Here is a 115,343-nt window from a genome sequence, read left to right as displayed (position 1 = left end):
ATCTATAGAAGAGGAAGATGCTGATAAATTTTTCAAAAAAGATATTACAACCAGTGATTTCATTACTGCTGATACATTTGTAGGATCGCTTCAACACAGGTCAGTAGCGTATTTCGGGGATCAGTGCTTTGATGCAAAGGATGAATATGCCTTCCATACCAAATCACAACCGGCGTTTAACCGTCAGTTCAATTTGCTGATCGAGGATTTAAAAGATAAAGAAAATAAACAATACAGCATTTATATCTTCTCTGAGAATCCTAAGCAATTGCAACGGTTGCAGACGATTTTTGACGATCTGAACGCTGGATTAGTATTCAATCCTGTAGCCTGTTCTATACATCTGGGTTTTGTAGATGAGGATCTTAAGATTGTCTGCTATACCGATCATGAAATATTTCAACGCTATCATAAATACAAAGTAAAGCAGGCATACAATAAAAATAAGGCCATTACCCTACGTACGTTGCGTGAGCTGCAACCGGGTGATTATGTTACACATATTGACCATGGTGTGGGTGTATACAGCGGTTTGCAGAAGATTGAGGTAAATGGCAAGCAGCAGGAAGTAGTGCGCATTATCTATAAGGATAAAGATGTATTGTATGTAAACATCAACTCACTACATAAAATTGCCAAATACACCGGGAAGGACGGTAGTGTACCCAAAGTCAACAAACTAGGTAGTGATGCATGGAATCGTCTGAAAGAAAAAACCAAAACCAAGGTTAAAGAAATTGCTTTTGACTTAATCACGCTTTACGCAAAAAGAAAGGCTCAGAAGGGATTTGCACATAGTCCGGATACCTACTTACAAACCGAGCTAGAGGCATCATTCATATATGAAGATACACCTGATCAAAGTAAAGCAACAGCCGATGTTAAGAAAGATATGGAGTCTCCCTCTCCGATGGACCGCCTCGTGTGTGGGGATGTGGGTTTTGGAAAAACCGAAATTGCCATCCGTGCTGCGTTTAAAACCTGTGTAGATGGCAAACAGGCTGCCGTACTAGTACCAACTACTATTCTGGCTTTTCAACACTACAAAACATTCAGTGAACGGTTGAAAGATTTTCCGGTAACGGTTGATTATCTGAATCGCTTCAAAACAGCGAAGGAGAAAAAAGAAACCTTACAAAAATTAAAAGAAGGTAAAATAGATATCATCATCGGCACCCATGGTATTATCGGGAAGGATGTTAAGTTCAAAGACTTGGGATTACTGATTATCGACGAAGAGCAAAAATTTGGCGTTGCACATAAGGAAAAAATTAAAACCTTACGCACCACTGTTGATTGCTTAACGCTAACGGCAACCCCCATACCACGCACATTGCAGTTTTCTTTGATGGGTGCAAGAGATTTAAGTATTATTAACACTCCCCCACCCAATCGCCAGCCTATTCAAACCGAAGTGCACGTATACAATGAAGACTTTATCCGCGATGCCATCTATTTCGAAACAGAACGCGGCGGTCAAGTATTCTTCATTCATAACCGTGTAGCAGGACTGGCAGAGATGGCGGCGACCATTCAGGGACTCTGTCCGGACTTATCCGTAAGCTATGCACATGGCCAAATGGATGGGCATACACTGGAAGAAAAAATTTTAGATTTTATAGATCGTAAATATGATGTGCTGGTTTGTACCAATATTGTAGAAAGTGGAGTAGATATACCAAATGTAAATACCATTATCGTCAATAATGCACACCACTTTGGCCTTAGCGATCTACATCAGTTGCGCGGCCGTGTAGGTCGGAGCAATAAAAAAGCCTTCTGCTATCTGCTGGCGCCTCCATTAAGCACGTTGCCTAGTGACTCACGCAAGCGCTTACAAACACTGGAACAACACAGCGAACTAGGTAGTGGTTTTCAAATTGCCATGCGCGATCTTGATATACGCGGCGCAGGAAACTTACTAGGAGCCGAACAGAGCGGCTTTATGGCAGAAATAGGCTTTGAAATGTACCAGAAAATTCTGGATGAAGCTATCCGCGAACTGAAACGCACCGAATTTAAAGAGCTGTTTAAAGAAGAAATCAGCAAGCAAGACGATTATGTAAATGATTGTACCATTGATACCGATTTGGAAATATTGATTCCGGATGAATATGTTGAAAACATCACGGAGCGTTTATCGATCTACCAAAGATTAAATAATTGCGAAAAAGAAGAGGAACTGAGCACCATCCACAATGAACTGGTTGACCGCTTTGGCCCTATTCCTCAACAGGTAGTTGATTTATTTGACACAGTGAGATGTCGCAAGTTGGCTATCGATTTAGGTTTTGAGAAAATCAGTCTGAAAAACGAAACCGTACGTTTCCATTTTATCAACAAACACGACTCTCCTTATTTTGAATCTGCCGTGTTTCAAAAAATACTGGATTATGTACAGACTCAGACCAACAAAGCACGATTAAAACAAAGTGGAAAATTATTCTTATTAATTGCCCAGCCCATTACTTCCATGAAGGATTTACATGCATTCTTAGTAGATATGCACCGTTTTTGCGTAGGAGCGCAATAAACCTTTAATAAAAAAGCACCAAGCTTAGTGCGTCATACCACACTCGCCTAGTGCCTTACTACAGAATAAAAACTTATTTATCCCAGATTATATTTTGTTTTTCCCGGAACAGGAATTGGATAGGTTCCATCAGGATTAGGAACTACCGGAGGAGTAGCAGAGAAGCTGAAATCCTTAGGCATAATATCGATACCGCTGTTTAAAGCTTTCTCAAAATCGATTACTTGTCCACTATATGTAGCCATGCGGCCGATAATGCCTGTAAGTGTACTTTTTGCGCCATGTTCGGCATCGGCAAACTTGTACTCTCCCTTAGCTATAGCAGCAAATAATTCGTCATGCTCGGCCTGATAAGGATTGTTTTCTCCATTCTTATCGAAAGCAAAAAGCACATTGCCTTTATTATCTACAATCCTTGCAGCATCAGCATAAATCCTTCCTTTGGTACCAACAATTAGCTCGTCCACTTTGCCCATTGTACCAGGTATATGGCGGCATTGGCTGTTCATGATAGAGCCATCAGCATAGTGAAACTCCACATAGTGGTGATCGAAAATTTCGCCATACTTTTTATCGGTACGCACCTGACGGCCACCCATACCCTGCGCCTTTACAGGATAAGCGCCCTTGAACCAGTTTACCACATCAATATTGTGTACATGCTGTTCTACAATATGATCACCGCAAAGCCAATTAAAGTAGTACCAGTTGCGCATCTGATATTCCATCTCTGTTTGCCCCGGTTTACGATCGTATACCCACACACCCGAGCTGTTCCACCAAGCCTGCGCATACATAAAATCGCCAATCAGATCTTTGCGTTCGTATAACGCTTTATATGAGTTCTGATAACGTCTTTGCAGCCCTACCACTACATTCAGTTTTTTCTGTTTGGCTATCTCAGCTACATCCAACACTTTTTTAATACCAGCAGGATCTACAGCTACAGGTTTTTCCATGAATACATGTTTCCCTTGTTTTACCGCTTCTTCGAAATGAATGGGGCGGAAGCCGGGAGGAGTGGTAAGTATTACTACATCTGCCAGAGGGATAGCTTTCGCATAAGCATCAAAGCCTACAAATTTTCTTTCTTCCGGAACATCAAACTTACGTTTGGCATCTGTGACGCCAGCTTCGGAAAGACTATTGGCAATAGCCCTGTAACAACTGTCAATACGATCTCTGAATGCATCGGCCATTGCAACTAATTGTACATTTTGCTTTGTACTAAGCGCCTGTACTGCGGCTCCGGTACCACGGCCTCCGCATCCTATCAGAGCCACTTTTATGGTATCGTCTGATCCTGAAAAGAAATTGCCTTTACTGAAAAGAGGGGCGGCTAACAAGCCTCCGGCAAGCAAAGAAGTTTGTTGAACAAACTTTCTACGGGTTGTTTTATTATTCATCGTTCGCTGTGTTTAATATGACATTAAGACGTTAATTTTTGAAAAAACCAGCAAGGCTTGGTCATTTTGATAAAAAAATCCTGAAAGTTTATTGCATTTCCAGAAAAGTTTTGAAAAACTTTTCTACTTCCTCTGCAGAAGGTTGTTTTAATGGTCTTACTAGTCTGAAACCTACAAATGGAGCATCTGCATTCCACCATTTACTTTTGGGAATCTGCGGATCGCGACGATTCCATACTAAGTCAGAAACACCTCTACTGGCAGAACGAAGCGCATCGGCATTATCATCATAATCGCCTCCTCTTAATACCAAGGGATGTCTCGTTATAGGTATATTGACAGGATCTGCAGTTCCATCCTCCAGTTTACTGTATGCATCTGCCACATATTGATCCAATACCCATTCCTGTACATTTCCCAGCATATCATATAATCCCCAAGGATTAGGCTTTTTTAGGCCTGTTTTGTGATACTTCATACCACTGTTAGCGGCATACCAGGCATAATCTTTTAGCTGAGCACTATCATCTCCGAAAAAATACTTCGTAGTCGTTCCCGCACGGCAGGCATATTCCCATTCCGCCTCGGTAGGCAGACGATAAAAAATTCCGGTTTTATCATACAGCCATTTGCAATACATCAAAGCGCTGTATTGCTTCATGCTATTCGCCGGGTATCCTCCTTCTTTTCCCATACCTCTTGTCATATCGATATATGGAACAGAAGGGCGGGTAATGGCATCCACGTCGTTATTCTGACTATAATTTTCATCATTCAAAAAAAGTACAAATTCATCATATGTAACTTCTCGGGCACCCATCCAAAATGCACTCACTTTTATCTTGCGCGCCGGCTTTTCATCTGCCTTACCCGATTTATCATCACCCATAACAAAAGTACCTTCCTTAATGGGCACCATTTCAAATTTTACATCTGATCCCGGAATAGTCTGTTCGTATTTTTGAAAGGAATTACTCTGAGCACATACCGAATGGAATGCAATCGCTACTACAAATGACAAAACAACTGTTCTCATAATTATAAATCTAAACTAGCCCCCAAATATACAGAGCTACCACTATAAAATGCCAAACAAAATACACACGTTATAACAGAGATCTACTGACAATAAAAACATTATCAGAAGTTTGTTTAGGATGAAATCATAAGATTTATTATTTTTCCCCCAAACATATTAGCATGCAAAGAAGATCTTTCATAAAGAACGGCTTATTGACAGCCGGTTCACTAGCGCTTGCCAATAAGGGATTCAGCAAGAATGTTTCATCAAAAGGACAACCTTTTAAACTGGATTATGCACCGCATGACGGCATGTTTGCCGCTAGTGCCGGTAGAGATTTTATAGATCAGATAAAATACATGTACGATTTGGGATTCAGATCTATCGAAGATAATGGCATGCCCAATCGTCCTCCAGAAATGCAAAGCAAAATCGGAGAAACGCTGGCAAAGCTAGGAATGCGTATGGGCGTTTTTGTAGTACCTAAAGGTGGTAACGGCGCCAACACGCTTGCGGCAAGAAAAAAAGAACACCTCGATATTTTCCTCGACGGATGTCGCAAGTCGGTAGAAATTGCAAAACGCTGTAATGCTAAATGGGTTACCGTTGTACCGGGAGATTTTGATAGATCACTGCCTTTAGCCATCCAAACCGCCAATGTTATTGAAGCATTGCGCCGCGGAGCCGAAATATTCGAACCACATGGTATTGTAATGGTATTGGAACCGCTGAGTGATACTCCGGATCTCTTTTTGCGTTATTCAACTCAGACCTATGAAATATGCAAGGCTGTAAATAGTCCCAGCTGCAAGATTTTGTATGATGCTTACCATATGCAGAAAAACGAAGGCAATCTTATTAAGAATATAGAACTCTGTTGGGATGAGATTGCGTATATACAAGTAGGTGATAATCCCGGCCGAAAAGAACCAACCACAGGCGAAATCAATTATAAAAATGTATTCAAATTCCTTCACCAAAAAGGATATAAAGGAATTGTAGGTATGGAGCATGGAATGTCTCAATCCGGCAAGGAAGGTGAAGAACGCCTGGTTCAAGCTTATCGAGAAGTAGATAGTTTCTAATTGAAAACACATAAAAATGGGGCTTAACACAAAGCCCCATTTTATTTATTTTACATCCTGCATCAGTTTTCTGACCACAGGTGATATCACAATCAATATTACACCGGCAATAACCGCATAAAGTCCCAATTGTTTATAACCTTCGGTATAAGTCATCAGTTTTTCCACCAAACCTGCATTCTCATTAGCCCTTGCCATCCCTGCGCCTAATAAGCCTGCCACATATTGACCGTACGCACTAGCCAGAAACCACATTCCCATCATCACCCCTTGCAGTCTTGCTGGAGAAAGCTTAGTCATTATTGACAATCCTATCGGCGATAAACATAGTTCGCCGAAGGTTACAAAAAGATAAGCCAATGTAAACACATCCAGACTTACAATACCGGTAGCCAGCTGAAAGAAACGTGTGCCGAAAAAAGTATAGAATCCTAAACCCAAAAATAAAAAGGCTAACCCGAATTTTACAACAGTATTAGGCTCCAGTTTTCTTTTTGCCAATGCTAACCAAAGCAAACCCACTAAAGGAGCAAATATGATGACAAACAGAGAGTTTACCGAATTATTTACACCGTTAGGATCCAGTGTTATCATGCCCAATAATTTATTATCCAGATTATTGGCAGCAAACAGACTAAGCGACCCCCCACTTTGTTCAAAGAAAGCCCAAAACAAAATGGAAAAAATGATAAATACCAACGCTGCTATCAGCTTCTTTACTTCTTGCTTCGTATGACGCGTCATTTCAAAAAACAAGTACAATAAAGTAGCAGGACCAATGATGTACATGAACCAGTCTGTGTACTGTGTTTTAGACACCATAGTCATAATAATGGGAATTACTGCCAGAGAGCCGATATATACTAGATATTCATACCACTTTTTCGATTTTGTAACGGTACCGTCGACATTTTTGATTAACAAAGGCGAGAGCCCAATAGGTCCCAAATTTCTTTGTGAAAAAACAAAAGTGAGCAAGCTGATGGTCATCACAATGGCGGCCAAACCAAAGGCTACATTCCAGCTTAAATGTTCCGGTATAACGCTAGCAAACATCTGGCGCTTACCTATAGCTACACAAGTATAACCTCCTAGCAAAGCGCCTATATTAATACCTGCATAGAATAAGGAAAAACCTGCATCGCGCCGGGAATCGCCTTGTTTATACAACTGTCCCACCATCGTGGATATATTAGGCTTAAAGAAGCCCGTACCAATTACCGTAAAACTGATGCCCAGAAAGAAAAATTTATGCGGATCTGTTGCCAAAATCAAACTTCCGGCAATCATCAGCATTCCACCCCAGAATAGCGATTTTCTAAAACCGAGAATTTTGTCCGCAAATAAGCCTCCGATAAATGTAAAAGCGTACACAAAGGCCTGCGTGGCTCCGTATTGCAAATTCGCCACATCTTCTTTCATAAATAACTGGTCCACCATAAAGAAGGTGAGCATCCCTCTCATTCCGTAGAAGCAAAAACGCTCCCACATTTCCGAAAAAAACAAAGACCAGATTTGTTTAGGGTACTTTCCCTTGAAGTCTTGGATTGCTTCTAATGTTTGCATAGTATACAAATGTGTGGGAAAGATAATAAAAACTAAGCGCCTTAAAGGCAACTTTCGCCCACTTCTTTATTTTTAAGCCATTTTTTTGACTAAAATGAAGTTTGAGCATAATAAAAAACCGCCCATTGATCAAGGGCGGCTTCTATTATCACCCAAAGAAAGTTTATCGAACACCATGCATCAATTTCCTAGTCACAGGAGTAAAGATGATGGCTAAGGCTGCCACAACAAAAGATATAATTGCCAACATCCAGAAGAAATAAGCCATACCTTTTTCATCGGCTATTCTATCAATATTCTCACCAAATTTTGCCGCTAATTTCATTCCTATAGCAACTGCCAGATACCAAATACCAAACATCACGGCAATCATTCGCGCAGGGACCAATTTACTTACATAAGACAATCCCACCGGAGAGATACATAGCTCACCCATAGTATGAAACAGGTATACCAGTATCAACCATATCATACTTACCGAAGCTGTTTTAGCCCCAGGAACGATGGAACCTGCTCCTATCGCTATCCAAACCATACCTAATGCCAGAAAACTCATCCCAATCGCATATTTCATATTGGCAGAAGGATTGTATTTGCTGCTCCACCATTTGGAAAACAATGGTGCTAAACTGATAATAAATAAAGAGTTTAATGTAGCAAACCAGGATGCAGGTACTTCCAGCGTGGTTTCCGAAATCTGATTGTACAACATCCATATAGCAATACCCCACACGATTATAAAGCTGGCACTCAAGATCAGATTGGCTGCGGCATATCTTTTAAATGTCTGTTTGAATAGCTTCAAAAGCACCCAGGAAATAATAGAGAGCGGCACTATGGTAATCAAACAATTCACTACTTTAAAAATAATTCCTGCATTACCCTCCAACACACGATTGGTGTAATCACGAGCAAAAATGGTAAGTGTTCCTGGAGCCTGCTCAAATATTGCCCAAAAGAATACCGTAAGAAAGGCAAAGAATGATACGGCAATCATTTTGTCCCTAGTTATGGGGGAATAATGAACCAGCCTGTATATCAATAATACTATAAACAATACAACGGCCAGCACAATGGTAAAGTTATTCCCCGTCATACCCGCTACTGTAAAATTGAAAATGTCCACCTTCCCATCTGAAATAATCTTGGCAGGTTCAAATACAACCCATATCAGCCCTAACAATACCATAATACCTATTAAAGCAAGCTGCCACACGGGGAAAGGGTTTAGCTTGTCTTCATCTTTCACCTCTGATGTCGGCATTTCAGCATCTGCATTTTTTTTCTTTGGTTTTAAGCCAATGGTACCAAAAATATCCTGCCCCAACCAGAATTGTACTAATCCGAAAAACATAAATATCCCGGCTAAGCCAAATCCCCAGCTCCAGCCCACTTTTTCACCTAAATAACCGCATAATAAAATACCCAAAAAGGCTCCGGCATTTACACCCATATAAAAGATGGTATAGGCACCGTCTTTCCTTTCCTGGTGATTTTTGTACATTTCGGAAATAATAGAGGTCATATTGGGTTTAAAGAAGCCATTTCCAAAAACCAGTAACACTAATCCTAAATAAATGGAAAAATGTGTTTCAATAGCCATAGAAGCATGCCCCATCGTCATCAATAAAGCTCCCACCACTACAGCCCATCGATACCCAATGATTTTATCCGCAAAGTATCCCCCCAACATTGTAGAAAGATACACCAGCCCTACATAAGAGCCGAACAGCGCCATGGCCTGCTCTCTTGTCCACGCCCATCCTCCGTCTAACAAAGAAGCAGTCAGAAACATTACCAATAAAGAACGCATTCCGTAAAAGGAGAAGCGCTCCCACATTTCTGTAAAAAACAATACAAATAAACCTGCAGGATGACCGAGTACAGGATTCTTAAAAAAGTCGTTTTCGTTAGCAGACATATATAAAGTTTTTATAAACGATGTGGTAAAAATAATAAGTTGCAAGTAACATTTAATTAATAACAAAAAAATAGGCATTTTTTTTTATGTATCAAAGGCGCACCCCCTTTTCTTTTTTATTACCTTCACCCCCGAAAAATTCAATAACAGATGAAAATATTATTACTTGGTAGCGGTGGTAGAGAACATGCGCTGGCATGGAATATTACGGAACGCGAAAAAGGGAAACACGAATTATTCATCGCACCGGGCAATCCCGGAACTGCTCAATGTGGTACCAATGTTCCCATTAGCATCACCGATTTTGAGGCCTTGGGTAAGTTTTGCTTAGATAATAATATCGAAATGGTTATTGCAGGCCCCGAAGAACCCCTAGTAAAAGGCGCTTGGGATCACTTTCAGAAAGATGAACTGAAACACATTTACTTTATAGGTCCTTCACAGTTTGGAGCACAGCTGGAAGGAAGCAAATCTTTTGCTAAAGCCTTCATGCAACGTCATGATATCCCTACTGCTTCGTATCGTGAGTTTACGGAGGATCAATTTGAAGAAGGTATCGCATATCTGAAACAACACCCCCTTCCCATCGTTTTAAAAGCCGATGGATTAGCTGCAGGCAAAGGGGTGGTAATTTGCGAATCGCATGATGATGCCATTGCGGAATTTGAAAACATGCTCATGAAAGCCAAATTTGGTGAAGCAAGCAAAAAAGTGGTGGTAGAGCAATTCTTAAGCGGCATCGAAATGAGTGTATTTATCCTTACCAATGGTAAAGAATATATATTGCTCCCCGAAGCCAAAGACTACAAACGCGTGGGCGAAAAAGATACCGGACTTAATACAGGGGGCATGGGTGCTGTTAGCCCCGTACCGTTTGCGAACGAAGCTTTCATGCAGAAAGTAAAAACTAAAATCATCGAACCCACCGTTAAGGGTCTTCAAAAAGAGGATATCAATTACACAGGCTTTATTTTCATCGGATTGATAAAAGTTGATGAGGAACCTTATGTAATTGAATACAATTGCCGCATGGGTGATCCGGAAACCGAAGTAGTAATGCCCCGACTGAAAAATAATATTGCTGATTTGTGCGCAGCCGCCGTAGAACAACGCCTTAAAGAGGTTAAAGTGGAAACCGACGAAAGATGCGCCGTTACAGTGGTGGCAGTAAGTGGTGGTTATCCGGGCAGCTTCGAAAAAGGTTATAAAATTGAAGGACTAGATGCTGTTAAAGATAGTATCATCTTCCATGCAGGCACTAAAGCAAATGACGGACAAATCGTGACCAATGGGGGACGTGTTCTTTGTGCAACCTCTTTTGGTAATACGATTCAGGAAGCAGTGGATAAATCTAAGCTTACCCTATCTGGCATTAAGTTTGACGATATGTATTATAGAAAAGATATTGGATACGAATTTCTATAGCCCTTAGATTTTTATTTCACCCACATATTGCGCTATTGTCGTTATAAAAATTGTACCGGTTATGAATAAAAAGATGCTATGGAGTTTGCTGTTACTAGCAGGAACACAGATTAAAGCGCAGATCATCAATGTAGACAGCGAGACTCGGAAACAACTGGCATCACAGCCCCCTGTGACGGTGCAAACTGCAGTAGGCCCGTTGGTGTTAGAGCCACCTTTCAAATCAGAATCGGCTGTTAAAAACAGTAAAACCATCGGGTGGCCCGAAGGCACTACTCCCAAAGCCCTTGAAGGCTTTGTTGTTACTCGTTTTGCAGACAACCTGCAAAGTCCCCGATGGACCTATGTAGGCCCAAACGGTGATTATTTTGTGGCCGAAGCAGGAACCCGTAATAGTGCCAATCGCATCACCTTGTTAAGAGACAAGGATAAAGATGGGATAATAGATGAACGCCATGTATTCCTCAGTAACCTCAATCGTCCTCTGGGCATGCTGATTCTGGGCGATTATTTTTATGTAGGCAATACCGACGGGGTATATCGCTTTCCTTATAAAGTGGGCGATACCGAAATTAAAGCCAACGGCGAAAAGATTATTAGCTTGTGGGAAGGCGGTTATAACAACCACTGGACCCGAAATATTATTGCCAATAAAAAGGGAACAAAAATTTATATCTCTATAGGCTCGGCCAGCAACGTGGGCGAACGGGGTATGGACATTGAGGATGGAAAGCGAGCGCTGATTTTTGAAGCCAATCCCGATGGCAGCGATCTTCAAATTTATGCTAGCGGCTTGCGAAATCCGGTAGGAATGGATTGGAATCCCATTACAGGCGAACTATGGACCGCTGTAAACGAACGCGACGGTCTTGGAGACAATATTGTTCCGGATTATGCTACCAGTGTAAAACGTGGTGGATGGTATGGCTGGCCCTACAGTTATTTTGGAAAAATTAAAGATCCACGCTGGGCGCATGATCCTCATGAAGACCTGGTGAATAAAGCTATCATTCCTGATGTGCCTTTGGGACCTCATACTGCTTCGTTAGGACTAGCATTTTACACCCAAGACCAATTCCCTTCGAAATACAAGAATGGAGCATTTGTGGGGCAGCATGGCTCTTGGAATCGTTCTCAATTATCAGGTTATAAAATAGTTTTCATTCCTTTCAAAAACGGGAAACCACAACCCCCTGAAGATTTTCTCACAGGGTTTATTGCCGATGAAGCAAAAAGCGAAGTACACGGCAGACCAGTGGGAGTTACCGTTACTCCCGATGGCTCTTTATTAGTAAATGACGATACTGCAGGCATTATCTGGAGAGTAAGCTATAAAAAGTAAAGCCTTAATTGATATTCTTATATAAAAAAAGGAAGGAGCATTGAGCTCCTTCTTTACATGAATATACTTTTCCAGTATTATCTTACATCCTTCCACAACGACGACGCCAAGCATTTTTAAACGCTTCGCGCTCTTCTTCGGTCATTTGCTTGAACTTTTCACGCCAAACATGCGGCGGCGGCCCATGGCGTTTGGGTCCTCCCAACCCACCAAATAAGATTTTCGATAAAATAAGTATCCCTAATGCCTGCCAGTAGCTTACCCTTCCCACATTGAATACGGATGGTAGAATAGCATTCCATAACCACATCACTAGGGCGCCAATCCCTAATACGGCAACCAATCCGACAAGGACGCATATCCATACTGGGGGCTTTTTATGACTTTTTCCTCTCATACAAAATATTTTTAGTGATGAACCAATTCTTCATACAGATGGGATAAACGTTTGCGCAAATGCAATACAGCATAGCGCTTACGGCTAATGATCGTTTTTATGTTCTCTTGTTTCTGATCCGCTATTTCCTGTAAAGTCATATCCTCCAGCTCATTCAAGACAAAAACTTCTCTTTGTGCTTCGGGCAATTCTTCCAAAGCATCGAATAAAGCCTCCCAAAATAAATCTTTGAAATTTTTTAACTCCGGATCTTCCTTAATGGCCAGTAATACTTCACTGAAGCTCAGTCCTCCATCTTCATCCTCATATTGATAGTCCTCCAGCAAATCAGGTTTTTTCTTGCGATAGCGGTCGGTGATCTTGTTGCGCGCTACTTTAAAAAGCCAGCCGCTCACCTCTTCGATAGTTTGTGTAGCAGAAACATGTGTAAATTGATACCATACATCCTGTAAAATGTCTTCAGCATCGGCGTCAGTATTTACTTTTGCCCGAATAAAACTAAACAGCCGTTTACTGTAATTTTTTACAGTATTTACGATATTTTGCTTCTCATCATCCGCCATTATGACTGCAGCATTGCCCATCTTATTTAGTAAGACGAGGATAAAAGAAAAATACTTTAAAGCAATAAAATTCATTTAGCGTCTTAGCAGCCGACTTTTTCAAACTCTGGCTGGTACAATTATACACTCTATCAAAATGAGCAATGCCAACAGAAGCAATTCCTAATTAAAACTGAAGTGTACCAGCTCTCCAAAAGGCACCTGAGTTTGGTCGCCACTCGAAAGGTTCTTGATATTAACCACCCCCTGTTCTAGCTCCTTGCTGCCTAAAATGGCAACATAGGGGATTGTTTTTTTCTCCGCGTATTTAAATTGCTTGTCGAATTTGGTGTTTTCGTGATATACTTCACAAGCAATACCGTGAGCACGCAACTGCTGCGCAAGTTCCATAGCTTTCTGTACTTCTGTATCGCCAAGATTAAAGAATAACACTTTGGTACCGGCTGCCACGTCGGCAGGGAATAGATGCAGCTCGCTCATCACATCATAAATTCTATCTACACCAAAAGATATGCCCACACCCGGCACGTTAGGCACACCAAAAAGGCCTGTCAGGTCATCATATCGCCCTCCTCCACCAATACTACCTATTTGAACATTTTGGGCCTTTACCTCAAAAATGGTTCCTGTATAGTAATTCAGCCCTCGGGCCAGTGTTAAATCCAGTACCAGAGCTTTTTTAACATCAGGCTGCTGGCTGTGTGTAATCAGATACGTTAATTCCTCAATGCCTTTTATGCCTATCTCATTTTCGGCAAAGAGCGTTTTAAGTTGCTGTAGTTTTTCCTCATTCGTACCGTTGATATTCAAGAAAGACTCTATCCGGCTGATTTGCTCCTCATTCAGCCCTCTGGATTTTAGTTCTTCCTTTACCTTATCTATACCGATTTTATCTAACTTGTCAATTGCAATTGTGATATCGATCATTTTATCTGCTCCGCCACAAGTATCTGCCAGTGCCGCCAGTATTTTGCGATTGTTAATTCTAAGTTCAATATCGATTTTCAGTTGCTGAAATACGCTTATATAGATATTGATTAGATCCAGTTCGTTCAGCAATGAATAACTTCCTACCACATCCGCATCGCACTGGTAAAACTCGCGATATCTTCCCTTCTGAGGTCGGTCGGCACGCCATACAGGCTGCATCTGATACCGCTTAAAAGGCATAGGTAGCTGGTGGTGGTTCATGGCCACATAGCGTGCAAACGGAATGGTAAGATCATACCGAAGGGCGCGCTCAGTAATATCCTTACTGGTTTTGCCTTGCAGCACGTTCTCAAAGCCTGCCTTTGCTTTCTCTACTTTAGCAGCATTATCCAGCCCGTTGTTAAGAATCTTGAATATAAGCTTATCGCCTTCCTCCCCATACTTCCCCATGAGGGTATCTATATTCTCCATGGCGGGAGTTTCCAGAGGTTGAAAGCCATAGAGTTCGAATACATTGCGAATGGTATTAAAAATATAGCTACGCTTCCGCACAACATCGGCATTAAAATCGCGCGTACCCTGTGGTATTGTTGGTTTCATTGTTCTTTGGTGTAGTGATTTGAAAATACTATCATGCTCGTAACGCCATGGTTATATCCGCTTATTTATACTTACTAATAACGGCATCACATGCTTTATCGATCATATCAAATACTTCGTGATAGCCGGGTTCGGGTCCGTACCAGGGATCGGGTATATCCATGTCGCTACCCGGATATACTTCATTCATCAGCAAATCGACTTTCGAGGCATCGAATTTATTGCGAGCAATCCATTGCATTTCATCAATAACATCTGATGCCATAGCATAAATTTTATCAAACTTATCAAAGTCAGAAGGAGTAAATTTTCTGGCACGCTGTCCACTAATATCGATACCATGCATGCGGGCCACTTTCTGCGATAAGCGATGCGGCGCTTCGCCCACATGATAACCATTTGTACCTGCACTATCCACTTCCCAGTCCAACCCCATTTGCTGTATCTTCTGCTGCATAATTCCTTCTGCCAGCGGACTGCGGCAGATATTACCTAAACAAACCATCAAAATCTTCATGGGCGCAAAGATAACCGATTTATTATTGAGAGAGTTTCTGTAAAAATCAAGCAAGCACATTGAAAAAAAGAACCACAAGCTTTATTGCCTGTGGTTCTCAACACTAAAACCAACCCATCACTATCTGTCAATAGATCCCATCACCTTCTGCATAAAGCTGTTGAGTGCGTCCTTTTCAGCCATACCCGCATTTATCATTTCATGCACTTCCAGCGCACCACAGCAATTAGAAATAATCTCACCGATTGCATCCAGCTCATCATCTTTAATAGAGGGCAGTTCACTTAATCCTTCTAACACCGCAATGGTGTTCTCAATCTGCTCAGGCGTATGGTTCTGACGTATATGTCTAATTATTGGTAATTTCATGGATCAACGATTTTAGCTGCTCTTCTTTATTAGTTTGAACCTGATTTACCAAAGCACCGTTCTGAAAACCTGCAAATGTGGGCAAGTTGTTCACGGTAGCCAACTTGCGGCTTTGAGGAAACTTTTCAGCATCCACAATAACAAACACTGCATCCTCGTGATCGCCAGAAAGTCTTTTGAATTTCGGCTTCATGAGTCTACAATTACCACACCATCCTGCAGAATATTGAACGATTACTTTGGGATGTTGGCTAATGATTTCTTGTAAATTATCCTGTTCCAGCTCAATCAACATACGATTATCTTTTTTAGTTATTAGAGAAATATTCAATAACTCCTTCTGTAGAAGCCTTCATTGCCTTCTCACCTTCTTCCCAGTTCGCAGGACAAACTTCTCCGTATTTCTCTACGTGTAACTGAGCATCGAGCAGACGCAGGTATTCATCAATGTTTCTACCTAAAGGAAGATCGTTGATGGATTCATGACGGACAATCCCTTCTTTGTCGATCAGGAACGTTCCTCTGTAAGCAACAGGAGCTCCTTTGAAAGACCATAACTGCGTATCGGCATCAAATTCATATTCGCCAGCCAGTACACCATAGTTCATGGCAATAGTTTTGCTGGCATCTGCTACAATGGGATAGGTCACACCTTGAATACCACCATTGTCTTTAGGAGTGTTTAACCATGCCAAGTGTGTTTCCTCAGTGTCTGTAGAACAACCCACTACTACAGCACCTCTTTTCTCAAACTCAGCCAGCTTTTCCTGAAATGCATGCAATTCAGTAGGACAAACAAACGTAAAGTCTTTGGGATAGAAGAAGAAAATAACATGGTTTTTACCGATGTACTGATCCAAAGAAAAATCAGTTACAATTTCCTCACCGTTAATTACTGCGCCGGCTACGAAAGAGGGCGCTTTTTTTCCAACTAATGCCATTATAAACAGTTTTTAATTAATTACACAATAGTATTTACGCATTCACAATGGCAAGCTCGAAATTGGCCGCAAAACTACCGTTTCCAGCAACTCATGTCAATCGATTTTCTCAATAGTACTATAGACAAAATCTATTAAGATTTGTTTAAAATAGGCAGTATATATGACACTCAATAGCCAAATGAGAGGGTTGCCGCCCCTCCGAATGTCTTAAAAAGATGATGTTTTTAAAAACGTTTCAGGTTAACCTATCTTTGCACAATGGCTGTTGTAAAACAAAATATCAGAGACTTGTCCCTGCAGGAGTTAGAAGCATATTTTTTGTCTGTTGGAGAGAAAAAATTCCGGGCAAAGCAAGTGTACGAATGGCTTTGGCAAAAACCTGTACAAAGCTTTGAGGCGATGACCAACATCAGCAAAGCATTGAGAGAGCAACTGGCTATGCAGTTTTCGCTGCCAGCCATCGGAATAGATACTACCCAGCATTCACAAGACGGCACCATCAAAACAAGATTCCGCACTTTTGACGGCCATCTCACAGAAGGTGTACTGATTCCTACTGATGAAAGAAAAACAGCCTGCGTAAGCTCTCAAATCGGATGTAGCCTCAGCTGTAAGTTCTGTGCTACAGGTTATCTGGAGCGTAAACGCAATCTCAACTTTGATGAGATTTTCGACGAAGTTGTACTAATTAACAAACAATCGGTCGAAGCTTATGGTAAGAAGCTTACCAATATTGTTTTCATGGGCATGGGCGAGCCGCTGCTCAATTACAAAAATGTATTAATGGCCATCGAACGGATTACTTCCCCAGAGGGACTGGGAATGAGTCCGCGCCGTATTACGGTATCCACGGCGGGTGTAGCCAAAATGATCAAAAAGCTGGGAGACGATCAGGTAAGGTTTAAGCTGGCATTATCACTACACGCTGCCAACGATAAAAAAAGGCATGAAATTATGCCCATCAACGAAAGCAATAATATTAAATCGCTGGTGGAAGCATTGAATTATTTCTATAAAAAGACCAAGAACGAAATCACTCTTGAATATATTCTCTTCAATAATTTCAACGATTCTTTACAAGATGCGGATGAACTGATAAAGATTTACCGTCAGGTACCCGCCGACCTGATCAACATCATTGAGTACAATCCTATTGAATTTGCTCAGTTTACCAAACCTTCAGAAGAAAAGGTAGAGGCGTTCATGCGCTACCTTGAGCATCACAAGGTGAATGCCCGCTTGCGTCGCAGCCGCGGAAAAGACATAGATGCCGCTTGTGGACAGCTGGCCAATAAAGGCTAAACTCCTCTACCTTTTAGTAATATTAATAAGCGCGAGCAAACAGTACTCTTTGCTTAGATGGCTTTCCTGTAAGAATACAGCTTCCTTCTTCCACTCCGCTTCCATCGATAGGAATGCAGCGGATAGTGGCTTTGGTTTTTTCTTTAATCTCGTTTTCGGTTTCGGCGGTGCCATCCCAGTGAGCAAATACAAAACCACCTTTTTCATCCAGAACCTTCACAAATTCATCCCAAGTGTCTACGGGTGTGATATGCTCATCGCGGTAAGCCTTCGCCTTATTGAAAATACTATTCTGGATATCCTCCAATAATTTTTCAATATACGCATACATGCCATCGGCAGAGATCGTTTCTTTGGCTTTGGTATCTCTGCGCGCAATTTCTACCTGATTGTTAGCTAGGTCTCTTGCTCCTAGGACAATACGTACTGGTACGCCTTTCATTTCATACTCGGCAAATTTCCATCCAGGGCGTACATTATCCGAGCCGTCGTACTGAGCACGAATACCCATTTTTCGGAGTGTGGTCAGTATTTCTTCGGCCTTAGCGTCAATCATGGCTTTCTGCTCATCGCCTTTATAAATAGGTACAATTACTACCTGTAACGGAGCTATCTTAGGAGGCAACACCAATCCGTCATCATCGCTATGAGCCATCACCAGTGCTCCTACCAAACGGGTACTTACTCCCCAGCTGGTAGCCCACACATACTCCTGTTTATTTTCTTTGTTCAAGAACTGTACGTCGAAAGCTTTCGCAAAATTCTGCCCCAAGAAATGCGAAGTTCCTGCCTGCAGTGCCTTACCATCCTGCATCAATGCCTCGATACAATAGGTATCTACCGCTCCGGCAAATCTTTCTGTTTCGGTTTTTACACCTTTAATTACCGGAAGTGCCATGTACTCTTCGGCAAACTGTGCGTATACCTCCAACATTTTTTTTGCTTCTGCTTCGGCTTCTTCCTTAGTAGCATGAGCGGTATGACCTTCCTGCCACAAAAACTCTGCGGTACGCAAAAACAAACGGGTACGCATTTCCCAACGAACCACATTAGCCCATTGGTTCACTAGAATAGGTAAGTCGCGGTAAGATTGTATCCAATCTTTATAAGTATTCCAGATAATGGTTTCACTGGTAGGACGAACAATCAGTTCTTCTTCCAGCTTAGCTTCAGGATCTACAATTACGCCGTTCCCATTAGGATCGTTTTTCAATCTGTAGTGTGTAACAACTGCACACTCTTTGGCAAAACCTTCCACATGGGCCGCTTCCCTACTTAAAAAACTTTTGGGTATAAACAGTGGAAAATAAGCATTCACATGTCCTGTATCCTTAAACATTTTGTCCAAAGCATCGCGCATATTTTCCCAAAGAGAAAAACCATAAGGTTTAATCACCATACAGCCTCTTACAGCAGAGTAATCTGCCAGTCCACCTTTTAGTACCAAATCATTATACCATTGTGCATAATCCTGCGCTCGTGGTGTAATTTCCTTACTCATATTTTTGTAATACAACTTTATTTTTATTGCTAAAAGCCTTTCTCAAGCAAACAACTGCGTCCTAATTTTACAATTTTATCAACCTCACACTTCTATACAAATACAAACAATTGATAATCAATCAAAAATTAAATTATTATAAAAATATTTTTTTAACAATTCTTATTATGATTTCTCTAACAATCTTGCATCCTTTTTATAAATATTGACGTCTCATATATACGAAGGAATACCCTAATTTTACAGGCTAATCCTTCATATCTGGCAAATGTAAAATTTTAAGGATTAACAAAAACAATTAATTAACTAAATAAATATAATTGCCCAATGAAAATAAAGAATTTAAACCTCTGGTTACTGTTGGGTGTGGTAATCGCCTTGGCAAGCTGTTCTACCGCTTACCAAGCGGGACAAACTCCTGACGATGTGTACAGCTCTCCGGAGCCGCCTGCCCAGGAGTATGCTAAGGTTAAAAAAACAGACGAGAAACGCTATCGTGCTTACGACGATGAGGATGAGTACGAAGACTACGACGATCGTTATTTGCGTATGAAAGTACGCAATCGCTATCGTTGGAGTGCTTTGGATGACTGGTATTTCTACGGCGATAGATATAACTTTAGCTACTACAACAACTGGGTGTACTGGAATGATCCTTTCTTCTGGAACACACCTTGGAGTCCGGTTAGTTACTGGAACATGTGGTACAACCCCTGGTACTATAGATGGTATGCAGGGTGGGGTGGCTGGCATGGTCCCGGATGGGGTTGGTACGACCCTTGGTGGGGAGGTTGGTACGCCGGATGGTGGGGCAGCTGGTATGGTCCCGGATGGGGTTGGTATGATCCCTGGTTCTACGGCTGGTATGGTGGTTGGTACGGCTACGGGCCTGGTATTATAGTGGGCCGCAGAGCTAACTATGGTCCTAGAACTACTAACTACGGCGCTTATAATCGTACTTCAACCGGTACTACCAATTACAGAAGTACCTATGGCGTACGTTCCAATAGCAGTACGTATACCCATAGCGGCAACTCCAATGTAAATACTGCTAGAAGTTATAATTTGAACCGTGGATCGTCTAATTATTCAACCCGATCCTACAGTACAGATACCTACTCCCGTACTCCAACTACTGAAACCAGGAGCTACTCTTCTCCATCGTATAACAATAGCTCTTCGGGAGCAGGTTCTTCCCGTAGTATTGGAGGCGGCGGAGGTGCAGGCAGTCGGAGATTTTAATGTGACGAGTTTTAATTATTAATCCAAATCAAGGTAACTAATGAAAAGAGTTTTTTTAGCAGTCGCACTGTTAACTGCTGCAGGCGCAATATATGCTCAAACGCCGGAAGATGCGTTGCGCTATTCCTGGTTGCAGAATACGGGAACAGCCAGATCGCAAGGTATTGCTAATGCCAATGGAGCCATCGGGGGAGAAATTTCAACCATCTTCTCTAACCCGGCGAATATAGGATTTTATAAAACCAGCGACTTGGTGATAACCGGAGGCTTAAACCTCATGAATAATAAAACCTCTTACCTGGGGGTAACTACCAAAGACAATAAATCAAGCGGCTTCTTAGGTACTTCCGGGTTTGTAATGGGTAACCCCACTTATGGTAATGGCTCGCTGAGAAGCTCTGCCTTTGGTTTTGCCATCAACAGAGTGGCGGACTTCAACAACCGCATTACTTATACCAATAAAGGTGGTACATTAAGCCGTACTTCTATGGCCGATTATTTCATGGAAGATATTGATAAGTACGGTGATAGTAACCCTTACGGCTCGGGGCTTGCTTTTGAAACTTATTGGGTAGATACTACCTCTGGAGGAGCCCTATTTTCTTCGGCTTCTGAGTTAGCACGAGCATCAGGTTTGGAGCAAAAGCAAGAAATAATCACTAACGGAGGCATCACCGAATTTGCTTTTGCAGGTGCCGCCAATATTAATGACAAAGTATACTTAGGTGCCACTATTGGGCTTCCGGTATTGAGGTATGGTGCTACCAGACGTTATACCGAGCAGGATCCTTCAGAGTCTGCAATCAATCAGTTTAACTATGCTTACTTTGATGATGATTTAGTAACGAAAGGTGTTGGTATCAACCTTAAACTAGGTGCTGTATTCAAAGTAAACGATAATGTGAGACTCGGTGTTTATGCGCACACTCCTACCTGGTATTCTTTAAGCGATACTTACTATGCTGCTGCCGGTGCAGACGTAGAAGACTATACTACTCATGATGGTAATAATGTACACGAAGTAGCTACCAGAGACCCACTGGTGTTCGATTACAACCTTCGTACACCATTTAAAGTGGGCGCTAGCTTCTCTGTACTGTTTGGCAATGTGTACGATGTAAAAACTCAAAAAGGTTTTATATCCGGTGATGTAGAATATGTCAATCATGCAGCATCTACTTTCAAAAACACCTCATACAATCGTACTATAGGTAATGAAAATATTTACAGAGAACTGAATCGGGCTATTGACAATGCCTACCAAGGAGCAGTGAATGCCCGACTGGGTGCGGAACTTAAATTCAACCCTGTAATGGTACGTTTGGGTGGAGCTTACTATGGCAATCCCTATAAAGATATTGCGGGAGAGAAGGGAAGCATTACTCAGATTACCGGTGGTTTAGGTTACAGAAACCAAGGTTTCTTTGTAGATCTGGGTTATGTACATACTTTGGGTAAAGATGTAGTGTTCCCCTACCGCTTAACCAGCGCCTCTTATTATCCCGCAGAGGTGAAAAGCAATAATTCCAGAGTGGTATTGACTGTTGGAATTAAAATTTAAGTGCAATCAAACTTTAGTATAAAAAAAATCCCGCTCAGTTGAGCGGGATTTTTTATGATGTAGGCTCTATTTTATTTTCATCCTCGAAAGAAGATGTATCGCTAACTCTTTCGGGATCTCGGTCTTCAGGGGCCACATATTCCAGTATAAAATTATTCCTACCCTCCCCCACCATAATTTTGAGAAAATTTTGTTGCACCAGCTCCAGTACCGATAGGAATAGGAAAATTGCGTGAACCCTGTTCTCGGCTCCTTCAAAAAGCTTTTCAAATGACAAATTCTTTTCTCTCTCTGTAAGCTGCAGCACATGCTCACGGCTATTTTCCATGGTATAATTATACCTTACTACAGTATGGACAGGTTTATTTACCCTATCACTATACCGTTGTAAAACTCTTTCAAACGCTTTCATGAGCTTGAAAAGCGTAAGCGTCTGAATTTCCGTACCCTCGCTCGCCTCTTCCCCTATTTGAGCCAACTCGCGCTGAATGTTGCCGCGCTTAATCATCAGCATACGTAATGCTTCTTGCTCGGCCAGTTGTGCTGCTGCTTCTTTGTATTTTTTATACTCGAGTAGTTTATTTACAAGTTCTTCACGTGGATCAATTTCATTGCCGTTTACATCCAGCTCCTTACGCGGAATGAGCATCTTGGCCTTAATGCGCATCAGCGTAGACACAAACAGAATAAATTCGCTGGAGAGCTCTATGTTCAGCGCCTCTTGACTATGGATATAGTCCAGAAAATCGTTGGTAATTTTTGTAATGGGAATATTATAAATATCCAACTCATCCCGCTCAATAAAGAACAGCAAAAGATCAAACGGACCTTCGAACTGCGACAGTTTTATCTGATAAGTAGGTGTATTTGCCACAAGTAATTTTTTAGTAGAAAAATAATAAAGTCCTGCATAGAGCAGGACTCAAAAGTAAGAAATATTATCCCTTAAATAGTAAAATCAAAAATTAGGGTCTTTTCTTTAGCTCATCACGAATTTCGGCCAACAATTTATCTGTTGAAGATGGCTCAGCCGGAGCTGCTTCTTCTTGTTTCTTAAATTTATTAGCTAATCGAATTAATAAAAACAGCACAAAAGCAATCACAATAAATTTGAGAACTGCTGCCAAAAACTTACCATAAAGAATACCATTCCATGCCAATTTTTCGATATTCTCGGCTCCTGCAGCTTTTAAGGCCGGATTGAGGATAACAGGTGTGATTAAATCTTCAACCAAGGATGTGACAATTGCCCCAAACGCACCCCCGATAATTACTGCCACAGCGAGGTCGACGACATTTCCTCTTAATGCAAACTCTTTGAAGTCTTTGAGCATTCCCATAAATATAGATTTTAGTGTTAGAAAATATACAAAAGTGCAGTTGTTTTGTCGCATTCCTCGGAATACTCGTTACCCTCTAACAACAACCGATAAATTAAATGGCCATTATTTCCTTTTCCTTGGCAGCCAGATGCTTCTCAACCAAAGCAATATATTTATCTGTAAGCTCCTGTACAGCAGCTTCGGCATCCTTGGCAGCATCCTCGCTCAATCCGTCTTTTTGCAGCTTTTTTATAGCTTCAATAGCGTCGCGTCTTGCACTGCGCACCCCTACTTTAGAATTTTCTCCCTCTGCAAAACTTTTCTTAACCAACTCTTTTCTGCGTTCTTCAGTTAGAGGAGGCAAAAACAGACGAATGTTGACACCATCATTTTGAGGGTTAATGCCAATATTGGCAGCAATAATGGCCCTTTCTATGGGCTGCAACATATTTTTTTCCCACGGTTGAACGTTCAAAGTTCGAGCATCCAATACTGTAATATTGGCTACCTGATTTAGAGGAACAGGGGCTCCGTAATATTCTACCGTGATGCCATCTAACATTTGAGGGTTGGCCTTACCGGCTCTAATTTTAGTTAACTCAGCTTCCAGAAAGGCGATAGCCTTCTTCATGCCTTCTTCAGCGGTGCTAATAATCTTATCTACCTGATCTTGCATTCTTAACGTTTTTTAAAATGCAGCAAATCTAATAAAATCAGTGTAAAGAGTAATCATTAGAAAGAAATTACCCTTTTACTTTTTCATTTCCCAATTCTTTTTTGGTAGAAAGATCTATAACCTTTGAAGCCGGTTTCTTTTCTTGAAGGCTGGATATAATCTGTCTTTGAATAACCAATTTACGGCGGGGAAGGGTATAAAATAATGCTCCTAATATTACATAACAAATGAAAAAAAGGCCTATGACGAGGGGAGTATTTCCTAAGGAGCGGCAAAAATATACCCACACAATAAACAATATATTGGCAGCTACACAAATAGTAGTGACTCCAGAGTGATTAAAACCATGATCGAGCAATAAATGATGCACGTGATTTCTATCGGGAAAGAAGGGGGAACGTCCTTTCAAAATCCGAATTGCAAATACTCGGACAGTATCTACCAAAGGCACTAGTATTACAGCAATTCCCAAGGCTACTGATGACTCAATGGGAAAAGGAGATGTCGGATTGGCCGCCACATTAATAAACTTCAACACTAGAATACCACATATGAGTCCTACCGTTAATGAGCCGCAATCGCCCATGAAGATTTTTGCGGGATGAAAATTGAAAATAAGAAAAGCCATTAATGCTGCCGATAAGGAGAATGCCAACAACGCATAAGGCATCATACCGGCCATATAAAAGTAAGTACCCAACAATGAAGTAGAGAGTATACCCAGACTTCCCGCCAATCCATCTACCCCATCAATCAGGTTAAATGCGTTAATAATTAAGATAAGAATAATATAGCTTAATGCAAGCCCGTAAACCGGACTGATATCATAAATCCCAGCAAGCCCGTATAAGCTCTCAATTCTTATCCCCCCTAAATGAATTACTAATCCCGCAGCTATAATTTGTACTACAAACTTTTTAAAAGCTGATAAGGCAATAATATCGTCCTTTAATCCGATGAAAAACATCAGTAGCAGCGCGGCTATAAAATACTGAAATTCGGGACTTTGCTGGAAGTTGACGCTTAATAGCAGTGCAAAAGTTAGTCCGATAAAAACTCCTATTCCCCCTAACGAGGCTATAGTATGGGTATGCAATTTCCGTTCATCCGGTATATCAAATAATTTTTTCTTTTCAGCAACTAAAATAATTACCGGAATTGCTAAAAAAGCAACTATAAACGAAATTATAGCTGTTGCCAGAATTTGGAGCATTCAATAAGGTTTAATAGTTTAGCAAAAGTAAGTATTTTATGTATCTTAGGCAATTTTTAGGACTCATACTCATATTATGAGTAAAAAATAGTGCATATTTGTAACACACATAAACTTAATGACTAATGGCAACTTTGCAAGAAATAGCAACTCAAGTGAGAAGAGACATCGTACGAATGGTTCATGGCGCCCAAAGTGGTCACCCGGGAGGTTCCCTTGGCTGTGCCGACTTTTTAACTGCATTGTATTTCAAAGTGATGGAGCACAATCCGTCCTTTAATATGGAGGGAAAAAATGAAAACCTGTTTTTTCTTTCCAACGGTCATATATCACCGGTATTTTACTCCGTTCTGGCCCGCTCTGGTTATTTCGATGTTAAAGAATTAGCCACTTTCCGTAAAATAAACAGCCGCCTACAAGGACACCCCGCCACTCATGAACATTTACCCGGCGTACGTGTAGCTAGTGGCTCTTTAGGACAAGGCTTAAGTGTTGCCATTGGTGCCGCACTTTCCAAAAAATTAAACGGCGATTCCAAACTGGTATATGCACTGCTTGGTGATGGTGAGTTGAATGAAGGACAAGTATGGGAAGCCGTAATGTTTGCTGCAGCTCATAAGGTAGATAACCTTATTGCTACTGTTGACTGGAACGGCCAACAGATTGACGGTCCTACCCAGAAAGTATTGGACTTGGGCGACCTGAGAGAAAAGTTTCAGGCATTTGGATGGCATGTCTTGGAGATGAACGGTAACGATATGGACGAAGTGGTAGCCGTACTGGAACAGGCTAAAGAAGCTACCGGCAAAGGCAAACCGGTAGGTATTATGATGCGTACCGTTATGGGTAAAGGTGTAGACTTTATGGAAAATGATCACGGCTGGCATGGAATTGCGCCTAATGATGAGCAATTGGCTAAAGCCCTGGAACAATTACCCGAAACACTAGGAGATTATTAAACCATCTACATAGAAAAAAAGAGGTGTGGTTAACCACACCTCTTTTTTATTATCCAGAACCCGACTTTAAATACCGCATTCTATAAGCGTTAATGGCAGTTTCGCCCAACTTTTTTACTAGCTTGTAGTTCACAACAAATCCTACAGGAGCGCCAATTATCGGAAGCAGCTGTGCCATTTTAGCAATATCCAGATAATCTCTGTACTCTTGCTGAAACTTTCGCCAGTCAAACTGATGGATGTCTTCAGGAAGCTCTTTTGCATATTGCTCCCAGTTTTCGATTTTTAAAAACACCTCTCTACTATGCGCTTTACCCGAAAAAGCCAGTTCAAAAACATGTAGTAGATAAATGCGTTCTTTGTAGTCATTCAAGTCAAATCCGTACACGGTGGCAATTTCATAAAGTAGTTTCAATTTCAAAGCCAGAAGCATGGGAAAATCTGCTAAACCTAGGAAGATACCTCCGGCCCCGGTTACACCACCTTCAATAGCTGCTGTGCTGCGGTAAAATTTTATTTTTTCCTGTATAATCAACTCCCGCTCACGCAAAGTAGCATTTTCAGGAGGGCGCGAGGTAGTATACTTGGCACCGAACAATACGCCGCGAATCATTTGCTTAATGATGGCAGTGATGGTATTGTGCACCTTTTCGGGTATCGCAGCATTGAGTTTATCTTGGGTGCGCTTAGAAAGCTTGGCCATTAATCCCGGCTTTTTCAGCATTCTTACTTTCCAGGCGGCAAGCTCGCGGGCTATTATCTGCTCATATTGCTCCATGCTTATGATTTGTCCGTAGTAATGCTTAAATATACTCCGCTATTTCCATTTAAGCATAAAAAAACCGGCCAGGATAAAACTGACCGGTTCTATAGAAAAACAGATTATTTCTTACCAGAATCTTACATACAGTGCAGAAAGCAATAACAGAATTATTACAATCAACACGATCGTTCTAGGATCCAGCTTAAACATGCTTCTGTCGATAACAAAGGCCTTTGGATTTACTTTAGGACCTGCAAGGCTGATCAATACCATTACAATCACTGTAATCACAAAGGACCAACCCATATTGATCAAAAACGGAATTTCGGTAATGGTATGTACAACCCCGTTCTCCATTTTTTCGTAAGTGAAAGCTGTGTACATCCAGGTTTCTTTACCAAAAATATCCACGGCGTAACTATTGAAGAATATCGCTAATACGAATCCCAATATCACACCCACCAGAGCGGCAGTACCTGTAGTACGCTTCCAGAACATACCCAACAGGAACATAGCAAACACACCCGGGCTGATAAAGCCTGTATATTTCTGAATAAAGGTAAAACCACCCTCACCACTGATGCCCAGTACATCTGTCCAAGTAAATGCCAGCGCTACCAGCATAGCCACGATAATGGCCCATCTTCCGGTTCTTACCAGCTGTAGCTCTGTAGCATCTTTTTTCAGATACTTTTTATAAATATCCAGCGTATAGATTGTAGAAATACTATTTACTTTTCCGGCTAAAGAAGCTACAATGGCAGCAGTAAGCGCCGCAACTGCCAGCCCTTTTAACCCTACCGGCAAAAAGCCTAAAATAGCTGAGTAGGCACTATCCTTCACACCGTTAAACCCTGGTAATTCGCCCTTGGTGTATAAAACGTATGCAGCGATACCAGGCAGCATTACAATTACGGGCATGAACAACTTCAGGAAGCCGGCAAAAAGAATACCGGTACGGGCTGTTTTCAAATCAGCACCCAACGCACGTTGTGTAATATATTGGTTACATCCCCAATAGTTCAGGTTTACAATCCACTGACCCGCAAAGTACATTGCCAAACCGGGCAGTACCACATACTTTTGTACATCCAAATTCTCTGGCATGTTCAATGTGGTGGTGGTTACCTTGGGTTTATCCAAAATCAGCTTGAAATGTTGAGGCGCTTCATTGAGCAGGGCCTTAAATCCTGCAATAGCACTTCCGGTAGCTGCTCCGTTAACCCGTTGGTCTACAATTTGCAAAGCCATATACACCGTTGCAAATCCACCAATAATCAGCACTGCCACCTGTATCACATCGGTATAACCAATTACCTTCATACCACCCAAACCAATCAGCAATGCCATTATCAACAGGATTACCATGATTGTATGCAAATAACCTCCCCCAAGTAATGCATCTATGGCCAGAGCGCCCAGATACAGAATAGAAGTAAGGTTTACAATTACATACAAGAACAACCAGAACACAGCCATGATGAGCGAAACGGATTTGTTATACCGCGTTTCTAGGAACTGCGGCATGGTGTATATTTTGTTCTTTAGGTAAATAGGTATGAACCATATAGCAATGATGATCAATGCTACGGCAGCGATCCACTCATATGCTGCCACGGCAACACCTACGAAGAAACCTTCACCACTCATTCCAATAAATTGCTCCGCAGAAATGTTAGAAGCAATTAGAGAAGCCCCGATAGCCCACCAAGACAAAGAACCCTCTGCAAGGAAATAGTCGTGTGAAGCGGTAACTGTAGCTTTCTTTTTACGCAGATATACCCAATATCCGTAAGAGGCTACGATGATGAAATACACGAAAAAGACGATGTAATCTGCAGTTCCTAGATATTTACTCATATGGCTGAAATTGTTATCATTTTTTTAAAACCTCGCGAATATAAAAATAATAAGTTCATTAAAATGTAATATTCTCACATTTGTTTTACCGGTTTTTAAGATTTATTAAGCTGATAATATACCTCGCTCCACCTCAATTCGTTCTTGAAATGGTAGAGGTCTGTGTTTTTGCCGATAAGTGTAAACTCAATGCCGGCCATATCAGCAAAGTCTTCCAGATGCTCAGCCGTGAGGTTTTGTGAGTAACAGGTATGATGCGCGCCCCCTGCCAATATCCATGCCGCACAACCTGTATTCATATCAGGATAAGGACGCCATAATACACGGGCTACAGGCAGCTTGGGTAAATCGTGCTGGGGCTCAAGCGCTTCTACTTCATTCACCAACAATCTAAATCTGTTACCCATATCCACAATGGATGCATTTAACGCAGCCCCTCCTTTTGCATTGAATACAAGACGCACCGGATCTTCCTTGCCACCAATACCCAGAGGGTGCACTTCTACACTAGCTTTGCCACTAGCAATGGAGGGGCAGATCTCCAACATGTGCGCACCCAACACAAGAGCGTTCTGCGGATCAAAATGGTAGGTATAATCTTCCATAAAACTGTTACCTCCCGGCAGTCCTGTAGCCATTACTTTCATAGCGCGTACCAGCGCTGCCGTTTTCCAGTCACCTTCTCCCGCAAAACCATATCCGGCTGCCATCATGCGCTGGGCTCCGATGCCCGGCAGCTGACGCATACCGTGTAAGTCTTCAAAAGTATCGCTGAAGCCCTTATAGCCGCCGTCTTCCAAGAAATGCTTTAGCCCCAGTTCAATCCGAGCGGCCACCTGCAGCGATTCGTGGTGCGATTTACCTTCCTGCAACACATCCATTACCTCATAAGTGTCGAAATACTCTTTCACAAGAGCCTGCACTTCTGCATCAGACACTTCATTAATCACTTTTACCAAATCACCTATGCCGTGTGTATTTACACTATAACCAAAACGCATTTCGGCCTCCACTTTATCACCTTCGGTTACTGCTACGTAACGCATGTTATCGCCAAAGCGTACAAATCTTGCACCCTGCCAATCGTGCCAGCCGGCTGCGGCTCTAGCCCATGCAGCAATACGCTCAATAGCTTGATCATCTTTCCAGTGCCCTACTACTACCTTGCGACGCTTGCGCATACGACTTACCATGAATCCAAACTCTCTGTCGCCATGGGCAGACTGGTTGGCATTCATGAAGTCCATATCGATATCACTCCATGGTATATCGCGATTGTACTGTGTATGAAAATGGAGCAAAGGCTTATGCAAAATACGCAAGCCGTTAATCCACATTTTCGCCGGAGAAAATGTATGCATCCAAGTAATCACCCCAATACAACTTTCATTATGATTAGCTTCCGCACAAAAAGCAAAAACCTCTTCGGTAGACTTCAAGGTCCCTTTATATACAACCGTTACCGGAATGCTGCTATGGTCGTTAATATAACCTGCTATTTCTTTTGAATGCTGATCTACTTCAATTAGGGTTTGCTCCCCATAAAGGTTCTGACTACCGGTTGCAAACCACACTTCCAGTTGCTTTAAATCTGTCATTGAGTTCTTTTTTATTTTGTTACAAACTGTTTACGGTTACGCATCGCTCTTGCGTCGCACACTTGTACTACCGTACAAATGGCGGCTTTAAAGAAGATAGCACCATTATGAAACTGGCTGCCTATCCTGTGTTTTCCCACAGTTTTTAATGATAATCTGGCTGTCCGTAATAGCTGTCAGGTCCATGCTTTCGTTCATAGTGCTTTTTAATGAGGGCATCCTTCAGTCGCGGAGCGTTAGGATTGATTTGCTCTGTAAGGAAAGCCATCTTAGCAATTTGCTCCAATACAGCACTATTGTGCACGGCTTTGGTGGCATTTTTTCCCCACGTAAAAGGAGCATGATTACCCACCAAAATCATTTCAACTTCCTTGTAGTCCAGTCCTCTTTCCTTAAAACAGTTAATAATTTGAAATCCCGTTTCGTACTCGTAATTACCTTGAATCATTTCATCACTCATGGGCGGCGCACAGGGTATATCCACCGTATTATAATCGGCGTGCGTAGTACCGAAAATGGGAATATCACGCTGCGATTGCGCCCAGGCTGTAGCATAAGTAGAGTGCGTATGTACAATACCACCTATCTCTTCCCAATGCTTGTACAAAACGGCGTGCGTGAGTGTGTCCGAAGAAGGGTTCAACGACCCTTCTACTTTATTTCCGTCAAAGTCGACGATAACCATTTTTTCCGGAGAGAGCTGTTCATATGGCACTCCACTAGGCTTAATGGCAAACACACCTTTATCGCGGTCCGCCTCACTTACATTACCAAAAGTAAACAACACCAATCCCAATTTGGGTAGCTGCATATTGGCTTCGTATGCAGCTTCACGAATATATCTGTAGTTCATATGCTTATTTCATACAGGGCATCACAATACAAGAAAAAACACTTTTCTTTTGCAACCCTGATAACATCTATGCACTTAGCGATGTTTCTATAAATTTTCCAAACGCCTCATATTCCTTCATACGCTTAGCATAGTATGCTGTATGCTCTGGAATAGGACGATACTCGGCATCAAAGCCTTGCCCCATAGCATTCATAGCTTCATTCACATTCGGATACAGGCCGGCGACCGTAGCAGCAAACATGGCTGCTCCTGCAGCACAGGTTTGTTCCGACTTGTGAATTTTGATAGGCATGTTCATAACATCAGCCATCACCTGCATCACATAAGGCGATTTCTTAGCTACTCCCCCCACTCCAATCAATCCTTTCACCGGAACGCCTTCGGCATTAAATCGGTCTACAATGGCTCGTGCACCAAAACAACTTGCTTCCACGAGGGCTTTAAAAACGGCCGGAGCATTACTACCCAGATTTAAACCGGCGATAGCCCCTTTCAACTTTTGATTAGCATCGGGCGTGCGTCTTCCGTTCAGCCAATCAACAGCTAGTTCGTCTTCTTCATTCAAAGGCAGTTGGGAAGCGGCTTCAGAAAGCTCTTTTATAATGCGAGATTCGATAGATTTTCTAAGCGTATTATCCTCCACAAAACGAAGCGGCCATGCAATCAGATTCTTAAACCATGCATAAATATCACCAAAAGCGCTTTGGCCAGCTTCCAATCCCATCATTCCGGGAATGATAGATCCCGGAACCTGTCCACAAATACCACGAACAAGCTTATCTCCAAACTCATCCTGAGGTACTACCAACATATCGCAGGTAGAGGTCCCCATCACTTTACTTAAGAAATAGGGCTCTATCTGTCCTCCTACAGCACCCATATGCGCATCAAAAGCACCAATACCCACTACTACATCGGTATTCAATCCCAGCTTTTCTGCCCATTCTGCGGACAGGTTTCCCGCAGGCTTATCTGCAGTATAGGTGTCTCGAGGAAGTTTGGATGTAAACCCATCTAGCAACGGATCTAGAGAAGCAAAAAATTCATTAGGAGGAAACCCTCCAAACTCCTCGGACCAGATACCTTTATGTCCAGCAGAACATACTCCTCGCTTAATTTCTTTTACATCCTTTCCTCCGGTTAGTAAAAAAGGTATCCAATCGCAATGCTCTACCCAGCTTGCGGTTGCATTTCGCACCTTTTCATCCTCACGAAATACATGCAGCAGTTTTGCCCAGAACCACTCACTGGAGTAGATGCCTCCTACATATTTGAGATAATTGGTTTCGAATTTTTGAGCGTGCTGATTGATTTCTTCAGCCTCCCTGATGGAAGTGTGATCCTTCCATAATACAAACATCGCGTTAGGGTTTTCCTCAAAACCCGGCGTGAGGGCCAACGGTGTTCCTGTATGATCGACGGCTACAGGTGTGGAACCAGTTGTGTCTACAGAGATGCCCTTAATATATTTTGCAACATTTCCTCCGGCTTTTTCAATACAGTCCTTCACGGTATATATCAGGCCCTCAATATAATCCAGCGGATGCTGACGAAACTGATTGGCATCCGGATTACAATATAATCCGTCCTTCCAACGGGGATATTCAAATACCGATGTTGCGATTTCATTTCCATTACGGGTATCCAGAATCACCGAACGAACCGAATCTGACCCATAATCCACTCCAATTACAAAAGCATCGTGAGACATGGCAGCAAATTTTTAGCGCTAAAATAATGAAACAATTAGTATTAATTGTAAACTATACAATTATTTTAATTTCACAGGTTTTACACCTTCCCGGGTAATGACCACCGGTTTAATAAGTCCGTTTTCATCAAACTCCATCTTATCAATACATACAACACGAGAATTTCCGTGGGTTTCCGTAATAGGCCGGCGGTGATACACAATATAATATTCCTCCTTACCTGGTATCTGCAACACTGAATGGTGCCCGGCTCCGGTGGCTATGGTTGTATCCTGCTCCAAAATTTTGCCTATTCTTTTAAAAGGGCCTAAGGGCGAATCGGCTATCGCATATGCCACGCTGTAATCCGGACCCGTCCACCCTCCTTCAGACCACATAAAATAATATTTTCCGTTACGTATAAACATAAAGGGACCTTCCACGTATTTCTCTGGGGTTACCTCTTTATAAATACTTCCATCTTCAAAGGGAATAAAACCGGTAAAATCATCTTTAAGCTTGACTACATTGCAATGACGCCAACCTCCGTAGTACATGTAATACTGTCCATCACTATCTTTAAATACAAACTGATCGATAGGTTGCGCCCCGTTGTAAAATTTATCAATCAATGGCTTTCCCAGATAATCTTTGTACGGTCCTTCCGGCTTGTCTGCCACAGCAATACCTATGCCTCCTATTTCATTATCATTTTGAATATCATTAGCAGCAAAGAATAAAAAATATTTATTGTCTTTTTCTACTATCGCAGGTGCCCACATAGCACGCTTGGCCCATTTAATAGCTGCAGTATCTACTATTCGCGGATGCTTCTTCCAATGCACTAAATCGTCTGACGAAAAAGCATCCAGAAATACCTGCTTCTCATAAACATCCGAATAAGTGGGAAAAATCCAGTATTGCTTTTTAAACACCGCTACTTCAGGATCGGCATACCAGCCCGGAAAAATAGGATTTCCGGAAGTTTGTTTTTGGCCATACAAACCCATGACTGTCATAAAACCCATCAAAACGAATATTACTCTTTTCATTATGCAAGTGATTTTTATAAATGATTTAAGAAACCAGCTTGCTAAAGGTACAGAACCCAAATTGATTTCAAAAGGCCGTGTAATTTGTAAGTAGTAATGCCATCTTTCAGCGTCAGCACTTATATAAAAACTACATCTAGCTTACATTATATCCCAGCATGTTCAGCTACTTACACAATAACTAAAATAGTTCAAGTAAGACATATAGTGTAAAGCAATATTGTTTAATGGCTGTTAAATGTTTGGCGAAGCTTAAACTGTAGATCAAATATTCGTTAATAAAAACGATCTATTATTTATTCTAATAAAACTGTCGATGAATATCTTCCTTACCAATACATTCATTACGAATCCAAAATTTCCTATCAGGGAAAAGTATATTAATCCATAGCAAGGCTTTTTATCAGGCTGATAATTATACTTCTCTGAAAGAAATAGTTTTGGTGTGCTAATTATAAAGCCTCCAAATACAGTTCTCTGTTTATTCGTAAATCACCTTGCATTTTAGTACCCTTCCGATAAAATCGAAATAAAGTATCACAACAACTCGATGTTTGCAACTAATCATTCCATCTGGTAATCCTCTCGCGCATATATTTAGAAAAACAAGAGTGTTAAATGAAATATTGAATCCATTTGGGTTCTATCAAGCGATGGAATACATGCTTTAGTCTAATCCCAGCTATACCCTTATACATGCTCCATATCAAACTGCACTCATTATGCAGGATGTAATAGTCTAGTAATAAGCTTTTTAAAGAAATTTTTCTTACAAAATATAATCATTTAACTTTTTTTTACCATTTTTTATTAAACAACTGCTTATACCTTTGTCCATTAATCCGTTTTTAATCATTTTAAACAAAACCCTATGAGACACCTTAACCTATCTCTAAGGACAAGTGTGCTTGTTCTTATCGGACTCCTATTATTTAGTTTCTTGTCAGTAAAAGTTTCTGCACAATGTGTCATTGGCGCTTCGGCCAATAATACCGGGACAGCCCCCTTTCTTTCAAGTGCCGCTAGCCCCCAGCAGGCCATCGATGGCAATCACAATACAGCAGCCACATTAACCAATAATCTTGTTACTGGTTTGGCTGTGTTGAATGTGACCTTTGACAGAAACATGAATCCTGGCGATGTCGTTGAAATAGATCTTCAAGTTGATGGCGTAAATATAGTAGACTGGGGAAGTATTGGAGGTATTTATATTACCCCCTATACCGAAACTAATGCCAGCGGTTCAGCAGGAACTAGGCAGAACATCTTAGGTATTGGCTTTATCATTAACCTAGGCCAAGGCCGTGCTATTGTAAGAGTTCCTGTAACAGGAATTCCTGACATCCGCTCTATTAAAATTGAATATGTAAGTTTAGGATTCTCTCTGTTTAAAACTGCTCGCATATTCGAAGTGACTGCTAAAACCGGTAAACCTGCCTCTGTAAACGGAGAGGAAGTAACAGTATGTGCCAATACAGATGTTAACTTAACGGCTGAGTATACCGCAACCAATACACCTGTAGATATTCTGTGGTATGACTCAAATGCGGATGATGCAGCTCCAATCAAAGTGGATTTAGGCCAACAGTCCAGCACCTTGGCCGTTAATTCGGGAACCCAAAGCAAATCCTATTATGTACGCACGAGATACAGCGATTGTGTGAACTCTCTTTCGGAGCCTACTGAAATTAAAGTAAATATTGATCCATCCTGTGCACTGCCGGTTACATTTGGTCCACTCGACGCCTACATCACTAATGGTAAATTAAATGTATTATGGCAGACCGTAACCGAAGAAAACAACAAAAGATTTGAAATTCAGGCATCTACCGATGGAAAAACCTTCAAGTCTATTGGAGTTGCAGACACCAAAGCACTTAACGGAAATTCTAGCACTCCTCTGAGCTACAACTTTAGTACTGAGCTAAGCGGAATCATTGCTCTAAGTTCCGTAGCTGGATTAGGGGTATTGCTGCTGTTAGGCGGTATGTTCTACAGAAATAAGAAAAAATGGGGCGTTTTGGCTACTGTATCATTACTCATCATCAGCGTAGTAACCCTTTACTCTTGTAGTAAACAAGCAGATTATGTACCTACTAACACTCCAAAGAACGTTTGGGTGCGAATCCTCCAAATTGATATTGATGGAAAATCGAGTGCTTCTACAGTGGTAAAAGCCCGCATCGTTGAATAATTAATTGATAAATCCAGTTTATATTGAAGCTGTCTCAAAGTTTGAGACAGCTTCTTTTTTTAATGCGCAGGAAAGGCTATTATAGAGCACATAAGCTGATGTATAGAATCATTAAGAGATGGATCCCACTTATATCATATAAATAGCCAGTCTTTTTGCATTTGCGACCGCTTCATACATAATGTTTTATATAAATACCTCCCATTTGCATATATTTTAAAATATGAATCCAATTTGATGACAGAACATGATGTCCAGAATTAAATCGCAAAATCGTAATATCTTCGCAGCCTTTTAAGAAAGATATACAATGAAGTTTCACGACGAGATAATGAGAAGGCGTACATTCGCCATTATCAGCCACCCTGATGCGGGAAAAACCACCCTCACGGAAAAATTTCTGCTTTTTGGTGGCGCCATACAGGTTGCCGGGGCCGTAAAAAGCAACAAAATAAAAAAGTCTGCCACCTCCGATTTTATGGAAATCGAGCGGCAACGTGGTATTTCCGTCGCTACCTCGGTAATGACCTTTGAGTACCAAAACATTTTAATCAACCTCTTAGATACACCGGGACACAAAGACTTTGCAGAAGATACCTACCGCACCCTAACTGCTGTAGACAGTGTAATTTTAGTAGTCGACAGTGTGAATGGTGTGGAAGAGCAGACACGCCGCCTTATGGAAGTATGCCGGATGCGCGATACTCCTGTAATCGTGTTCATCAACAAACTGGACCGAGATGGTAAAAACCGATTCGACCTACTGGAGGAAATTGAAAAAGAATTGAAAATACAATTGCATCCTATGACCTGGCCCATTAACAGTGGTAAGGATTTCAAGGGTGTGTACAATATTCATGATAAAAGTCTGCGGCTTTTTGCCCCTAATACCAAGGCTGATGAGGAGGATGTTATTGCCATCACAGATATCAATGATCCTATTTTGGATGAAAAACTGGGCGATAGAGATGCGGCAATACTCCGAGAAGACGTAGAACTGGTGGATGGTGTGAACGGCCCATTGAATGTAGACGATTATTTAAAAGGAAAGGTATCTCCTGTATTCTTTGGAAGCGCCATCAACAATTTTGGAGTAAAAGAGCTATTGGACACTTTCATAACCATTGCACCGCCACCGCAAGGCCGTGATACCACAGCTCGCAGAGTGGATGCAGAAGAATCTAAGCTAAGTGGGTTTGTATTCAAAATACATGCTAATCTAGACCCCAAGCATCGCGACCGTATCGCCTTTTTTAGGGTTTGCAGTGGAAAGTTCGAGCGTAACAAATATTTTCATCATGTAAGACTGAATAAAAAGTTGCGCTTCAGCAACCCCTACTCTTTCATGGCACGTGATAAAAGTGTGATTGAAGACGCCTATGCAGGAGACGTGGTGGGTTTGTTTGATACCGGCAACTTTAAAATCGGTGACACCCTAACGGAAGGAGAAGAGTTCTACTTCACCGGTATTCCTTCGTTCTCTCCGGAAATCTTTAAGGAAGTGGTGAATAAGGACCCGCTAAAAACTAAACAGCTGGAAAGAGGGTTGCTACAACTTACGGACGAGGGTGTGGCACAGTTATTTACCCAGTTTGGAGGTACTAAGAAAATCATTGGATGTGTAGGAGAACTACAATTTGAGGTGATTCAATACCGTTTGCTGCATGAATATGGAGCTTCTGTAGAGTTCAGAGCGCTCCCCTTCTATAAAGCCTGTTGGATTACAAGTAAAGATCCTAAAAAACTGGATGACTTTACTAAGTTTAAACAAGCCAATGTTGCAGAAGATAAAGATGGAGCGTTGGTGTATCTGGCACAAAGCGAATGGTTCTTGAATACCGAAATCACCAATAATCCGGACATTGAGTTTCACTTTTCAAGTGAAATACATAAAACCGGTCCTAACTTTTAGAAAATTTCAATAATAGGAAAATACAAAATCCTGAGTACAGACATTCTAAAGCTCATTATGGCCTGTACTCAGGATATTTTATTATTTAATTATTCCAATATATTAGGAAGGATTTTGCATGAGGTTAGCCCCTCTACACGAGACCCTAAAAAGCTACATTTCAGATGCTCAACTAATACTTGGCAACTACCCCTGTGTAATTATGAGGCGTTATCTTTTTTAGCTCCTCCTTAACAGCTGCAGGTATTTTCAGCGAACTAATGAATTTGTGTAGGGCCTTTTTAGTAATGCCGTACTTACCTCTTGTCAGTTCCTTTAAAGCTTCGTAAGGATTGGGATACTGCTCCCTGCGCAAGATGGTTTGTATTGCCTCTGCCACTACCGCCCAGTTATTATTCAAGTCTTCGTTCAGTGCGGCTTCATTCAATACTAATTTGTTCAACCCGCGTTCAATGCTTTTCACAGCAATGATGGTATGTGCTATAGGCACCCCAATATTTCTCAAAACAGTACTATCTGTTAAGTCGCGTTGCAAACGACTGATAGGCAACTTGGCAGATAAATGTTCTAACAGCGAATTCGCTATACCCAAATTGCCCTCTGCATTTTCGAAATCGATAGGATTCACTTTATGAGGCATGGCGGATGAACCTACTTCACCGGCTTTGATTTTTTGTTTAAAGTACTCCATGCTGATGTAGGTCCACATGTCTCTACAAAAATCTATAAGAATATTATTAATGCGCTTAATAGCGTCGAAATGTGCCGCCAAATTATCGTAATGTTCAATCTGAGTGGTAAACTGCAATCTTTGCAGTCCCAGTATTTTTTCTACAAAATGATTTCCGAACTTAATCCAGTCGGTTTTGGGATAAGCTACATGGTGGGCATTGAAATTTCCAGTGGCACCTCCGAATTTTGCACACACGGGTATGTGAGACATTTGCAGAATCTGATTTTCCATTCTTTCTACAAAAACCATGATTTCTTTACCCAATCTGGTGGGGGAGGCCGGCTGACCATGAGTTTTAGCCAACATCGGCACATCGCGCCACTGCTTAGCCAGCTTATGTAGATGATTTTTTAGGTTAGCATAAGCCGGAAGCAATTCATATTCCATGCTGTTTTTCCAAAGCAGCGGAATGGCAGTATTATTGATGTCTTGTGAAGTAAGACCAAAATGCACCCACTCCTTGGCATCCTTGCAATCTGTTTTATCCAGTTCTTTTTTGAGGAAGTATTCAACAGCTTTTACGTCGTGATTAGTAACTTTTTCTATTTCTTTAATAGCTTCTGCATTTTCCACACTGAAGTTCTCCATCACATCCCGCAGATGCCTTTTGGCGGCAGGTGTAAGTTTCAGAAACTTCTTATCTGCCAGCAGAAAAAGATATTCTATTTCTACAATTACTCTGTATTTAATAAGGGCATACTCACTAAAATATTCCTTCAGATTCTCAATCTGCTTACTATAACGACCGTCAATCGGCGAAATGGCTGTTAATGACATCATACTTTACCGGTAATTATTTTAGGGGAACCGCATCAAAGCACCCTATACGTGCAGGATGCAATTCCTTCGAATGTACATAATATGTTCTTATGGCAAAAATAATAGGCCCCCTCTTTTTAAGGATGGAACTCCCTTTTTCTTATGAATGTTAATAGAACGTTAGCTTTTCCGCATCACTCCGTCTTAGCAGCAATTTGGCAGCCATATCCCAAAGCTATTAACAATAGTAACCTATCTTTGCCGCGCAAAAATAAGCATTCGCCGTGGAAGAAAAGATAAGAGTTGGTATTGTAAGTTATTTAAACTCCCGTCCCCTTATATATGGCTTACAACGCCTACCCATCAAAGATAAAATAACGCTGATAGAAGAATATCCAGCTTTGCTAGCCGACATGCTCCAAAAAGGGAACATAGATGTAGGTTTGGTGCCTGTGGCAATTATTCCGGAGTTGCCTCAGAGCTACATCTGCGGTAACTATTGCATTGGTTCGGTAGGAGATGTCGCTTCCGTAGCGCTGTTCAGCGAGGTGCCTGTGCAGCAGGTCGAAACTATCTATTTGGACTACCAAAGCCGCTCTTCGGTAAAATTGTTGCAATGGCTGGTACAACATTACTGGAAGATCAATCCGAAGTACGTAGAGGCCCAAAATGAAGATTATATTCAGCAAATAAGGGGTAATACAGCAGCCCTCATCATAGGCGACAGAGCGCTGAAATACCGAAGCCAGGCCCAATATATTTATGACTTGGCCGGAGAATGGAAAGCCGCAACCGGATTGCCTTTCGTTTTTGCGGCCTGGGTTAGCTCACGTCCTTTACCGGAAGCCTTTATTCAAGAGTTTGATGAAGCCAATAGTTACGGATTACTGCATATAGACGAGATTGCCCAAGCACATAATAACGGAGTATATGATTTAAAGAAATATTATTCTCAGGATTTGAGTTACGAACTGGACGCCGAAAAAAGAAAAGGTCTTGAGCTTTTTCTCAATACTATTTCTAAATAAATACGGGTTTTTCCTGATTCATCAGTACTTCTTTCCGGAAAGGCTTCTTTATTCCGCACAGCTTCCTAAATTTACAATCGGCTAATCAGCCCAATACATTCACCTAAAGTAATATGTATGAAGTGCCGCATCTGTTTACAGGAAGGAGATTTCAAACAATTGAAGCTACGAGAAATGATGTTCGGATTTAGAGATAACTTTGACTATTTCGAATGTGGCAATTGTGGTTGTATTCAAATAGCTAAGATTCCTGCTAATATTGAAAAATACTACCCCTCGAACTATTATTCCTACACTGCAGCTGATGTACCCGTAAAGCGCAGCTTCATAAGACGGATACATTTCGAATATCACAGTTTTGGTAAACATCGACTGCTGGGAGGTTTGCTGGCACTAAAATTCAAGGCTTCCAAATTTTACACATGGCTGAAGGAACTACAGCTATCGAACAAAAATGAAAGCATTTTGGATGTTGGATGTGGCAACGGCCAGCTGTTAAAACGTATTTACCGCTTGGGCTTTAATGATCTTACCGGCATCGATCCATTTATGGATAAGGATGTGATATACAATCCACAGTTGCGGTTGCTTAAGAAAGATATATTTGACATTCAAGGCCAGTTTGATGTGATTATGATGCATCACAGCCTAGAACATATGGACCATCAGAACGAAGTCATCGGCAAAGCCGCTTCCCTACTCAGCGAAAAAGGAAGACTCTTAATTAGGATTCCCATCGTAAGTAAACCTCTTATGGAAAAATACGGAATCAACGTGGTTTCGTTGGATCCTCCTCGCCACTTCTATATACACAGCCTAAAAAGCATTACGCATCTTATTCAGCAAAATAATCTTAGCATTTATAAAACTGTTTTTGACGCAGATCCGTTTTCCATATTAGGGAGCGAGCAATATTCAAGAGATATCAGTAATGTAAACGACGATAGGAGCTATATTCAAAATCCTCAAAACAGCATCTTCACCCAGGAAGACCTACAGCGTTTTCAACAAGAAATTGATCAATATAATCAGGCAGGAGAAAGCGATTCGGTGGCGTTGTATATTCGGAAAGCGCAGGTTTAATATTTACAACATCAGTTTTCCCATCTTACCTGATTTGTAATGTCGATAAGCCAGCCATATATACCGAAGCAATTTCGTTTTTTCTTTACCATACAGCAAATTGTTTTTAATCCTATTCAAAACTGTTTTGCGTCGTAAGGGAAAGGAAGCGGGCAGGTTATGCTTGTATTTCTCTGCAACATATAGTGAGTTGCGCACCATATAATAAATTCTAATAGGAGCATGCAATGTACGCACGCTCTTTTTAAAATTTTTTAAAGAACGATATGCTCCTGCTATACCTAAGGAATGATGTAAATAAACATTGCTTAATTTAACAGTTTTAAATCCTTTCGAATTTGCTCTAAAGCAATATTCCGAGTCTACTTCATCAATAAACAAAGCTTCATCGAAGCCTTCCAATTTCTTGAGCAAACCCAAATTCACCAAGCTCCCTGATGTAATCAGCATATCTGTTTCAAAGTACTCGCAATGGATTGCCTGTGGTCGCTGCTCATATTCTACGCCAAACATCGCTACTTTATCCTTCCCTTCATAAGCATCAAAACATTGCCGATAACGATTAATATTGTCTTCGTCAAAAAATGAATCCTGATCCATAGTTAGCAACCATGTTGCCCCCTCGGCTACTGCGTAACTAGCCGCCTGATTGAGACGAGCAGCAATACCCTTATTTTCTCCGTCAGCAATTATTATAACCTTATCTTCAGGAAAATCAAATGATATCTTTGCAGCAGGCTCACTATTATCAATTACCAGCAATTTTTCTATAAAAGGTAAATAGCTGGCAATGTTATCCTTTATTTGAAAATCGGGATGATACAGTATTACAACGCCAAAAATTTTTTCCATTGTGCTACAAAACAAATTAATTTGCCAATTTATAAAATCCATGCGAGAGCAATGAAAAATAAATAGATGATGATACCTTTTATTTCCATTTGCATACCCGCGTATCAACGACCTCAGTATTTACAGAGGTTATTAGACTCGATAGTAGAACAAACCTATCGGGACTATGAAGTAATTGTTACAGACGACAGTCCTGATGAAACCGTAAAGCATCTTTGTGAGCAATATAAAGACCGTATCCCACTGCACTACTATAAAAATCCCACTCCATTAGGCACTCCTGCCAATTGGAACGTTGCTATAAAGTTAGCAAAAGGAATGTGGATTAAGTTGATGCACGACGATGATTGGTTTGCCTCTCCCAATGCTTTACAGCAGTTTGCTGAAGCTGCCCAAAACAATGATGGAGCCTTTATTTTTTCTGCTTATTGCAATGTATATGAAGACACAGGCAGACAGAGCATTTGTTTTGCTGATAAAATAAGGCTCAATCAACTGAGAAAAAAGCCCGAATCCATCGTATCGAAAAATATTATTGGTCATCCGAGTACGACCCTACATCCCAATCACAGACATTTTTACGATGAACGCCTCAAATGGATGGTGGATATCGAATTTTACATCAGAGAACTACGTCACTCGCGTTTTCATTACATCAATCAGGTATTGGTAAACATAGGCATGAGCGACTCGCAAGTGACGGCCCAGGTAAAGATGCATCCCGAAGTGGAAGTGCCAGAACATTTGTACTTTCTTGAAAAAATGGGCGTTGAGCACTTGAAGAACGTTTTTGTATACGATTATTACTGGCGCTTTATCCGTAATTTTCGCATTACTACCAATGATTTTCTTACGAAATACGCACCCCATAATACACCTCACCCGATACTGACAAAGATGATAAACTTTCAACGCAAAATTCCTTATTCACTGCTCAAATTCGGCCCCATATCCAAATTTTTAATGTTATTACATTATATTTTTAATAAGAACCACATAAAGCAACAATAATGACAATAGCCGTTAACTGCTGGACACTGCGTAACAAGAACATTGATGGCATAGGCAATGTCATTATTGAAAGCATGCGACCGATGATTCAACAGCATCCAGAAACGCATTTCATGATGCTGTGTGATAAAAACTTTACGGAGGACTATTTTAGCTTCCCTAACGTATCCATTCATCGTATTTTCCCTCCTTATCGACATCCGTTACTGTATATCCTCCATATGGAATGGACACTTACTCGTTTTTTAAATAAACATCAGCCGAATGTTTTTGTGGGAATGGATGGCATGATTAGTTTAAGTTATTCTGGTAAACAAATCGCCCTTATTCACGATCTAAACTTTGAGCATTACCCTGAAACGCTCCCTCTACGCAATCGGTTATACTACCGCTATTTCTTTAAAAAATTTGCTCATAAAGCTGATAAAATAGTGGCAGTATCAAAGTACACAAAGAATGATATTATTACCACCTATAATGTAGATCGAACCAAAATCGATGTTATCACGTTAGGTGCGAAAAAAATTTTCCAACCTCTATCTACAGATAGGATTACATCCACCCGACAACAATATGCTAAAGGGCAACCTTACTTCTTCTTTGTAGGCTCGATGCATGCACGCAAAAATATTCTGCGACTCATGCAGGCATTTGATTTATTCAAACAAGCCACCGGAAGTCCATTGCAACTGATGCTGGCAGGCAATATTCTGTGGGAAGCCGATGAAATAAAACAGGTATATCAACAACTTATTTTTAAAGAGGATATTATATTTCCGGGCAGGGTAAACGACGATGAACTAGCTGCATTGTTAGGAAGCGCATATGCCTTAGCATTTGTGCCTTTGTTTGAGGGTTTTGGCCTACCCATTGTAGAGGCATTTCGAGCGGGTATTCCCGTTATATGTAGCAATACCTCCTCTATGCCCGAAGTGGCTGGAGATGCGGCCCTACTTGTAGACCCACTGGATGTACACTCCATAAAAAAGGCGATGATACAGCTTGCTACTGACAACACATTATACCAAAATCTACAGCAAAAAGGTTTGGAGCGAAGTGTCCTATTCGAATGGGAAAAAACTAGTCAAGATTTGTGGTATAGTATCACACAAATATAAACGTGCTATAACCGCTTTAGAATATCAGCAGCTTTATGCACTACGGCTCCCCAATAAAAATGTTCAAAAAAAAGAGAAGGAATATTTTCACTTTTACTTTGCAACTTATTGATTATCGCATCAACAAACTGCTCATAACCCCTATCAGCAACTACTGATAAATGATTGCCTGTTACGGCAACAGGTACACCCCAAGCTCCGGTTTCAAACGAAACACAAGGAGTATTAGCTGCCAAAGCCTCTACCAGCTTGGTTTTAATACCTCCCCCTTCGGTTATTGGGTTGATGAATACATCTGCTGCTTTAAAATACTTATGAATATCTTCTACAAATCCTTTGTAAAGGATATGCTGCTTGGCATATGTACGCAACTCATCATATTCGGCAGGCAATCCCGAGCCACAAATAATAATCTTATAAGGATCCTGAATTTTATGTTGCAATAAAGGGTTAATACGATGGAGTATAGCCTCCAATCCCGTTCTATTAGGACCGTAGCTCAGCGAGCCATTAAATAAAATCAATCGAGTGTGAGGTGGTAGTCCTAGCTCCTCACATACTGTCTGATGCATCTGAGCTTTTTCTTCTAAAGAGGGAGCCATGTTATTCTCTATTCCGTAAGTAATGACCGCTGTTTTAGATGGATTTACTTCATAATGAGCTATGGCATATTGCCGATCCTCTTCTGTAATAAAAAAACTATAATCGGCATAACCATGAGCAAACTTTTCATACTTATGTAAAATACGCCACCACCATTTACCTATGGTTTTAAAACGGATAGCTTCGATATTGTGTGAGCGTATGATCCACTTTATACCAGCAAACCGCTGCAATAAGTAACCCAACCAGGCGTAATAGGGATGTTCCATTACAACAGCATTCACTCCATGTCGCCTACAATATTTTTTCACTTTAAAATACAATGCCGGATTTACATAGCGCCATTTATTGTGTGTAGAAGTCAATATTGGAGAAATCGGCATAAAACTGTCGCGCTCCGCATTTTCCTTCACGGAGATGACATGCAGTTCGGCGTATTTGGAAAAGTATTTCCAGAAATAAAAGATCGCCTTTTCCCCACCCTTTACCGGTGGCAAAATTTTGTAGGGAATTATTGAAGCAATTTTTATCAATGCCAACGACGGACTTAAAGTGATCCAATAAATTAATTGCGATGATTATTCGCCAATGGTTACATCGGCCTTAGGATGCTTTTTATCGGTTTTCCATTGCAAGAAGCACCCACCCAGCACAATGATGATCAACAGCCAAGAACTTAGATAGGAAATATTATCCCCCTTCTTGAATGAAGTCGGCTCAAATACCAGCTTAATTTGATGTTTCCCTTGAGGTACTACCAATCCTCTTAAAACATAATTCGTACGTATAATATCAGCTGGCTTTCCATTTATATAAGCATTCCAACCGGCAGGATAATATACTTCGCTCAATACAATCAATCCTCCAGTTGCAGATTCGGCTTCGTATTCTATTTCATCATTAGTGTATTTTACAAGCTTCACTGTAGCTGTACTATCCGCTGATATTTGTAATCCTGCAGGAATATTCTTTTGCTGCACCACTGCGGTATCTTTCAGATTGGTGATGCCAATAGCCTGTAACTCTTCCACATCGTCGGAAACTGTTTTTATTGCTTTGACAAACCATGCTGCTCCATAAGCGTTTGAATTGGGAATTAATACTTCTTGTCCCTGCTGATCGCGACTAATGATATAGCGGACATCCAGAGCGTTTAAAAGCTGTTCATTAGGTGTTCCGGAGAAATATCTTTCTATCACATCTTGATATAATCTGAGCTTAGCCGGATGATAGCCTAGTGCAGAACGATGGAAATACGAAACTCTGTTACTATTCATTCCTGCTACATCATATACTCGGTAATGAGGATCTTTATCTTTTAAGATTTCCTGATCAATGGCAGTGGGCGTTACTTGAACCTGTACATCATCTTTATATACGTAATGATCATCGCTGAAATATTGCTTGTCAATTACCCACAAATCCAAAAGTGTTACTACAGCCAGTAAGGCCACCCCCACAACCGGACGCAACCAATTTTTCATACAAGCGAATATTACACCCAATACAATGGCCATAAACACCACGCTTCTTAATACCTGACCACCAAACATACTTTGTCTATCGGCCTTTAAGCCCGCCACAATAGCTCTATTGAGCCGGTCCCCACCGTTGGGATCAAGTTGCATTTGCATAATCTGCTGGTCAAAGCCCGAACCATAGCTTTGTCCGATATACAACAGTAACAATACTGCCGTAATACCACCCAAAGTATATAATATATTTTTAAACTGTAATGTTAATTGCTGTCGGGCATCTTTAGCGAAAAACAGGGTATGTACGGCCAACACGGCCATCAATGGGAGGGTAAGCTGGCAAATGACGAGTGCCATAGATGGCGCCCGAAATTTGTTATACAAAGGCAGATGATCCAGTAAAAATTGATTAAAGCCCAAAAAATATTTACCCCAGCTCATCAGTACAGACAAAATTGTTACTGCTAGAATGGTCCATTTTACAGGACCTCTTACCACCACAAACCCAATAATCGCCAGAATAAAAATAATCGCGCCAATATAAGCAGGTCCCCCCGAATAATCAGGAGGCACCATTCCTCCCCAGTAGGCAGGTAATTGCGATGCAAACTGCGCAGCCTGCATTTCAGGTACCCCAGTCTCTACCAATTTTTCTACAACTTTAGAATCTTCTTTCAATGGAGTACCGCTACTACCGCCCACGGCTTTGGGCATAAGCATAATAATAGGCTCTACTTTGCTCATGCTGTACTGCATAGCATAGTCTGTATCCAGACCTTGAGTAGAGGTAGCTTTTACTTCATTGCCCTGTATTTCCACACTCTTACCGCCGCGCATAGTATATCTTGCATACTCTGTAGTGGTTAAATAAGCCAGGGAGTAACATCCCAATGCTACAAGAGCTGCCACCGCACTAAGCGCCACAGAAATTGCAAAATGTTTAAAGTCTTTATTTTTTATCCAAATAATAATGTAACCAATGGTTACGGCTCCTGCAATCAAGAAAAAGTAATAGGCAATTTGCGGGTGATTAGCCATGAGCTCAAAAACAGCACCGAGCGTAGCTAAAGCCAAACCAATCCAGTACCTTTTATTGAAGATTAGTAGCAATCCTCCTAATAGCAAAGGCATGTAAGCGATAGCCATCATCTTGGTTTCGTGGCCGGCACTTACAATAAGTGGATTATAAGTAGAGTAGGCAAAAGCTAGCGCTCCGAATATACCTACCATCGGATTAAATCGCAGAATAACACATAAAATATAAAAACACACGCAGGCGATAAAAAAGAAATTCATCGGTTTGGGAAGCCATAACCCAATTACTTTATTCAAGTCCACAGGAATAGCACTCCGCCCCTCCATGGCTATCTGATAATTGGGCATACCACTGAACACATTTGTATTCCATAACGGGAGCTTGCCTGTTTTTTCTTTCACTTCATAGGCATTTTGTGCCGACCCCCGCCAACCGATTACTCCCGTATCGTGCTGATCAAGGGTTTTCCCATCCATTACGGGCTTGCAGAATAATGCGGATACTATTAAAAAGACAAGAATCGCTACTACGTGAGGTAAAGCATTTTTAAGCCAACTATTATTCATTATAATAATTTTATTATAAACGAAACCAGAACCTGCAAAAGCGCAAATTAAAAATAAAACTATTCTATCTCTCTTAATTTTATACTAAACAAAGTAATGTTATTTTGTACGAAATTCGCCTATGCATTGGCTATTATTTTTGTCTAGAGTAGCGTTTCTTAGCGGAATCGTAATGTTGATAGCCCTCTGCCTTAGCAGCAGTTCATGGTATGATAATCATACATCATTGGAGGTACTGACATTGGCGGGTTATGGACTTGCCGCAATTGCGTTACCCCTTATCAGTGTACTTTATCTCATCATAACACTACGGGATCGCAAACGCATGATTATCGTACCCCGATGGTTAATGCTTTGCAATATTCTTTTTTTCATCATATTTCTAATATTCACCTTCTACATCAATGATCCATACTATCATTAAAGACAAAGCCACGCGGCTATATATTCTGTTAGGCGGATTTTTTATTGCCAATGCCATTGTTGCCGAAGTCATCGGAGTGAAGATCTTTTCTCTTGAAAAAACACTGGGGATTACGCCTTTTGATATCAACATTCTGGGCACCAGTTTTTCTTTCAATCTTACAACAGGTGTATTACTCTGGCCTGTAGTGTTTATCATGACCGATATTATTAACGAGTACTACGGCATGCGGGGAGTACGGTTTCTATCGGTATTGGCAGCTGCTCTTATTGCTTACACATTTATTATGTTTCAAGGAGCAATAAGCCTGAAGCCGGCCGACTTCTGGACTGTCAACTACATGAATCAGCATATTAATGATGCCAACGATGCCTACCGTGTTATTCTGGGGCAAGGTTCCTGGATTATTATCGGTTCGCTTACGGCATTTTTGGTAGGTCAGATTCTAGACGTCTTTATTTTTCACAGCATAAAGAAAGCTACAGGAGAAAAAGCTATATGGCTGAGAGCTACTGGTAGCACGCTGGTTTCGCAGCTGATAGACAGCTTTGTGGTACTGTTTATTGCATTCTACGTAGGTCCGCGTGTTAATACGGATCAAGGAGAACCCTGGAGCTTAAGATTGGTGCTGGCTATTTGCGTGGGCAATTACATTTATAAATTCATCGTGGCAATAGTTATGACGCCGGTTATTTATCTGGCACATGGACTGATCGATAAATATTTGGGGACCGAACTTGCCGCTAAAATGAGAAAAGATGCTATGCTGAAGGATAACTCCTAAAAATTACCTACGACGACGCATATCGGTATTTTTATCATATACAGGAAGCGGAGGGTCGGGTTGTTGCTTGATCCAGATAGTTACCTGTTTGGTTTGCAAGGTATCGGACCGAAGTGTAGCAGTAACCGTCACTTTTTTTACAGCAGGCGATTCGGGCAAGATCAAATTATTACCCTCGAAAGTACCATAGTCTGATTTAAAGAGAATATCGCGAGAAGTAAGCGGACGCCAACTACCGTCAGTCATTTTAGCATCCACATTGATATAATTATGCGTTCCTTTTTTTAGGCTGTCGGTGTATAAGTGAAAATGAATACTCTCTATCTTCTGCCCTTGAACAGCTAATGAAAACAAACACAATAGTACTCCAAAAATGTATCGCATCTTATATATTATCCTCCCTTTATTTGACGATAATTAGGGCTCAAAGGTTGTGAGCACATAGGAAACGTGCAGAACCAGCTATGCCTCCTCCATCTTAGGATCCCGACACGTTTAACTGTCTTTTATAAAGCTGAATGGTATTCTCAAATCCATAATACAATGCATCACAGATTAATGCATGTCCTATGCTCACCTCATCCAACCAAGGTATTTGCTGTGCCAGATAACGAAGATTCGTAAGATCCAAATCATGGCCGGCGTTCAGTCCCAACCCTAATGCTTTAGCCTTTTTCGCCGCTTCGAGATAAGGAGCAATAGCTTTCTCGCGATTGGCAGCATAATGCCGGGCATAACCTTCTGTATACAATTCAATCCTATCGGTACCGGTTTCCGCAGCTCCTTCCACCATTCTAATGTCTGGATCTACAAAAATAGAAACCCTAATGCCCGCATCTTTAAAAATACGAATGGTATCCCTAAGATATTGTTTATGTGTAATGGTATCCCAACCATGATCGGAAGTGAGCTGATTTAACGCATCCGGTACTAGAGTAACCTGGTGAGGCTTCACCTCCAAGACTAGATCAATAAACTTCTGCTCCCGACAGTTGCCTTCGATATTAAATTCAGTAGTTAGCACTTTTTTCAGCTCCCGTACATCGGCATAACGAATATGGCGCTCATCAGGCCGAGGATGCACCGTAATCCCATCCGCTCCAAAGCGTTCAGCATCAATAGCCATTTTAACTACGTTGGGATTGTTTCCGCCGCGGGAATTTCTGAGCGTAGCGATTTTGTTTATATTTACCGAGAGTTTGGTCATTTTACTTAATATTTTTGCTGTTATTCGTATCCCAAAGCATTGTAAAAAAGATGCGTGCTTTTATAAATAACAACTATGATTAAAAAACTGTTCTTCTTATTATTGATCAGCACCGTAATGATTAAAGCTGACGCACAACAAACACCTCCTTCCGCTCAGACGGTTTTATCAGAAACATTTAGCAAAGCTAAAGCAGAAAAAAAGAATGTGTTCATAATTTTTCATGCATCTTGGTGCGGATGGTGCCGAAAAATGGATGCTTCCATGAATGATACCACCTGCAGAAAGTTTTTTCAGGATAATTATGTAATAGAACATCTGACCGTATTCGAATCACAAGACAAAAAACATCTTGAAAATCCCGGTGCAGAAGCGCTTATGCTAAAACACTCTGGTGGTAAAACAGGTATTCCCTTCTGGATTATTTATGATCCCGCCGGAAATGTACTGGCCACAGCGTTGACACCCGAGGGGAACAACACTGGCTGTCCTGCATCTGAGTCGGAAGTCAGCTACTTTATTTCGGCACTTAAAAAAAGTGCTCCCTTGGACGAAGCCATGGGAAAAGCGATCTATGAACGTTTCAGAAGAAATGAAATAAGGCGCAGAGCGCAATAATTTCTCTTCTCTTGACAAAAAGCTGTGAAAACTGTCCTCCCGAATAAGGCTGATTCTTATTGGTAGTTAATTGTGATGAATAGTTTATGATGAGCACAACGGCTCTTTATGTAATGTATTAACCGCCTCATACTTCGAAATATTACATGGCGGCCTTTAAAACACCATAGGTCCGCGGAGTATGTTTCGATAAGACTTGTTTTAATCAGGAGATATCAGCTTTGTACGTCTCAGGTTGAGATGGCTCCTGCTGCTCCCCTGCTTTTCTATAAAACTTCTTTTGAAAAACAAGTAAGGTGATGACACCGGTAGAGATCGCCACATCAGCCACATTAAATATAGGACTAAAAAATTCGAAGTGTTTGCCCCCTAGCCATGGAATCCATTCAGGATAGGTAGTACTAATAATGGGGAAATACAACATATCCACTACACTTCCACGCAGGAAGGATGAATATCCCTTACTACCCAGCGTGGCCACCCCAGAATAATACTGATCTACGTAATCCCCAATTACAGGATCGTAATGATACCCTTTATCAAATATCATCCCGTAAAACATGCTGTCGATAAGGTTTCCCAGTGCACCAGCATAAATCAACGATACACAGATCATGAAACCTCTTGAATATTTCTCTCGGGCAAACTTAACCAGTAGCCAACTACCGAAAATTACGGCAGCCAATCTAAATAGCGTTAAAGCAATTTTTCCGCCATCATGACCAAACTTCCATCCCCAAGCCATACCGCTATTTTCGATAAAATGAATGCGGGCCCAGCTCCAGCCAAAAATGCGAGTAACTTCGCCTATGGGGAAGTGGGTTTTAATGTAGATCTTAGATGCCTGATCCACAATTAGCACCAATATAATTATGAGTATACACGTACTTAACTTTCCTACCTTCATAGTCTCGCAAAGATGCCCTTAATTTTTATATTTTTCGGTTAAAATTTACGGTTTATTCGCTCCAATATACACGTTTTACCCGTTGCGAAATGCCCGTCATGATTTCATAAGGAATTGTATCCATTCTTTCTGCAAGCTCTTCAAGGGGAAGTCCATTACCGAACACAATCACATCATCCCCCTCCTTCACACCTTTGATGTGAGTAATATCAATCATGACCATATCCATACAAACGGTACCTACTACGGGAGCCTTTTTATTCTTAACCAGCATATATCCTACCCCATTACCCAAACGCCGATAATAACCATCGGCATAACCGATACGTACCGTAGCGATCACTGTATCTTTCTTAATTACACCACGTCGGTTATAACTCACCGTATCGCCTTTTTTCAGCTGTTTAACCTGAGCAATGGTAGAACGCAGTGTCAACGCAGGCTGTAATTTTTTACGGATTCTTTTATCGCCGATACCGTATAGGCCTATACCTAACCGCACCATATCCAATTGCAATTTCGGGAAACGGGCAATGGCCGATGAGTTGGCAATATGGCGTAGAAACGAGTAACCCACCCACTCCTTTATGGTCTCTGATGCAGTCATCAGCTTTTCATACTGCTGCAGCGTAAAAGCATCTTCCACTTTATCCTCGCTCGCTGCCAGATGAGAAAATACAGACTGAATATGCAAATAAGGATTATTTTTCAAACGTTGTGCCAGTAGGGGAACATCGGCCGTATCAAAACCTAAACGGTTCATGCCGGTTTCCACCTCAATATGTATCGGATAATTTTTTACACCAATTTTTTGTACATGCCTCTCGAACGCTTCCAGCATGGTAAAAGAAAAAATATCGGGCTCCAGATTATATTCGGTAATAGAGTCGAAAGCACTTTCTTCTGGGTTGAGCACCATTATCGGTAAGGTGATGCCGGCCTTACGTAGTTCAACACCTTCATCAGCATAAGCTACACCCAAATAATCGGCTTTATGGTATTGCAGTAGACTTGCTATTTCCGTACCACCACTTCCATACGCAAATGCTTTTACCATTACCATCATCTTAGTGGTGGGCTTCAATATTTCTTGATATATTCTGAAATTATGAGCAATTGCATTTAGATTTATCTCTAAAATAGTTTGATGCAATTTCTGCTCCAGTTGGGCTACAATCTCTTCAAATTCGAAGATACGCGCTCCTTTTACCAATATAGCCTCATCCTTGAAATGAAGCGTATGTATATGACGAAGAAACTCCTTCGTAGATGCGTATGTGGAAAAATCAGTTAGTGACGACTTCTTTTCACCGATAAGCCTGGGCAACCAAGTCTGCATTTGTGGACCAATGCCAATCAATCTTTTTATCTTATGCTTTTCTATCTGACTTAAAATGGTACAATAAACCTCTTCCACATTTTTGCCGGTCTGCAGAAAATCGGATAGAATAGCAATTTTATTAAATCCCCGCGATTGTTGTTGCAAAAAGTCGAGTGCTATAGAAAGAGAATCTGTATCGGCGCTATAACTATCGTTAATGATAATACAGTTGTTGATCCCCTTTTTAAACTCTAAACGCATATTTACCGGCTGTAAATGGCGCATGCCGGACTGAATATCCGCAATATCGATTTTCAAGCACAACAACACGGCACAGGCAGTAAGGGCATTTTCGATAGAAGCATTATCAGTAAAAGGAATGGTTATTTCGAAACGCTGCTTTTCGTATCGCAACCGTATGGTGGTATCAGACTTATCATTTTTTATACTTGCAATACGCAATTGACTATCGCGATGTTTTCCCCAGAAAAACGCAGGCAGTTGTTTTTTGACTATCGTATCTCTTATCAAACGATCGTCTGCATTAGCAATTATAATTTTTGCTGTCTTAAATAACTCCAGCTTTTCTTCCAATTTTTCTGCATTGCTTTCAAATCCTTCACTATGCGCTGCACCAATATTGGTAAGGACCCCTATTGTAGGCCTGATAATGCGATAAAGTCGTTCCATCTCGCCACGGCAACTGATACCAGCCTCAAAGATTGCCAAATTGTTATGTGGTTCCATCTGCCACACACTTAGCGGAACGCCTATCTGAGAGTTATAACTTTTAGGACTTCTTACAATATTATAATGATGTTGTAATAATTGATACAGCCATTCCTTTACAATGGTCTTACCATTGCTTCCTGTTACGCCGATTACCTCCCATTGAAACTGCTGCCGATGATAGGCCGCGATAGTTTGCAAGGCCTCCAGTACATTCGATACTTTTAAAAATACAGCCTTAGGAAAGTTTTTTTTAGAGAACGGCTCCGATACCACAAAGTACCGCACCCCCTTTTTATATAATTCGGGTATAAATGCATGTCCATCGCGTCGCGAACCACTTAAGGCAAAAAACAATGATGAATCGGGATGTACGAGCTTACGACTATCGGTAAGCAATGTATCAATCATCACATCCGGTATATCGTGTAGGGATAATTTTAAAAGCTTAGCTATTTGGGGTAATGCGTACATGCTTACTTAATTACTATCTCCGGTATTTTCAGGCACCTGCTTACGTTTATCATAAATGGAATAAACCATACTGCCTGTAATACACACCACAATCACCACCAGCGAAATCAGCACCTGCTCAAATTTAGTAAACCATTGAGAAATCCAGTGTTCCCCTAACATTTTCAGGCCTATAAAGACCAGCACTATAGCAATTCCCTGCTGTAGATAATCAAATCGTGTAGCAGCTCCTTTCAACAAAAAGAACAAGGCTCTTAATCCCAATACAGCAAAAATATTGGAGGTATATACTACCATTTTATGCGTAGAAATTCCCATTACAGCCGGAATAGAATCCACTGCAAAAACCAGGTCTATTATGGCAAGCATCATTACCACTACAAAAAGTAAGGTGTATTTCTTTTTACCATTCTCACGGATGATATATCGGCCTCCTCCATCATGAGGAACTAGAGGTAATGCTTTTTTCATCCATTTGTATGCAGAATGATTGTGTGGGTCCATTTCCTCCTCCTCATCCGTGATGAACATTTTAATACCTGTATAGAGTAGGAATGCCCCAAACAAATACAATATCCAATGAAAGCGACTCACCAACTCCACGCCAAGCGTTATAAAAATAATTCTGAAAATAATGGCCATCAGCACACCAAATAACAGCACCTGTCCATAATAGATCTCTTTTACCTTAAAAGAATTAAAAATGAGAATAAAGACAAAAATATTATCAATACTGAGGCTTTTCTCCATTAGATAGGCACTCAGATACTCCAAGGCAACCGTCTGATCTTCCTCATAAAGCAGAAAAACACAAAACCCCAAACCCAGTACCAACCAGAAGACAGATTGCCACAATGCTGTTCTAATAGTAATGACGGTGTTTTTTTTGCTGAATAGCCCCAGATCAAATATTAAGGCAATAATGATGACAATGAAAAAAACTAGATAAGAGATCTGATCGGGTGTCATGTATATGCAGGAAGAATAATTTGAAGATTTTATTTATACAGAAAAACTCTCTCCGCAAGCGCAGGTGCGTGTTGCATTGGGATTATGAAAATGGAAACCCTTTCCATTCAGCCCTTCAGAAAAATCCAAGGTTGTACCCAAGAGATACAACAAGCTTTTCATATCGGTAACAATTTTAATACCGTTGTCTTCAAATACGAGATCCTTGGGTTTTTCTTCGCTGTCAAAATCAAGCTTATAGCTTAGCCCGGAACAGCCCCCGCTCACTACACTGACGCGCAAAAAACGACTTTTATCCTTGTTGTCATCTACAGCAAGAATTTGCATAATGCGCGCCCTGGCGGCATCACTCACTTTGATACTATCTGAAGGCCATGTATTGTTCATAACTCAAACTTAAAACACATCTATGCGTCACGCTCCAGGTTTCCAGCAACGAAACACTGATAAATTTAGTAGCCTACAAAGTTACCATAAATATCAATAAAACAGCTAAGCGGAATTATTAATGAACGACAGTCCTCATCATCAATATATATTTAACAATGACTTATAAGTATTTACGACACAACATCCTATATTCACGGCATTATATGCTGGCAGATATATGGAATTGCTTTATATTTAACCTATTCATATACTATCCGTAAAATATTCAATTAAGACCATGAAACTACTTTTACCCATTTTCAGCCTGCTTTTGCTCTGCTGTACATCGTGCGGACTGAATGAGCAACAACAATTGCTGAAACAAAAAGAAGCCGAAATGCACCAAAAACAACAGGAGCTTTTGCTTTGGGAACAAAGGTTGCTGGAAAAAGAAAAGCTTCTGGACGAACGTGAATATAAACTGGATAGCACTAAAAAAGAACTGGATTCCGTAGCCATCCACCGGCCTTCCATCGAAGGTAGGTGGCAGGTAAAAATGCAGTGTGTAGAAACATCCTGCGACGGATCGGCCATCGGTGATGTAAAAATCGAGCAATGGGAATTTGAACGCAGCGATAATGATAACATTATTATAGTAAAAGCCTACACTGGCAAAAATCTTACCCGAATCTATAGCGGGTCTTATACCTATAGTGGCCTAAAATTGGTGGATAACGCCTCTGCAGGCGGCTCTACTGCAATTGAAGCAACACTCCGCATTCTTAAAGAAGGGAAAATGGACGGGTTGCGTGAAATTATAGCGCCAAACTGTAAAACGACTTACTCGCTATCGTTGGACCGCATTAAGACGAACGAATAACTTAATGAAGCATTCCGAACTTAAAAAAATTATATGGTAGCATTACTATCATCGCTGGATCTATCCTTACCACTGACAAACCCGGTTATCATTTTTGCCCTGGTGTTGTTTATTATCCTATTTGCACCCATTTTATTCAGCAAGATAAAAGTTCCCCATATTATTGGGCTCATTATAGCCGGTGTATTGGTGGGCCCTCACGGTCTCAATCTGCTAAGGCGTGATACCAGCATTGTATTGTTCGGAACAGTAGGGTTGCTATACATTATGTTTCTGGCGGGTTTGGAAATTGATTTGGCCGAATTCAAAAAAAATAAAAAAAAGATTCTTGTATTCGGATTAATCACCTTCCTATTGCCATTTATATTCGGCACCTTGGCATCTTATTATATATTGGGTTATAGTTTGCTATCGTCCATGCTGCTAGCCAGTATGTTTTCTTCGCACACGCTGGTGGCTTACCCTATAGCCAGTAAATATGGAGTAATCCGTAACCGCGCCGTAGCCATGGCGGTGGGAGGCACTATGGTTACAGATACCGGTGCCTTATTGATACTGGCGGCTATAACAGGAATGGCTAAGGAACAAGTATCTTCTGCATTCTGGGTACAGTTGGGGCTTTCGGCGGTGATATTTGTATGTATTGTGTTGTTTCTGTTTCCTATTATTATACGTTGGTTCTTTAAAGAATTTGAAGACAGTGTATCGCAATACATTTTTGTGTTGGGGATGGTATTTCTGGCTTCGTTTCTGGCAGAAGCGGCAGGTATTGAAGCCATCATTGGAGCGTTCTTTTCGGGGCTGGTATTGAACCGCTTTGTTCCCCATACTTCGGCCTTAATGAATCGTATCAATTTCGTAGGTAATGCCATTTTCATCCCATTCTTTTTGATCAGTGTGGGTATGCTAGTGGATGTAAAGGTGTTGGTAAAAGGCTGGGGAGCACTGAAAGTTGCCACTGTTATCATTTTTACGGCGGTCATCACCAAGCAGCTTGCTGCTTGGATTACACAAAAAATATTTAAGCTAACCCCATCGGAAGGGAAAATGCTTTTTGGACTGAGTACCTCGCATGCGGCAGCCACCCTAGCCATTATCTTGGTGGGTTATAATATCATCATCGGGGAAACCATGACGGGAGAACCGATAAGATTATTGAATGAAGATATACTGAATGCTACCATCTTGCTGATCTTGGTGAGTTGTGGTATTGGTTCATTTGTCACTGAAAAAGCGGCCAAAGATCTAGCCTTGCAAGAAGAAGCCGGCAATACAGAAACTACTAGCGATACCGGCGAAAAAATATTGGTATCGATGGCTTATCCGGAAATCATTAATGCTTTGGTTGACTTTGGCATCTTACTTAAAACCCAAAAAAGTCAAGCTCAGTTATACGGTCTTCATATAGTAGACGAAGAAGGAGAAACTAAGAACACTGCGGGGAAAGGCAAAAAAATGTTGGATCAAGCTGTGTCTTATGCCATTGCTTCCGACACGAAAATGACACCCCTCATACGTTACGACTCTAGCATCAGCAACGGAATTGTATACACGATCAAAGAACAAAGCATTACCGATATAATCATTGGCCTGCACAAAGGAGCTGATGAAAAAGTGTTCTTCGGAGACATCACCGAAAATATTCTGAAACGTGTATATGAAACGATATACATCTACAAACCTGCGCAGCCGATTAATACATTAAAGAGAATGGTAGTGGTCATACCTCCAAATGCCGAAACAGAGCCGGGATTTGTTCACTGGGTGCACAAACTTTATGAAATGGCCAAAGAAGCCGGCATGAAAATAAATTTTTACGGCACAGACGCAACCCTTTCTGCCATTGAAAACCTGATACGCCATAATAACGGTTCTTTGCAACCGGGTTATAATAAGTTTGATCAGTGGGACGATTTTCTAATATTTACCCGAGAGCTTACTGCAAATGATTTGTTTATTATCATTTCATCGCGTCGGGGCTATAGCTCCTATGTTCCACAACTCAATAAACTTCCGTATTATCTGTCCAATTATTTCAGCAAACACAGTTACCTGATTCTTTATCCCAAACAACTGGATACAGGCATTAATATGGAAGATATTCAACAAGCGGATGGCAAACTTATCGAAACCCTTAGCGAACAACTGGATGTCATCAATAAAGCCGGTAAGTTTATCCGTAGAAAACTGTGGAAGAAAAAATAAACTAGTATTTATACATACCGTATGCATTCGCCTTCCCATGGTCGGCTAAGGCTGTGCTATAATGCATTTTCTTACCACTCAACAGTATAATAATACAAACAGAAGTGTAAGCATGTATATAACTACCCCATAACAATGAATTCTTCATAGTTCGAGCTATTCACACGCCAAACTGCTGCAGATGATGATCCAGATGCTTGGAGTATAAATTATTCCATTCCTGCACCGTTAGCGGCCCAAAGGATGGCGATTCACGGCCATCAAAAAAAGCGGGCCCTAATTCCAGCGTTCTCTTTAAATTCTCGATAAGACGTTGTTTTTCTTTTTGAAAATCTCTTCTATCTGCGATTATAAAGGAAGGAGCAGTACGTGTATTACGAGGATAAGGCTTTTCTCCTACCACCAGTTTTTTCACAAAGGTCTTAAGCAGCCACCGCGTGAGACCTTTTCGCCTAGGATGTTTCTCGGGCTCGTATACCATTTCATAGGCTACATTCAGATGGGCAAGCATTTGATCCACGCTCATCTTTCCCCATAACGGTTTCGATTCGGGAGTGAGTTTTTCAATACGATCAATAAATTGCTGTACTCCCTCCTCAGAAAAAATATTAATCATATGGAAGATTTTTTGCGAATGTACACCATCAATAGATGCCAAAGAATAACAAACCGATTCTGCCCCTAAAAAATCCCCTTCGAATTCCTATGCTTTTAAAAATGAAACTTCTTATCTTGCTGACAGAAAAAACATCAAAGTATATAAAATGAAAAAGATTCTTTTCCTCATTGCGATAGCTTTATTTACGTTGACTACCGTACAGGCTCAGCGTACCATTGCGCTTTTCAACGGATATAACCTAAACGGATGGACCGTTCACGGCACCGAAAAATGGTATGTTGAAAAGGGGCAACTGGTGTGTGAAAGCGGCCCTGACAAGCAATACGGATATTTATCTACCGACACTTCCTTTAAAAACTTTGAACTCACCCTAAAATTTAAACAGGAAGCCAACGGCAATAGTGGTGTATTTTTTCGCTCTTCCATAGAAGGCGTGAAGATCAGCGGCTGGCAGGTGGAAGTAGCCCCTTTGAACCAACATACAGGTGGTATTTATGAATCTTACGGACGCGGCTGGCTGGCAAAACCTAAACCCGAAGATGAAAAATGGCTCAAACCCGGGAAATGGAATACCCTGAAGATTCGGGTGGTGGATGATAGAGTCACTACTTGGTTGAACGGGCATCAAATGGTAGATCTTACCGATTCTAAAATCGGTGCCGGCCGAGGATTTATCGCTTTGCAAATCCATGATGGCGGTGGCATTAAAGTGCGCTGGAAAGATATTTTCCTTACCGAACTGTAATCTTTTTCTAAAAGTCAGATAATAGTCAAATACGCAGCCGATTTCTACAAATCGGCTTTTATTTTGCGCTTTTGTGTACAAATGCAATGTACATTTGCGCCATGAGCGATAAAAAAGTTAGAGTACGTTTTGCCCCCTCTCCAACAGGGGGATTGCATCTTGGTGGCGTTAGAACAGTTTTGTTCAACTATCTTTTTGCCAAAAAGCATAAAGGCGACTTCATATTACGTATAGAAGATACCGACCAAACCCGGTTCGTTCCCGGAGCAGAAGAATACATATTTGAATGTTTGAAATGGACAGGCTTACAACCCGACGAAAGTGTAGTGCATGGCGGTAATTACGGCCCCTATCGGCAAAGCGAAAGAAAAGAAAAATACCGCTTATATGCTGAGCAATTGGTAGCGCAGGGATATGCTTATTATGCATTTGATACACCGGAAGAATTGGAGAAAATGCGCACACAGAACCGAACTGAGGATAATCCTTCTCCGCAATATGACCATAAGGTACGTATGAGCATGCGCAACTCACTTACCCTTTCTCAAGAAGAAGTGCAGCGCCTGATAGATAGCAATACCCCTTATGTTATCCGTATTAAAATGCCCGAAAACGAAACCGTAACTTTTACGGATATGATTCGCGGCGAGGTAAGCTTTAATACTTCTTTAGTAGATGATAAAGTGCTGTTAAAGGCCGATGGCATGCCCACCTATCATTTGGCTGTAGTAGTGGACGATTATTTGATGGAAATATCACACGCTTTTAGAGGGGAGGAATGGCTGCCCAGCGCGCCCGTGCATATTTTGCTGTGGGAATATTTATTTGGATTGGATAAAATGCCCCAGTGGGCACATTTCCCACTTATCTTAGGTCCTTCAGGTAAACTCAGTAAGCGAGACGGCGCCAAATATGGCTTCCCGGTATATGCTATGAACTGGACTGACCCTCGTAGTGGAGAACTGACGGAAGGTTTTAAGGAAAAAGGATTTTTACCCGAGGCTTTCATCAACCTACTGGCATTACTGGGATGGAACGACGGATCGGCACAAGAAATTTTTTCCTTAGAAGAGCTTATCGACAAGTTCTCTATGGATCGTATACATAGTGCTGGCGCAAAATTTGATTATGAAAAAGCCAAATGGTTCAATCATGAATGGATAAAGAAATCCGATGCATCTCATTTATTGCCCCATGTAAAACAAGTTTTGAAAAGCAAGGATATTGCTGTTGCTGACGATACATTATTGCAACAAGTTATTAACCTTGTAAAGGACCGCTGCACACTGCTTACTGACTTTTATGAGCAGGCAGCCTACTTCTTCCGTCAGCCTCAAGAATACGATCTGCAGGCCATTCTTCCTAAATGGAGTGCAGAGAAGAATTTGTTCTTTGCCGAACTGATACGTAATTACCAACTGGCACCGCTTTGGGATGCACAGGAACTGGAACGCAACTTTAAGGAAATTGCAGCAACGAATCATTTAAAACCCGGAGAAGTGATGTTGCCACTGCGTATTATGCTGGTAGGGGGAAAATTCGGACCGGGCGTTTTCGACATAGCTCAGTTTCTAGGTAAGGAAGAAACTGTCAAAAGAATCGAACACGTATTAGCGCTGATTGCATCAGCAAAATAAGACTATACATAATATATATTTCAACCATGAAAAAAGTAAAGGGTGTTTACGATTTTCATGGTTGATTTTTTATATCCTTATAAGCCCAATACGGCTTTTAGTTTGCCATAACCATTACGGCTTACATTGATTTTTGCACCGCTTTTGAGTATGGCTACATGCCCATCTTTCTCATAAGGATCAATACGGGTAATTTCTTGCACATTCACAATGTAAGAACGATGGCAGCGCACAAACATATCGGCCGGCAGGAACGACTCAAAATAAGTCATGGTTTTATTTTTCAGAAAATACCCCTCCTTGGTAAATATTTTTACAAAATCATCTGCGGCTTCGAGATACAACACTTCTTGTACCGGAATGATTTTAATTTTACTTCCGTTCTTCACCACAATCCTGCTATTGATGCCGGGCAACTGAGTATCGTTCAACAATTCTTTAGTATTTTCTACATTGGGCTTGTGCTGTGCCAGAAACTTTGCTACGGCCTTGTCAAAACGCTCCTGATCGAAAGGCTTTAGCAGATAATCTACTGCATGCGCTTCAAAAGCCTTGATGGCGTACTCGTCAAATGCTGTAGCAAATATTACAGCAGGAGGATTTTCAACTAGCTCCAACATTTCAAAACCCGTAATCTTAGGCATCTGAATGTCCAGAAAGATTAGGTCTGGCTGATGTTCCTGTATAGCTTTTAACCCTTCAAAACCATCACCACACTCTGCTACCACCTCCAATTCGGGATGCTTTTTCAGATATTCCTTAACCATACTTCTTGCCAGGAACTCATCGTCTATGATAATTACTTTACTCATTGCTTTGGGGTATTTTTACTGTAGTATCAAAGATAGTATCTTGAGCGTTAGTTACTAACAAATCATTTCTTGCAAACAACAAGTACAATCGCCGCTGTATGGAAGAAAGCCCAAAACCGGTGCCTTTCTTGGGCATGGCCGTTTCGGGATCAAAAGGATTTTTAACACTAATTACCAGATAATTCTGCTCCAACATGCAATCAATAGTAATCAGCGTCTGTCCGGTTGTATCATACAAGCCGAATTTAATAGCATTCTCCACAATTGGCTGCAACAATAATGTGGGTAAGAGCGCTTGCTTACATTCGTCTGGCACGTTTATAGCTGTTTGCAATCTATTTCCGAAACGCACTTTTTCTATTTCCAAATATAAATTCAGATACCCAATTTCTTCCTCCAGTGTTACCATCTGAGATTCTTCTTTCTTAAGTGTACCACGCAGAAAATCGGAAAGTTGTTGCACCATCTTTCGGGCTTGCTGAGGATCTAAGCCTATCAGTGCATTAATAGAATTAAGACTATTGAATAAAAAGTGAGGCTGCAACTGTTGACGCAGTTTGAAGAGTTCTGCTTCGCGCGAAAGCGCTTCTACATCTAACTTCCGCTGTTCTTCCTTCTGTCTCTCCTGCCAGCTATACCATAAAATGGATGCAGTAACTACTATGGTTAATATCACAAAGGCAAAAGCAAATCTTACGATAAGCGAATTGCGCAAAAATGATAAATAAGCCACTTCATTATTAAATACAATGCGCAGAAAGCTATTGGAGATAAACAACCATAATAGCGATAGTACCAATGAGGATACCAAAATGCCTACAAACTGATAGGCTGTAGGCATGTAATATTTTATAATATTCAATACGAGTAGGCTGCTCAGTAGTAGTAGCGTAACACTGATAAGGCTATCTCCCCAGCAGATACCTGTAGGGAACCCCAGTCTTTTTAAAATGTACACCTGAATTCCTACAAGCGCGGCCCAACCCGCCAAAAGAGATATAATGACTTTTTTTTCTGAAAGAGGAGAAGACATTAATTATCCGGATAAGTAATTAATAACCTAATAATAGCTGCATCAGGCTGCAATATTGTTTAAAAACTTTTGATATCAACTCCACCAAAAATTACGGTGCCTTTTATAATCAATGTTTTACTATTCTCAGAAGGTGCAGGTGCTAGGCGCTTGCGTTTATCCTTCACCTCTCCCATTACGGCTACGGCTTCCGATATTACATTCCAGTGCGAGGGAATGATCAACGTGGCGCCACCAAAGAATACGGTCACATCTAGCACGGCAATTCCTTGAAGATCGGCCTGAGAAAGATCGATTTCACTACCCCCGAAAATATTAGTCATATCTCCGCCCTGAAAGGTCTTGGAAAAAATTTTCTTCTTAGTACCACCAAAAACGGAGGTAATGTCCAGAAAGTCCTGACCGCTCAGTCCAGGTACAGGATTTCCGTTTTCATCCAATATAAAATATTCCTTGTTGCCTCTAGGGCGAAAAATAAAGAATAGCCCGGCACCTATAAGTACTATGGGTAAAATAAACTTCTGCAATCTGCCGAAGACAAAATATTCATCTACAAGAAAAAGTACGCCAATCATGGTAAGCACCAACCATGCAGCTCCCTCAAAATTTCTACGTGCCCCTACAAAAGCTCCCAACGCTATGAGAAACATCTGCCAGGAGAGTATGAAATCGGGTATGCGCACCCCCATCATATTCAATAATAAAATCATACCAAGGGCTACCAAAAAACCGCCAATCCATATACGGCCTTTTGATCTTCTGGGACGAAATTCCGGAGCAGGGGGCTGACCTGTCGGCTCATTATTATTATATATTTCAGTACGGTATGTATTCTCGCTCATTTTTATAAATTTTAGGTAAAAATAGCAACGTATTGCTGTTGCTACAACACATTTATTGTGTATAAACTTAATATATCGGTGAACGACATACTAATGGCGGTGAAAAGACGGTGATTTTTTCAATTTCCTCATAGCAACCGACTAAATAAAGGCGAATTTTACTCCGTCAAATAGCCCTTTATCGCTTAGTTTGAGCTCTGGAATTACCAGCAAGGCCATAAAAGAAAGCGTCATAAAGGGAGCGCTTAAGGTACTCCCCATTTCCTTGGCCATGGCATCAATAGCCGTATAAGCTTGGGCCACCTTGTAGCCATCGTCCAAACTCATCAATCCGGCCACCGGAAGAGGTAATATCATTTCCTGCACTTTTGCACCAGAAGTTACAGCGCTGACACCTCCTTTATACTGTATAATAAGATTTACTGCACGACAGATGCTTGCATCGTCGGTACCTACCGCAACAATATTATGGCTGTCATGCGCCACTGACGAAGCAATAGCACCGTTTTTTAAACCAAAACTTTTAATAAACGCTCTAGCCACCGGAGCCTCAGCATAACGGTTCACCACAGCAATTTTGAGAATATCACGATCTATATCGCTCACTGCATTGCCGTCCTGTATTTTAGGAGTTTCCTCTATACGATGCGTAATTAATTGTCCATCCAATGCCTCAATTACGTGAATTTTCTGCGAGTCGGACAAAGGGATAGCAAAATCTTCGGGAGCTTTAAAGGAACAATTAAAATTATTAAGACTGGTGGCCTGAGGAGATGTAATCAATGTTTTACCATTATTTGCCACCAGCTCTCCGTTGATATACGTTTGAAGTACTTCAAAACTTGTAAGGTCTTTAATCAAAACAAAATCAGCCGGATCTCCTTCCTTTAACAACCCCACATCGAGGTGGTAATGGCGAACGGGATTGACACAAGCTGCCTGTAAGACATGAAATACATCAATACCTTTCGCTACTGCCCGTGCACAAAGCTGATTGATATGCCCTTCAGCAAGACTATCCGGATGTTTATCATCGCTGCAAAACATGATTTTGTCGGGGTATTCATGTAGCAGATCGATCAGTGCTTCAAAATTCTTAGCGGCGCTACCTTCCCGTATCAGAATCTTCATTCCTGCAGATAGCTTATCCAGGGCTTCTTCAGCAGTAAAGCATTCATGATCGGTACTGATACCGGCGCTGATATACTTCTGAGCCGCCTCACCTCTTAATCCCGGTGCATGACCATCGATGGGCTTTCCCAAGTCTTGAGCAGCTTTTATTTTGTGCATCACTTCGGCATCTCCATTCAGCACGCCCGGAAAATTCATCATTTCACTCAAGTATCTTATTTCTTCTTTCTGAAGTAGTGCTTTTACTTCATTTACTCCCAATACGGCACCTGCGGTTTCAAAGGTAGTAGCCGGCACACAGCTAGGGGCACCAAAGTTGAATTTAAAAGGAACTGTCTTGCCATTTTCAATCATGAACTCCACTCCCTGCATTCCGCATACATTGGCTATTTCATGAGGATCGCTTACAGTAGCCACTGTACCATGTACCACTGCCAATCGCGCAAACTCGGAGGGAATGAGCATGCTGCTTTCGATATGTACATGACTGTCCACAAAACCCGGAAGTAAAAACGGAGCATGGGGCTCAGAAGCAGTAAGGGGAACAATGGCACTAATCCTGCCGTTTTCAACCTGTACTTTGGCCGGATATATTTTCCGTTGATCTATATCAACCAAATTTCCAGTTATTACAAACACATTAATGAGGTTTAGAAATAACGAATAATCATTATGGTAATATCGTTACCACTGCTTCAAACTTACTCATTATTCCTAATAAAAAGTACAGCATGAAACGTATAGTAATAAAATGGATGTTACTATTTCCTTTTGAGAATAAAGAAATAGTGTCTACTTTGTTTTCGGTAAAGGGCTTTGTTAAATTAGTTTTCTTGTAAACCGGCTTCCAGTTCTGCTACCAGTTGTTCCTTATGTTGTCCGATCCATTCAGGAAGTGGTTGATTGGAGGTTAATGACCATTCGTTATCTTCCTTACTCAGTCTGAAAAAAAGACGATTCCCTCTTTCATCAGCCGTATCTACATCAAATACATACTCTCCAGCATTATTGTTTTTCTTGTAGTTAAACTCTCTTAATCTGCCTTGTATCTTTACTAATCTGGTAAAATGTATTACTTTGACAAACGAAGTGTTCATTTTCCCTCCTTTTTAACCTAACTTAATATTGCACTTCTCATCATTATTTTAAGAAAATACAATATTGGCGAGAACGCCATTAACCCGTCTAAGGTAAAATAAAATAAGTAATCATTCTTAGTTTTTATGGCACGATGATACAATACGTAAGTTAAGAATGTAGGAATCAATAAAATAAAATTATCCACAGTTCCTTCCAGATAATAATAAGAAAGCACTATTGATAAAATGATATTAAGTATGATAATGATATCAAAAATAATTTTCAGTTTAGAAAAAGGTAGTAACGTAACCAAACTCTTAATGCCAATAGATTTATCAAATTCTTTATCTCTGATATCAAACAAAATGCATATTGGAAAAATCAATGTAAAACGATTGAGAAAAAACAAAGTATGAACTGTTTGCCACTCCCTCTCTGTGATAAGAAGCGGCAGTGCTGAGGTTACATAGGTCCACATCAATGCCAACAAAGCGGTTTTGGCTAAAATAAATTTTTTCAAAGAAGTAAAAGGACGAAAAGGAAATTTCGGTGCAGTATAAATGAGAGTGAGGACTACTGCCGGTAGGATCCATTTGATGTAACTCAACTCCTTCATCAAAAAATAAATACATCCCACTGCACTAATTATAAAAAACAATGCATGTACATTTTTATATTTTGCCAGCCATGATGTACGCGCATCCGTTACTTCAACAGTTTCATCGGTCAAATACCAGTGAATACTATAACTCGCTAATGTAGAAAAAAAGATAAAGCCTATAAAAGACAACGGCGGGAACTCATCTGTGAATAAATGCATAGTATATGCTGTCATCACCACAGCACATAAGGCTATGAATATATTGCTGAATATAATAAAATCAAAAATGCTGTTCTTATAGGGAGACGACAATTATTAGAGTATTTTTGCTGGTCAAAATTATTTAAATCTGATGTACAATCATAAAAATCTGGAAGAAAAGGTTTTTGATGGCCCTTTTGACGAAGTGGTATTGGAGGTATTCAGATTTCAATATGAAAACAATCAGATCTATCGTGCTTATGTAGATGCGCTGGGTAAAAATGTTGCCAATATCCATACAGCTGATGCCATTCCTTTTTTACCTATTCGCTTTTTCAAAACGCAGCGAGTAATAACCACACAGTTTGATGCAGAAGTAGTATTCGAAAGCAGTGGCACTACCGAAACCACCAATAGTAAACATTTCATAAAAGATAAAAGCATTTATGAAAGAAGCTTTTTAAACGGATTTCGGCAATTTTACGGTGATGTGAAAGATTGGTGCATTCTAGGCTTGCTACCTTCTTATCTGGAACGCAGCCATTCGTCGCTGGTTTATATGGTGCAGCAACTGATAGAAAAAAGCAACCATCCGAAAAGTGGATTTTATTTATATGATTTTGGACAATTGGCGTCCGTAATACGGCAACTCGAAGCAGATAAACAACGCACCTTGCTTATTGGCGTTACCTTTGCCTTATTGGATTTTGCGGAGCAATTCCCTATGCCCCTGAAATATACTACCATTATGGAAACGGGCGGCATGAAAGGTCGTAGAAAGGAGCTGATTAGAAACGAGGTACATGACTACTTACAAAAAGCTTTTGGCCCTCAGCCTATTCACTCAGAATATGGTATGACCGAGCTCCTGTCTCAAGCGTATTCTAAAGGTAATGGTATTTTTAAATCACCACCATGGATGCGCATACTGATAAGAGATGAAGATGATCCACTAACGATCAAACAATCCATTAACGGAAAAGCACGCGGCGTGATTAATATCATCGATCTGGCCAATATCTACTCCTGTAGTTTTATTGCTACAGACGATTTGGGCGTTTTATATGAAGACGGTTCGTTTGAAATTACCGGCCGTAGGGATCATAGTGATCTACGTGGATGCAGTCTTCTGACTTTATAAGATCGAGATATCATACATTAAATCTAAAGTGCATAATATCTCCGTCCTGCACTATATACTCTTTGCCTTCTATCCTCAGTTTTCCTGCTTCTCTACAAGCCGCTTCGCTCTTATACTGCATAAAATCTTCGTAAGATATTACTTCAGCTTTGATAAATCCTTTTTCAAAGTCTGAGTGTATAACACCGGCACATTGAGGCGCTTTCCAACCATTGTGAAAGGTCCAGGCTCGCACTTCTTGCACACCGGCTGTAAAATAGGTCTTCAGTCCTAACAGTTTGTAAGTAGAGCGAATCAAGCGGTTCAGTGCGGGTTCTTTCATCTGATACTCTTCCATAAACATCGCCTTATCTTCTGCATCTTCCAATTCGGCAATCTGTGCTTCAATGGAATTATTCATCACAATCATTTCCGCACCTTCATCATCGGCCACCTTTTTAAGCGCCTCAGAGAATTTGTTACCTGTATGCATAGAAGGCTCATCCACATTAGCTACATAAAGCACCGGTTTTTCAGTAAGCAGGAATAAATCGGCAATTACGGCTTTTTCCTCTTTGCTCAGATCTAATGAGCGAATGCTCTTTCCCTGCTCCAGGTGGGCTTTACAACGTTGTAGTACAGCTACCTCATCTCTAACTTTAGGATCACTTTTTGCCTGCTTCTCCTTCTTTTGAATTTGCTTTTCTACGCTTTCCAGATCCTTTAACTGCAGCTCTGTATCAATAATTTCCTTATCTCCAATCGGATTGATAGGCCCTTCCTCACGTAGGATATTTTCATCCTCAAAACAACGAATCACGTGAATAATGGCATCTACCTCTCGAATATTAGCTAGAAATTTATTTCCCAAACCTTCCCCCTTACTGGCACCTCTTACCAGTCCGGCAATATCTACGATTTCGATTTGTGTAGGCACGGTACGCAATGGTTGTACCAGCTCGGCCAGTTTATCCAGTCTCTCATCCGGTACATCTACCAACCCTACATTAGGTTCAATAGTACAGAACCTATAGTTACTAGCCTGAGCTTTGGCGCTATTGCTCACTGCATTAAACAAAGTTGATTTCCCAACATTGGGCAATCCTACTATACCTGCCTGTAATGCCATTATTTATGTACGATTTTTAGTTTTTAAATAAAGTTCGCAAAGGTACGATTTCTAACATTGATATCACAACCTATTCGGAGATAGCAGCCAGTTCAACGACACACAGTTTGTTTTTCGGTCATTTTTCTATTAATAGGCATCTCCCCCTCACAAAAGTTATTTTTGTACCTGCAGTTTTGTTATTTTTACTGCTTATGGTATTAAGCAGAATATGGAGCGCTTTTATTATCATAGCGCTGACTGTAGCCTTAGGACGTTATGTCTTCCAACCCGATCAGAAGCAGATTTTTACGCACATGGTCACGGGAAAAAGTGGCGATACAACTTATGTGAAAGATATTGACCCTTCGCAATTACCTCAACATATACATGACCAAATCGCAAACGGTCAGATTGTTAAATGGGATGGACATAATATTGTAGCTACTGAAGACGGACGCTACAAAGCATTTGATTTGCAAGCTACCAATGGTGTTTTTGAAACTACCAAGGATGCAGTCAACCTCTGCATCAATCTTATTGGTATTATGGCCCTATTTCTGGGTTTTATGAATATAGCCGAACAGGCTGGGGGTATACGATTTCTGTCGAGAATTATAGGACCTTTTTTTTCAAAAATATTTCCCGATGTACCTAAAGATCACCCCGCCATGGGGCATATGGTAATGAATTTCTCGGCTAATCTGCTAGGTCTCGACAACGCTGCCACTCCTTTTGGTATTAAATCGATGGAAAGTCTGCAGCAGTTAAATCCTAACAAAGACCGAGCTACCAATGCTCAAATCATGTTTCTTTGTTTACATGCATCAGGACTGACCCTGATTCCTACTACCATCATCGCAGACCGTGTAGCATTGAAGTCGCAGTTCCCTACAGAAATCTTTATTCCTTGTATGATTGCCACTTTTGTGGCTACTATAACTGCACTTACTGTGGTTTCGTTTAAGCAAGGTATCAAAGTATTTCAGCCTGTTATAATAGGATGGGTAATGGGTATTACTGCCCTTTTTGTAGGGTTGATTTTATACGTAAGAACTTTGGATATAAAAGGTGTACAACTATTCTCCAGCAGTCTCAGTAACGGGCTTATTCTGCTAATTTTTCTACTCATTATTGCCGGAGCCCTTTATAAGAAAGCCCCCATTTTCGATGCTTTTGTTGATGGTGCGAAGGGAGGATTTGAAACCGCAATCAAAATCATCCCTTATTTAGTAGGACTGCTAGTTGCAATTAGTCTATTACGCAACAGTGGAGCCTTTGATTTCATCATGGATGGAATCAAGGCCGGATTTACTTTCCTTGGAGGAGATGCCCGCATTGTAGATGCGCTGCCAACGGCTATTCTCAAGCCGTTTAGCGGTAGCGGCGCCAGGGCGATGATGATTGATACGCTCAAAACCCATGGAGCCGACTCTTTTACAGGCAATCTGGCATCGGTATTCAGAGGCTCTGCCGACACTACTTTCTATATTATTGCTGTATATTTTGGTGCTGTAGGTATCAAAAATACACGCTATACTGTGGGCGCTATGTTGCTGGCCGACCTGGCTGGTGTTATCACTGCTATTGCTATAAGCTATCTGTTTTTTGCGTAATTTAATGAGAGGAACCGCTAATAGTTTTTGACTGATGCGTTATTAGCAAAATTCCTTATGTATGAAAAATTTTATGTACGTTTGAAGCAGTATATCAATAGAAAAGGAGCATGTAGCCTGTAACGCTTCAGGCCTCTGTTTCGGATTATAAACTTAATGCTTGTACATGCAACAGGTAGATTTTTTAGTAATAGGCACAGGTATAGCCGGCCTTACATATGCCTATAAAATGGCATCCCGATACCCCGATAAAAAAGTCCTGATACTTACTAAGGCCGATGCCGAAGAAACGAACACTAAGTATGCACAGGGCGGGGTGGCTGTAGTGCGAGACTGGCAGAATGATAGTTTTGAAAAACACATAGAAGATACCCTGATTGCAGGCGATGGGCTGTGTAATGAGAAGGTTGTGGAAATTGTTGTAAAAGACGGTCCCGAACGCATACAGGAATTAATAGACCTAGGCGCTAATTTTGACAAGGAAGAAAGCGGCGATTACAAATTGGGTAAGGAAGGTGGGCACAGCGAATCGCGCATCATTCATCATAAAGATATTACCGGCTGGGAGATGGAACGCACCCTGCTGAATGCAGTAGCCGGCATGAGCAATATCGAAATCATCAATCACTGCTTTGTCGTAGACATTATTACCCAACACCACTTGGGCTATCTGGTCACCAAAGCCACTCCGGATATTGAATGCTACGGCGTGTACGCTTTAAATCAAAAGACAAACGACATAGAAACCATCCTTGCCAAAACCACTTACCTAGCAACAGGAGGCAACGGTCAGGTGTATAGAACCACAACCAACCCTGCCATTGCTACAGGTGATGGCGTAGCGATGGTATACCGTGCCAAAGGACGTATCGAGAATATGGAATTTATACAGTTCCATCCCACAGCCCTATACGAACCCGGCCTGAGAGGGCAGGCTTTTTTAATTACAGAAGCTGTGCGCGGCGACGGTGGTATTCTGCGTAATAAAAAAGGCGAAGCCTTCATGGCTCGCTATGATGAGAGAAAAGATTTGGCGCCTCGCGACATCGTAGCACGTGCCATCGACAATGAAATGAAAACTGAGGGAACAGAGCACGTATGGCTGGATTGTCGACACATGGACCAAGAAAAATTCATCGAACACTTTCCCAATATTTATGAAAAATGTAAGAGTATCGGTATAGACGTAAGCAAGGACATGATCCCTGTGGCTCCTGCAGCGCATTATAGCTGTGGAGGTATTAAAGTAGATGAGTGGGGACAGACCTCCATCAAAAACCTTTATGCCGTGGGCGAATGCAGCAGCACCGGACTGCACGGTGCTAACCGCTTAGCAAGCAACTCCCTACTCGAAGCTATGGTATTTGCGCACAGATGTTTTCTACATGTATCGCATAAAGTAGATAATAATCTACTTTCGGAACACCCCACTCGCAAGCTGAACATACCGGCGTGGAATGCCATGGGGACCAGCACGCCTAAAGAGCTGATACTTATTACCCAAAGCCTTAAAGAGTTGCAGCAAGTAATGAGCGATTATGTAGGTATTGTACGTAACAACATCAGACTGGAACGCGCCATCAAAAGAATCGATTTGCTCTGGGAAGAAACAGAGCAATTGTATAAAACCAGTACACTTTCACCCAATATCCTGGAACTACGCAATCTGATTACAGTGGGCTATCTGATTGTGAAAGGAGCTATCTTCCGTAAAGAAAGTCGCGGACTGAATTATAATACCGATTATCCTTATAAAAGCAAGCTGATACAGAACATCGTATTATAATTACTGAAGAGCATGTACTTCAGTGATACGATTTAGGCATTATACCCATGTACTATATTGTTTATACTTTTTTTTATTTAATGTCATTACTCCCACTTAGGGTGCTTTATTTCATTTCCGATGGCATATACGGCATTCTTTACTATATAGTCCGCTATCGCCGGGAAGTGGTAATGAACAATCTGCTTATTGCTTTCCCTGAAAAAAGCGAAGAGGAAAGAACTGCTATTGCAAAAAGCTTTTATCATAAATTAATCGATTCGATGATAGAATCGTTAAAACTGCTTTCAGCATCCGACGCTTTTTTTGAGAAAAGATTTAGAGGGAATTGGGAGGTAGTAGAGCAATTCTATCAAAACGGACGTTCGGTGCAGCTACATCTAGGACATAATTTCAACTGGGACTGGGGCAATATGATGATAGCCCGCAAAACCTCTTTCCAGTTTATTGGTGTATACATGCCTATCCACAATAAAGCATTTGAAAAACTATTCAAGAAAATACGTAGTCGCGGTGGTGCTCATCTCATCAATGCTACCAAGATGGCACGCGAATTTCTGCCTTTCCGTCGTTCGTTGTATTGTCTGGGTTTGATTGCAGATCAAAGCCCAGGTCGCATAGACAAAGCCAAATGGTTTTATTTCTTTAACAGAAAAACCGCTTTTACCATAGGCCCTGCTAAAAGCGCCATTACCAATGATGCAGTTATAGTATTCGCATTTATCAAATGTGTAAAGCGCGGCTACTATGAAGTAGAGTTTACCGTAAACACCCAACATCCGCGCGAGCAAAACGCAGATCAGCTCACTTTACAATTTGTTAAGTTTTTGGAAAATAACATTAGGCAATATCCGGATATGTGGTTGTGGAGCCATCGTAGATGGAAACATGAGTGGAAAGAAGGTGATACTGTAGTCACATAAATAAAACTGCCCCATAAAACCTTTGGCAGGTTGCCCCCGATACACTATTTTTGCGGCGCAGGTCTCATACGGCCAGCTCCTGATAAACCTCCCCAGGGCCGGAAGGCAGCAAGGATAGTCGGTTGTAGCGGCGCGATGTGAGTAGCCTGCATTTTTTATTTTAAATATTTCAGCCCGGATTTATTGATTATTGCCAATCTTTTCTAAACTTTGATAAGGGCAAGCTTGTTAGTTTATTAAACCTTTATACATCCGATTGCTGACACAAGGACCCACAAGCCCTGATGTTATGCTATTTATAAAAAAGGTGAAAAAAGTTCTTATAACAATTTAAACGTTTACGCTTTATGAAATTCTTTATTGATACGGCTAACCTCGATCAAATCAAAGAGGCCAACGACTTAGGTATCTTAGATGGTGTGACCACTAACCCCTCCTTAATGGCCAAAGAAGGGATTAAGGGACAGGAGGCCATTATGAAGCACTACCTCGACATCTGCGAAATCGTAAATGGCGACGTAAGTGCCGAAGTGGTAAGCACCGATTATGAAGGCATTATTGAAGAAGGGAAAAAGCTAGCAGCCCTTCATCCTAATATTGTGGTAAAAGTACCGATGATTAAAGACGGTATTAAAGCCATCAAATGGTTTACCGACAATGGTATTAAAACCAACTGTACACTAGTATTCAGTGCCGGACAGGCTATATTGGCTGCAAAAGCCGGAGCTACTTATGTTTCGCCATTTATCGGCCGTATTGACGATAGCGGCTGGGATGGTGTTCAGCTAATCGAGCAAATCGCTCATATCTACAATGTGCAAGGCTTTAAAACCCAAGTATTGGCAGCCTCCATTCGCAACACAAATCATATCATTCGCTGTGCCGAAGCCGGAGCTGATGTATGTACCTGTCCGCTGGAACCCATTTTGGGCTTATTAAAACATCCGCTTACTGATATAGGTCTGGCTAAGTTCTTGGAAGATGCCAAGAAATGGCAGTAATTTTTGGTTATTTGTTTATGAGTTGAGAGGTTAGCAGCATAACAGATCATTTATTTATCATTCAACTTTTAAACTAAGCAGACCATAGGACTATCATCGTTTATAGCGAATCGGATAGCATTTAATCAAAACCGATCATTTTCGAAATTTATTATAAGGCTGTCCATAGCCGCTACCACCATCAGCGTAGCGGCTATGATTATTACTTTGGCTTTTGCCAACGGCTTCCAGCAAAAAGTTAGTGAAAAGATTTTCAGTTTCTCCGGACACATAAGGGTGCAGTATGTAACCCCTTTTGCATCCTTAACTTCAGAGGAAATTGCCATTAATGCCGACAGTAGCACCATGCTGAAAATCAAAGCCGACCCTGACGTACAAACTATTCATCCCTATGCCACACGTTATGCCATTCTAAAAACACCTGAAGACCTACAAGGGGTACTCGTGAAAGGTATAGATAAGCATTTCGATTTCACCAGGCTGGAGGAGTTTATGGTTAAAGGCCGTTTTCTGTCATTTAACGACAGTTCTTATAGCCGGGACATTGTTATTTCCCAAAAAACTGCATCTGAATTAAAACTCGATGTAGGCGACCGAGTGCTCATCTATTTTATCCGACCCGACGGTTCTAAAAGACCTGATCGCCTCACTGTGAAAGGGATATTTAAAACCGGTATTAGCGACTTTGATAACACATTTGCACTGGGCGATTTAAAACTCATTCGCAGACTTAACGGCTGGGAAGAAGACGAAATAGGCGGATATGAAATTTTCCTGAAGGATTACAGAAAAGTCGATGAAGTAATCCAACACCTCGAAACGCTGCCCGACCTTCCCGCCACATGGAGTGTACGTAATATCAAAGAGCTGGCGCCCAATATTTTCGATTGGCTTAATATGCAAAATGTAACACGCAATGTGCTCATCGGTATCATGATTATTGTAGCTATTATTAATCTCATTACCTGCCTCATCATATTAGTACTCGAACGCATGCGTATGGTAGGTATTTTGAAAGCCGTTGGTGCTACAGATTGGATGGTACAGAAGATATTTTTGCAACACAGCACATTCATTGCCCTCACCGGTATTCTGGCAGGAGCTGCAATTGGCCTAGGTTTATTGTATGCCCAGATAAAAACAGGTTTTATCAAGCTTAACGAAGAAGCATATTATCTCCATACCGCAGCCGTTAAAATATCGGCCTGGGAAGTGGCACTTATCTGTTTCAGCACCTTTATCATTTGTTTTTTGGTACTGATGATTCCCTCTTACATCGTAAGAAAAGTGCAGCCGGTAAAGGCCATCCATTTCAGATAATATTAAGTGAGGTGAGAAAGAATAATGCCTGTAGCCACTGCCGCATTTAGAGATTCGGCAGCTCCGATTTTAGGAATTGTAATTTTCTCATGAAGCAGCGGCAGCACATTTTCCCTAATTCCGCGAGATTCGTTACCAATAACTAGCAATCCTTGGTGTAGAGTTTCGAAGGTTTGCAAGGGTTTTCCGTTTAAAGAAGCACCGTAAATCTTTACGCCAGACGGTTGCTGTAGCCAAGCAGCCAAATCGGTATATAACAATTCAATCCTAAAAATGCTACCCATAGTAGCTTGTACTACTTTAGAGCCATACGCATCGGCACAGTCTGTACTGCAAATAATCTGTCTAATCCCAAACCAGTCAGCAGTGCGTATAATAGTACCCATATTGCCGGGGTCCTGAATACCATCCAGTACCAGAGCTAAATGGTCTTTCTTAAATTCAAATTTTTGGTGGAAAGGTTTTTCTATCAATGCCAATACCTGATTGGGAGTAGTGAGTTGGGATATTTTTTTTAATTCGATATCGGTTACTAGCTGAAATTCTCGCCCAGATATGGCGGTTTTGTTCTGTAATAACCATTCTTCCGTAGCATAAATCTTGCGGATACGGATATTTTGTGCAGCAAATGCTTCACTTACTATCTTGGGGCCTTCCACAACAAAAAGGCTTTCGGCATCCCTTTGTTTTTTTTGGCTTAAAGTTTGAATATATTTGGCCTCAGATTTAGTAAGCATTTACATTAATTCAGACAATTGCTTAACAAAGTATCAGTATACAAAAATACAGGACTTTATCTCTTACCAATAGTATTGGTACTGTTTTTTTCATCCTGTACCATCTTCACTGTCGTAAAGAATGAGCCGGCAGGCAAACCCTATATTTTCGAAACCAACATTAAAGTAGATGACGCCCGGCTTACGAAAAGCGAAAAGCTCCGACTGGAAGGAGGATTGTATCAGCAACTTGATGACAGCATTGCCGCACGCAAATTAGATAAGGTATTCTGGAAAGTTTTGAAGAATCCGCAGGTATTAGATAGCAGTCTTATTACAAAATCCATGGAGCATATGAATTACTACCTCAATGGCGAGGGGTATTTTCATGATTCCATATCATTCACCACAGCAATAGAGAATGCCGGAGCGCATCAGAAAGCACGTATCACCTTCCATGTAAAACCCGGCCCTGTTACACGCATCGACTCTCTAGCATATACGCTTTTGAATGACAGTATTAAAAACCTTGTTGAAAAGAATACCGATGCTGCGTTTGTCAAAGAAGGCGATCCCTTTGCCCAAGCACCTTTGTCTGCCGAACTGGACAGACTCGTAGAACTCCATCGCAATAATGGATATCTTTTGTTTTCTAGAAACCAGCTTTACGTATTATGGGATACGATGGACCTGGAATTGCTGGTACCGGAGTTCGATCCTTTTGAGCAGGCCATGCATTTGCAGAAACTCAAGGAACGGGTAGATAATCCCATCGCCAACATTGAAATTAGGCAAAGACCCGATAGTACTTTTAAAAAATATTATGTAGGCAATGTTACGGTATATCCCGATACCCGAACCGACACCTTGAGGAGTGCAGGAAAAATAACTACCCTAGATAATGTAACTGTTATACAGCGCTCCAATAAATTTAGACCTCATATATTTCCTCAATACATTTATCTGAAAAGAGGTGAGCTATACAGGCAAAATCGTTATATGCGTACGCTGAACCGCTTTAATGCATTAGGCACATGGCGACTGGTAGATATTGCGCAGATTCCGCGAGATAATACCGATACTGTGGATTTTGAAATACAACTCAATCCTGCTCCCAAATACAATTTTACTACCAATTTGGAAAGCAGTTTCAGCGAAAGTGCCATCAGCGGTCGCTTTGTAGGTATAGGCGTCAATGTAGGGTTGCAAAACCGAAATTTTCTCCGGAGTGCCAGTCAGTTTAACACCAATGTTCGCTATGGTGTCGAACTGGGAGGGATTATCAATTCCGGAGAATTTATACAAGCACAGCAGGTAAGCCTGAGCAACTCTCTTGTTTTCCCACGCTTTGTATTTCCTGGTATGCACAAATTGAAACGCGACTTTAGAGGAAATATCCAGTCAGTTCTTACACTGAATGCAGCGAATACCGAAAGAAGATACTTATTCAATCTTACCAGCTTTAATACGGCCTGGGGATATGACTTCACTTGGCGTGCCCGTCCCGAAAAATATGCAGTAAATAATCGCACCTATTCCATAGGCATTAAAATTCCCAATATTGAATACTCTTATATCAAGAAAAGAGATCGGTTGCTCACGCTTATAGATAGCAATCCTTCTATCAAAAATCTATTCTCAGATGGTTTAATTACCTCGGTTATTGCCAATTTTTCCATGCCTTGGAACAGCAGCAACAAACGTAGTATTAATGTGCTGAAATTAAACCTGGAAGCATCGGGATTGCTTACGGGCATGGTGCATAGTAAGTTTATCGATGAACAATTGTATCGCTTTATAAAAGCAGATGCAGAATATGCGAAGTTGCTTAAGCTGGGCAGCCAATCCGGATTGGTATTACGTGGTTTCGCAGGGATAGGATATGAACTAGAGTCCACACCCAATCCAGAAAAGCGTACACAATTACCATTCTTCAAACAATACTTTAGTGGAGGTCCCAACAGTATGCGTGCATGGCAATTGCGACGACTGGGTCCTGGCTCTACCATTAAAAAATTTGATGGGCCTTATAGTGTGCCCGACCGATTTGGAGATGTTCAGCTGGAAGCTAATATTGAGTACCGGATGCCATTGTTCAATATCTCAGGCATTCCTATCAATGGGGCATTGTTTACCGATATCGGAAACGTGTGGCTGCTGAAAAAAGACGCCGGGCTGGAGAATGAGACCTTCAAATTATCGCGTTTGGGAACCGACTTGGCTATCGGAGCCGGAGCCGGTATCAGAGCCGATTTCGGCTTCTTTGTCATACGCTTGGATTATGCCTATAAAGTGAAGGACCCCAGCCCCGACTTAGAGAATGCGGCATATCAAAACAAATTCTTTGCTTATCCTTTCTTCAAAGGAAGTCAGTTGCAGGTGGGCATCGGCTATCCTTTCATTTTCTAAGCAGACTCATCGCAATCCTCTCTTTGCTAACTTTTCTCAAATAACCAAGGAATACGTTTTCTTCTTTTGATTTTATAGTTAGAGGTAATATACTTGCGAATATGTTCCATTGCCTCATCAATATCATCTGTAAGCAATACCAGCTCCAAGTCTTCGGGGGATATCGTTCCTTTTTCGGCCATATCCTCAATGGCTGTCATTAGATCGGCATAAAATTCTTTTCCGAACAACACGATAGGAAACTCGGTCACGGTTTTGGTTTGCACCAATGTCAGGATTTCAAAAAACTCATCCATGGTACCAAAACCACCGGGCATAATGATAAAAGCATAACTATACTTAATGAGCAACGTCTTACGGGTAAAAAAATGCTCAAAGGTTACCGCTTTGGTGAGATATTGGTTGTAGTGTTGTTCAAAAGGAAGTTTAATATTACATCCTACCGATTTGCCTCCTGCTTCAAAAGCACCGCGGTTAGCAGCTTCCATAATACCGGGACCACCACCAGTCATGGTAGTAAACCCCATCTCGGCAATACGACGACCAAACTCTCTGGCCTTTTTATAATAAATGTGATCTTCCGAAAAACGGGCCGAGCCAAATACGGTAATACAAGGCCCTACGAAGTGCAAACTTCGCAAGCCTCTAAAAAGCTCCCATGCTACTTTACACAAAAACACAAATTCGTATCCGCGACTTTTGGGACCTTCCAGGTACACGGCTTCTTTAGCAGGTATAATGGGTTCGGCAATTTTTCTAGCTTTCCTTTTTTTCGCAAACTCGTGTGTAGATTCTTTTGTAGATTCCATAAACAGCAAAAACAATTTTACAATACGAATGTTTCATCCGGCAAACTACCATCTTCAAGAAAGGTACTTTCCTTCAGCGAATATAAAGGATAAAAAATTGTAGTGAAATATTAAGCATCCAAATAAAATCCTCATAATAGCTAATTAATAAGTTCAAACTATATCCATAACTACTAAATACTATTAATAGCAAGATAAACTTATTTTTGTTCCTCACCGATCAACTCACTATCATGCGTATCATCAGCTACAATGTAAACGGCATACGTGCCGCTATTAAGAAAGGGTTTATAGATTGGCTACAGTCCGATCCGGGAGATATCATCTGTCTTCAAGAAACCAAAGCCGAAAAGAGCAACATTGACTGCTCCGTTTTAAATGAAATGGGCTACCATGATTACTGGTTCTCGGCCCAAAAGAAGGGATATAGTGGAGTAGCCGTATTTACCAAAATAAAGCCAGATAATGTGGTTTATGGAACCGGCCATCAAGTAAGTGATGAGGAAGGACGTGTTATACAGCTAGATTTTGGCGACGTTCGTCTTATCAATGCCTATTTCCCTTCAGGAACCAGCGGGGAAGTAAGACAAGCCTTTAAATACGCATGGCTAGACGAGTTTTTCGACTACGTCAATGAGCTTAAGAAGAAGCATCAAAAGCTGATTATATGTGGCGATTACAATATCGCACACAAAGAAATAGACATTCACGACCCAAAGGGCAATAAAAATTCTTCAGGATTTTTGCCCGAAGAACGCGCTTGGATGGATAAATTGCTAAGCCATGGCTTTCACGACACCTTTCGCATTGTGCACCCTAATGAAGCGCACCGTTACAGCTGGTGGAGCCAACGCTTTCCTAGCGTACGTCTGAATAACAAAGGCTGGCGTATTGACTATATTACAGTTACGGACGCTTTGAAAAACAAAGTAGAAGATGCTGAAATTTATCCCGATGTAAAGCACAGTGATCATTGCCCTGTGTATTTAAAACTGAAAGTATAATGCAACCCCGTATTGTATATAATGTTACCAGCAAAGTAAGCCATCAGATTCACGAAGCTTGGCTACAGTGGATGCGAGAGCATCATATTCCCGCTATGTTGGCAACAGGTTGCTTTATAAAAGCAACCATCTTAAAACTAAAAGAAATCGACGAGAGCGAAGGACCTACCTATGCTATTCAGTATTTTGCCGCCTCTGAAGCGGATTATCGACGCTATCTTTCACAATATTCAGATGCCTTAAGACAGGAAACCTTGGACAAATGGGGTGATCAATACATCGCATTTCGCACTGTAATGGAGATTGTGAATTGAATGTGCATAAGATTTTTGAGAGTGTTCGTTTATTCAAAAAAAAATGTATATTCCTCTATAAGCCTCTACAGTAGCGTATTTGAAGCAACTCCTTCCAAAATCCTTGTCTGTAGCGGATTTCAGCCGATTCGCTCATTTCATACCAACCTATTAGCCTCTCCCGTCTTTTGCGCAAATCCTTACTCCGTCTAGCTTTGACAGCAATTTTCTGAGGAGATTTATAACAAAATATTTTGTTAGTATGAGATAAAACCCTCTAAATTTGTTGTACTTAAAAGTAAACACACTAAAAATTAAATTATGAACAAGTCTGAATTGATTGAAAAGCTTGCTAAAGATGCCGGCATTACTAAAACACAAGCTAATGCTGCCTTAGATTCATTCATTGATGCTGTTACTAAAACCTTGAAAAAAGGAGATAAAGTAACTCTGGTAGGTTTTGGTACTTTCTCTGTATCTAAAAGAGCTGCACGTAACGGACGCAACCCACAAACCGGTGCAGTTATCAAAATCAAAGCTAAAAAAGTGGCTCGCTTTAAAGCTGGTAAAGAGCTTGCTTCTAAGCTCTAACCGCGTAGTCGCACAAAGTATTGAATGCCCTGCCTTAGTCAGGGCATTTTTCGTGAATTTTATGTAGGTTTGCGGCAAAATTGAAACAACTATTATATTATGGGTAAAGGCGACAAAAAAACCGTAAAAGGTAAACGTTTTAAAGGTTCATTTGGAAAATGCCGCCCGCGTAAAAAGAAAAAACTGGCGGCGAAAAAAGTTGCTGAAACTGAAGCGGCTAAGTAATTTCAACTTACGAAAAAACAAATTGCTAAACAGGAGCTCTAAGCTCCTTTTTTTATTATCTGTCTTCTCTATCCGAACAATCCTAGCAATTCCTGCACCTTTATTTCATTATCCGCCTCCTCGAGCATTCCGTAAAGTCTGGAAAGCTCGTTGGGTGTAAGCAACAGATTCACATCACTCGCAGATGTAGGAATGATAATAATTTTGGCGTCTCTATTGATATAAGCGTAGTTATGAGCTGCCTTATTTCGAACATGACTGCAGAAAACAGTAAAGTTTGCTTCATCCACTGTAATCAGAGTTGAAATGAAAGCAATCTGATAGTGCCTGCATTGTTTACAGCGCACTATATACCCTTCATCACAATAACAAAGGAATTGAAAATCGCAGGACATAAGCTGTTTTCCTGCAAAAGTTCTTCATCTCCCCAATTTTATAGCTTCGCATTCGGGAAAAGATTTTACCATATGCGGAAAAATAATCGATGACTAAGGAGCCAGGCGCTGAATGAGCCAATCACCCTTATCCTGCAAAGTGTATAGAATTCTATCATGTAGCCTGTTTGGTCTTCCTTGCCAAAATTCGAGGCTCTCCGGCTTCAAAATATAACCACCCCAGTAGTCGGGTTTTTCAATCTTATGTCCTTTTTTAACAGCTTCTTCTAAAGCTTGTACTCTCGATTCTAACTCCTGTCTATCGGCAATTACACGGCTTTGTGGCGATGCGCAGGCCCCAATTTGACTGCCTTCAGGTCGGGAGAAAAAGTATGCTTCACTTTCTTCCTTAGACACTTTTGACACTACCCCTCTAATGCGCACTTGACGCTCCAGTTCCTTCCAAAAGAAAACTAGGCATGCACGAGGATTTTGCGCTAACTGTTGGCCTTTCTGACTTTCATAATTGGTAAAGAAAGTAAAGCCCTCTTGAGATACTCCCTTGAGTAGTACAATACGAGCGTCAGGAACTCCATCTAGCGATGCTGTTGCAAGGGTCATTGCATTAGGCTCTGTAATCTGCGAATGAATGACCTCATCCCACCATTTTTCGAACTGCGCTATAGCGTCTGGCAATACATCTGCTTCAGAAAGGCTTTTCTGGGAATATTGGGTTCTGATATCAGCGATGTTCATATGATGCTATTAAACAGCTGTGGACCATTAACTGATGAGTGTACCTACATCTTCTCCAGCCACTACTTTTGCCAAATTGCCTGGTTTATTCATATCAAATACAATAATCGGTAATTTATTTTCCATACACAAGGTAAAGGCAGTCATATCCATAATGCGTAGATTATTGGTAAGACACTCCTGATAGCTTACGGTTTTATATCGGGTTGCGGTGGGGTCTTTTTCTGGGTCGGCGGTATATACGCCATCTACGCGGGTACCTTTTAAAATTACATCAGCATTAATCTCTATTGCTCTCAGTGAACCTGCCGTATCAGTAGTAAAATAGGGGTTTCCGGTTCCGGCTCCAAAGATGACCACTCTTTCCTTCTCCAAATGCCTAATGGCTCTGCGACGAATATAGGGCTCTGCAATCTGTTCCATTACAATAGCGCTTTGCAGGCGTGTAAACACTCCGGCCTTTTCCAGGCCTGCCTGAAGAGCCATACCGTTAATCACCGTTGCCAACATTCCCATATAATCGCCATGCGCGCGCTCAATTCCCGTCTGAGCTTCATTCATTCCTCTGTAAATATTACCACCACCGATTACTATAGCAACCTGAACACCCATGTCCACTACAGCCTTGATTTCCTGTGCGTATTGGGTAATAATATCGGGGTCCATTCCATAATTTCTATTACCCATTAAAGACTCTCCTGAAAGTTTTAACAATATCCGCTTGTATTTAGGTTGCATTTCAACTTATTTTTATTAGGATAATTGGTTTTTTACAAGGCGAAGATAGGGAACAGTTAAAAAGTTTGCAGACTTAAAGCTTGAAAAGTTTTCATCAACTGATGGAAGAGGACACTAAAGCTGCCATATTATTAAGCTATCTTTACAATATCTTTCATTCACATTGAAAAAAATGATACCATGAAGAGAAAATTAGGTACTACAGATGTTGAAGTAACCCCCATTACCATGGGCGCCTGGGCTATAGGCGGTTTCATGTGGGGAGGAAACGACGAGAAAGATTCTATCGAAGCTATACAGGCGTATATTGACAATGGTGTTACATCCATTGATACTGCTCCTATTTACGGATTTGGCTACAGCGAGGAGCTGGTAGGTAAAGCCATAAAAAAATACGACCGCAGTAGAGTGCAAATACTTACCAAATTTGGTATGGTATGGGATATGGAAAAAGGTGACTATGCCTTTGATGGCACGGATAATCAGGGGAACCTGAAAAAAATATACAAGTATGGCGGTTATGAAAAGGCTTTGCGTGATGTGGAAGAAAGCCTGAAAAGATTACAGACAGATTACATCGACCTTATACAACTTCACTGGCCCGACTCTACCACCCCCATCGAAGAAACCATGCGCGCCATGGAAAAAATGCTGCAGGATGGAAAAGTAAGAGCTATTGGAGTATGTAACTATAATGCAGCACAGCTCAAAGAAGCTGAGCAGACGGTAAAACTAGCCAGCAACCAAGTACCCTACAGTATGCTGAAACGTGATATTGAAAAAGAAGTTGTTCCCTACTGTTTGGAAAATAATCTTTCCGTTATCGCATACAGCCCCATGGAACGCGGATTGCTAACGGGCAAATATGCTACCATGCAAACCTTGGCAGAAGGTGATCATCGCAATCACTATTTCAAGCGTTTTGATTTTGCTGCAGTAAAAAGGCTCACCGATAATCTTGCTGATTTAGCTGCAAAATACAATGCCACCACAGCCCAATTGGTACTGGCGTGGACCTTCCATCAGCCTGCCGTAGCTGCTGCACTTGCCGGTGCACGGAATGCAAAACAGGCCGAGGAAAATGCAAAAGCCATGTCCATTTCTATTACCGAGGATGACTTGAAATTGATCGAGGGCTGGCTAAACGATAAATTTTTGCTTTAATTCATCCAAAGGAGGGTGTATGGAGGGGATACATTTCTGCATCCTCCTTTCTTTATTTGTTAAAAGAAGCTATATGAATGCTATCTGTTTTGGCGAAATTCTCTGGGACATATTACCAACCGGAAAAGTACCCGGAGGTGCCCCTATGAATGTGTGTTATCACCTAAACAGGCTGGGACAACAGGCAGCTTTGATTTCGAAAATAGGCGACGATGAAAACGGGAAGGAGCTGATTCGTTTTCTGCAAGACCATCAAGTAGTCACATCTCATATTCAAACAGATGCTGAAAAGCCCACCGGAACGGTAATTGCCACTCAAATTGGTAATGAGATGGAATACGACATCGTACAGCCAGTAGCATGGGATTATATCGATATTACTCCTTCGCTATTGCAGATGGTAAAAGAAGCAGATTATTTCATATGTGGTAGTCTGCTAGCCCGTAGTGAACACTCACGAACAACTTTATTTGAATTATTAAAAAGTGCAAAAAACAAGATTGTAGATATCAATTTACGTCCACCCCATTATACCAAAGACACTGTAACGGCGTTATTACAACAGGCAGATATTTTAAAATTGAATGACCACGAACTTACTCTTATCGCTTCTTGGTATACCGATACAGATACTTTTGAAAAGCAAGTACATATATTAAGCTCAACATTTACCATTCCCACTATACTGGTTACCAAGGGAGCACATGGTGCAACACTATTTTATCAAGAACAGTTTTATAATCATAACGGCTATAAAGTACAAGTGGCAGATACTATAGGAAGTGGGGATGCCTTTCTTGCCGGTTTTTTATCCCAACATGTATCGGGAACTTTGCCAGATGCATCTCTGGACTTTGCCTGCCGCATAGGTGCATTTGTGGCATCAAAAAAAGGAGCTTGTCCAGATTATACTCTTCAAGACATTTTGAATGTTATCCAATAATTGTAACATCTAATAAAAGAGGCCGCTTTACAGCGGCCTCTTCATTTTAGTATTTTATTACCTGTACTGTTTTACTGTACTCATATTGATTATCCAAATCTATCTGTTTGATGCGGATAAACAGCTTGTCTGCATCTTTTGTAAATGCTTGATCGCTCTTCTTACAAGAGTAAAAGCCAAATGAAGAAACCATTGCAAAAAGCAAGGACAATGCCCATAATTTATTCTTGCGGTTAAAGGCAAATAACATCAACACTACTGCAGCTAGCACAGGAATAAATAACAAACTTGCCGATATTTTCTTCTGGAAACTATACTGTAGTTCTGAAGAAGAATTTCCCCCTTCTGCTTGGCTCGCTACTTCGCCTATTTTGAAGAAGTTTTTACCATCGTAAGAAGCTTCTATTTCAAATCTGGAATTACCAACCTCTGACAGCGTGCTCCACAATACAAACAGCTCATTATTTTTTATGTACGCTTGAATAGAACCGAAAGTTACAGGAAGCGAGTGTTCATCAAGAACACCAAAGTTCACTTCTGTAATATCATCACTATTACCATCAATGGCGCCTATATTGATAATACCACTTTTATTCGATACATCAGGCACTCCTCCCACATTCACTCCTGTATATCCATATCCATCGGGCCTTTCAGAATGTGTCAATACATCACCTTCGTAATATTCACGGGTTGTAAGAATTACTTTGTACCCACCGTCCACCAAACTGTTATCAGGAGTATACAAGGTATAACTTCCATCATTTTTGGTTTGTACGGAGCTTACTACTTTCCCGTTGGGGTCTACAAGGTTTACCCATATACCGGCATCAATGCCGTTCTCTCCGTTATTAATAATGGCATCTATACTCTCATCTTTCCATATTTTACCTTTTACCAAAATAGCGCGAGTAAAAAAGCCACCTCCAGCCATTAAATCAAGGCCATGGCTATAACCGCCGCTATTGTCCTTGGTGTTGGTAGGATATTTACTAATGTTGAGCAAGTCTGCTCCAGAAAGATTGACATCTGCCGCAAATAAACTCAAACCGTATATTGTTTCTCCCGCTGAAACATTCAACGCTGACAGAGGGATAAACACGCCACTCAACATTTGAGTAGAAATGTTTTGACTGGGTTTGAGAGCATTAGGCTCACCTTGTAGTACTATTGAGGGGATTTGTACACCCGTAGCACCCCAGTCCGATTTTTTTACAAGACTTGGAGTGGCCAATTTAGTAATATTGTCGCCACTAAGACCGGTAATGGCTGCAACTTTAAAGTCATCATTACCACCACGCTCCATCAGCAAAAAACCCGAGGTATTCTTAGTAACAGCATGTACTGATACCGGATTTTCCAATATCAGATCTACTCGCTCAATATTAGTGGTAGTAGCTGCATCATTAACGAAAACATTGTCGGTTCCTCGATTGATGGTGTAACTGTTAATTAGGTTTTCCATAGTTCCTACATAATCGGGAACCATGTACACCTTATAGTTATTGGGGAAAACGTTGGTAGGTAACTCATTAGGGATTTCAAAAAGTGCTGTTGTTTTTGTAGAACCTGAGCTACGTCTTATAATTACTTTTTTAAAAGGTTTTTCGCCAGGCACCCCTTTAGTTACGCTGTAAGACTCTCCCTGAATATCAAAAAGCTTTACAACCCTGTTGAAGCCAGGAGTATTAGCATTCTTCTGCCCGAAAATTAACTCGTAATTGCGATTGGTTGCATAGGTTCCGCCATAGCCCTTAATAGTGTACTTATAGGCTGGACTTTGGGTCGGAGTGTTTCCAATAACAAAATTGATAGGCTTTTTAGGCTGTGCATTAGCCATCAAGGAAGAAAAAACTAAAAATACGGGTAAGGACACAATTAGTTTTGTCAATCTACTCATGATAAGATTAAGTTTGTGGGTTATAGGATTAAATAAATAGGGTAAATCTTATATATACGGATACATATAAGGGTAACGGTTAAATCCGGCGCAAGTTAATTCAAAATTGAATTTTGAAAAACTACTTTCCGACAAATACTGTAAAAGGGTTATATAATATATGCTTTATACCCTTTTTAAGTTATTTTTATTATCTTTAAAATTTATACATTATGTGTACAAGTGCCTTAAGATAATATCCGATACCCAACATATAACGAAGAGGCCGCTGTAAAGCGGCCTCTTCATTTTAGTATTTTATTACTTGTACTGTTTTACTGTACTCATATTGATTATCCCAATCTATCTGTTTGATGCGGATAAACAGCTTGTCTGCATCTTTTGTAAATGCCTGGTCGCTCTTCTTGCAAGAGTAAAAACCAAATGAAGAAACCATTGCAAAAAGCAAGGACAATGCCCATAATTTATTCTTGCGGTTAAAGGCAAATAACATCAACACTACTGCAGCTAGCACAGGAATAAATAACAAACTTGCCGATATTTTCTTCTGGAAACTATACTGTAGCTCTGAAGAAGAATTACCCCCTTCTGCCTGGCTCGCTACTTCGCCTATTTTGAAGAAGTTTTTACCATCGTAAGAAGCTTCTATTTCAAATCTGGAATTGCCAACCTCTGACAGCGTGCTCCACAATACAAACAGCTCATTATTTTTTATGTACGCTTGAATAGAACCGAAAGTTACAGGAAGCTGGGCTTCATCAAGAATACCAAAGTTGACATCGGTAATATCGCCGTTGCCATCAATTTCTCCTATATCAATAATTCCACTTTTGTTAGAAGTGTTGGGTGTACCGCCTACATTCACCCCTGTGAAGCCGTATCCATCAGGTCTTTCTGAAGCTGTAAGCACATTTCCCTCGTAATATTCCTTAGTAGTAAGGATTACTTTGTAGTTACCGCTCACGATACCATTATCAGGTACAAATAAAGTGTAACTTCCATCATCCGCAACCTTCACAGAGCTTACAACTTTATCATCAGGATCCACAAGGTTTACCCATATACCGGCATCAATGCCGTTCTCTCCGTTATTAATAATGGCATCTAGACTCTCATCTTTCCATATTTTACCTTTTACCAAAATGGCTTTGGTAAAGAATCCACCACCCGCCATCAAATCAAGACCATTATCCTGACTACCAATAGCTTCAGGAGTATTAGTAGGATATTTATCAATATCTAACAGATCTTCAGGAGATAAATTGACATCGTTCGCAAAAACACTGATACCGTACAAGGTAGCACCATCAGGCAAATTATTAAAAATAGACAGAGGTACAAATACCCCACTCAGTGACTGCAATGAGATAGTCTGGCTGGGATAAAGCTCTTCAGGTTGTCCTTGCAATACAACGGAAATAATATTAACCCCTGTTTGTCCCCAATAACTTTTACTTACGGTAGCTGCTGTTGTTAATTGAGTCACTTCATCGGTTACATCATTGAAACCAATGATCGCTGCCACTTTAAAATTATCATTACCACCACGATCCATTAGTAAGAACCCCGATGTTTGCTTATTAAGAGAAGCTACACTCATAGGGCTATCCAAGATCATATCCACTCGCTCAATATTGGTAGTAGTGGAGCCCACGTTTACGAAAACATTATCAGTACCGCGGTTGATGGTGTAAGTATTAATCAGGTCTTCCATATTACCTGAGTAATCAGGAAGTATATACACACTACTTCTATCAGCTACCGGATTATCTAGTGCACTAGGTATTTCAAACAGAGCTGTGGTTTTTTGGTCATTAGAACTACGTCTAATGATTACCTTTTTAAAAGGCTTCTCTCCAGGTACTGCCTTTGTAACACTATAAGATTCCCCCTCAATATCGAATAATTTTACAACCCTGTTCCATCCTGGAGTAGTAGCATCCTTTTTCCCAAAATATAAATAGTAAGTAAAATTACTCCTAAATTGAGATGTTGGTAAATAACCAGAACGGGTAAAATATTCAGGAGACTGGGGCTGGGCAGGATATTCTCCAAGAACGAAATTGATAGGTTTCTTAGCCTGCTGTGCGTTGGCTAATAATACCGAAAAAATTAGCACTAAAAATAGTGGCGTTTTGATTGCGATTTTCATAATAGTAAAATTTGCTATATTTAAATATATAATAAATAATTATAACATGTATAAAATAGCAGGTAGAGGGAACAGGTGGCGAAATTATTCTTGAAAAATTATAGAGGTGTAAAACTATTTAACAAATACTCTAAATAGGTTATATAAAAAATATTGAATACCCTTTTTAAGTTATATGAAACTTTTTTAAGTTTACAATAGTAATTATGCCTAGCACATCATAAATATCTTATCTTTAATCGATTAATAAATCAAAACCGCAAGATGTGAAATGAGACTTTCATTAAATGAAAATGGTCCTCTCGCTATTTTACTGGATGATCATAAGTTGTTTACGGACACTTTTGCACGTACGCTAGAAACCACCCGATTATTCAGTCATGTCTTTTCATTCTATGATGAAAGGGAAGTTCTAGAATTTGTCTTTAAGGAAAAACTAACCAATGAGATAGTATTCTTCATGGAATATTATATCAATAATGAAACTACTTTAAATCTACTTAAAGATATCAGACGTATAAAACCTAAATCTAGGGCTATTATCATCTCTTCTATAACAAACCCTTTATTGATAAAAGACCTGATGCGATATAAACCTCACGGGGTTATCAGTAAATACTCGTCTTTCGACGAGATTATAAAATGCCTGTACTTCGCCGGCAAAACTAAGCCTTATCTCTGCCCCGTTATACAGAAATTGCTCAATGACCCCTCTGCTGACCAAGCACTCTCTCTTACTTCTCGGGAAATCGATATTATCAGAAGATTTGCCACAGGAGAATCTGCAGCTGAAGTGGCCCAATCGCTTTCTCTTAGCCCACACACTATTGCCACACACAGAAAGAATATCTTTAAAAAGATGAGATGTAATAGTATTACAGAGCTATTGGCTATTGCAAGGAACATGGGAATTATATAGAAAGCAGATTCGTCCAATTTTTACATTCAGCCCGTATTTATTATTATTAATTAGCACAAGCTGATTGACACATCTTAGCATACCCCCTCAAGTCCCACTAAAATAGCAAAGAGACATACCACGTACATACCCATAAGATTTTACTATTTTTATAGCATGATACCTCAGTCATTTAAAGATTCTTTATCTCACTCCGCTCCACCCTCAGCATACAATGCTCTACAAAGCGCCCTCTGGCATGCTGCAAAAGGTAATTGGAATAAAGCACATCAAATAGCACAACAACACGAAGGCGCAAAAGAGTTCGATCGCCTGCATGCCTTTCTACACCGACAAGAAGGTGATGATTGGAATGCTAACTATTGGTATCGGCGGGTGGGTATACCCATGCCTTCGGTAAGTCTGGAGGAAGAACTGAGCATGCTGATACAACAATGGATACCCTCTTAAAAAATTAAAGCGCCCCACTCGGGAGCGCTTTAAAGCTATGTTAGTATCCTGATAGGTTTAACCTAATGCTACGCGTTTAAATTCTAATACTTTCACATCACCATTCTCCTTCAGGTAGTCTCCTACGGATTTACTAGAATCTTTTACGAATGCCTGAGCTACCAGTGTACTTTCTTTAAAGAAAGCGTTCAGTTTACCATCTGCAATTTTTGCCAGCATATCTTCAGACTTACCGGCCATTTTCGGATCAGCCTTGATCATCTCCATGATAACTGATTTCTCACGCTCCAGAATGTCAGCCGGAACACTGTTAGCATCCACAGCTACAGGGCTTAATGCAGCTACTTGCATGGCCACATCTTTACCTACCTGAGCAGCTTCTTTATCGAGTCCTACCAGCACACCAATACGGTATGCACCGTGAATGTAAGCAGCTACATAAGGAGCTGTTACTTTTTCAAACTTGGTGATACCAATTTTCTCACCGATAGAGGCCAGTTTATCATTTACCAGTTCAGATACTTTAACACCGTTTACCACCACTTCGTTCAACTCATCAATTGAGTTTACGTTATTATTGAGAGCTGCGTCTGCAATAGTTTTCACGAATGCTACGAAATCCTCATTTTTAGAAACGAAGTCGGTTTCGCAACTTACGCACACTACAATACCGGTTTTGTTATCGGCAGTGGTTTGCGCGATCACCACACCTTCTTTAGCTTCACGGTCGCTACGCTTTGCAGCGATTTTCTGACCTTGTTTTCTTAACCAGTCGATGGCTGCTTCAAAATCACCATTAGTTTCAGTAAGTGCTTTGCGGCAATCCATCATACCTGCTCCAGTAGCTTGGCGCAGTTTATTGATATCCTGTACTGTTATAGTTGTGCTCATTCTTATATAAATTTCAAAGTTTCAGACCAACAGGCTGTTGTAGCAACAGCCCGCTTGCCTAACTTAGTTTTTGAATAGAATTATCTGATATATCCCTAAAAGGGAAATGTGCATGCTTATCTTTTAGCTGCTCCACTTCTGGCACCGCTTCCGGAACTTCTTCTACGGCCACCACCCTGAGATCTAGCACCGCGGTTGCCTTCAGCTTCTGCTTCGGCTAGCAATTTAGCAGCCTGTTTTTCTTTTTCGTCAGCAAAGTTGTCTTCTACTTCCTCATCTTTAGCGGCCTGTCTTTCAGTCAATCCTTCCTGAATAGCGGCGGTGATATAGTTTACGATGATAGCGATAGACTTTGTTGCATCATCGTTAGCAGGAATGGGGAAGTCTACTTTATTAGGATCGCAGTTGGTATCTACTACGCCAAAAGTAGTAATACCCAAGCGTTTTGCTTCTGAAAGAGCAATATGTTCGTGTCCGATATCAACAATAAACAACGCTGCAGGAACACGGCCCAGCTGAGCAATACCACCCAATACTTTTTCCATTTTCTCCTTATCGCGGGTTAAGGTAAGACGCTCTTTCTTGGTAATGCTGTCCAGAGAGCCATCGTTCAGCATTTTTTCAATGCTCTGCATTTTCTTAACACTCTTGCGCACGGTATTGAAGTTGGTAAGCATACCACCCAACCAACGTTCAGTTACGTAAGGCATACCCACTCTTTGTGCGCACTCGGTAACGATATCTTTGGCTTGTTTCTTAGTACCTACGAATAATATTTTTTTACCGCTACGGGCAATTTGTTTCATAGCTGCTGCAGCCTCCTGCAGGCATTCTACCGTTTTGTTCAGGTCGATAATATGAATGCCTTTTTTCTCAGCAAAAATGTAAGGCAACATTTTGGGGTTCCATTTCTTCTTCAGGTGACCGAAATGAACACCCGCCTCCAGAAGCTGCTGTTGTAATGATGTATTGTTATTTTCCATCGTATAAATTTGAAAAGGATTTTAAATGCTTTCATGACCAATAGCAGGGGGTTGTAACAACCCTCCAACCACAAGCCATTATCTTTTAGAGAACTGATAGCTCTTTCTCGCTTTTTTGCGACCGAATTTCTTACGCTCAACTGAACGAGGATCACGTTTCAGCAATCCTGCAGCTTTTAACGCAGGACGATACTCAGGATTCAAGTCTACCAATGCACGAGCAATGCCCAGCATGATAGCCTCGGCTTGTCCTTTAATACCACCTCCGGTAGCATTTACCTTAATATCATACTTATCGGTTGCCTCAATAGCTTTTAACGGACGTTCTACCTGATTTTGTAAGTACACCAAGGAGAAATAGGTTTTATAATCTTTACCGTTTACAGTAATATTACCGGTGCCCTTGCTGATAAAAACACGAGCAACAGCTTCCTTACGGCGACCTACTGCATTTTTTTGTTTTTCCATCTATTTTATACGCTTAAGGCTTAAAGCAAATTGCTTAAAGCAGGTTTTAAAATTTTAATTCTTTAGGTTGTTGTGCTCCATGAGGGTGATTGGGCCCTGCATACACAAATAACTTTTTAAACATCTTACGTCCCAAACGGTTTTTAGGAAGCATTCCTTTTACCGCTCTTTCAATAATTACTTCAGGACGACGTTTTAAAAGGTCTTTCGCCAGCTCTTCTTTACGACCACCGGGATAACCGCTGAAAGTATCGTACACTTTTTGTTCCAGCTTGTTACCGCTTAACTGTACTTTCTCACAGTTTACTACAATCACATAATCACCGGTATCAACGTGTGGTGTATAATATGCTTTGTGCTTACCGCGTAAAATAGCGGCTATTTTTGAACACATACGACCTACGGTTTGATTAGTACCGTCTACAACGTACCAGTTGCGCTGTACGGTAGCCTCGTTCGCATGTTTCGTGGTGAAATGTTGCTTACTCATTTTTATATTTTCAATTTATGACTAAAAAACCGGGCTAACCCCCGATTTCCCTTCCATATTGGTTGGGGGTGCAAAGGTAGATTAGTATTTGATAAAAACAATGAAAAAGACAATATTTTTTAAAGACACCCTCACAATTAATTGATTATCAGTAAAATTTTTGACACAAAATTTTACTGCTTATCTTATTTTACAATTTTTCTGCGGGTTGTAGGTTTATAATAAAGGTAGCATTGCTGCTACCTTTATTATAATTATACCTGAATAATAAAAATAATCGGCTCCTTATTCAATCGTATAAGTGTATTTCAGCGGACTGCTTAAATCCAGCCAAACGGTTTTAGTAGCTGCTGAAACCGGGATATCCCCTCCTCCATAACTCAGATATGCTCCTCCATTACCTAAATTGATATCCCAGCCATTGTTCGCCCGAAATTTAAAATACCCCTCTGTAAAAGTTACCGTAACTTTCCATTTGCCCACTATCGGGTCGTAAACCATAGGTGTAGAATTATCCCACCCACCGGGAGTGGCATTCCCAATCAATCCCCACTCGGTTTTGGTAATTGTCCATTCCATTGTATGAACATTGGCCTTTAGTAAGTAGTAGGCACCAGTTTCAGGAAACCTCAGATTATCGCCATTAGAAACTAAGGTGCCTCCGGTTGCAGTAGAAGTGCCTCCGTAGTTGAGCGAAGACCAGTTGGGCTCGGTAGTGATTTTAAACTCACCGTTACCACCTGCAGGTATCCAGATGTATCCTTCGTAGTGAATACCGTCGGATGAAGCGATGCGCGAAGCCGTTTCAGGATTCCATCCTTGATAATCACCGGGCACATACATATATAATGTCATCTCAACAGGTGTTACACGTAAAGTTTGGACAGAAGAATAGGAAGTTTGTCCTGTCTTATTAATAATGGCTTTCACACGCACTTCAATATCATCGGTAGTATTTAGCGGTATATCCACTGTATTAGCCATCTGAAATATTTCAAATCCTGTTAGAGATTTGGAGAGGGAATCAGCAGCTATTACAATAATACCCGGATTACTAAAATTCGTTCCAGCTTTAGCATATTCCAATTCGTAATGCAAAGTGGCATTACCATATGAAGGAACCGTCCACGAAAGGGTGGTAAAAATATCGTCCTTTGTTTGCGGTGTAGGAGAAAAAGTTCCGGTTGCAGTAGCCGACAAACTAAAAGGTATCGCATAAGGCGTAACTTTCAAGTCAACAGCCGGAGAGATTTTCATATCATTGTTATTGGCATAAGAAGTTTTTAACCTCGCTTCCAAATCTACCACCTCCCCAAACGATTTTCCCCAAGCGACCAGAGCATTATTCAAATCTGAACCTTTTACCGACAAACTGTTATGCTTACCTACAACAACAAAAGCTACTGCATTAGTAAAATCAGCACCTTTAGGTGCTAGCTCTACCACATATTTATACTGAGCCTCACTAGTGGCAAACTCCGGATTGGTCCAGCTAAATGTAATTACCTCCTGCTCTGCATTCTCGTGTGATAGAGTAACGGTAGTGGTAGATAATGTTAATGCCGACTCCTTGCCAGTATTGTAATAAGGCAGCGGATCCACTTTTTCACAGGAAGCCAAACACAACAGGGCTCCCATGACACCTATGAAGAAATTGAAATTATTTTTCATAACCAGGATTTAAAGTGTTGATTATTGTCTTACCACAGCGTACCTTCCTGTCTGAAAGTTTATTGTAATCTTATAAGTACCGGCTGTAGGTGCACCCGGGAAACCGGGATCTGCATCTCGCTTTTCAAATGCGCCACCTTCCCAAGTTCCACCATCCAAAGCGTGATACTGTGCGCTCCAATCACCCTGTTTTTGAATAATCTTATACGCGCCGCCTCCTGCCATCTCTACCACTAGTTCATAATGCATAATATCGATTCTTGTAAACCGCTGTGTTACATCATAAGGCGAAGGCAACGGATTGCTCCATCCCGAAGCAAAGGCATCCCCTACCACCCACAGCTCACCATCCTCATAATTGTTGTCGGGTGTTCCTGGTGGTTCTACTGCAAAGTCCAGATAAGGATTCACTTTCAACGTAAGCGTATTGGAATAAGTAGGCACGGTACCATTGAGTAGGGTGGCTTTGATGCGTATATCTATGGACTGCTCTACACCGGGAGTAAACTCCATTTTTGATAGAAAAACATTCAGCTCTTGCACACTAAGGCTAACGCTTAAATCACTAGCGATAGACATTTCCTGCAACTTCGGACTGGTAAAATTTTTACCGGCAGTGTCGATCTGCACGATATAATAAACATTTTGCGAGCTAACGCCCGTATTAAACATATAATTGGGATTGGTCCACGATAGTACTAGTGCCACTTCTTCTTTCTTATCCTTTTCCAGTACAATCGTTCCCGATGCCGTACTGGTTAATACTGGAGGAGTGCTTCCCTCGAAGAACACCTTGTTTTCTTTCTTTGTACAAGCAAGAAAAACAACAGACAACAGCGATAGCTTTAAAAATATATTTAGTGCTTTCATTATTGCTCAGATTTATATTCAGGATGTTGAGTAAGATTGGGATTAGAGTTTAAGTTTTCAGCGGGTATGGGATAAATATTATACCGACTATTTACTGCCGTTCCCGATGCAACGCCACCTTTCCAAGGCCATAAGTAAGTACCGGTAGTAAGCTGATTGTATCTTACCAAGTCTGTTCTGCGATGTCCTTCCCAGTACAGTTCTCTGCCACGCTCATCCAACACAAATTGCAAATTGAAATCAATAGGACTTATAGGGGCGGCACCCGATCTGGCACGTAATGCATTGATATAACTCAAAGCTGTGGTGGCATTACCTCCAGAAGCTCCACGTAATACTGCCTCCGCATAAATAAGATACATCTCTGCTAGACGGAAAACAGGAAAATCAATGTCTGCAAACTCCTTATTCAAATCACTTACGGCACCACCATCTGATCTGATATTTCTCCATTTTATTACATGAAGTCCGTTATCAAACACGCCGATGTCGTTAATTACAATCTGCTCTGGCGATGTACCATACCGACTGGTGGTAAACATAGCACGCTTATCCGTATTTCCGGTTAAATCGGGGAACAAGTCTGCCAATCCTTTGGTAGCCCTATAACCAGCCCATCCGCTGTTAACACCGAAGTCCTCATTATCCGCACCGGCAGCAGCATGCACTATAAATGTAGTATTTCCAAAAGCCTTGGTTCTGGCACCATCACAAGTGATGACAAAGATGAATTCATTACGACCCTTTACATCATTATCTGCCATGAACAGCTCACGATAATTGCTATGCAGTGTGTATCCCGCATCTATCACTTTCTGAGCATAAGTGAGCGCTTCTGTATAGCGAGGCGTACCAGTGTATACATTAGCATTCAAATACATTCTGGCTAGTAGCGCCCATGCGGCACCTTGATCTACGCGTCCATATTCGGCAGTTTTGGCTGGAGGCAATTCCGCTTCGATGGCTTTCAGTTCCGTTTCGATATAAGTGAATAAATCCTCACGACTAATTTCCGGTGGCATAAAGGATCCTACCCCATCTTCTTCGGTAATGAAAGTGGACTTACCAAACAAATCCATCATCACCCAATAGTTAAAAGCACGCATAAAACGAGCTTCTGCACGGGATTTACGAATTGCATCGGCATCTGCACCCGTAATATTTCTTTCTGCAAGTTTAGCATCTGCCGACTCTCTGATATATTCATTAATTAATGTGATGTTGTAAATAGGACGCGCATACATTCCTTTTAAGAAAGGATCGGAGCTGGTCCATTGCAATGCATGAAAGTCCTTAATCGTCTGATCGTTCCAGGCTACTACCGCTTCATCTGTAGGCAGTTCCTGCAGATTAAAAAATCCTCTAATGAAGGCCACCTGCGACCCCTCATCCAGCCCACCTCCAATATCCGGATCACCTGCCGGACCATTATTACCTGTAATAGACAAGGTAGCATAAATTTTAGCCAATACGGCTTTGTAACCTTCGGGCGTACTATATACCTTTTCAGGAGTAAGGTCGTTTTTGGGAAATATATCCAGTTTCTTAGCACAGGAAGCCAGAAATATTGCAAGGGCAAGCGCGTGGATAAATGTTGTCAATAATTTTTTGTTCATATTTGACAGAATTAGAATCGTTAGAAATCGATACTGGCACCTAATGAGTAAATTCTTGGTCGCGGATAAATATTATTATCTACACCGGTGCTGCTGGCATTTTCAGGATCTGCACCTCGATACTTCGTAATCACAAAAATGTTCTGCACATTGCCGGTAAGCCTCAAGGATGCCTTACCTTTTAATACCTTACCCAAATCATATCCGAGGTTAATATTATCCAATCTAAAGAAGCTAGCATTCTCGATGTAATAATCAGATAGGTACATGTTATTGCTGAACTCCGTCTCCAGATAATTCACTGATGCATTACCAATATGCTTAACCGGGTTGAGAATATTTCTCAATGTTGCCGAACCCGATAGATAGTTGTTGTACAAATAATTGCCGATCATCCCATGACCTGCAAGTCCTGCAGAAAATTTGCCCAGTGTAACATTGGTGCTTAAACCGTAGATTACATCAGCTGCTGGCTTCATATAGTAATACCGATCGTCATCGGTAATTTGGCCGTCTCTGTTAATGTCCTCGTACAAACCTTCGATAGGACGGCCGGTTGTAGGATCATATACTTGTTTGTACGGATAGAAAACATAAGGAGCATATCCTACAGCAATTTTTCCAATATTGTTTCCGGTACCACCTGATACGCCACTAGTCGAAATACCCTTGTAGTTGGGATCAATAAAATCAATTAGCTTAGTAACTTCTGTTTTGTTATATGCCATATTAAAGCTCACATCCCAGGTCGTTCGGGCATTACGCACCGGCACAACATTGAGTAAGAACTCCACTCCTTTATTATTCAGATTTCCTACATTCTTTAAAAGCTCCACATTAAAGTTGGATCCCGGAGGTACAGGAACAACACTTAACAGGTCTTTGGTCTTCTTACTGTAAATATCAATGGAACCAGAAATTCTGTTTTGCAAGAATCCGTAATCCAAACCTATATTGGTGGTTTGTGTGGTTTCCCATTTCACATCAGGATAATACGCTGTTGGCCTTAGAAAGCGAATAAACTGATCGCCAAACTGATACTGAGCACTACCTGAACCATAGGTATATCGTGGCATATAAGAGTAGTAAGCAATGCCATCCTGTTGTCCGGTTACCCCCCATCCAATGCGCAACTTCAATTCATTGATATTATTCCCTGCGTCCGGAAAAAATTCATCCTTCAATTTCCACGCGAATGCTACAGCAGGGAAATAACCTACTCTGTTATCGCGTGAGAATTTGGAGCTAGCATCTCTTCTTAATGAAGCTGTGAGCAAATATTTATCCGACAGAGTGAAATTTACTCTTCCCAGATAAGACTCGATAGCAAATCCATTTCGGTCGTCAGGGAAGTCGGGTTTATTAGCAATGACGGTATCGATAGAACCGTCATAAAATTTTGAATAGAAGAATACATCATCGGTATAAAAATCCTGATATCCATGTCCCAGTAATACATCGATGCGAGTTTTTTCTGTAATATCTTTCTGATAGAATAGCTGAATATCGGCCAGCTTACTTGCTTTGGTTTGCTGATACTCCGAAATTCTACCCCTACTGTTAAACCCTAGGACGGAAGCAGCCATTTCGGGACGGAACTTATCTTTTCCTGAACCGGCCGAGCGATCCATGCCAACATTCAACAACAAGTGCAGATCGGGAAAGAAATGCAATTTGTAATCAGCCTGAACATTTCCAATAAATCTGTTTACAGTAGAAGTGTTATTACGTAACATCAGCATGGCTACCGGATTGCGAGTTGCAAGTGCATTCAATACACCATTGGATTGCTCCCACTCGAAAAAGCCACCATATTTATCATCGTTACGATATATAGGCTGGGTGGGATCGAAATTAACGGCAGATCCTATCGCGCCTTCATCGGCAAATCGATTATTAGTACGTGCGTATTTAGCATTAATATTTAAGGTCAAATAGTCATTAAACAATTTGGGATTAAGATTGGCCGATGCCGTATAACGATCAAATTTATTAGTAAGCAATACTCCCTCTTGTGTATAGTATCCTCCTGATAAACGATAGGGCAGCTTTATGCTTTTACCGATATCGGCACGACCCGATACGCTTAAGTTATTATCGCTACCAAAGGCTTTCTGATAAATCGCATCCTGCCAATCCGTGTTGGCGTTTCCTAGAAACCCTTTGAACTCATCTGTGCCTTTTTCGTTTACAATCCTTCTTATCTCATCAGCCGACAATACATCTACTTTATTAGCCACATGACTTAATGAAGCTCTAGTATTAAAATTGAACTTCAGTTTTCCAGAAGCGCCTTTTTTAGTAGTAATAATAATTACACCATTTGTTGCTCTTGAACCGTATAAAGCTGCAGCAGAAGCGTCTTTTAAAACGCTGATACTTTCAATATCATTGGGATTAATGGTATTGAGTAGATTTGCAGAACCCGATACTCCATTGCTTTCAACGGGTACTCCATCAATCACAATCAACGGATCATTGCTAGCATTTAACGATGCGGATCCTCTAATACGAATTTTACTTCCGCCACCGGCAGCTCCCCCACCGGGTGTGATTTCCAACCCCGGCACCTTACCCTGCAGCAATTGCTCGGAAGATGCAATATTTCCTTTCTGGAAATCTTTTTCCGAAACGGCTACCACCGAACCGGTAAGATCTGTTTTCTTACGGGTACCATAAGCGATAACCACTACGTTTTCAAGAGAGGAGGTTATGCTGGTAAGTACAATGTGCATTTCATCGCCGGTAATATTGATATCCTTAGCAGCATATCCGACATGTGATACTACTAATACATTTGTACCGGAAGGCACATTCAGTTTAAAAACACCTGTACTATCGGTGATGGTAGCATAGTGGGTGCCTTTTATTTCAACAGTAGCGCCAAATACAGGCTGGCCTGTAACTTCATCTATCACTGTACCTTTTATTTCCCTGGTTTGTGCCAATAGCGTGTTGGAGCAAATGAGTAGGGATAGCAATAGGGTAAAGAGGAATGGCAAGATGTTTTTAAATAGCATAGACAAACAATGTTATTTTCTCATTAAATATGTGTACCCAATACACAATAAAAATGGAACACAAATACAAAGATAGGGTGCAGAATGTGTATTTGATACACAAAAAGAAAAAATTTTTTCTTACCCTATTTTAGAAAGAAGGGATTTAATCACTTTGGGCTTGAATTTGTGTAACTTACCTGGCCGATGCGATACATCGTCTTCTAGCTCATCTAGTTCCTGTAACCAGTTTTTCAATGCAATTTTTTTACGGAAATTGCGTCGATCCAGCGATACACCTAATATGGCTTCATATACTTCTTGCAATGCGCGGAGGGAAAATTTTTCAGGCAATAGATTATACACTACTGGATAATCCATCACTTGGCTACGCAATAATTTTAAACAGGTATCCAAAATTTCTTTGTGGTCAAATGCAAGTTTTTTAATACTGTTGACCGAATGCCAGTGCAGGTTGCTATCGTCTATGCTAAGTTTGTGATTGTTAATATTAATCAGAGAATAATAGGCTGTACTTACTACTCTTCCCGAAGGATGGCGGTTTACCCTGCCGAATGTGTGTACCTGTTGCAGAAATACATCGTCCAACCCCGTGCGCTCTTTTAATACCCGATAGGAAGCAGCGTCTAAATCTTCATCGGGCCGCACCAAATCTCCCAGTAACGAATACAGTCCCGAAAATTCTTTTAAATCAGATTCGATCAGAAGTACTTTTAACTCCTTATTCTCATATCCGAAGATTACGCAGTCTACGGATACAGCTATATTGAAGTATTCAAGATGGCTGATTTTCTCAACTTCGGCAGTTTTCAAAACATTACTGGGCATAGCAATAACTCTTCTTTAACGTACACGTACAAAAGTAAGCATTGAAACAGCCCAACGCAAACTTTTTAAATGCTTCTTAAAACGTTTGAATTGGATAAAATTAAAATACGAGATTTTTTAATATCGATTATATACTTATATTTGTGTATCAAGTACACATTATGAAACGATTTATCTTGCCATTTTTGCTACTGTCTCTTTGCTGGGCATGCAAAAAAAATAACCTTACAGAAACACCACCACCGAATCCGGAGCCCCCTGTGCAAATACCAGCACAACAAGGTATGATTACCACAGATAAGAATTTCTATACTAGCTCCGATGCAATCACTATTACATATAATCCGGCCAAAGGCAATGCAGCCTTAAATGGATTTACAGGAGATGTATATGTACATTGGGGGGTCATTACCAATGCTAGTGCAGGTGCTGCGGATTGGAAATATGTCAAGAGCAACTCTTTTACTACTCCTGATGCAGCCTCAAAAATGACCCGCAACGCCAACGGAACGTACAGCATTACCATCACTCCGCAAAGTTTTTTCGGAGTACCTTCGGGCGAGCAAATTCGCAAAATAGCCATGGTGTTTCGCAATGCCGACGGCTCCATTGTAGGTAGGAATTACGATGGCAGTGATATTTATTTGCCCGTATATAGCAATGGGGTGAACGTACGCTTTATCCGACCGGAATTACATCCCACCTATACACTTACTCCCGTTCAACAAACTTACGCAATCGGTCAACAGATAGAAGTAACCGGTATCGCTTCTACATCTGCCAATTTAAGACTTACATTAAATGATAAAGAATTCGCTACAGCCAACAGCAGCACAATAATAACGGGCAAAGCCACTATAACAGATATAGGAACACAAACCATTAAACTCATTGCCAACGGTACCGTACAGGAGTCTTTCAGTTTTACAGCCAATGGCACGGTTGTTACAGAGTCATTGCCCGCAGGAGCTAAACCCAATGGCGTTACTTTTATCAATAATGGAACTTCGGCCATCTTTGCTCTGTATGCACCCCAAAAAAATTATGTATACGTTTTGGGAGATTTTAATAACTGGACTGCTACAGCATCGGGTTATATGAAACGCACGCCGGATGGCAATACGTGGTGGATACAAATTGACGGGCTCAATCCAAACGTCGAATATGCCTATCAGTATTGGGTGGACGGCGCCATACGAATTGCAGATCCTTATACTGAAAAGGTACTGGATCCTGAACATGATCCTTACATACCTGCTGCCAATTATCCTAACCCAGGCATTTATCCCATAGGCAAAACAACAGGTATTGTAAGTACTATCAAAGCACAACAAGAAAAGCACAGCTGGAGCTATCCATCTATCACCAAACCATCCAAAAACAATCTGGTGATTTATGAACTGTTGTTAAGAGATTTTCTTGGTGCCAATAATTATCAAACACTCAGAGATACGCTAAACTACCTAAGCAATCTAGGTGTCAACGCTATTGAACTGTTACCTATCAACGAATTTGAAGGTAACAGCAGTTGGGGCTATAATCCTTCATTCTATTTTGCGCCGGACAAATACTACGGCAGTAAAAAATCATTACAAGCATTTATCGATGCCTGTCATGAAAAAGGTATTGCCGTAATTTTAGATATCGTACTCAACCACGCTGAAGGACAGTCGCCCATGGTGCAATTGTATTGGGATGCGACCAACAATCGCCCTGCTTTCAATAATCCATGGTTCAACCCAACAGCGCCACATAGTGCACTTAGTTTCGGATACGATTTCAATCATGAAAGTTCTGCTACACGTGCCTTTGTAAAAGACGTATTAAAGTTTTGGTTGGATGAATATAAAGTAGATGGATTTCGCTTTGATTTTACAAAAGGCTTTACGCAAAAACCCTCAAACAGCATAGACGCTATGAGTGCCTATGATGCAAGCCGCATCATCATTTTAAAAGAGTACAACAATTTCATAAAATCTATTGATCCCAATGCTTATGTAATTCTGGAGCATTTGTGTGCCGATGAAGAAGAAAAAGAATTGGCTGCCGAAGGCATGATGTTGTGGAATAATCTCAATTATGTGTTCAACGAGGCCAGTATGGGTTGGCTGAGCAACTCCAATTTCTCCAGAGCGGATTACAGAACACATGGCTTTACACAGCCTGATGGCTTAATCACCTACATGGAAAGTCATGACGAAGAACGCATGATGTTTAAAAACATCACTTACGGCAATGCTTCCGAAAATTATAACATTAAGCATCTCGAAACCGCATTAAAGCGCCAGGAATTATGTGCAGCTTTTCTATTTGCCATTCCGGGTCCTAAAATGATTTGGCAGTTCGGCGAACTCGGGTACGACATTTCCATCAATGAAAATGGTCGCACCGGTGAAAAACCTATTCTATGGCAGTATAACACACAACCTGCACGAGTGGCACTAAAAAATGCATTTACATTATTTATCAATTTGAAAAAGAAGAACAGCATTTTTTCAACAACCGACTTCACTCATAATTTGGCTGGGGCCATTAAGTTTATAAAACTAAGAAATGGCAACAATACCGTAGTTGTTGTAGGTAATTTCGATGTTGTTCCCCAAGTAGCCTCTATCGATATGGGCAGCAGTGGCACCTGGTATGATGTAGCTCGTAATAACCAAGCATTGACGATTTTGGATGGGACTTATTCGGCTACATTAGCACCTGGTGAATATCATATATTTTCCAACTTTATACTGAATCCGTAAGTATATACTCTGAAAGCCTCCTCCTGTTTGTTGGTACGAATAGGCGGCATTATACCCCTACAGGAAACAAAAACTGTCATGGGTAAATTTTTTCTGTACTCCAAAATTTTTACTTTTAATTGCAGTTTTTTACCATCATGTACAGTAAGGAAAATACCATAGCATTACAGGACAGCACGCAATCATTTTTGAAAAATATTCCGGATGTCCTCACGAGTAAAGAAGAGACAGAAAAACTAAGAGATGCTTTACGGTTTCACGAATACCGATACTATATCTTAAACGATCCCTTCATATCTGATGGAGAGTATGACCAGCTTTTTAAGCTACTCGAAAGAACCGAAAAACAACATCCCGACTGGATTACAAAAGACTCTCCTACTCAAAGAGTGGCCAAAGAGTTGACCGGCAACTTCCTTACCGTACAACATCTGGTACCCATGTTATCGCTAGACAACTCTTACAATGAGGAAGATTTGCGAGACTTCGACCGTAGAGCCAGACAACTAACAGGGTTAGACAGTATCGTGTATTCGGTAGAACCGAAATTCGATGGAGGCAGTATCTCATTAGTCTACGAAAATGATTTATTAGTGCGTGGTGCTACCCGAGGTAATGGTGTGCAAGGCGATGATGTGACCACCAATATCAAACAAATACGCACAATTCCGCTCTCTGCACGTTTCAGTGATTATGGTCTGCAGCAAGTAGAGATAAGAGGAGAAGTGCTGATGAATAAAGAAAACTTCAAAAAGTACAACGAGGCTCTTATCGAAAAAGGTCTCGCCCCGCTGGCCAATCCGCGTAATGCGGCAGCAGGTACTTTGCGCATTAAAGATCCATCAGAAGTAAGAAGAAGAAATCTTGAGGTATTTGTTTACCACATTAGTGATTATACCTTGCTACCAGGAAAAGACACTCCTAAGGCATTACTATCGCACGACGCATCCTTACAACTACTATGGGAACTGGGTTTTCGAAGCCCAGTACATGAGATGCATGTATTTCGTAGTATTGATGAAGTGATTGCTTATTGTCGGGAATTTGAAGAAAAAAGAGATAGCCTTCCTTATGAGATAGACGGAATGGTGATTAAAGTAAACGACATACAGCTGCAAGAAGTACTGGGCATGACCTCTCACCACCCACGCTGGGCCATAGCCTTTAAATTCAAAGCCCGACAAGGCACCAGCAAGCTGCTGAATGTAGAGTTTCAAGTAGGCCGTACAGGATCCATTACACCTGTGGCAAAAATTGACCCCGTATATATCGGAGGTGTCACTGTAAGCTCTATATCGCTGTTCAATGAAGATGTGATTCGAGAAAAAGATGTAAGGATTGGTGATACTGTATTAGTTGAGCGTGCCGGCGATGTAATTCCGTATATCGTAAAACCATTAACCGAACTACGCAGTGGAACCGAACGACCTATCACGTTCCCCAGTCACTGCCCTGCTTGTAACAGTACCTTATTTAAGGAAGAAGGAGAAGCCGCCTGGCGTTGTGTAAATATTGAATGCCCCGCACAAGTAGTAGAGCGTATGATTCACTACGTAAGCAAGGATGCATTAGATATAAGAGGGCTAGGCGAAGCCAACATTAAGAAGTTCTATGAACTAGGGCTTTTAAAAGATATTCCAGGCATTTACAAGCTGAACTTTGCAGCCATATCCCAACTTGAAGGTTTTGGGGCAAAATCGGTTGAAAAATTGAAAGAAGCTATTGAGCAAAGTAAAAAACAACCGTTGCACCGACTCATTTTTGCCCTAGGCATCCGCTATGTAGGTGAAACAACCGCCAAAGTACTAGCACAAAAAGTCAACCATTTGTTGGAGTTGAAAGATTTGTCTCAGGAAGCATTACAAACGCTGGAAGACATAGGGCCTAAAGTAGCGGGAAGCATTGTACACTTCTTTAGTAATGAGGATAACCTGAAAATGCTTCAAGAGTTAGAAGCACTGGGTGTGGAAATGAACAATGTACAGAAACAAACCCATGGCAGCGGAGAACTGGAAGGTGTTACCTTTTTATTTACAGGAACACTTCCCACCCTCAAACGCAGCGAAGCTGAGGCCATGGCCGAAGCTAAAGGAGGTAAAATCCTAAGCGGTGTAAGTGCCAAATTAAATTACCTAGTAGTGGGCAAAGATGCCGGAAGTAAACTGGACAAAGCACAGAAACTGGGTACTGTAAAAATCATTACAGAGGAAGAATTTCTCAAAATGATTAATACCTAAGCTTTTGTACTTACAAAAGCTTAATCCAGTATTTTCACATTACGGGAAAAGCTTTCCTCTAGCGAGATGATGGTTTCGGTACGTTCTATCCCCTTTATTTTTTGCAACTTTTCATGCAGCACATCTCTTAGTTCTGATATATCTTTGCACACAACTTCGGCAAACATGCTATAGTTTCCGGTCGTATAATTCAACCGTACTATTTCTTTTATTTTATAGAGCTCTTTGGCAACTGTATCGTAGAGAGAACTTTCTCGCAGATAAATTCCGATAAAAGCAATAACGTCATAACCGAGCAGCTTCAAATCGGGATGTAACCGGGTACCCTTAATGACTCCATCCTTCTGTAGCTTCTTAATTCGCACATGAATTGTGCCTCCCGAAACGAAAAGCTTCTTACCCAAATCGGCATAAGAGATTTCCGCATCACTCATCATATGCTCAATGATTTGCAGATCCAGTTTGTCAAGATTTAATTTTGCACTCATTTTTAGCAGTTTTAATTTAATTTATTTCAACAAAAATACGGTTTTATTAAACAAAAACTATATTTTTAAAAAAAACATTAAAACATTTGGAACAAATAAGACATTCTCTTTATTTTTGTTCTATAAATCTCAAATATCTGAGAAAAACAAGTTCTTCTATATTGTGGGGTGATGAAACTTTGGCAGACATGCCCTCTTGTCTCGAGGGTGAGGAGCACGGGATAAACGCAACATAGAGCCGACCGTCAGGCCGACCAGGGTTGACCACTAACTTTGTGTTGTAGCTAACCGCCTCGTGGAGGTTCGATTCCTCCCCCTACAGCATTTCACCTTCACTGTGTTACAGTGGAGGTTTTTTTGTGTCCTCTCATGTAAAACATCACTCCGAAATAAGCACTCACATAGTGACAATATCAGATATTTAGCGCTTTTTTCGGAAAAGCAGTGTTATTGCGCTCTGCCTTCACACCCTAAATTACAACCCAGCCGCTAAAGCAGAAAATTTATCTTTCACTTGCTTGAAATACTACAATAAGCAAATCGAATATAAGAAAGCATCTCCGTATAACACAAAAAAAATTTACAAAAGCTTAACATTCAACCTTATATTTGCCAAAACTTCATACTATGAAAAAATTGCTGTTTTTAGTTTTTGCATTAGGCTCCTCTTGCTTTTTATTTGCTCAGGATGAAACCGTTCAAGCGCTCAAAAAAGATGCTGAACGTACCATTCAGAAAGATCCCAATGACACTACCTCCAAAACCTGGAAAACCGGAGGATTTGTAGGTATCAACGCCGCTCAAGGCTCTCTTAGCAATTGGGCAGCAGGGGGAGATAAATTTTCTCTGGCAGTAAACGGCAATTTAAGTCTGTATGCTTTTCATAAAAAGAATAAACATACTTGGGATAATACCTTGGATATCAATCTAGGCTATATTAATACCACATCATTAGGAAGTCGTAAAAATGATGACCGTATTGATCTGTTATCGAAGTACGGATACGCCATCGGCCCTAAATGGAATGTAGGCGCCTTATTCAATTTCCGTTCGCAGTTGTTCAAAGGATATGCGTACGATGATGATGGCAATCGCACTTTTAACTCTAATTTCTTCTCGCCCGCATATGTGCTGCTGAGCCCCGGCGTGGAATGGAAACCCAATAACGAGTTCTCCGCTTTCATATCTCCGGCAACTGTAAGATGGACTATCGTTAAAAACGATTCGCTCGCAGCGGTAGGTGCTTATGGTGTGGATCCGGGCAAACACTCCCGTACAGAGTTTGGAGCTTTTGCATCATTGAATTACATGAAAGAAATCAACAAGATGTTTTCTTATAAAAGCCGTATGGACCTGTACTCCAACTATCTGAAAAATCCTAAAAACATTGATGTGTACTGGACCAATATGATAAACATGAAACTTACTAAGTTCCTTACTCTTACCTATAGCTTAGATTTAATTTACGATGATGATGTGAAACTCTTCGGAGAGAATAACGACTCTCCGGCAACACAAATCAAATCTATGCTGGGATTAGGATTCTTGGTGAAATTCTAATAGTACATTATTTACTCTGATTTTGCTCGCACTGCAGCAAGAAGGCGTCCATTGCATTTTGCAACAAACCTGGTTGTAATGCAATACCTCCCGAATAAGGAAATTCAGCCGCTTGCTGCAGTATTTTTTTTAGGTCAAACATATCCTGACTGCAGCAGAAAGCAAATTGCTCCTGCATCAGATACTGCCCCAGATATTCTTGCTCTGTTTGCCCCGGCGTAGGAATTAATATAGATTTAGCACCAATACTATTAATATCCATTATCGAGCTGTAACCACTTCGACAGATAACATAAGAAGCAGCTGCCAGTTCTTTTTCCAATGCATCCTTTGGTAAATGATTAAACACGCGGGCATTAGCACATTCGGGAGCACTTCCACCATTGGGCACACCCCTCACTATGGTAACTTTAGCTTCGTATTGTTTTAGCTGAGAAAAAACGATTTGCTCCAATACACTTCTTTGCGGTTCAGGACCTGAAATCAAAAATAGCAGCCCCTTCTGTTCTGCTCCAGTAGGAACTGCACTAAAACGTGATAAAGCCCCCACATAAAAACAGGGAATACTAGGCATTTTATTTGGATGCGATAAATCGCCTGCCAAATTAGGTTGTTGGGGAAAATCGGGAATCCAACAGTAAGTGTACTTATTAATAAATCGATAGTTCAACTGCTGAAGCATGTTGTCGGCCAATGCGCTTAATCCCGTTTTAATTTGCAATTGATGGGTCATAAACACACAAGGTACAGCATCGGTACAAAGTCCATATCGGTTATCGCTAATCACCCCATCTATCTGATATTCCTTCACAATTTTCTGCAACCAACTGTGCTCCTGCTTTATCCGATATAATATACGAGGTACTTGAGCCAGCATTTTCACAGCCAGCCCTTTTCCTTTGTGGTGATAGCGCACATTGTATCCTTCCAAAGGCAAAAACGAACATTGGGGGAACTCCTTCTTTAGAATAGCTTGTTGCGTATCATTGCCTGCCAGCCACACCTCCACCTCTCTGTTTAGCAATTCGCTGATTACAGGTATACACCGGGTGGTATGCCCCAAACCCCAGTCCAACGGGGCTACCAATATTCTCAATTTCCGGTTGGGATGATTCATATTTCTAGGCAACGAATGCAAAAATGTGCTTAAAGTAAAAACTTTACGGCGACTTATTTGTAAAATACAGTAAATTTATTACCGGAAACACGATTTCCGGGAGAGAAAACATGAGCACGTACAGATATCAACGCGATATTATTCTGATTATTAATGATGAAACTGTGCGCCCAGAAGCTATCGATGACAGCAGGGTGGATGCTATAAATAGTATCATCTCTTACGTCGACAATATAGATAGTTTTTGCAGGGCTCATGAACTGGTGTGCCGTAATAAAATCACTTCCAAAAGATCGAAAATATTAGATGCAATAGAGCACGAACAGCTGAAACCTTTTAGATTTTTGATTAATAAAAATTAAAAGCCCCGATTAAAATCGGGGCTTTAGCATTATAATTTAATCTCTTCATCCATTTCGTTAAAGAAATGGTACTCGGTAAGATGATAGGAGGAGTCTTTTTCCAAACGGGTTTTTTGCCCGAATTTTCTGTTCCATTTAGCAATCTTGGTATTCCACCAAAGTCCCTTAGTTAAGTAAGCGTGCATAATAGGATGCACCACAAGTTTTAGATTCTTATGCTTATGTGTAATCAGGTATTGAAGATTTCTTTCGATCTCATCTTCCAATACCAAAGTGGAAGAAATTTTTCCGCTACCGTTACAGCTGGGACACACCTCCTGTGTGTTAATGGTTACTTCAGGGCGCATACGCTGACGCGTGATCTGCATCAGGCCAAATTTGGAAATAGGTAGCACGGAGTGTTTGGCTCTATCAGCCTTCATCACCTCCTCCATCCGCTCATAGAGTTTCTTTTTGTTTTCGGGAAGCTTCATATCGATGAAGTCCACCACGATAATCCCCCCTATATCCCTCAATCGTAGCTGTCTGGCTATTTCAGCTGCAGCTTCCAAATTCGTTTCCAGCGCGTTCTGCTCCTGATTGTTGCTTACATTTTTATACCCACTGTTTACATCAATTACATGCAGGGCTTCAGTATGCTCTATAATGAGATAGGCGCCACTATTCAGCGTTACCGTTTTTCCGAAGGAGCCTTTAACCTGTTTGGTTATACCCATGGAATCGAATACATTTCCATGAGCCTGATTTACGATTTCGACTTTTTCCGGGGCTATACGCTGTATATAGTTTCTAGTTTCAGCGTAGATATTTTTATCGTTGGTTACGATACGGTTGTAATCTGCACTCAGTAAATCGCGTAGTATACTATGCGTTTTGTTTTGCTCGCTGTAGATTTTGGTGGGTGCTGTAGCGCCTCTTAAATTTTGCTGTACGGTGTTCCAGATATTCACTAGATGTTCGAGATCCTCGTAGAGCTCTGCGGTATTTTTACCCTCGGCAGCGGTTCTTACAATTACTCCGAAATTTTTAGGCTTTACAGCCTCAATAATTTTTTGTAAGCGTTTCCTTTCTTCGGAAGAATGAATTTTTTTGGAAACAGCCACAATGTTATTAAACGGTGTGATCACAACAAACCGACCCGGGATGGAAAGCTCACAGCTTAAGCGAGGTCCTTTTGCAGCAATCGGTTCTTTGAGGATTTGTACCAAGATATTGGGTTTTCCCCCCAGAACCTCACTAATTTTTCCGGTTTTTACGATTTCCGGTTCTACTTCAAATTTTGAAAAATCTAAAGGATTTTCATTGGTGGCGTTCATAGCCATTTGAGTAAACTTGAGCAATGAGCGCGCATAGGGACTTAAATCGGTGTAATGCAAAAATGCATCCTTCTCAAAGCCCACGTCTACGAATGCTGCATTGAGACCCGGCATTAGGCGTTTTACCTTTCCCAGGTATAGGTCGCCCACAGCAAACCGGGCGTCACTTTTTTCACTATGCAGCTCAACTAATTTTTTGTCTTCCAGCAAGGCTATTTCCACACCGGTAGGAGCTGCATTAATTACAATTTCTTTGTTCATTACATTCTGCACATAATGCTATGCCTTAAATAAAGTAAAATACACCTACTTTATGCGTTATACAATGCAAGAAGAAAGAGTTATATGGCATTATAGAGACGGGACAAAATGCATATAACGCTAAAGTAGCCGAAAAGAAAACATTGCATAAACCCCGCACAAGAAAGTTACGGGGTGTATGCAAATAACTTATCTAAAAAGAAATACTGATTATTTCTTTTTATGGCGGTTTTTTCTAAGTCTTTTTTTACGCTTATGTGTTGCGATCTTATGACGTTTTCTTTTTTTACCACAAGGCATAACTAATAATTTAATCTGTTTACTAATATATTTTTTACCAACAATTTTTACTTAAGGTCCTGAATTCTCTTCCCCAACTCTGCTTTCATTTCGGGATACTGATCGGCCAGAGGTAAGGCTTTTTGATACCATGCTATTGCTTTCTCTTTGTTTCCCTGTCTCTCATAAATATCTGCCAGCAATAAGACGGCCTGAAGGTTTTCAGCATCGATACGTGCCACAGTTTCCAGCCTTTCCCGGGCCTTTTCTGTTTGCCCGCTCATGAGCGATCCCATAGCGAGCGTCATTTGGGCATATACATTGCTGCTGTCCTTATCCACTACTTCCCTAATCTTTGCTATTCCCTGCATAGGAGCATTGGAAATACCACCAAAAATATAGGTAGCTCCTAATCCTACTTTTGCAGAGTCGTTATCGGGATTTACCTGCAGTGTTCTTTCGAACAAGTCTTTTGCCTGTAAAGCCATCCACTTTCTCAATTCATTATCCCCGGCTTCCTGCAGGTTATTAAGGAACAAATGGCCTGCAAAATTGAGGTTTTTTTCTGAATTTTCCAACCTAGCCCCTTCTGCGGTATACCAGGCAAAGGGAATAAAAGCCCTCCCGGTATCTTTCCAGAACTGGGAAAGTTGATGATACACATGCGTTTTTTCTTGGCTGTCGGTAACCGATTGAAGAATACGATTCAGCTCTTCAACCCGTTTTTGATAGCCCTCAGATAACCTTTGTTGCGAGGCAAGTAAATTACTATCTATTGAAAATGAGGTACTTAACAATTCGGCATTGAGGTCTGATACCTCATGCTGATGTCCTTCATGGGTATGAGCCGATTGATGTTTCCGAGGTTTTGTACTTCCAAATGCCCATAAAAGGCATAGGCCCAAAAAGGCAAATATAATTGTCAGATATTGAGGTTTCTTCACAATCAAATTATTTAAATGGATTGCAAAGTTAACCCCCAACAGGCACAAATTGTTTAAAAACTATGCAATAAGGTTACCAACAATGTCAAATTTTTACTCTCAGCATGGTCAGTATAAACTAATCATCTGCATCTTCGCCCGGGCCACTATCCTTCTTAGGCTCTTTTAATTTTTTCACTTCCATGCTAAACTCCTTGGCCGGCTTGAATGCAGGGATATAATGTTCCGGTATATGTACCGCTACATTTTTCTTAATATTGCGACCTATTTTAGCAGCACGTTTTTTGGTGATGAAACTACCAAATCCTCTAATGTAGATGTTTTCACCGGAAGCCAGTGTATCTTTAACTTCCTTAAACATGGTTTCGAGTGTTACTAACACATCTACTTTCGGAATTCCGGTTTTGTCGGATATTCGGTTAACTAAGTCAGCTTTTCGCATAGTAAACTAAGTATTAATTTTTAATAATGTTTTAAACAGGTATATAAAGCTTGCGAACATTACATAATCAATTATTAATCCAAACTTTACGCTAAGTAAAAAAATTTTTTACATATTCATCAACATAACACATAATAAATTGATAATCAATACATTTTCAAAAACACTTTTAAAATGGAATAAATCGCAAAATTCTCGCTCAATGCCTTGGAAGGGAGAAAAAGACCCCTACAGGATTTGGCTGAGTGAGATTATCTTAC

103 protein-coding genes and 1 other RNA gene (2 of these 104 only partly in view) are annotated in these 115,343 nt (G+C 40.9%); 42 read left to right on the top strand and 62 right to left on the bottom strand.

The window, feature by feature from the left end; all coding sequences use genetic code 11:
- A protein-coding gene (mfd, locus tag V2H41_RS01485; RefSeq protein ID WP_330973341.1) for a transcription-repair coupling factor crosses the window boundary here: on the top strand, positions 1-2,533 show its 3' portion. Its footprint begins 866 nt before the window's first position; the window shows 2,533 of its 3,399 coding nt (coding positions 867-3,399); its start codon lies beyond the left edge, outside the window; the stop codon is at positions 2,531-2,533.
- A 77-nt stretch (positions 2,534-2,610) separates the two neighbouring features.
- On the opposite strand, the gene V2H41_RS01480 is transcribed toward mfd, so the two are convergent.
- Positions 2,611-3,939, bottom strand: coding sequence for a Gfo/Idh/MocA family protein (locus tag V2H41_RS01480; protein WP_330973340.1), 1,329 nt, complete (start codon positions 3,937-3,939; stop codon positions 2,611-2,613).
- A gap of 88 nt (positions 3,940-4,027) precedes the next feature.
- A complete protein-coding gene (locus tag V2H41_RS01475) occupies positions 4,028-4,975 on the bottom strand; it encodes a formylglycine-generating enzyme family protein (RefSeq protein WP_330973339.1) in 948 nt (315 codons plus the stop codon).
- Positions 4,976-5,139: 164 nt separating this feature from the next.
- On the opposite strand from V2H41_RS01475, the gene V2H41_RS01470 reads away from it, so the two are divergent.
- Positions 5,140-6,045 (top strand): hydroxypyruvate isomerase family protein, encoded by a 906-nt coding sequence (locus V2H41_RS01470; RefSeq protein WP_330973338.1) that lies wholly within the window; start codon positions 5,140-5,142, stop codon positions 6,043-6,045.
- Positions 6,046-6,090: 45 nt separating this feature from the next.
- Here V2H41_RS01470 and V2H41_RS01465 read toward each other — a convergent pair whose 3' ends face one another.
- Both V2H41_RS01465 and V2H41_RS01460 read right to left on the bottom strand, forming a co-directional pair.
- Entirely contained in the window at positions 6,091-7,611 is a 1,521-nt protein-coding gene (locus V2H41_RS01465; protein ID WP_330973337.1) for a peptide MFS transporter, read from the bottom strand.
- A gap of 163 nt (positions 7,612-7,774) precedes the next feature.
- Positions 7,775-9,532 (bottom strand): peptide MFS transporter, encoded by a 1,758-nt coding sequence (locus V2H41_RS01460; protein WP_330973336.1) that lies wholly within the window; start codon positions 9,530-9,532, stop codon positions 7,775-7,777.
- A gap of 150 nt (positions 9,533-9,682) precedes the next feature.
- Between V2H41_RS01460 and purD the strand changes: the two genes are divergently transcribed.
- Positions 9,683-10,957 (top strand): phosphoribosylamine--glycine ligase, encoded by a 1,275-nt coding sequence (gene purD, locus V2H41_RS01455; RefSeq protein ID WP_330973335.1) that lies wholly within the window; start codon positions 9,683-9,685, stop codon positions 10,955-10,957.
- A 61-nt stretch (positions 10,958-11,018) separates the two neighbouring features.
- Positions 11,019-12,299, top strand: coding sequence for a PQQ-dependent sugar dehydrogenase (locus V2H41_RS01450; protein WP_330973334.1), 1,281 nt, complete (start codon positions 11,019-11,021; stop codon positions 12,297-12,299).
- 82 nt (positions 12,300-12,381) lie between these two features.
- Here the strand turns inward: V2H41_RS01450 and V2H41_RS01445 are convergent, their stop codons facing one another.
- From V2H41_RS01445 to V2H41_RS01415, 7 genes are all read right to left on the bottom strand, one after another.
- Positions 12,382-12,642 (bottom strand): hypothetical protein, encoded by a 261-nt coding sequence (locus V2H41_RS01445; protein ID WP_330973333.1) that lies wholly within the window; start codon positions 12,640-12,642, stop codon positions 12,382-12,384.
- Positions 12,643-12,707: 65 nt separating this feature from the next.
- Complete coding sequence (locus tag V2H41_RS01440) at positions 12,708-13,280, bottom strand: RNA polymerase sigma factor (RefSeq protein WP_330973332.1); 573 nt, start codon at positions 13,278-13,280, stop codon at positions 12,708-12,710.
- Positions 13,281-13,421: 141 nt separating this feature from the next.
- Positions 13,422-14,789, bottom strand: a complete 1,368-nt coding sequence (hisS, locus tag V2H41_RS01435; protein ID WP_330973331.1) for a histidine--tRNA ligase — start codon at positions 14,787-14,789, stop codon at positions 13,422-13,424.
- A gap of 61 nt (positions 14,790-14,850) precedes the next feature.
- Entirely contained in the window at positions 14,851-15,306 is a 456-nt protein-coding gene (locus V2H41_RS01430) for a low molecular weight protein-tyrosine-phosphatase (protein ID WP_330973330.1), read from the bottom strand.
- Positions 15,307-15,426: 120 nt separating this feature from the next.
- Positions 15,427-15,675 carry a DUF6952 family protein gene (locus tag V2H41_RS01425; protein WP_330973329.1) on the bottom strand — a complete coding sequence of 83 codons (249 nt, stop codon included), beginning with the start codon at positions 15,673-15,675 and terminating at the stop codon, positions 15,427-15,429.
- Positions 15,656-15,970, bottom strand: coding sequence for a thioredoxin family protein (locus V2H41_RS01420; protein WP_330973328.1), 315 nt, complete (start codon positions 15,968-15,970; stop codon positions 15,656-15,658). Before V2H41_RS01420 ends, V2H41_RS01425 begins: the two co-directional genes overlap by 20 nt.
- Before the next feature lie 13 nt (positions 15,971-15,983).
- The gene (locus tag V2H41_RS01415) at positions 15,984-16,616 is read right to left on the bottom strand and encodes a peroxiredoxin (RefSeq protein ID WP_330973327.1); all 633 of its coding nucleotides are present in this window, start codon (positions 16,614-16,616) and stop codon (positions 15,984-15,986) included.
- A 261-nt stretch (positions 16,617-16,877) separates the two neighbouring features.
- Between V2H41_RS01415 and rlmN the strand changes: the two genes are divergently transcribed.
- Positions 16,878-17,921 carry a dual-specificity RNA methyltransferase RlmN gene (gene rlmN / locus V2H41_RS01410; RefSeq protein ID WP_330973326.1) on the top strand — a complete coding sequence of 348 codons (1,044 nt, stop codon included), beginning with the start codon at positions 16,878-16,880 and terminating at the stop codon, positions 17,919-17,921.
- Between the two features lie 22 nt (positions 17,922-17,943).
- On the opposite strand, the gene proS is transcribed toward rlmN, so the two are convergent.
- Complete coding sequence (proS, locus tag V2H41_RS01405) at positions 17,944-19,422, bottom strand: proline--tRNA ligase (RefSeq protein WP_330973325.1); 1,479 nt, start codon at positions 19,420-19,422, stop codon at positions 17,944-17,946.
- Between the two features lie 327 nt (positions 19,423-19,749).
- Here proS and V2H41_RS01400 point away from each other — a divergent pair, with 327 nt between their 5' ends.
- Both V2H41_RS01400 and V2H41_RS01395 read left to right on the top strand, forming a co-directional pair.
- Positions 19,750-20,664, top strand: coding sequence for a hypothetical protein (locus tag V2H41_RS01400; protein WP_330973324.1), 915 nt, complete (start codon positions 19,750-19,752; stop codon positions 20,662-20,664).
- 40 nt (positions 20,665-20,704) lie between these two features.
- Complete coding sequence (locus V2H41_RS01395; protein WP_330973323.1) at positions 20,705-22,225, top strand: OmpP1/FadL family transporter; 1,521 nt, start codon at positions 20,705-20,707, stop codon at positions 22,223-22,225.
- A 52-nt stretch (positions 22,226-22,277) separates the two neighbouring features.
- Here the strand turns inward: V2H41_RS01395 and V2H41_RS01390 are convergent, their stop codons facing one another.
- The 4 genes from V2H41_RS01390 to V2H41_RS01375 all read right to left on the bottom strand — a co-directional run bounded on the left by V2H41_RS01390 (position 22,278) and on the right by V2H41_RS01375 (position 25,436).
- Positions 22,278-23,099 (bottom strand): segregation and condensation protein A, encoded by an 822-nt coding sequence (locus tag V2H41_RS01390; RefSeq protein ID WP_330973322.1) that lies wholly within the window; start codon positions 23,097-23,099, stop codon positions 22,278-22,280.
- Between the two features lie 91 nt (positions 23,100-23,190).
- Positions 23,191-23,565 carry a large conductance mechanosensitive channel protein MscL gene (mscL, locus tag V2H41_RS01385; protein ID WP_330973321.1) on the bottom strand — a complete coding sequence of 125 codons (375 nt, stop codon included), beginning with the start codon at positions 23,563-23,565 and terminating at the stop codon, positions 23,191-23,193.
- A 94-nt stretch (positions 23,566-23,659) separates the two neighbouring features.
- The gene (frr, locus tag V2H41_RS01380; protein WP_330973320.1) at positions 23,660-24,223 is read right to left on the bottom strand and encodes a ribosome recycling factor; all 564 of its coding nucleotides are present in this window, start codon (positions 24,221-24,223) and stop codon (positions 23,660-23,662) included.
- A gap of 67 nt (positions 24,224-24,290) precedes the next feature.
- Positions 24,291-25,436 carry an MraY family glycosyltransferase gene (locus V2H41_RS01375; protein WP_330973319.1) on the bottom strand — a complete coding sequence of 382 codons (1,146 nt, stop codon included), beginning with the start codon at positions 25,434-25,436 and terminating at the stop codon, positions 24,291-24,293.
- A gap of 125 nt (positions 25,437-25,561) precedes the next feature.
- On the opposite strand from V2H41_RS01375, the gene V2H41_RS01370 reads away from it, so the two are divergent.
- On the top strand, positions 25,562-26,395 hold the full coding sequence (locus V2H41_RS01370) for a transketolase (protein WP_330973318.1): 834 nt from the start codon (positions 25,562-25,564) through the stop codon (positions 26,393-26,395).
- Between the two features lie 49 nt (positions 26,396-26,444).
- Here V2H41_RS01370 and V2H41_RS01365 read toward each other — a convergent pair whose 3' ends face one another.
- From V2H41_RS01365 to V2H41_RS01340, 6 genes are all read right to left on the bottom strand, one after another.
- Complete coding sequence (locus tag V2H41_RS01365; RefSeq protein WP_330973317.1) at positions 26,445-27,173, bottom strand: EcsC family protein; 729 nt, start codon at positions 27,171-27,173, stop codon at positions 26,445-26,447.
- Between the two features lie 111 nt (positions 27,174-27,284).
- Positions 27,285-29,018, bottom strand: a complete 1,734-nt coding sequence (locus tag V2H41_RS01360; protein ID WP_330973316.1) for a sodium:solute symporter family transporter — start codon at positions 29,016-29,018, stop codon at positions 27,285-27,287.
- Between the two features lie 95 nt (positions 29,019-29,113).
- Positions 29,114-30,616: an L-arabinose isomerase gene (gene araA, locus V2H41_RS01355; RefSeq protein ID WP_330973315.1), complete on the bottom strand. Its 1,503-nt coding sequence runs from the start codon at positions 30,614-30,616 to the stop codon at positions 29,114-29,116.
- Between the two features lie 145 nt (positions 30,617-30,761).
- Positions 30,762-31,469 (bottom strand): L-ribulose-5-phosphate 4-epimerase, encoded by a 708-nt coding sequence (locus tag V2H41_RS01350; protein WP_330973314.1) that lies wholly within the window; start codon positions 31,467-31,469, stop codon positions 30,762-30,764.
- Positions 31,470-31,536: 67 nt separating this feature from the next.
- Positions 31,537-33,183: a ribulokinase gene (locus V2H41_RS01345; protein WP_330973313.1), complete on the bottom strand. Its 1,647-nt coding sequence runs from the start codon at positions 33,181-33,183 to the stop codon at positions 31,537-31,539.
- Positions 33,184-33,243: 60 nt separating this feature from the next.
- A complete protein-coding gene (locus V2H41_RS01340) occupies positions 33,244-34,215 on the bottom strand; it encodes a glycoside hydrolase family 43 protein (protein WP_330973312.1) in 972 nt (323 codons plus the stop codon).
- Positions 34,216-35,155: 940 nt separating this feature from the next.
- On the opposite strand from V2H41_RS01340, the gene V2H41_RS01335 reads away from it, so the two are divergent.
- Positions 35,156-36,409: a hypothetical protein gene (locus tag V2H41_RS01335; protein WP_330973311.1), complete on the top strand. Its 1,254-nt coding sequence runs from the start codon at positions 35,156-35,158 to the stop codon at positions 36,407-36,409.
- Between the two features lie 310 nt (positions 36,410-36,719).
- Positions 36,720-38,321 carry a peptide chain release factor 3 gene (locus tag V2H41_RS01330; protein ID WP_330973310.1) on the top strand — a complete coding sequence of 534 codons (1,602 nt, stop codon included), beginning with the start codon at positions 36,720-36,722 and terminating at the stop codon, positions 38,319-38,321.
- A gap of 172 nt (positions 38,322-38,493) precedes the next feature.
- Here the strand turns inward: V2H41_RS01330 and purB are convergent, their stop codons facing one another.
- Entirely contained in the window at positions 38,494-39,834 is a 1,341-nt protein-coding gene (purB, locus tag V2H41_RS01325; RefSeq protein WP_330973309.1) for an adenylosuccinate lyase, read from the bottom strand.
- A 263-nt stretch (positions 39,835-40,097) separates the two neighbouring features.
- Here purB and V2H41_RS01320 point away from each other — a divergent pair, with 263 nt between their 5' ends.
- Complete coding sequence (locus V2H41_RS01320) at positions 40,098-40,841, top strand: menaquinone biosynthetic enzyme MqnA/MqnD family protein (protein ID WP_330973308.1); 744 nt, start codon at positions 40,098-40,100, stop codon at positions 40,839-40,841.
- Between the two features lie 117 nt (positions 40,842-40,958).
- Positions 40,959-41,924, top strand: coding sequence for a class I SAM-dependent methyltransferase (locus tag V2H41_RS01315; RefSeq protein ID WP_330973307.1), 966 nt, complete (start codon positions 40,959-40,961; stop codon positions 41,922-41,924).
- Positions 41,925-41,927: 3 nt separating this feature from the next.
- On the opposite strand, the gene V2H41_RS01310 is transcribed toward V2H41_RS01315, so the two are convergent.
- Positions 41,928-42,776 carry a glycosyltransferase family 2 protein gene (locus V2H41_RS01310; RefSeq protein ID WP_330973306.1) on the bottom strand — a complete coding sequence of 283 codons (849 nt, stop codon included), beginning with the start codon at positions 42,774-42,776 and terminating at the stop codon, positions 41,928-41,930.
- A gap of 66 nt (positions 42,777-42,842) precedes the next feature.
- Between V2H41_RS01310 and V2H41_RS01305 the strand changes: the two genes are divergently transcribed.
- Together V2H41_RS01305 and V2H41_RS01300 are read left to right on the top strand one after the other, a co-directional pair.
- Positions 42,843-43,787: a glycosyltransferase family 2 protein gene (locus tag V2H41_RS01305; protein ID WP_330973305.1), complete on the top strand. Its 945-nt coding sequence runs from the start codon at positions 42,843-42,845 to the stop codon at positions 43,785-43,787.
- Positions 43,787-44,905: a glycosyltransferase family 4 protein gene (locus V2H41_RS01300; protein WP_330973304.1), complete on the top strand. Its 1,119-nt coding sequence runs from the start codon at positions 43,787-43,789 to the stop codon at positions 44,903-44,905. The genes V2H41_RS01305 and V2H41_RS01300 overlap by 1 nt, the downstream gene beginning before the upstream one ends.
- Positions 44,906-44,910: 5 nt before the next feature.
- Here V2H41_RS01300 and V2H41_RS01295 read toward each other — a convergent pair whose 3' ends face one another.
- Positions 44,911-46,047: a glycosyltransferase family 4 protein gene (locus V2H41_RS01295; protein ID WP_330973303.1), complete on the bottom strand. Its 1,137-nt coding sequence runs from the start codon at positions 46,045-46,047 to the stop codon at positions 44,911-44,913.
- Between the two features lie 39 nt (positions 46,048-46,086).
- Positions 46,087-48,585, bottom strand: coding sequence for a YfhO family protein (locus V2H41_RS01290; RefSeq protein ID WP_330973302.1), 2,499 nt, complete (start codon positions 48,583-48,585; stop codon positions 46,087-46,089).
- 121 nt (positions 48,586-48,706) lie between these two features.
- Here V2H41_RS01290 and V2H41_RS01285 point away from each other — a divergent pair, with 121 nt between their 5' ends.
- Positions 48,707-49,009 carry a hypothetical protein gene (locus V2H41_RS01285; protein ID WP_330973301.1) on the top strand — a complete coding sequence of 101 codons (303 nt, stop codon included), beginning with the start codon at positions 48,707-48,709 and terminating at the stop codon, positions 49,007-49,009.
- Entirely contained in the window at positions 48,990-49,793 is an 804-nt protein-coding gene (locus tag V2H41_RS01280) for a queuosine precursor transporter (RefSeq protein ID WP_330973300.1), read from the top strand. The genes V2H41_RS01285 and V2H41_RS01280 overlap by 20 nt, the downstream gene beginning before the upstream one ends.
- A gap of 3 nt (positions 49,794-49,796) precedes the next feature.
- On the opposite strand, the gene V2H41_RS01275 is transcribed toward V2H41_RS01280, so the two are convergent.
- Positions 49,797-50,177: a hypothetical protein gene (locus V2H41_RS01275; protein ID WP_330973299.1), complete on the bottom strand. Its 381-nt coding sequence runs from the start codon at positions 50,175-50,177 to the stop codon at positions 49,797-49,799.
- 94 nt (positions 50,178-50,271) lie between these two features.
- Positions 50,272-51,000 carry a pyridoxine 5'-phosphate synthase gene (locus tag V2H41_RS01270; protein ID WP_330973298.1) on the bottom strand — a complete coding sequence of 243 codons (729 nt, stop codon included), beginning with the start codon at positions 50,998-51,000 and terminating at the stop codon, positions 50,272-50,274.
- Between the two features lie 75 nt (positions 51,001-51,075).
- On the opposite strand from V2H41_RS01270, the gene V2H41_RS01265 reads away from it, so the two are divergent.
- Positions 51,076-51,618 carry a thioredoxin family protein gene (locus V2H41_RS01265; protein ID WP_330973297.1) on the top strand — a complete coding sequence of 181 codons (543 nt, stop codon included), beginning with the start codon at positions 51,076-51,078 and terminating at the stop codon, positions 51,616-51,618.
- Positions 51,619-51,823: 205 nt separating this feature from the next.
- Here the strand turns inward: V2H41_RS01265 and V2H41_RS01260 are convergent, their stop codons facing one another.
- From V2H41_RS01260 to V2H41_RS01245, 4 genes are read right to left on the bottom strand one after another with little or no spacing between them, the layout of a single operon-like run.
- A complete protein-coding gene (locus tag V2H41_RS01260) occupies positions 51,824-52,525 on the bottom strand; it encodes a lipoprotein signal peptidase (RefSeq protein WP_330973296.1) in 702 nt (233 codons plus the stop codon).
- Between the two features lie 52 nt (positions 52,526-52,577).
- Positions 52,578-55,049, bottom strand: coding sequence for a bifunctional UDP-N-acetylmuramoyl-tripeptide:D-alanyl-D-alanine ligase/alanine racemase (locus tag V2H41_RS01255; protein ID WP_330973295.1), 2,472 nt, complete (start codon positions 55,047-55,049; stop codon positions 52,578-52,580).
- A 6-nt stretch (positions 55,050-55,055) separates the two neighbouring features.
- Positions 55,056-56,018: a TerC/Alx family metal homeostasis membrane protein gene (locus tag V2H41_RS01250; protein ID WP_330973294.1), complete on the bottom strand. Its 963-nt coding sequence runs from the start codon at positions 56,016-56,018 to the stop codon at positions 55,056-55,058.
- Positions 56,019-56,051: 33 nt separating this feature from the next.
- Positions 56,052-56,405: a HesB/IscA family protein gene (locus V2H41_RS01245; RefSeq protein ID WP_330973293.1), complete on the bottom strand. Its 354-nt coding sequence runs from the start codon at positions 56,403-56,405 to the stop codon at positions 56,052-56,054.
- Between the two features lie 280 nt (positions 56,406-56,685).
- On the opposite strand from V2H41_RS01245, the gene V2H41_RS01240 reads away from it, so the two are divergent.
- Both V2H41_RS01240 and V2H41_RS01235 read left to right on the top strand, forming a co-directional pair.
- The gene (locus V2H41_RS01240) at positions 56,686-57,267 is read left to right on the top strand and encodes a hypothetical protein (RefSeq protein WP_330973292.1); all 582 of its coding nucleotides are present in this window, start codon (positions 56,686-56,688) and stop codon (positions 57,265-57,267) included.
- 33 nt (positions 57,268-57,300) lie between these two features.
- Positions 57,301-59,472 carry a cation:proton antiporter gene (locus V2H41_RS01235; RefSeq protein WP_330973291.1) on the top strand — a complete coding sequence of 724 codons (2,172 nt, stop codon included), beginning with the start codon at positions 57,301-57,303 and terminating at the stop codon, positions 59,470-59,472.
- Position 59,473: 1 nt separating this feature from the next.
- On the opposite strand, the gene V2H41_RS01230 is transcribed toward V2H41_RS01235, so the two are convergent.
- Positions 59,474-59,620: a hypothetical protein gene (locus V2H41_RS01230; RefSeq protein WP_330973290.1), complete on the bottom strand. Its 147-nt coding sequence runs from the start codon at positions 59,618-59,620 to the stop codon at positions 59,474-59,476.
- 12 nt (positions 59,621-59,632) lie between these two features.
- Entirely contained in the window at positions 59,633-60,088 is a 456-nt protein-coding gene (locus tag V2H41_RS01225) for a DUF1569 domain-containing protein (RefSeq protein ID WP_330973289.1), read from the bottom strand.
- Between the two features lie 148 nt (positions 60,089-60,236).
- On the opposite strand from V2H41_RS01225, the gene V2H41_RS01220 reads away from it, so the two are divergent.
- Both V2H41_RS01220 and gltX read left to right on the top strand, forming a co-directional pair.
- Positions 60,237-60,836, top strand: a complete 600-nt coding sequence (locus V2H41_RS01220; RefSeq protein ID WP_330973288.1) for a 3-keto-disaccharide hydrolase — start codon at positions 60,237-60,239, stop codon at positions 60,834-60,836.
- Between the two features lie 101 nt (positions 60,837-60,937).
- Positions 60,938-62,473, top strand: coding sequence for a glutamate--tRNA ligase (gene gltX, locus V2H41_RS01215; RefSeq protein WP_330973287.1), 1,536 nt, complete (start codon positions 60,938-60,940; stop codon positions 62,471-62,473).
- Between the two features lie 77 nt (positions 62,474-62,550).
- Here the strand turns inward: gltX and V2H41_RS01210 are convergent, their stop codons facing one another.
- From V2H41_RS01210 to V2H41_RS01185, 6 genes are all read right to left on the bottom strand, one after another.
- Positions 62,551-63,285 (bottom strand): LytR/AlgR family response regulator transcription factor, encoded by a 735-nt coding sequence (locus V2H41_RS01210; RefSeq protein ID WP_330973286.1) that lies wholly within the window; start codon positions 63,283-63,285, stop codon positions 62,551-62,553.
- Positions 63,278-64,318, bottom strand: coding sequence for a sensor histidine kinase (locus V2H41_RS01205; protein WP_330973285.1), 1,041 nt, complete (start codon positions 64,316-64,318; stop codon positions 63,278-63,280). Before V2H41_RS01205 ends, V2H41_RS01210 begins: the two co-directional genes overlap by 8 nt.
- A gap of 59 nt (positions 64,319-64,377) precedes the next feature.
- On the bottom strand, positions 64,378-65,160 hold the full coding sequence (locus V2H41_RS01200; protein WP_330973284.1) for a LiaF transmembrane domain-containing protein: 783 nt from the start codon (positions 65,158-65,160) through the stop codon (positions 64,378-64,380).
- A gap of 141 nt (positions 65,161-65,301) precedes the next feature.
- Positions 65,302-66,930 (bottom strand): adenine deaminase, encoded by a 1,629-nt coding sequence (gene ade / locus V2H41_RS01195; RefSeq protein ID WP_330973283.1) that lies wholly within the window; start codon positions 66,928-66,930, stop codon positions 65,302-65,304.
- A 185-nt stretch (positions 66,931-67,115) separates the two neighbouring features.
- A complete protein-coding gene (locus V2H41_RS01190) occupies positions 67,116-67,388 on the bottom strand; it encodes a hypothetical protein (protein WP_330973282.1) in 273 nt (90 codons plus the stop codon).
- A 17-nt stretch (positions 67,389-67,405) separates the two neighbouring features.
- Positions 67,406-68,206, bottom strand: coding sequence for a UbiA family prenyltransferase (locus V2H41_RS01185; RefSeq protein WP_330973281.1), 801 nt, complete (start codon positions 68,204-68,206; stop codon positions 67,406-67,408).
- Positions 68,207-68,324: 118 nt separating this feature from the next.
- Here V2H41_RS01185 and V2H41_RS01180 point away from each other — a divergent pair, with 118 nt between their 5' ends.
- Entirely contained in the window at positions 68,325-69,314 is a 990-nt protein-coding gene (locus V2H41_RS01180) for a long-chain-fatty-acid--protein ligase (protein ID WP_330973280.1), read from the top strand.
- 10 nt (positions 69,315-69,324) lie between these two features.
- On the opposite strand, the gene ychF is transcribed toward V2H41_RS01180, so the two are convergent.
- Entirely contained in the window at positions 69,325-70,422 is a 1,098-nt protein-coding gene (ychF, locus tag V2H41_RS01175) for a redox-regulated ATPase YchF (RefSeq protein ID WP_330973279.1), read from the bottom strand.
- Positions 70,423-70,616: 194 nt separating this feature from the next.
- Between ychF and V2H41_RS01170 the strand changes: the two genes are divergently transcribed.
- The 6 genes from V2H41_RS01170 to V2H41_RS01145 all read left to right on the top strand — a co-directional run bounded on the left by V2H41_RS01170 (position 70,617) and on the right by V2H41_RS01145 (position 77,047).
- A complete protein-coding gene (locus V2H41_RS01170) occupies positions 70,617-72,017 on the top strand; it encodes a nucleoside recognition domain-containing protein (RefSeq protein WP_330973278.1) in 1,401 nt (466 codons plus the stop codon).
- Positions 72,018-72,183: 166 nt separating this feature from the next.
- Complete coding sequence (gene nadB / locus V2H41_RS01165) at positions 72,184-73,803, top strand: L-aspartate oxidase (RefSeq protein ID WP_330973277.1); 1,620 nt, start codon at positions 72,184-72,186, stop codon at positions 73,801-73,803.
- A 47-nt stretch (positions 73,804-73,850) separates the two neighbouring features.
- A complete protein-coding gene (locus V2H41_RS01160) occupies positions 73,851-74,726 on the top strand; it encodes a lysophospholipid acyltransferase family protein (protein ID WP_330973276.1) in 876 nt (291 codons plus the stop codon).
- A 55-nt stretch (positions 74,727-74,781) separates the two neighbouring features.
- Positions 74,782-74,881, top strand: an RNA gene (ffs, locus tag V2H41_RS01155) — signal recognition particle sRNA small type.
- Positions 74,882-75,073: 192 nt separating this feature from the next.
- Positions 75,074-75,727 carry a fructose-6-phosphate aldolase gene (gene fsa, locus V2H41_RS01150; protein WP_330973275.1) on the top strand — a complete coding sequence of 218 codons (654 nt, stop codon included), beginning with the start codon at positions 75,074-75,076 and terminating at the stop codon, positions 75,725-75,727.
- Between the two features lie 84 nt (positions 75,728-75,811).
- Positions 75,812-77,047, top strand: a complete 1,236-nt coding sequence (locus V2H41_RS01145) for an ABC transporter permease (protein ID WP_330973579.1) — start codon at positions 75,812-75,814, stop codon at positions 77,045-77,047.
- 2 nt (positions 77,048-77,049) lie between these two features.
- On the opposite strand, the gene V2H41_RS01140 is transcribed toward V2H41_RS01145, so the two are convergent.
- Positions 77,050-77,784: a TrmH family RNA methyltransferase gene (locus tag V2H41_RS01140; protein WP_330973274.1), complete on the bottom strand. Its 735-nt coding sequence runs from the start codon at positions 77,782-77,784 to the stop codon at positions 77,050-77,052.
- 18 nt (positions 77,785-77,802) lie between these two features.
- On the opposite strand from V2H41_RS01140, the gene tamL reads away from it, so the two are divergent.
- Positions 77,803-80,172, top strand: a complete 2,370-nt coding sequence (tamL, locus tag V2H41_RS01135) for a translocation and assembly module lipoprotein TamL (protein WP_330973273.1) — start codon at positions 77,803-77,805, stop codon at positions 80,170-80,172.
- A 26-nt stretch (positions 80,173-80,198) separates the two neighbouring features.
- Here the strand turns inward: tamL and V2H41_RS01130 are convergent, their stop codons facing one another.
- Positions 80,199-80,981 carry an LOG family protein gene (locus tag V2H41_RS01130; protein WP_330973272.1) on the bottom strand — a complete coding sequence of 261 codons (783 nt, stop codon included), beginning with the start codon at positions 80,979-80,981 and terminating at the stop codon, positions 80,199-80,201.
- A 233-nt stretch (positions 80,982-81,214) separates the two neighbouring features.
- Between V2H41_RS01130 and V2H41_RS01125 the strand changes: the two genes are divergently transcribed.
- From V2H41_RS01125 to V2H41_RS01110, 4 genes are all read left to right on the top strand, one after another.
- Positions 81,215-81,985 (top strand): exodeoxyribonuclease III, encoded by a 771-nt coding sequence (locus V2H41_RS01125; protein WP_330973271.1) that lies wholly within the window; start codon positions 81,215-81,217, stop codon positions 81,983-81,985.
- Positions 81,985-82,299 (top strand): DUF4286 family protein, encoded by a 315-nt coding sequence (locus V2H41_RS01120; protein ID WP_330973270.1) that lies wholly within the window; start codon positions 81,985-81,987, stop codon positions 82,297-82,299. The genes V2H41_RS01125 and V2H41_RS01120 overlap by 1 nt, the downstream gene beginning before the upstream one ends.
- 300 nt (positions 82,300-82,599) lie before the next feature.
- Positions 82,600-82,869, top strand: coding sequence for an HU family DNA-binding protein (locus V2H41_RS01115; protein WP_330973269.1), 270 nt, complete (start codon positions 82,600-82,602; stop codon positions 82,867-82,869).
- A 99-nt stretch (positions 82,870-82,968) separates the two neighbouring features.
- Positions 82,969-83,094 (top strand): 30S ribosomal protein THX, encoded by a 126-nt coding sequence (locus V2H41_RS01110; RefSeq protein ID WP_330973268.1) that lies wholly within the window; start codon positions 82,969-82,971, stop codon positions 83,092-83,094.
- 68 nt (positions 83,095-83,162) lie between these two features.
- Here the strand turns inward: V2H41_RS01110 and V2H41_RS01105 are convergent, their stop codons facing one another.
- The 3 genes from V2H41_RS01105 to pyrH form a co-directional block, all read right to left on the bottom strand.
- The gene (locus tag V2H41_RS01105; protein ID WP_330973267.1) at positions 83,163-83,489 is read right to left on the bottom strand and encodes a DUF6686 family protein; all 327 of its coding nucleotides are present in this window, start codon (positions 83,487-83,489) and stop codon (positions 83,163-83,165) included.
- A gap of 93 nt (positions 83,490-83,582) precedes the next feature.
- Complete coding sequence (gene pdxH / locus V2H41_RS01100; RefSeq protein WP_330973266.1) at positions 83,583-84,224, bottom strand: pyridoxamine 5'-phosphate oxidase; 642 nt, start codon at positions 84,222-84,224, stop codon at positions 83,583-83,585.
- A gap of 27 nt (positions 84,225-84,251) precedes the next feature.
- Entirely contained in the window at positions 84,252-84,962 is a 711-nt protein-coding gene (gene pyrH, locus V2H41_RS01095; RefSeq protein ID WP_330973265.1) for a UMP kinase, read from the bottom strand.
- 180 nt (positions 84,963-85,142) lie between these two features.
- Here pyrH and V2H41_RS01090 point away from each other — a divergent pair, with 180 nt between their 5' ends.
- Together V2H41_RS01090 and V2H41_RS01085 are read left to right on the top strand one after the other, a co-directional pair.
- On the top strand, positions 85,143-86,126 hold the full coding sequence (locus tag V2H41_RS01090; protein WP_330973264.1) for an aldo/keto reductase: 984 nt from the start codon (positions 85,143-85,145) through the stop codon (positions 86,124-86,126).
- A 73-nt stretch (positions 86,127-86,199) separates the two neighbouring features.
- Entirely contained in the window at positions 86,200-87,069 is an 870-nt protein-coding gene (locus V2H41_RS01085) for a carbohydrate kinase family protein (RefSeq protein WP_330973263.1), read from the top strand.
- A 46-nt stretch (positions 87,070-87,115) separates the two neighbouring features.
- Here V2H41_RS01085 and V2H41_RS01080 read toward each other — a convergent pair whose 3' ends face one another.
- Together V2H41_RS01080 and V2H41_RS01075 are read right to left on the bottom strand one after the other, a co-directional pair.
- Positions 87,116-88,969 carry a hypothetical protein gene (locus V2H41_RS01080; RefSeq protein ID WP_330973262.1) on the bottom strand — a complete coding sequence of 618 codons (1,854 nt, stop codon included), beginning with the start codon at positions 88,967-88,969 and terminating at the stop codon, positions 87,116-87,118.
- A gap of 289 nt (positions 88,970-89,258) precedes the next feature.
- Positions 89,259-91,121, bottom strand: a complete 1,863-nt coding sequence (locus V2H41_RS01075; protein WP_330973261.1) for a hypothetical protein — start codon at positions 91,119-91,121, stop codon at positions 89,259-89,261.
- A 271-nt stretch (positions 91,122-91,392) separates the two neighbouring features.
- Between V2H41_RS01075 and V2H41_RS01070 the strand changes: the two genes are divergently transcribed.
- Together V2H41_RS01070 and V2H41_RS01065 are read left to right on the top strand one after the other, a co-directional pair.
- A complete protein-coding gene (locus V2H41_RS01070; RefSeq protein ID WP_330973260.1) occupies positions 91,393-92,040 on the top strand; it encodes a response regulator transcription factor in 648 nt (215 codons plus the stop codon).
- Between the two features lie 156 nt (positions 92,041-92,196).
- Complete coding sequence (locus V2H41_RS01065; protein ID WP_330973259.1) at positions 92,197-92,490, top strand: hypothetical protein; 294 nt, start codon at positions 92,197-92,199, stop codon at positions 92,488-92,490.
- Positions 92,491-92,547: 57 nt separating this feature from the next.
- Here V2H41_RS01065 and tsf read toward each other — a convergent pair whose 3' ends face one another.
- The 9 genes from tsf to V2H41_RS01020 all read right to left on the bottom strand — a co-directional run bounded on the left by tsf (position 92,548) and on the right by V2H41_RS01020 (position 103,327).
- A complete protein-coding gene (gene tsf, locus V2H41_RS01060) occupies positions 92,548-93,381 on the bottom strand; it encodes a translation elongation factor Ts (RefSeq protein WP_330973258.1) in 834 nt (277 codons plus the stop codon).
- A 116-nt stretch (positions 93,382-93,497) separates the two neighbouring features.
- On the bottom strand, positions 93,498-94,364 hold the full coding sequence (rpsB, locus tag V2H41_RS01055) for a 30S ribosomal protein S2 (protein WP_330973257.1): 867 nt from the start codon (positions 94,362-94,364) through the stop codon (positions 93,498-93,500).
- A gap of 78 nt (positions 94,365-94,442) precedes the next feature.
- Positions 94,443-94,832 carry a 30S ribosomal protein S9 gene (gene rpsI, locus V2H41_RS01050; RefSeq protein ID WP_330973256.1) on the bottom strand — a complete coding sequence of 130 codons (390 nt, stop codon included), beginning with the start codon at positions 94,830-94,832 and terminating at the stop codon, positions 94,443-94,445.
- 46 nt (positions 94,833-94,878) lie between these two features.
- Positions 94,879-95,322: a 50S ribosomal protein L13 gene (rplM, locus tag V2H41_RS01045; RefSeq protein WP_330973255.1), complete on the bottom strand. Its 444-nt coding sequence runs from the start codon at positions 95,320-95,322 to the stop codon at positions 94,879-94,881.
- Positions 95,323-95,607: 285 nt separating this feature from the next.
- On the bottom strand, positions 95,608-96,993 hold the full coding sequence (locus V2H41_RS01040; protein WP_330973254.1) for a SusE domain-containing protein: 1,386 nt from the start codon (positions 96,991-96,993) through the stop codon (positions 95,608-95,610).
- Between the two features lie 21 nt (positions 96,994-97,014).
- Positions 97,015-97,863, bottom strand: a complete 849-nt coding sequence (locus V2H41_RS01035) for a SusE domain-containing protein (protein ID WP_330973253.1) — start codon at positions 97,861-97,863, stop codon at positions 97,015-97,017.
- Positions 97,863-99,479: a RagB/SusD family nutrient uptake outer membrane protein gene (locus V2H41_RS01030; RefSeq protein ID WP_330973252.1), complete on the bottom strand. Its 1,617-nt coding sequence runs from the start codon at positions 99,477-99,479 to the stop codon at positions 97,863-97,865. Before V2H41_RS01030 ends, V2H41_RS01035 begins: the two co-directional genes overlap by 1 nt.
- 20 nt (positions 99,480-99,499) lie before the next feature.
- Positions 99,500-102,499, bottom strand: coding sequence for a SusC/RagA family TonB-linked outer membrane protein (locus V2H41_RS01025; RefSeq protein ID WP_330973578.1), 3,000 nt, complete (start codon positions 102,497-102,499; stop codon positions 99,500-99,502).
- Positions 102,500-102,619: 120 nt separating this feature from the next.
- Entirely contained in the window at positions 102,620-103,327 is a 708-nt protein-coding gene (locus V2H41_RS01020) for an NUDIX hydrolase (protein ID WP_330973251.1), read from the bottom strand.
- Between the two features lie 161 nt (positions 103,328-103,488).
- Here V2H41_RS01020 and V2H41_RS01015 point away from each other — a divergent pair, with 161 nt between their 5' ends.
- Positions 103,489-106,077 carry a DUF4961 domain-containing protein gene (locus V2H41_RS01015; protein ID WP_330973250.1) on the top strand — a complete coding sequence of 863 codons (2,589 nt, stop codon included), beginning with the start codon at positions 103,489-103,491 and terminating at the stop codon, positions 106,075-106,077.
- Between the two features lie 137 nt (positions 106,078-106,214).
- A complete protein-coding gene (gene ligA, locus V2H41_RS01010; protein WP_330973249.1) occupies positions 106,215-108,314 on the top strand; it encodes an NAD-dependent DNA ligase LigA in 2,100 nt (699 codons plus the stop codon).
- Positions 108,315-108,334: 20 nt separating this feature from the next.
- Here the strand turns inward: ligA and V2H41_RS01005 are convergent, their stop codons facing one another.
- A complete protein-coding gene (locus V2H41_RS01005) occupies positions 108,335-108,802 on the bottom strand; it encodes an Lrp/AsnC ligand binding domain-containing protein (protein ID WP_330973248.1) in 468 nt (155 codons plus the stop codon).
- 627 nt (positions 108,803-109,429) lie between these two features.
- Between V2H41_RS01005 and V2H41_RS01000 the strand changes: the two genes are divergently transcribed.
- Positions 109,430-110,362: a DUF3078 domain-containing protein gene (locus V2H41_RS01000; protein ID WP_330973247.1), complete on the top strand. Its 933-nt coding sequence runs from the start codon at positions 109,430-109,432 to the stop codon at positions 110,360-110,362.
- Positions 110,363-110,369: 7 nt separating this feature from the next.
- Here the strand turns inward: V2H41_RS01000 and V2H41_RS00995 are convergent, their stop codons facing one another.
- Complete coding sequence (locus V2H41_RS00995) at positions 110,370-111,479, bottom strand: glycosyltransferase (protein WP_330973246.1); 1,110 nt, start codon at positions 111,477-111,479, stop codon at positions 110,370-110,372.
- Between the two features lie 110 nt (positions 111,480-111,589).
- Between V2H41_RS00995 and V2H41_RS00990 the strand changes: the two genes are divergently transcribed.
- Complete coding sequence (locus V2H41_RS00990) at positions 111,590-111,841, top strand: hypothetical protein (RefSeq protein WP_330973245.1); 252 nt, start codon at positions 111,590-111,592, stop codon at positions 111,839-111,841.
- A 29-nt stretch (positions 111,842-111,870) separates the two neighbouring features.
- Here V2H41_RS00990 and V2H41_RS00985 read toward each other — a convergent pair whose 3' ends face one another.
- From V2H41_RS00985 to V2H41_RS00975, 3 genes are all read right to left on the bottom strand, one after another.
- Complete coding sequence (locus V2H41_RS00985; RefSeq protein WP_330973244.1) at positions 111,871-113,418, bottom strand: Rne/Rng family ribonuclease; 1,548 nt, start codon at positions 113,416-113,418, stop codon at positions 111,871-111,873.
- Between the two features lie 347 nt (positions 113,419-113,765).
- Positions 113,766-114,641, bottom strand: coding sequence for a tetratricopeptide repeat protein (locus V2H41_RS00980; protein WP_330973243.1), 876 nt, complete (start codon positions 114,639-114,641; stop codon positions 113,766-113,768).
- 118 nt (positions 114,642-114,759) lie between these two features.
- Positions 114,760-115,083, bottom strand: coding sequence for an HU family DNA-binding protein (locus V2H41_RS00975; RefSeq protein WP_330973242.1), 324 nt, complete (start codon positions 115,081-115,083; stop codon positions 114,760-114,762).
- Positions 115,084-115,222: 139 nt separating this feature from the next.
- Here V2H41_RS00975 and mutY point away from each other — a divergent pair, with 139 nt between their 5' ends.
- Positions 115,223-115,343, top strand: partial view of an A/G-specific adenine glycosylase gene (mutY, locus tag V2H41_RS00970; RefSeq protein ID WP_330973241.1) — the 5' portion only. It continues 935 nt past the right edge of the window; the window shows 121 of its 1,056 coding nt (coding positions 1-121); the start codon lies at positions 115,223-115,225; its stop codon lies beyond the right edge, outside the window.

Origin of the sequence: Niabella digestorum (genome assembly GCF_036409055.1) — a bacterium.
Lineage (GTDB): Bacteria > Bacteroidota > Bacteroidia > Chitinophagales > Chitinophagaceae > Niabella > Niabella composti.
The sequence above is the reverse complement of the archived record's forward strand: the minus strand, read 5'-3'. Positions and strand labels throughout refer to the sequence as shown.

Excerpts from the sequence above, each read along its gene's own strand:
- V2H41_RS01480 (WP_330973340.1), bottom strand. The coding sequence starts at position 3,939 with ATGAATAATAAAACAACCCGTAGAAAGTTTGTTCAACAAACTTCTTTG.
- V2H41_RS01475 (WP_330973339.1), bottom strand. The coding sequence starts at position 4,975 with ATGAGAACAGTTGTTTTGTCATTTGTAGTAGCGATTGCATTCCATTCG.
- V2H41_RS01470 (WP_330973338.1), top strand. The coding sequence starts at position 5,140 with ATGCAAAGAAGATCTTTCATAAAGAACGGCTTATTGACAGCCGGTTCA.
- V2H41_RS01465 (WP_330973337.1), bottom strand. The coding sequence starts at position 7,611 with ATGCAAACATTAGAAGCAATCCAAGACTTCAAGGGAAAGTACCCTAAA.
- V2H41_RS01460 (WP_330973336.1), bottom strand. The coding sequence starts at position 9,532 with ATGTCTGCTAACGAAAACGACTTTTTTAAGAATCCTGTACTCGGTCAT.
- purD (WP_330973335.1), top strand. The coding sequence starts at position 9,683 with ATGAAAATATTATTACTTGGTAGCGGTGGTAGAGAACATGCGCTGGCA.
- V2H41_RS01450 (WP_330973334.1), top strand. The coding sequence starts at position 11,019 with ATGAATAAAAAGATGCTATGGAGTTTGCTGTTACTAGCAGGAACACAG.
- V2H41_RS01440 (WP_330973332.1), bottom strand. The coding sequence starts at position 13,280 with ATGGGCAATGCTGCAGTCATAATGGCGGATGATGAGAAGCAAAATATC.
- hisS (WP_330973331.1), bottom strand. The coding sequence starts at position 14,789 with ATGAAACCAACAATACCACAGGGTACGCGCGATTTTAATGCCGATGTT.
- V2H41_RS01430 (WP_330973330.1), bottom strand. The coding sequence starts at position 15,306 with ATGAAGATTTTGATGGTTTGTTTAGGTAATATCTGCCGCAGTCCGCTG.
- V2H41_RS01425 (WP_330973329.1), bottom strand. The coding sequence starts at position 15,675 with ATGAAATTACCAATAATTAGACATATACGTCAGAACCATACGCCTGAG.
- V2H41_RS01420 (WP_330973328.1), bottom strand. The coding sequence starts at position 15,970 with ATGTTGATTGAGCTGGAACAGGATAATTTACAAGAAATCATTAGCCAA.
- V2H41_RS01415 (WP_330973327.1), bottom strand. The coding sequence starts at position 16,616 with ATGGCATTAGTTGGAAAAAAAGCGCCCTCTTTCGTAGCCGGCGCAGTA.
- rlmN (WP_330973326.1), top strand. The coding sequence starts at position 16,878 with ATGGCTGTTGTAAAACAAAATATCAGAGACTTGTCCCTGCAGGAGTTA.
- proS (WP_330973325.1), bottom strand. The coding sequence starts at position 19,422 with ATGAGTAAGGAAATTACACCACGAGCGCAGGATTATGCACAATGGTAT.
- V2H41_RS01400 (WP_330973324.1), top strand. The coding sequence starts at position 19,750 with ATGAAAATAAAGAATTTAAACCTCTGGTTACTGTTGGGTGTGGTAATC.
- V2H41_RS01395 (WP_330973323.1), top strand. The coding sequence starts at position 20,705 with ATGAAAAGAGTTTTTTTAGCAGTCGCACTGTTAACTGCTGCAGGCGCA.
- mscL (WP_330973321.1), bottom strand. The coding sequence starts at position 23,565 with ATGGGAATGCTCAAAGACTTCAAAGAGTTTGCATTAAGAGGAAATGTC.
- frr (WP_330973320.1), bottom strand. The coding sequence starts at position 24,223 with ATGCAAGATCAGGTAGATAAGATTATTAGCACCGCTGAAGAAGGCATG.
- V2H41_RS01375 (WP_330973319.1), bottom strand. The coding sequence starts at position 25,436 with ATGCTCCAAATTCTGGCAACAGCTATAATTTCGTTTATAGTTGCTTTT.
- V2H41_RS01370 (WP_330973318.1), top strand. The coding sequence starts at position 25,562 with ATGGCAACTTTGCAAGAAATAGCAACTCAAGTGAGAAGAGACATCGTA.
- V2H41_RS01365 (WP_330973317.1), bottom strand. The coding sequence starts at position 27,173 with ATGGAGCAATATGAGCAGATAATAGCCCGCGAGCTTGCCGCCTGGAAA.
- V2H41_RS01360 (WP_330973316.1), bottom strand. The coding sequence starts at position 29,018 with ATGAGTAAATATCTAGGAACTGCAGATTACATCGTCTTTTTCGTGTAT.
- araA (WP_330973315.1), bottom strand. The coding sequence starts at position 30,616 with ATGACAGATTTAAAGCAACTGGAAGTGTGGTTTGCAACCGGTAGTCAG.
- V2H41_RS01350 (WP_330973314.1), bottom strand. The coding sequence starts at position 31,469 with ATGAACTACAGATATATTCGTGAAGCTGCATACGAAGCCAATATGCAG.
- V2H41_RS01345 (WP_330973313.1), bottom strand. The coding sequence starts at position 33,183 with ATGTCTCACGATGCTTTTGTAATTGGAGTGGATTATGGGTCAGATTCG.
- V2H41_RS01340 (WP_330973312.1), bottom strand. The coding sequence starts at position 34,215 with ATGAAAAGAGTAATATTCGTTTTGATGGGTTTTATGACAGTCATGGGT.
- V2H41_RS01330 (WP_330973310.1), top strand. The coding sequence starts at position 36,720 with ATGAAGTTTCACGACGAGATAATGAGAAGGCGTACATTCGCCATTATC.
- purB (WP_330973309.1), bottom strand. The coding sequence starts at position 39,834 with ATGATGTCATTAACAGCCATTTCGCCGATTGACGGTCGTTATAGTAAG.
- V2H41_RS01315 (WP_330973307.1), top strand. The coding sequence starts at position 40,959 with ATGAAGTGCCGCATCTGTTTACAGGAAGGAGATTTCAAACAATTGAAG.
- V2H41_RS01310 (WP_330973306.1), bottom strand. The coding sequence starts at position 42,776 with ATGGAAAAAATTTTTGGCGTTGTAATACTGTATCATCCCGATTTTCAA.
- V2H41_RS01305 (WP_330973305.1), top strand. The coding sequence starts at position 42,843 with ATGATGATACCTTTTATTTCCATTTGCATACCCGCGTATCAACGACCT.
- V2H41_RS01300 (WP_330973304.1), top strand. The coding sequence starts at position 43,787 with ATGACAATAGCCGTTAACTGCTGGACACTGCGTAACAAGAACATTGAT.
- V2H41_RS01290 (WP_330973302.1), bottom strand. The coding sequence starts at position 48,585 with ATGAATAATAGTTGGCTTAAAAATGCTTTACCTCACGTAGTAGCGATT.
- V2H41_RS01285 (WP_330973301.1), top strand. The coding sequence starts at position 48,707 with ATGCATTGGCTATTATTTTTGTCTAGAGTAGCGTTTCTTAGCGGAATC.
- V2H41_RS01280 (WP_330973300.1), top strand. The coding sequence starts at position 48,990 with ATGATCCATACTATCATTAAAGACAAAGCCACGCGGCTATATATTCTG.
- V2H41_RS01275 (WP_330973299.1), bottom strand. The coding sequence starts at position 50,177 with ATGCGATACATTTTTGGAGTACTATTGTGTTTGTTTTCATTAGCTGTT.
- V2H41_RS01270 (WP_330973298.1), bottom strand. The coding sequence starts at position 51,000 with ATGACCAAACTCTCGGTAAATATAAACAAAATCGCTACGCTCAGAAAT.
- V2H41_RS01265 (WP_330973297.1), top strand. The coding sequence starts at position 51,076 with ATGATTAAAAAACTGTTCTTCTTATTATTGATCAGCACCGTAATGATT.
- V2H41_RS01260 (WP_330973296.1), bottom strand. The coding sequence starts at position 52,525 with ATGAAGGTAGGAAAGTTAAGTACGTGTATACTCATAATTATATTGGTG.
- V2H41_RS01255 (WP_330973295.1), bottom strand. The coding sequence starts at position 55,049 with ATGTACGCATTACCCCAAATAGCTAAGCTTTTAAAATTATCCCTACAC.
- V2H41_RS01250 (WP_330973294.1), bottom strand. The coding sequence starts at position 56,018 with ATGACACCCGATCAGATCTCTTATCTAGTTTTTTTCATTGTCATCATT.
- V2H41_RS01245 (WP_330973293.1), bottom strand. The coding sequence starts at position 56,405 with ATGAACAATACATGGCCTTCAGATAGTATCAAAGTGAGTGATGCCGCC.
- V2H41_RS01240 (WP_330973292.1), top strand. The coding sequence starts at position 56,686 with ATGAAACTACTTTTACCCATTTTCAGCCTGCTTTTGCTCTGCTGTACA.
- V2H41_RS01235 (WP_330973291.1), top strand. The coding sequence starts at position 57,301 with ATGGTAGCATTACTATCATCGCTGGATCTATCCTTACCACTGACAAAC.
- V2H41_RS01230 (WP_330973290.1), bottom strand. The coding sequence starts at position 59,620 with ATGAAGAATTCATTGTTATGGGGTAGTTATATACATGCTTACACTTCT.
- V2H41_RS01225 (WP_330973289.1), bottom strand. The coding sequence starts at position 60,088 with ATGATTAATATTTTTTCTGAGGAGGGAGTACAGCAATTTATTGATCGT.
- V2H41_RS01220 (WP_330973288.1), top strand. The coding sequence starts at position 60,237 with ATGAAAAAGATTCTTTTCCTCATTGCGATAGCTTTATTTACGTTGACT.
- gltX (WP_330973287.1), top strand. The coding sequence starts at position 60,938 with ATGAGCGATAAAAAAGTTAGAGTACGTTTTGCCCCCTCTCCAACAGGG.
- V2H41_RS01210 (WP_330973286.1), bottom strand. The coding sequence starts at position 63,285 with ATGAGTAAAGTAATTATCATAGACGATGAGTTCCTGGCAAGAAGTATG.
- V2H41_RS01205 (WP_330973285.1), bottom strand. The coding sequence starts at position 64,318 with ATGTCTTCTCCTCTTTCAGAAAAAAAAGTCATTATATCTCTTTTGGCG.
- V2H41_RS01200 (WP_330973284.1), bottom strand. The coding sequence starts at position 65,160 with ATGAGCGAGAATACATACCGTACTGAAATATATAATAATAATGAGCCG.
- V2H41_RS01190 (WP_330973282.1), bottom strand. The coding sequence starts at position 67,388 with ATGAACACTTCGTTTGTCAAAGTAATACATTTTACCAGATTAGTAAAG.
- V2H41_RS01185 (WP_330973281.1), bottom strand. The coding sequence starts at position 68,206 with ATGACAGCATATACTATGCATTTATTCACAGATGAGTTCCCGCCGTTG.
- V2H41_RS01180 (WP_330973280.1), top strand. The coding sequence starts at position 68,325 with ATGTACAATCATAAAAATCTGGAAGAAAAGGTTTTTGATGGCCCTTTT.
- ychF (WP_330973279.1), bottom strand. The coding sequence starts at position 70,422 with ATGGCATTACAGGCAGGTATAGTAGGATTGCCCAATGTTGGGAAATCA.
- V2H41_RS01170 (WP_330973278.1), top strand. The coding sequence starts at position 70,617 with ATGGTATTAAGCAGAATATGGAGCGCTTTTATTATCATAGCGCTGACT.
- nadB (WP_330973277.1), top strand. The coding sequence starts at position 72,184 with ATGCAACAGGTAGATTTTTTAGTAATAGGCACAGGTATAGCCGGCCTT.
- V2H41_RS01160 (WP_330973276.1), top strand. The coding sequence starts at position 73,851 with ATGTACTATATTGTTTATACTTTTTTTTATTTAATGTCATTACTCCCA.
- fsa (WP_330973275.1), top strand. The coding sequence starts at position 75,074 with ATGAAATTCTTTATTGATACGGCTAACCTCGATCAAATCAAAGAGGCC.
- V2H41_RS01140 (WP_330973274.1), bottom strand. The coding sequence starts at position 77,784 with ATGCTTACTAAATCTGAGGCCAAATATATTCAAACTTTAAGCCAAAAA.
- V2H41_RS01130 (WP_330973272.1), bottom strand. The coding sequence starts at position 80,981 with ATGGAATCTACAAAAGAATCTACACACGAGTTTGCGAAAAAAAGGAAA.
- V2H41_RS01125 (WP_330973271.1), top strand. The coding sequence starts at position 81,215 with ATGCGTATCATCAGCTACAATGTAAACGGCATACGTGCCGCTATTAAG.
- V2H41_RS01120 (WP_330973270.1), top strand. The coding sequence starts at position 81,985 with ATGCAACCCCGTATTGTATATAATGTTACCAGCAAAGTAAGCCATCAG.
- V2H41_RS01115 (WP_330973269.1), top strand. The coding sequence starts at position 82,600 with ATGAACAAGTCTGAATTGATTGAAAAGCTTGCTAAAGATGCCGGCATT.
- V2H41_RS01110 (WP_330973268.1), top strand. The coding sequence starts at position 82,969 with ATGGGTAAAGGCGACAAAAAAACCGTAAAAGGTAAACGTTTTAAAGGT.
- V2H41_RS01105 (WP_330973267.1), bottom strand. The coding sequence starts at position 83,489 with ATGTCCTGCGATTTTCAATTCCTTTGTTATTGTGATGAAGGGTATATA.
- pdxH (WP_330973266.1), bottom strand. The coding sequence starts at position 84,224 with ATGAACATCGCTGATATCAGAACCCAATATTCCCAGAAAAGCCTTTCT.
- pyrH (WP_330973265.1), bottom strand. The coding sequence starts at position 84,962 with ATGCAACCTAAATACAAGCGGATATTGTTAAAACTTTCAGGAGAGTCT.
- V2H41_RS01090 (WP_330973264.1), top strand. The coding sequence starts at position 85,143 with ATGAAGAGAAAATTAGGTACTACAGATGTTGAAGTAACCCCCATTACC.
- V2H41_RS01085 (WP_330973263.1), top strand. The coding sequence starts at position 86,200 with ATGAATGCTATCTGTTTTGGCGAAATTCTCTGGGACATATTACCAACC.
- V2H41_RS01080 (WP_330973262.1), bottom strand. The coding sequence starts at position 88,969 with ATGAGTAGATTGACAAAACTAATTGTGTCCTTACCCGTATTTTTAGTT.
- V2H41_RS01075 (WP_330973261.1), bottom strand. The coding sequence starts at position 91,121 with ATGAAAATCGCAATCAAAACGCCACTATTTTTAGTGCTAATTTTTTCG.
- V2H41_RS01070 (WP_330973260.1), top strand. The coding sequence starts at position 91,393 with ATGAGACTTTCATTAAATGAAAATGGTCCTCTCGCTATTTTACTGGAT.
- V2H41_RS01065 (WP_330973259.1), top strand. The coding sequence starts at position 92,197 with ATGATACCTCAGTCATTTAAAGATTCTTTATCTCACTCCGCTCCACCC.
- tsf (WP_330973258.1), bottom strand. The coding sequence starts at position 93,381 with ATGAGCACAACTATAACAGTACAGGATATCAATAAACTGCGCCAAGCT.
- rpsB (WP_330973257.1), bottom strand. The coding sequence starts at position 94,364 with ATGGAAAATAACAATACATCATTACAACAGCAGCTTCTGGAGGCGGGT.
- rpsI (WP_330973256.1), bottom strand. The coding sequence starts at position 94,832 with ATGGAAAAACAAAAAAATGCAGTAGGTCGCCGTAAGGAAGCTGTTGCT.
- rplM (WP_330973255.1), bottom strand. The coding sequence starts at position 95,322 with ATGAGTAAGCAACATTTCACCACGAAACATGCGAACGAGGCTACCGTA.
- V2H41_RS01040 (WP_330973254.1), bottom strand. The coding sequence starts at position 96,993 with ATGAAAAATAATTTCAATTTCTTCATAGGTGTCATGGGAGCCCTGTTG.
- V2H41_RS01035 (WP_330973253.1), bottom strand. The coding sequence starts at position 97,863 with ATGAAAGCACTAAATATATTTTTAAAGCTATCGCTGTTGTCTGTTGTT.
- V2H41_RS01030 (WP_330973252.1), bottom strand. The coding sequence starts at position 99,479 with ATGAACAAAAAATTATTGACAACATTTATCCACGCGCTTGCCCTTGCA.
- V2H41_RS01025 (WP_330973578.1), bottom strand. The coding sequence starts at position 102,499 with ATGCTATTTAAAAACATCTTGCCATTCCTCTTTACCCTATTGCTATCC.
- V2H41_RS01020 (WP_330973251.1), bottom strand. The coding sequence starts at position 103,327 with ATGCCCAGTAATGTTTTGAAAACTGCCGAAGTTGAGAAAATCAGCCAT.
- V2H41_RS01015 (WP_330973250.1), top strand. The coding sequence starts at position 103,489 with ATGAAACGATTTATCTTGCCATTTTTGCTACTGTCTCTTTGCTGGGCA.
- ligA (WP_330973249.1), top strand. The coding sequence starts at position 106,215 with ATGTACAGTAAGGAAAATACCATAGCATTACAGGACAGCACGCAATCA.
- V2H41_RS01005 (WP_330973248.1), bottom strand. The coding sequence starts at position 108,802 with ATGAGTGCAAAATTAAATCTTGACAAACTGGATCTGCAAATCATTGAG.
- V2H41_RS01000 (WP_330973247.1), top strand. The coding sequence starts at position 109,430 with ATGAAAAAATTGCTGTTTTTAGTTTTTGCATTAGGCTCCTCTTGCTTT.
- V2H41_RS00995 (WP_330973246.1), bottom strand. The coding sequence starts at position 111,479 with ATGAATCATCCCAACCGGAAATTGAGAATATTGGTAGCCCCGTTGGAC.
- V2H41_RS00990 (WP_330973245.1), top strand. The coding sequence starts at position 111,590 with ATGAGCACGTACAGATATCAACGCGATATTATTCTGATTATTAATGAT.
- V2H41_RS00985 (WP_330973244.1), bottom strand. The coding sequence starts at position 113,418 with ATGAACAAAGAAATTGTAATTAATGCAGCTCCTACCGGTGTGGAAATA.
- V2H41_RS00975 (WP_330973242.1), bottom strand. The coding sequence starts at position 115,083 with ATGCGAAAAGCTGACTTAGTTAACCGAATATCCGACAAAACCGGAATT.